A 115,343-nucleotide genomic window follows, 5' to 3' on the forward strand; every position below is an offset into this window, starting at 1 on the left:
AGCACCCCACAGAGTTGGTCGATGCCCGCGGAACCCGCTTGCACTCGCTCATTGCTGGGCCGGGGCAGCTTGTCGTGGACTACGCCGCCACCGTCGAGGCCACTCCCGAACCCGCGCCGCTCAACGCCATCGATCGCGCCGAGTACTTGCGCCCCAGTCGTTATTGCGAGTCAGATGTGCTCACGCCAACTGCCCGCTCCCTCTTTCCCACACAGTCCGGCCATGAACTTGTGCAGGCGGTTCGCGATTGGGTGGCGCACAACCTCCGCTACAGCCCAGGGATGTCGGCGGCCACCGATGGTGCGTCCCATTCTCTGCTCACGCGTCGTGGCGTGTGCCGAGACTTCGCGCACCTCACGATCACGATGTTGCGGGCGAAAGATGTACCTGCCCGCTACGCGTCGGTGTACGCCCCGGGCCTGAGCCCGATGGACTTTCACGCCGTGGCCGAAGCGTATGTCGACGGTCAGTGGTGGGTCGTTGATTCGACCGGCCTCGCACCGCGTCAATCACTCGTGCGAATTGCAACGGGCCGCGACGCAGCGGATGTCGCGTTTCTTACGAACCACTGGGCCGACCTGTTCCTGCAGAAGCTGGAGATCACGGCGACCGCCGACGACCTCCCCGTTGACGATCACAGTTCGCCGGTGCAGCTCGGCTAACCGTTCCGCGGTTTGCCGCTACTTGATAGCGGCGGCGACTTCGGCGACCAGATCGGAAGCATCGGAGGCTTCGAAGAACGCTGGCGAACTCAGAGTTGCCCAGTAGCCGCCCGAGAAGACTTGCGCGGTCCCCGTTCCGCCAGCGACGGCAAAGTAGCCGTCAAATCCTGCGGCGGCGGCGCCAGCATTCGCTTTGAGAGCATCGAGTTTCCCTGGGGCGGGCTGAGCTACTGAGACATCGATTGAGACTCCGCTCGTCGAGTTCTCCCACCGGCACACTACACCTTGCGCCTCGATTGCGGCCGCGGCGGGCGACCCCGCTGACGGCGTAAACGAGTTAAGCAGCAGGAAGTTGGGGTTGAAGTCGTACATTGCTTGAGGGCTAATGAGCTCGCCGCACGCGATGTCTACCGGCGACGCTTCAGGATCGGGTGTGCCCGTCGCTGTGGGTTCCGGAGCAGCCGTCGGAGTGTTTTCCGGGTCGATAGTGCGCGTGGGGTTGGGCCCGACCGGGTCGGACTCAGTGGGAACGCACGCGCTCAGGAGAAGAGCCGAAGCGCTCAGTGCGATCACTGCCGGAATTACGCGAAGTCGAAAAGCCATACCCCCATTCTTATGACTTGCACCGGCATCGCAGTGCAGTGACCCGGCAATGTCGTGAAGTACGAACCGATCTGTGACCTAGAGGCAACGATTCGCTCGCGCGCAACGCCCATAACCACCCAGTACTCTTAAGGGGTGAATCCTGCTGATCTTTCTGCCACCCTGCTCTCTGTCGTCTCCCGCATTGCGGCTGACCGCGGCACGCCCGATTTGGGTCTGACCGCGAGTGACCTGGTGCTAGAGCGACCGCGCAACCGCGATCACGGTGATTGGGCATCCAACATCGCTATGAAGCTCGCTAAGCCGCTGGGGGCCAACCCTCGCGAACTCGCGACCGAAATTGCTGAGCAGGCTCGCGCTATCGACGGCATTGCCTCGGTGGATGTTGCGGGCCCCGGCTTCATTAACATCACGCTGGATGCCGCTGCCGCTGGCGCGCTCGCGAAGACCATCGTCGAGCAGGGCGAGGCTTACGGTCGCAATGAATCCCTCGCGGGTCAGACCATCAACTTGGAGTTCGTTTCGGCCAACCCGACCGGTCCGCTGCACATCGGTCACACTCGGTGGGCTGCGCTCGGGGACTCGCTCGCGCGCATCCTGAAGGCTGCCGGCGCAGAACTCGTGAGTGAGTTTTACATCAACGACGCCGGTAACCAGATGGACAACTTTGGGGCGTCGATTCTGGCCTCGGCTAAGGGCGAACCGACTCCCGAGAACGGTTACCCGGGCGCCTACGTTGCTGAGCTCGCTCAGCGGGTGCTCGCCTCGAACCCTGAAATTCTTGAACTCGACCATGATGAAGCGATCGCGGTCGCTCGCGAACGTGGTTATGAACTGCAGTTGGGCGAGATTAAGAAGTCGCTCGCCGCCTTCAACGTGCACTTCGACGTCTGGTTCAGTGAGCGCGAACTTCACGCGGTGCAGGAGGATGGCAAGAGCGCCATCGACTCCGCTGTCGAGCGTTTGCGGGCCCAAGGCCACGTCGCCGACATCGACGACGCCGTGTGGGTCAAGACCACTGACTTTGGTGATGACAAAGACCGCGTGATCAAGCGTGGCAATGGCATCTACACCTACTTTGCTGCTGATGCGGCGTACTACTTGAGCAAGGGTGACCGTGGCTACGCCCACAAGATCTACTTGCTCGGGGCCGACCACCACGGCTACGTTCACCGTCTCAAGGCGCTCGCGGGCGCTGCGGGTGACGACCCCAACAAAGACATTGAGGTGCTTATCGGGCAGCTCGTCAGCATCAATGGTGCTCGTCTTTCGAAGCGCGCCGGCAACATCATCGAGCTCGATGACCTGCGCGAATGGCTCGGAACGGATGCTCTGCGCTACTCGCTCGGCCGCTACCCCTCCGATTCGCCGCTCAACCTCGATCCCGAGATTCTGCAGAAGCGCACCAACGACAACCCCGTCTTCTACGTTCAGTACGCTCACGCGCGCACGCACAGCGTTGCTCGCAATGCGGGGGAGTCGGGAGTGGATCGCAGCGTCTTCGATGCTTCGCTGCTCACGAACGAGACCGAAAGCATCCTGCTCGGTGTTCTTGCGGAGTTCCCGCGCATTGTGGCTCAGGCCGCAGAGTTGCGTGAGCCCCACCGCATCGCGCGTTTTGCCGAAGAGCTCGCCGGCAGCTACCACCGCTGGTACGACCAGTGCCGCGTTACTCCGATGAACGACGAAGAAGTGACCGACGTTCACCGCACGCGACTCTGGGTCAACGACGCTGTCGGTCAGGTTCTGCGTAACAGCCTCTGGATGCTCGGGGTTAGCGCCCCGGAGCGGATGTAGCTTTCGTGGCTTCTGACGACCAGCCCACCATCGAGTTACGACTCGACGGTGCGGGGGAGCCCGCTGCCACCACGGCCACCGGTTACGAGACTGCGAAACGCAAGCGACGTAGCTGGATTGGGTGGGTTATCGCCGGGGCCGTTCTCGTCATCCTGATTGTCGGCGTTGTTCTTGTCGAAACGGTCGGACGAACAGCCGCGGTTCGCATCGCCCAGAACGAGATCGCGTCGTCGCTCGGCCTGGAATCCAGCGACGGTGTGGCTGTCGATCTGGGCTCGGGCTCACTGATCGTGCAGGCGCTCACGGGCGGGCTCGACGTCGTCACGATCGACATCGACCGCTTCGAGGTCAACGGCCTCGAGTCATCCGTGCAGGTCATTGCGACGGGTGTGCCCGTGGTGACGTCGCAGCCCATCGACACTGTCTCGATGGATGTCGCGATCACCGGCGCCGAAGTATCGAAACTCGCAACGACCCTGAGTGGCACCGGGCTCGATTCGATCGAGCTGGAGGGCACCGCCATTCGCGTCTCGACGGTGTTCGAGCTGCTGTTCTTCGAAATCCCTGTTGCCCTCGATCTGGTGCCCGTGGCGGCGGGCGATTCGATCGCCTTCGAGCCGGAGTCGGTCATCCTGGGCGAGGAACAGATCTCTGTGGCCGACCTTCTCGATAACCCCCTCGTTTCCGGGCTTGCAGGTGGCCTGCTCAGTTCACAAGAGTTCTGCGTCGCCTCGTCATTGCCGACAGCGTTGACGATCGATTCGGTTGCTGTCGCTAACGACAACCTCGTCATCCAGCTCAGTGCTGACGGGATTGCCCTCGACGATGCCGCCTGGAAGCAATACGGCACGTGCCCGACGCCGTAACTCGATTCAGCGCTAGCGGCGCCAGCCGTTAGAGTGGTCAGCATCCCCAACGCCTGTGCGGACACAATCCGCCGTTTTCCGTCTACATCTCTGTGAGGTGCGACTGTGTTCGCGAACCCGCTGGCGCCCGAGTGGCTCGAAGCTCCCGCCGAAGCTAATTCTTTGGCATCGACCGTCTGGTCGCGCAATGCTGCGCGCTCCGAGAATGGTGAACTGAACATTGCGGGCGTTTCCGCGAGCGAGCTCGTTGCTAACTTCGGTACGCCGGTCTACGTCGTCGACGAGGCGGATGCCGTAGCGCGCGCCACCGAGATCAAGGGCGCGTTCGGCACCGAATTCGCTCGCATCGGTTCGAGCGTCAAGGTGTACTACGCGGGTAAGGCGTTCCTCTGCACTGAGGTCGCCCGCTGGATGACGACCGTTGGCCTCAACATCGACGTTGCAAGCGCTGGCGAGATGGCTGTTGCCCTCGCGGCTGGCGTTGATGCGTCGCGACTGGGATTCCACGGCAACAACAAGAGTCTTTCCGAGATCGACCGTGCTGTGCGCGCGGGCATCGGCCCCATCGTTATCGACAGCGTCGTCGAAATCGGTCGGGTTGCTGAAGCCGCTGCACGGCACGGTCGAACCCAGCGGGTGCGCTTGCGCATCAATAGCGGGGTTCACGCGTCCACTCATGAGTACTTGGCAACGGCTAGGGAAGACCAGAAGTTTGGTGTTCCGCTGACCGAGGCTGAGGCGATTGTGGCGCAGATTCGTTCGCATTCCTCGCTGGAGTTTGTGGGCATCCATTCGCACATCGGGTCGCAGATTTTCGACACCGCGGGCTTTGCTGAGGCGGCTCGTCGCTTGCTTGAATTGCATGCCCGTTTGTCTGTGGCGGCTCCGGTGCCCGAGTTGAACTTGGGCGGCGGTTTCGGCATCGCATACACCTCGGCTGATCAGGCTTTGCCGGTCGCTGAGCTCGCGGCGTCGCTCGCGAACATTGTCGAGGCCGAGTGCGCTCGCCTCGAGATTCCTGTTCCGGTCATTGCTATCGAGCCGGGCCGTTCCATCATCGGTCCGTCGACGACGACGCTCTACACGGCAGGCACGATCAAGGATGTGCTCGTCGATGGCGAGGCGGTTCGAAAGTACGTCAGCGTCGACGGCGGCATGAGCGACAACCTGCGCACAGCCCTCTACGCGGCGGACTATTCGGCTCGCCTTGCGAATCGCGTTTCGGATGCTGCCCCCGAGCTGGTGCGTGTTGCCGGCAAGCACTGCGAGGCTGGCGATATCGTCGTGCGCGCCGAGTACTTGCCCGGAGACGTCGAGCCCGGAGACATTGTGGCCGTTCCCGCCACCGGCGCTTATGGCTGGGCGATGTCCAACAACTACAACTATCTCGCGCGCCCGCCGGTTATTGCGGTGCGCGACGGTAAGGCTCGCATTATTGTGCGGGGCGAAACCGAAGACGACTTGCTCAGCCGCGACGCGGGAATCACACCATCGGGAGACTCTGAATGATCGAATACCGCAACCTTCGCGTCGCAGTTCTGGGTGGAGGAAGTGTCGGATCACAAGTCACCGCTCTACTGCTCGAGCACGCCGACGAGCTCGCCGCCCGGGCGGGAGCCGGGCTCGAAGTCGTGGGCGTCGCCGTTCGTGACATTGACGCTCCTCGCGACACCGACATCCCGAAAGAACTCCTGACGACTGACGCAGAGTCGCTCATTGTTGGCGCCGATATTGTCATTGAACTGATCGGTGGCCTTGAGCCAGCCCGCACCTGGATTTTGAAAGCGCTGCACTCCGGTGCCGACGTCATCACCGCTAACAAGGCTCTGCTGGCCCACCACGGCGCCGAGCTCTTCGAAGAAGCCGCTCAAGTCGGTGCACAGCTGTACTACGAGGCAGCCGTGGCGGGAGCGATTCCGATCATCCGTCCACTGCGCGACAGCCTTGCCGGTGACCGCGTCGAGCGCATCTTGGGCATCGTCAACGGCACTACGAACTACATTCTTGACCGCATGGATGCCACGGGCGACAGTTTCGACACCGCTCTTGCCGAGGCCACACGCTTGGGCTTTGCTGAGGCCGACCCCACCGCGGACATCGAGGGCTACGACGCTGCGCAGAAGGCTGCGCTGCTGGCGAGCCTCGCGTTCCACACACGCGTGCCGCTGGATGCCGTGCACCGTGAAGGAATCACAAGCGTTACCGCCGAGCAGGTTGTTGCCGCGCGCAAGGCTGGCTATGTCGTCAAATTGCTCGCGATCTGTGAGCGCGTGCTTGCGACGGACGGATCGACCGAGGGCGTTAGTGCTCGCGTCCACCCCGCCCTTGTTCCTTTGACTCACCCGCTCGCTGCCGTTCACGGAGGCAACAATGCGGTATTCGTCGAGGCCGAGGCTGCAGGCAGCCTCATGTTCTATGGTGCTGGCGCTGGCGGAATTGAAACCGCATCCGCCGTTCTGGGCGACGTTGTTTCAGCCGCCCGCCGCCACGTCATCGGTGGCCCCGGCGTTGCCGAGTCGACTCACGCTAACTTGCCGATCTTGCCGATCGCCCGCGTAATGACGCGCTACCAAATCACCTTGACGGTTGTTGACGAGCCCGGTGTGCTCGCCACGATCGCCGCAGTATTTAGTGATCACCACGTCTCCGTAGAAGCGGTCAACCAGACCGTTGGTGCAGTAGTAGAGGGCGTGCCGAGCGCTACCCTTATTACTGTGACGCACGAGGCGACGGATGAGTCGCTTGCCGCCACGGTGGCAGCGCTGACCGAGAACTCGGTTGTGCGTGAAGTTGTGTCCGTTTTGAGAGTTGAGGGGCTGTAAATAATGAATAGCGAAATCCGGAACCGCCAGTGGCGCGGCCTGCTTCACGAGTACGCCGACCGTCTCAACATTTCTGACGCGACCCCCATCATCACGCTGGGCGAGGGTGGAACTCCCTTGCTTCCCGCGCCCGCTCTGTCGGCTCGCACCGGCGCCAAGGTTTGGGTCAAGTTCGAAGGAATGAACCCCACGGGCTCGTTCAAAGACCGCGGCATGACGATGGCCATTTCCAAGGCTGTCGAGCACGGTGCCAAGGCGGTTATTTGTGCCTCGACCGGTAACACCTCTGCGTCGGCTGCAGCCTATGCCGCTCACGCCGGTATCACCGCCGCTGTTCTCGTTCCCGAGGGCAAGATCGCGATGGGCAAGCTCAGCCAGGCCATCGCTCACAACGGTGAACTCATTCAGGTTCAGGGAAACTTCGACGACTGCCTCGACATCGCTCGCGACCTCGCCGAGAACTACCCCGTGCACCTCGTCAACTCGGTGAACCCCGACCGCATCGAGGGCCAGAAGACTGCTGCCTTCGAGGTTGTCGAGGTTCTGGGCGACGCCCCTGACTTCCACATCGTTCCTGTCGGAAACGCCGGAAACTACACCGCCTACTTCCGTGGCTACAGCGAAGAGCTCGAGCGCTCCGCCACCACGAAGCTTCCGCGCATGTTCGGCTTCCAAGCCGAGGGCAGCGCTCCGATCGTTCGCGGCGAAATCGTCAAGAACCCCGACACGATCGCTAGCGCCATCCGCATCGGAAACCCGGCATCGTGGCACCTCGCCACCGAGGCCCACAAGGTGTCAGACGGCTACTTCGGTGCCATCAGCGACGCCAAGATTCTCGAAGCCCAGCGCATCCTTTCGGCTGAGGTCGGCATCTTCGTTGAGCCCGCATCCGCGATCAGCGTTGCCGGACTCTTGGAGCGGGCCGAAGCTGGCCAGATTCCTCGCGGTTCCACAGTCGTGCTCACGGTTACCGGTCACGGCCTCAAGGACCCGCAGTGGGCTCTCAAGACGGCCAGCGGCGATGACATTACGCCGAAGGTTGTTCCCGTCGACACCGCTGAGGTTGCAAGCGTGCTGGGGCTGGCCAAGGCATGACCTCGCTGGTCGGTCGCAGCGTCGTCGTGCGCGTGCCGGCGACCTCTGCCAACCTCGGTCCCGGCTTTGACACGCTCGGGCTTGCCCTCTCGCACTACGACGAACTGATCGTTACCGCGGTCGAGGGCTCGGGCGTCGAGATCGACGTCTCGGGTGTTGGTGCAGGAATCGTCGCGACCGATGAGTCGAACCTCGTCATTCAGTCGATCCAGCACTGCTTCACGCACTTTGGGCAGACGATGCCGGCACTTCATGTGTCGGCGACCAACGTCATCCCGCACGGTGGTGGCTTGGGTTCGTCGGCGGCAGCAATTGTCTCGGGCGTCATGGCCGCAAAGGGTTTGCTCGACGGCATCGTCGAGACGGATGCTGCAACTCTCCTCGTGCTCGCGACCGAGCTCGAGGGACACCCCGACAACGTCGCACCGGCACTCTTGGGCGGTCTCACCATCGCGTGGAGCACCGAGTCGGGGCCGCTAGCGAAAAAGTTGATGGTGCACCGTGGAGTGTCACCGCTCGTCTGCGTTCCCGATTTTCAGGTCTCGACGGCGCACGCGCGCAGTCTGCAGCCGGATGCTGTGCCCTACGCCGACGCTGTCTACAACGTCTCGCGAGCAGCACTCCTGATTGCCGCCCTCACGCAGAGCCCCGAAGTGTTGCTCGAAGCCACGGGGGATCGCCTTCACCAGGATTACCGCGCTGCAGCGATGCCGCAGACCACAGAACTGATCCGTATGCTGCGTTCCCACGGGCATGCCGCTGTGGTTTCCGGTGCTGGACCCTCGGTGCTCGTGCTTGCTGATGACCCGGCGAAGCGCCTCGAAGCAGTCGCTCTTGTGCAGGAGCACGCCGCGACGCCGTGGGAATGTCTACTCTTAGCCGTGGACTTCAAAGGTGCTACAGTGAATGAGCACCAGGTAGAAGCTACGGCGTAGCCGCAGCCTCCCGGTCGTATTTCACCCGTCGTATCCCCGAATTTTGATTCCTGCGCATCCGCGCAGACATCGGTGAGCGACTAGCTCTCCGCCAAGTTATTCATTCTTGGTTGGGGAAAGGAACCCCTAGTAGTGACTGACGTCAACAACCACGCATCGAGCGTGGATTCCCGTACCGCGCTGAGCGCGTTGCGACTGCCCGAGCTTCAAGCTATGGCAGCCGAACGCGGTATCACCGGTACTTCCAAACTTCGCAAAGGAGATCTCGTGGACGCTATCAACGAGAAGAACAACAGCAACAAAGATTCTGCCCCCGCCACTGAAGCGGCTGCCGCTCCTGTGCGTAAGCGTGCTTCGCGCCGCGTTACGAGCACCGATGGCGCCGCTGTCGCTGGCTCCGAAGCTCCCGCAGGCGCTCCGCAGGTAGACAAGAACGCTGCCGCTGCCCAGGCTCCCGCTGCGGATGCCGCAGCAGAGAAGCCCAAGACGGCTAGCCGCAAGAAGAAGACTGACTCAGCGCCCGCCGCCGAGTCGGATGCCGCAGCCGGCTCCGCAGCGTCGATCGACGCCGCAGCATCCACCGAGGCTCCCGCAGCCGACGCCGCGCCGAAGCGCAGCCGTCGCAGCTCCAGCCGCAGCGTTGCAACGGCAGATGGATCAAGCGATGACACCGCTGCATCGGGCGACACCAGTGAAGTGTCCGGCGACGCCAAGGCAACCGACACCGAGGGCATGGCTGCCAAGGGCGCCAACAAGAACAACAAGAGTGACAAGGGCGCGAAGAACGCCGACAACAACTCTGACAACGCCGAGACGAACGGCAACGCTGACAAGAACAGCGACAAGAACAACAGCAACGACAACGACAACGACGGTGACAACGCCGACAACGAGTCGGGTTCGGGCCGCGGACGTAACCGTAACCGCAACCGCAACAACAACAGCCAAAACGGTGAAGGTTCTGGCCGCCAGAACAACAACCGTCGCCAGAACAACAACGGCGAAGGCAACAACAACGGAAACAACGGCGGCGACAGCAACAACGGTGGCAACCGCAACAACCGCAACAACGATGACTCGCGCGGCGGCGACGCTGACTCCGAGCGCGGTGGACGCGGCCGTTACCGTGACCGCAAGCGCGGCCGTGGAAACATGGGCGACGACTTCGAGCCCGAGATCACCGAAGATGACGTACTGATTCCGGTTGCCGGCATCCTCGACGTTCTCGACAACTACGCTTTCGTGCGCACCACCGGTTACCTTCCCGGCAACAGCGATGTTTACGTCTCGCTCGGCCAGGTCAAGAAGTACAACCTCCGCAAGGGTGACGCCGTTGTCGGCGCTATCCGCCAGCCGCGTGAGGGCGACAACAACCAGGGCCGCCAGAAGTACAACGCCATCGTGCGCATCGACTCGATCAACGGCCTTCCCGTTGAAGAGGCAGCAAACCGCGTTGAATTCGGCAAGCTCACCCCGCTGTACCCGCAGGAGCGCCTGCGTCTCGAGACCGAGCCGACCATGCTGTCGACTCGCATCATCGACCTCGCTGCTCCGATCGGTAAGGGCCAGCGCGGCCTGATCGTCTCGCCCCCGAAGGCTGGCAAGACTCAGGTTCTGCAGGCCATCGCGAACGCGATCTCCAAGAACAACCCCGAGGTTCACCTCATGGTCGTTCTCGTCGACGAGCGTCCCGAAGAGGTCACCGACATGCAGCGCACCGTCAAGGGCGAAGTTATTGCTTCGACCTTCGACCGCCCCGCTGAAGACCACACCACCGTCGCTGAACTCGCTATCGAGCGCGCCAAGCGTCTCGTTGAGCTCGGTCACGACGTGGTCGTTCTGCTCGACTCGATCACTCGCCTTGGCCGTGCGTACAACGTGACGGCACCGGCGTCGGGTCGCGTACTGTCGGGTGGCGTCGACTCCGCAGCGCTGTACCCGCCGAAGCGTTTCTTCGGTGCGGCTCGCAACGTTGAAGAGGGTGGCTCGCTCACCATCATTGCTACCGCTCTCGTTGAGACCGGTTCGAAGATGGATGAGGTTATCTTCGAAGAGTTCAAGGGCACTGGCAACATGGAGCTTCGTCTCTCGCGCCAGCTCGCCGACAAGCGCATCTTCCCCGCGGTCGATGTCAACGCATCGGGAACCCGTCGTGAAGAAATGCTGTTGGGCGCTGACGAGGTCAAGGTCACGTGGAACTTGCGCCGTGCACTCGCTGGTCTCGATCAGCAAGCGGCGCTCGAGATCGTGTTGAATAAGCTGAAGGACACGCAGTCGAACGTTGAGTTCCTCATGCAGATCCAGAAGTCGCTTCCCTCCACTACCGGCAACAAAAAAGAGGACTAACAATGTTCGAGTCAGTACAGTCGCTGCTGACCGAGCATGCGGATCTCGAGGGCCAGCTTGCTGACCCCGAGCTCCACTCCGACCCGGTCCGCTCTAAGAAGGTCAACCGACGCTACGCCGAGTTGTCGCGCATTGTCGCGGCATACAACGACTGGCGTCAGCTGACCGACGACCTCGCGGCAGCCACCGAAATGGCTGACGAAGATGAGTCGTTCGCTGAAGAGATCCCCGGTCTCACCGAGACTCTCGAAGCTGCCCAGGAGAAACTGCGCCGCATCCTGATTCCGCGTGACCCCAACGACTCCCGTGACGTGATCATGGAAATCAAGATGGGTGAAGGTGGAGCCGAATCGGCCCTCTTCGCGGGTGACTTGCTGCGGATGTACCTCCACTACGCGGAGTCGAAGAAGTGGAAAACGGAGATCATCGAGCAGACCTCGAGCGACCTCGGCGGCATTAAGGATGTCCAACTCGCCATCAAGGGATCGTCGAGCGATCCTGCTGAGGGCGTCTGGGCGCACTTGAAGTACGAGGGTGGAGTGCACCGTGTTCAGCGCGTGCCCGCCACAGAGTCTCAGGGGCGCATCCACACCTCCGCTGCTGGTGTACTGGTGTTCCCCGAGGTCGACGAGCCTGAAGAGGTCGAGATCAGCCAGAACGATCTCAAGATCGACGTGTATCGCTCCTCGGGTCCTGGTGGCCAGTCGGTGAACACGACGGACTCCGCAGTTCGTATTACTCACCTTCCGACCGGCATCGTCGTGGCTATGCAGAACGAGAAATCGCAACTGCAGAACCGCGAAGCCGGTATGCGAGTGCTTCGTGCGCGCATCTTGGCTCGCTACCAAGAAGAGGCGGATGCCGAAGCGAGTGAGTACCGCAAAAGCCAGATCCGCACGATGGATCGCTCCGAGCGCATTCGCACGTACAACTTCCCCGAAAACCGCATTGCTGATCACCGCACGGGATACAAGGCCTACAACCTTGACCAGGCGATCAATGGTGCGCTTGAGCCCGTCATCCAGTCGTGCATTATTGCCGACGAAGAGGCGCGTTTGGCTGAAGTAGGAAACGACTCCTGAACGAGGTAGCTCCCGTTTCACACGACTGCAGTGTCGCTGACCTTCTGGCCAGCGGCACTGAGTTGTTGAACGGCGGGGGAGTGCCCACTCCCGAGGTTGATGCCGAGCTGCTTCTGGCTCACGTTCTTGAGCTGGGGCGTGGTGAGCTTCGTGTTCGCGTCGTCACCGGTGCCACCGTGCCCGCAGGAAAAGCGGCGCACGCTCATGAACTTTTTGCGCGCCGTGCTGCCCGCGAGCCCCTGCAGCACATCACAGGAATGGCGCCCTTCCGCAACCTAGAACTAAGCGTGGGCCCGGGCGTTTTCGTTCCTCGCCCCGAGACCGAAACGGTCGTGCAGTTCGCGATCGACGCCCTCAACGCCAGCGCGACTCCCGAACCTATTGGTGTTGACCTGGGCACGGGTAGTGGCGCTATCGCTCTGGCCATGGCCACCGAGGTCACGCGCGCTCGCATCTTTGCGGTCGAGCTCTCGCCCGACGCAATGCCTTACACGAGTGAGAACTTTCGCCGCTATGGCGAGCCGAACGCAACACTGATCAACGCTGACCTGGGCGATGCTTTTCCCGAACTCAACGGCACCGTTGACGTCGTGATTTCCAATCCGCCGTATATCCCGGCCGCTGCGATCCCGCGCGACATCGAAGTTCAGCTTCATGACCCCGCTCTGGCGCTCTACGGGGGAGAAGACGGCATGGATGTCGTACGCCGCGTGTCGACGACCGCGCGCCGTTTGCTCCACGACGGTGGCACTCTCGTACTCGAGCACGGCGAAGAACAAGCTCCGGCCCTTGCCGCGCTGCTCACGGCGGACGGTTGGAGAGCCGTAGCTCACCACAAAGACCTTCTCGGTCGCGACCGCGTGACCACGGCTCTGCTCTAAGCCGGCGTTCGATCCGTCCGCAAAACGTGCAAGGCGCAACTTGCGACGTGCAACGTGCGACGTGCAAGTTGCTAGGTGCGAGCGGCTGCAAAATCTTCGATCGCGGCATGCATGCCGGCGCACGTGCGAAACTCGTGCCCGGTAATGCCGAGGCTCTGGGCTGCGGCAACATTTTCGGGCATGTCATCGGCAAAGAACGCGTTCTCGGGTGCGACGCCGTACGCCTCGAGCGCTCGTTCAAACACGACCGGATTGGGCTTACGGGCGCGGTAGTGGCTTGAGGTCCGCAGGTGATCGCCGAAGATCTCGACAAGTTCGGGGGCGACGGTGGCGAGGTGGTCACCGAGGAGTGCTCCGTTGTTGGTCAACAGGGTCGCTTGGCCGAGTTCTGCGGCGCGGCGGGCGGCCGCGAGCGAATCGGGCCACGGCGTCATCGCTGCCGCTCGAATCTCTAGCCAGCTGGTGAGATCCACGCGCTGGCCGATGGCTTCTTCGAAGGCGGCAAGGTATTCCTCGCCGGTGGCGTAGAGGCCGGCTTCGGCGCCAAATTCGCCGTCGTCGTGCCACCAGCGGCGGCGCAGTTCGAGAAAGCTGAGGCCCGTGAGCTCGCTCATTGCGGCCATCCGCGCACGCCAGTCGTAGTCGTAGAGCACGTCATCCATGTCAAAGATGAAAAGCAGCGTCATTGTTTGCCATCGCTATCTGTTAGTCGTGATCAGTCTTTCACTGTTTCTCCCGGTACCATGTTGGGGACATGGATGACCTTTACGAGTGCGCCGACGAAGCCCAACTCCTCACCGGTATGAGAATGGCGCGTGTGGCGATTGGCCGTGGCGACCTCGTCGTCATTCCCACCGATACCGTTTACGGCGTTGCGGCAGACGCTTTTCAGCCAGATGCGGTGCAGAAACTTATTGATGCCAAGGGGCGCACTCGGCAGTCGCCTCCTCCGGTGCTCATCCCCGGCATCCCCACGCTTGATGCTCTCGCGGCGACGGTGCCCGACGAAGTGCGCACGCTCGTGGCCGAGTTCTGGCCCGGTGGCCTCACCATCATTCTTCCCGCCCAGCCCTCGCTGAGCTGGGACCTGGGGGAGACCCAGGGCACGGTTGCTTTGCGGATGCCGTCGAACCGTATTGCCCTCGAACTCCTGTCAGAGACGGGACCGCTCGCGGTCTCGAGCGCTAACAGCACCGGTCTGCCTGCCGCTCGCACGGCTGAGGCAGCTCACGAGATGCTGGGGGACTCCGTTTCGGTGTACCTGAGCGACGGTGAGGGCGGCGAGCTCGCGTCGACCATCGTGGATGCCACGGGTCTGCTCGTTGAGGGTGGCAAGCTGCGCATCGTGCGCGAAGGCGTCATTTCGGCCGACGCTATTCGCGATCTGATCGGGGCCGATCTGTGCGAATAATATTCTACTTCCTCATCGCGGGCATCGCCGCGATGGTCACCTACGCGCTATCGCTGGTGGTGCTCAAGGTGGCGCTCAAGTACAAGCTTTATCCGCAGGTGCGTCAACGCGACGTGCATTCGCGGCCCACTCCGCGCCTGGGCGGCGTTGCCATGTTCTTCGGCGTGGTTGCGGCGTTCGCCGTGGCCTCCAGTTTCAGCAACTTCTCGCTCATCTTCAATGAGCCGGGCAAGGTCTTTGGTCTTCTCGGCGCTGCCCTGATCATTGTGATCATCGGTGTCGCCGACGATATCTGGGATCTTGATTGGCTCACGAAGTTGGCTGGGCAGATCATCGCAGCGGGTGTCTTGGCGTGGCAGGGCGTTCAGCTCTCTACCCTTCCCATTGGCGGCCAGACGATTGTCTCGCCGTACGTCTCGTTGATTCTCACGGTCTTCGCTGTCGTCCTCGTAATGAACGCGGTTAACTTCATCGACGGCCTCGATGGCTTGGTCGCGGGCGTCGCGGTCATCGCCAATGGTGTCTTCTTCATCTACGCCTACTTGTTGCAGGGGCAAGCGCAGACCGAGTACTTCAACCTCGCCTCGCTGACGACCGCAATCCTTATTGGAGCCTGCGTCGGCTTCCTGCCGCTCAACTTCCATCCGGCCAAGATGTTCATGGGGGATGCCGGAGCACTGTTGGTTGGCCTCCTCATGGCCGCGTCTGCCATTTCGGTCACCGGTCAAGTGGATGCCGGCTACCTCGCCCAGCCCGACAAGTTCACGCTCGATTTCCTCCCGGCCTTCATTCCCATCCTGTTGCCGATCGCAGTGCTCATCATCCCGCTGCTTGACTTCGGGTTGGCGATCATCCGCCGTCTCCGTGCGGGCAAGTCGCCGTTCACCGCAGACCGTAAGCACTTGCATCACCGCCTGCTCGATATGGGACATTCGCACTTGCACGCCGTGCTGATCCTCTACAGCTGGACCTTCGTCGCGTCCGTAGGCGTTCTCGCCTTCACGTTCGTGCCGTGGCGCTGGGCGGCGCTGATGTTCGTCGCCGGCCTAGCCGTGTGCGCAGCAATTACCCTCGCGCCTTTGAGCCGTCGTAAGTCCCGCGAAGTTGCCGCTCAACGACTCGCAGCAGAGCAAGAGTCCATCGAAGACGCACGCTTCGACGGTCTGGATGCCGCCTCCAACACCCCCGATTCTCTCCACACAAAGGAACCCACCGAATGAAGTCCTCAGCAATCCTCGGCCGCGCGATCGCTTACGGAGCGATCCTGACCGTCAGCATCGCGGTCGTCGGTTCCATCATTGGCTATCTCGTAGCGGGAACCTCGGGAATGATTAGCGCCCTCATCGGTGCCGGTCTCACCGCACTCTTCATGGGCCTCACGGCCGGCAGCATCGTCATCGCTTCGCGCGCGAGCGGCGGAGACTCCTCAAGCACGATCTTCTTTGCCGTTGTTCTCGGCGCGTGGCTCATGAAGTTCGTTGTCTTCATTGCGATCCTCGTGATCCTGCGTAACCAGCCGTTCCTCGAGCCCGTCGTATTCTTCTTCGCGATGCTCGCTGCAGTGTTGGGAAGCCTCGTTGTTGACGTGCTTGCGTTCGTGCGAGCCCGCGAAAGTTACGTGCCTGGAGTGCAGTTGCCAGGTGAAGATACCTCGACGTCAAACTAATCTCGCGGATTCGCTTTCAGATTCGTCGTGAGCGTAATTCTCTTGATACAGTTGATCCTGCTACAAACCCCCATCTTTCATCGCCGCGTAGTTACACGCCCCGATTCTGGAGACAGCGCTGTTATATAACGCTCTCGCGCTCATTGCGCCCTTTGCCACCGATGACGGATCAGGCGACGGGGGCTTTCATGGCCCCTCGCTAATCGAGTTTGTCCCGCCCGGATTCCTTTTCGAAGGAACGCCCTTTGAGATCAACCGCATCATGATGGTGCGCTTCATCGCCGTCGCTGTTTTGGTCCTGCTGTTCTGGTTGGGCACGCGACGTATGAGCATGATCCCTGGCCGCGGCCAGAGCCTGCTGGAGATGGCGGTCGGATTCGTTCGCTCGAACATCGCTGAAGGCGCATTGGGTAAGGAAGACGGCAAGCGCTTCATGCCGCTCCTCGCCACCATGTTCTTCATGGTGCTGGCGATGAATATAACCGGCATCGTGCCGGGATTGAACATCGCAGGTACCTCCGTAATCGGTGTCCCGCTCGTCTTGGCGCTAGTCGCTTATGTCGTGTTCATTTACGCGGGAATCAAGAAGCAGGGCTTCAACTTCTTCAAGGCTTCGCTCTTCCCCGCCGGTGTGCCGTGGCCGCTGTACTTCATCGTTACTCCGATCGAGTTCGTCTCCACGTTCATCCTTCGCCCGGTAACTCTCGCCCTGCGTCTTCTCATGAACATGATCGCGGGCCACATGCTGCTCGTGCTCTGCTTCTCGGCAACGCACTTCTTCCTGTTCACTGCTGGCGGCCTCTTCGGTCTGTTCAGCGTTGGCACCCTCGCCTTTGGCTTCATCTTCACAATCTTCGAACTACTTGTTGCGGTACTTCAGGCTTATGTCTTCACATTCCTGACCGCCGTATACATCCAGCTCGCGCTGGTCGAAGAGCACTAGACCGATCCCGGCACTCGCCTGGATTAGAAAACCACGGAAGGAAACACAAATGAACGTCGCAGAGCTGACTGGAAACATTGCACCCCTCGCATTCGGTGTTGCAACCATCGGACCCGCCATCGGTGTAGGCATCGTCGTAGGAAAAACCGTTGAGTCGGTTGCACGCCAGCCCGAACTTCAGGGTCGCCTCACGGGCCTCATGTTCCTCGGTATTGCATTCACCGAAGCGCTCGCATTCATCGCGATCGCCGTAGCATTCATCCCGTTCCCGTAACCACTAACTAACTGAGGAGGCTGGGATGCATAGCGCACTACTGGCTGCTGCTGAAGAGGGCGATGTTATTAACCCGCTCCTTCCCGCAGATTACGACATCATTTGGTCAGCGGTTTGCTTCGCTATCATCTTGTTCTTCTTCTGGAAGAAGTTCCTTCCAGCACTGACGAAGACGCTTGATGCTCGCGCTGAGGCCATCGAAGGTGGCATCAAGAAGGCCGAGATCGCTCAGGCTGAAGCGGCTACTGCTCTCGAGCAGTACAAGACGCAGCTCGCTGAAGGTCGTGCCGAAGCCGCGAAGATCCGCGAACAGGCTCGTCTTGAGGGAACCGCCATCGTCAACGAGCTCAAGGAGCAGGCGACGGTCGAAGCCGCTCGCATCACTGCGAACGCTCAAGCAACGATCGAAGCAGAACGCCAGGCGGCACTCGTCTCGCTCCGCAGCGAGGTTGGCTCAATGGCCATCGACCTCGCATCGGGCGTTATCGGGCAGAGCCTGACGGATGACAAGAAGTCGTCGGCACTCGTCGACCAGTTCTTGGCTGACCTCGAGGCATCAGAGAAGGCAAAGGCGAAGAAGTAATGGGATCAGCTACGAGAGAAGCGCTTGTTGCAGCGAAGGATGCACTCGCATCCGTCACTGCCAAGAACTCTCTGGCCACGGGCGCAGAGCTGTTCAAAGCAGGACGCGTAGTGGGCGACTCCGCTCAGCTTCGTGCTGTTTTGGCTGACCCTGCCGTCGACGCGAAAGACAAGGCCGCAACAGTCGGCTCGGTTTTCTCGTCGCTGAGCGCCTCAACGCGCACCGTACTTTCAGCCATCGTGAGCGCTCGCTGGTCGAGCGCTGACGACTTGCTCGCAGGAATCGAAGAGGTCGGCATTCGTGCGATCGCTAAGTCGGCTCCGGCAAAGCTCGCGATCGAAGACGAACTCTTCGCTTTCGGTACCACCGTCGCGTCAGACGCACAGCTCGAACTTGCTGTTGGCAGCAAGCTCGGTTCGGCTGCTGCGAAGTCGAAGCTCGTTGGTTCCTTGCTCAAGGGCAAGGCATCGGAGCAGACGGCGCTGATCGTTGATCACCTCGTTCAGCAGCCCCGCGGGCGTCGCATCGGGGAACTCGTTTCCACGGCCGCTGACATCGTTGCGGACCAGGCAGGCAAGGCCGTCGCAACCATTACGACCGCCGCACCGCTCAAGGCAGCACAGCTTGAGCGCCTGCGCGCAGGACTTGCCAGCAACTACGGACGCGAGCTCAAGCTCAACGTTCGTCTCGACCCCTCGATTATCGGTGGGGTTCGCGTGCAGATCGGTGACGAAGTTATCGACGGCAGCGTTTCCACCAAGCTCAACGACCTCAGGATCCAACTCGCAGGCTAGCGAGTTAGCAGAACTTTCCACGGAATAGGAAAACACAATGGCAGAACTCAGCATTAGTCCGGACGAGATCCGCGACGCGCTCAAGGACTTCGTCAAGGCTTACGAGCCCGGCAAGGCCGCGACCACCGAAACCGGAACGGTCATCGACGCGTCCGACGGCATCGCCCACGTCGAGGGGCTCCCCGGCGTTATGGCCAACGAGCTCATCCGCTTCGCTGATGGAACTCTGGGCCTCGCTCAGAACCTCGACGAAGACGAGATCGGTGTTGTTGTTCTCGGTGAGTTCACCGGCATCGTTGAAGGTATGGAAGTTACTCGCACTGGCGAAGTTCTTTCCTCGCCCGTCGGTGACGCATTCCTCGGCCGTGTAGTCGACCCGCTGGGTAACCCCATCGATGGTCTCGGCGACATCAAGGCAGAAGGCCGCCGCGCCCTTGAGCTCCAGGCTCCTGGCGTTATGGCCCGTAAGAGCGTGCACGAGCCCATGCAGACCGGAATCAAGGCAATCGACGCCATGATCCCGATCGGCCGTGGCCAGCGCCAGCTGATCATTGGTGACCGCCAGACGGGTAAGACCGCCATCGCGATCGACACCATCATCAACCAGAAGGACAACTGGGAGTCGGGCGACGAGAACAAGCAGGTTCGCTGCATCTACGTTGCTATCGGTCAAAAGGGTTCCACGATCGCTGCCGTCAAGGGCGCGCTCGAAGACGCCGGCGCCATGGAGTACACCACCATCGTGGCTGCTCCCGCATCCGACCCCGCAGGTTTCAAGTACCTTGCTCCCTACACCGGTTCGGCCATCGGCCAGCACTGGATGTACGGCGGCAAGCACGTACTGATCATCTTCGATGACCTCTCCAAGCAGGCTGAGGCCTACCGTGCCGTATCGCTGCTCCTGCGCCGTCCGCCAGGGCGCGAGGCATACCCCGGTGACGTGTTCTACCTGCACTCCCGTCTGCTCGAGCGTTGCGCCAAGCTCTCCGACGAACTGGGTGCCGGTTCGATGACCGGTCTTCCGATCATCGAGACCAAGGCAAACGACGTTGCTGCCTACATTCCGACCAACGTGATCTCGATCACCGACGGCCAGATCTTCTTGCAGTCCGACCTCTTCAACGCCAACCAGCGCCCCGCTGTTGACGTGGGAATCTCGGTCTCGCGAGTCGGTGGTGACGCTCAGGTCAAGTCGATCAAGAAGGTTTCAGGAACCCTGAAGCTGGAATTGGCTCAGTACCGTTCGCTCGAGGCATTCGCGATGTTCGCATCCGACCTCGACGCAACGAGCCGTCGCCAGCTTGCTCGAGGCGCACGCCTCACCGAGCTGCTGCGCCAGCCGCAGTACTCGCCGTTCCCCGTCGAGAACCAGGTCGTTTCGATCTGGGCTGGCACCAACGGCAAGCTCGATGAAGTTCCCGTCGAAGACGTACTTCGTTTCGAAAGTGAACTCCACGACTACCTCGCACGCAACACGAAGGTGCTCGACACCCTCCGCGAGAAGAACGCACTCGATGACCAGCTGATCGCTGACATGGATGCCGGAGTCGAAGCCTTCAAGCTGGGCTTCCAGACGGGTGAGGGCAAGTCGCTCAACTCCGTCGGCACCGAGGAGTTCGACGAGATCGCTGAAGAAGACATCGCTCAAGAGCAGATCGTCAAGCAGAAGCGCTGAGCTTCGCACCAGTGATCATCGACCAACACGACATAGAAAGTTAGAAAGCCATGGGAGCGCAACTTCGGGTCTACCGGCAGAAAATTAGTTCTGCCAAGACGACCAAGAAGATCACACGCGCGATGGAGCTGATCTCCGCGTCGCGCATTCAAAAGGCGAAACAGCGGGTTGCTGCATCGGGCCCGTACTCACGCGCGGTAACGCGTGCCGTTTCGGCGGTGGCGACTTTCTCGAACGTCGATCACGTGCTCACAACGGAGCCAGAGAAAGTCGAGCGCGCTGCGGTCGTCATCTTCTCGAGCGACCGCGGCCTCGCAGGAGCGTTCAACTCGAACGTTCTTCGCGAAGCTGGTGAACTTGCTGCTCGCCTCGAGGGTGAAGGTAAAGAAGTTGTTTACTACCTCGTCGGCCGCAAGGCTGCCGGGTACTTCGCCTTCCGCAAGCGTGATGCCGAGCAGATTTGGACCGGTGGAACTGATTCCCCCGAGTTCGAAATTGCTAAGGAGATCGGTGACGCGGTTGTCAGCAAGTTCCTGCAGCCTGCCAGCGAGGGCGGCGTAGACGAGATTCACATCGTTTACAACCGTCTGGTCAGCATGCTTCTGCAGGTTCCTGAGGTTGTGCGTCTGCTCCCACTGGAGATCGTCGAAGGTGTAGAAGCTCCGGATGAGAAGGATGTTCTCCCTCTTTACGAGTTCGAACCTGAGGTCGACAAGGTGCTTGACGCCTTGCTGCCGGTCTACATCGAGAGCCGTATCTTCAACGCCATGCTTCAGTCTGCTGCTGCAAAGCACGCCGCAACGCAGAAGGCAATGAAGTCTGCAAGCGACAACGCAGACAAGCTCATCAACGACTACACGCGCCTCGCAAACAACGCGCGCCAGTCTGAGATCACCCAGCAGATTTCCGAGATCGTGGGCGGCGCGGACGCCCTGAGCTCGGCTAAGTAAGAACCATAGATAGGGAAGCCATGACTGAAAAAGCCCCGGCCAAGAAGGCCCCAGCCAAAAAGACGCCAGCAAAGAAGGCGCCTGCGAAGAAGGCAGCTGCCGCTGCTGTTGTCGCCGGCGTTGGACGCATCGCACGTGTAACCGGTCCCGTTGTGGACGTCGAGTTCCCGCACGATTCGATCCCCGGTATCTACAACGCTCTCAAGACCAACGTTTCGATCGGTGGCGAGACCACCGAGATCACACTCGAGGTTGCTCAGCACCTCGGAGACGACGTTGTTCGTGCCATCGCACTCAAGCCGACTGACGGACTTGTCCGCGGCCAGGAAGTCCGCGACACGGGCGAGCAGATCACTGTTCCCGTTGGTGACATCACCAAGGGCAAGGTCTTCAGCGTTACCGGAGAAATCCTGAACGCGGATGCCGATGGCAAGGTCAACGGCGAAACGATCGAGATCACCGAGCGCTGGCCTATCCACCGCAAGCCCCCGGCATTCGACCAGCTCGAGTCGAAGACCGAGCTCTTCGAAACCGGTATCAAGGTCATCGACCTTCTCACCCCGTATGTACAGGGTGGAAAGATCGGACTGTTCGGTGGTGCCGGTGTCGGTAAGACCGTTTTGATCCAAGAAATGATCCAGCGTGTAGCTCAGGACCACGGTGGAGTTTCCGTATTCGCCGGTGTTGGTGAGCGTACCCGTGAAGGTAACGACCTCATCGCTGAAATGGACGAGGCAGGTGTCTTCGATAAGACGGCCCTAGTCTTCGGCCAGATGGATGAGCCGCCAGGAACGCGTCTTCGCGTCGCCCTCTCGGCGCTGACCATGGCTGAGTACTTCCGCGACGTGCAGAAGCAAGACGTGTTGCTCTTCATCGACAACATCTTCCGCTTTACGCAGGCCGGTTCCGAGGTTTCGACCCTTCTAGGCCGTATGCCTTCCGCCGTGGGTTACCAGCCGAACCTCGCCGACGAGATGGGTATCCTTCAGGAGCGCATCACCTCGACCCGTGGACACTCGATTACGTCGCTGCAGGCAATTTACGTTCCTGCCGATGACTACACCGACCCCGCGCCGGCAACGACCTTCGCCCACCTCGACGCCACGACTGAGCTCAGCCGTGAAATCGCATCGAAGGGTCTGTACCCGGCCGTTGACCCGCTCACCTCGACGAGTCGTATCCTCGACCCCCGTTACCTAGGTGCCGACCACTACCGCGTTGCTACTGACGTGAAGCAGATTCTGCAGAAGAACAAGGAACTCCAGGAGATCATCGCGATCCTCGGTGTTGACGAGCTCTCTGAAGAAGACAAGATCACGGTATCGCGTGCACGTCGTATCCAGCAGTTCCTCTCGCAGAACACCTACATGGCGAAGAAGTTCACCGGTGTTGAGGGATCGACTGTTCCGCTCAAGGACACCATCGAGTCGTTCGACGCGATCGTCAAGGGCGAATTCGACCACGTTGCTGAGCAGGCGTTCTTCAACGTCGGTGGAATCAACGACGTCGAAGAGCAGTGGGCCAAGATCCAGAAAGAGAACTCCTAACAATGGCAGTTCTCGCAGTGAGCGTTGTCTCCGCCGACCAGGAACTCTGGTCGGGGGAGGCAACCCAGCTCATCGCTCGTACCACCGAAGGTGAAATCGGAATTCTCCCGGGTCACGAACCGCTTCTGGCGATTCTGGCCAAAGGTGAGGTCCGTGTTTCAACCGCAGACGGCCAGACGGTGACCGCAATTGCGGACAACGGCTTCCTCTCGGTTGAGAACAACACCGTCACCGTGGTGGCGAGCACCGCAGAACTGGTTTAGTTTTCAATCATGCTTATAGCGATGGCCGGGTTGCCGGGTGCAGGAAAATCGACTCTCGCAGAGGTCGTGGGTGCCCGGCGCAAGACCACCGTGTTGTCTGTCGACCAGATAGAGACAGCGATTCTGAAGGCCGGCATCAGTGCCGGACAACCGACAGGACTCGCTGCCTATCTGGTGGCAGAGACTCTCGCCGAATCCGTGCTGATGAACGACAACGACATCATCATCGATGCTGTCAACGCCGTGGATCCAGCGCGCGAGCAGTGGGTCAACCTAGCCGAGCGCACCGGCTCGGGCATCCGCTTCATTGAAGTTGTCTGTTCTGACGAAGAACTTCACAAAGAACGCCTCGTAGAGCGCGCTGCTAAGCGTGAGCTTGCGGGTGCGCCAGACCGCGATGCTGTCGAGCAAAGCGTTGAAGAGTATTCCCCGTGGAGCGGAGTGAGCGGCGCAGTAGCCCGTATCACCCTCGACTCTGCCGGACCCATCGGCGTCAACGTCGAACGGGCATCCGCGTTCCTTGACGCGTGATCGTTCTCCTTCCTCCCTCCGAAACTAAGCGTGACGGGGGAGATCAGAGTGCCGTGCTCGACTGGGATCGCCTCTCGTTTCCCGAGCTCACTCAGCCACGGCAAGCCGTAGTATCTGCGGTTTCAGAGCTGGCCGGGGACACCGAAGCCGCTCAGCGCGCCCTCGGCATCAGCGCGAAACAGCTTTTCGAAGTGGAGCGCAACCGCACGCTGGCCACGGCGCCGGTAATGCCAGCCCTCGAACGCTATACCGGCGTGCTATTCGACGGTTTGGATGCCGCAACCATGACCACTGATGAGCGCTCGTTCGCCCACGCGACTGTGGTCGTGCATTCTGCTCTGTTCGGCCCGATCGGCGCCGGCGATCCCATTCCCGCGTACCGTCTCTCTCATAACTCCAAAGTCCCCGGGCTGCCATTGAAGAAGCATTGGCGTGCTCCGGCATCCGACGCTCTTGCGGGTCTCGGAGGGCTCCAGCTAGACCTCCGCTCCGAAGCGTACGCACAGTTGGGCGCGGCAGGAGAGAACAGCGCCTACCTGCGAGTGGTGACGGCGGGTGCAGATGGCAAGCGTGTGGCGTTGAGTCACTTCAACAAGAAGTCCAAAGGACTCTTCACTCGTGCTCTCGTGCGGGCGGGGATTCGCCATTCAACGGTCGACTCGCTTCTCGAGTGGGCAAACGGTGCCGGCTTCCAGCTGGAAAACGGAGCGCCGGGCGAACTCGACCTGGTCGTCGAGAACGCCTAGCAACGCCACCGAGCCCGTGCTGCAGGCCCGTGCTGCTGGCCTGTGAGCGGCAACGCCGCTGAGTCGGGGCTTGCCGACCCACAGACCGCGGCTGCTGGCCCGCGCGACCGAACAAGCACACAGCTGCGACCGTGGCGAAACGTTAGACGGCTCGCCAGCAGCCTTCGAGGTGGTCGTCGACCATGCCCGCGGATTGCATGAGCGCGTACATCGTTGTCGGGCCCACAAAGCGGAACCCTCGCGCTTTGAGCGCCTTGCTCATGGCCGTCGACTCCTCGGTGGTCGCAGGAACGTCGCTGAACGCTGCGAGACGAGTTGTTCGTGGTGGCGGTGCGAAACTCCACAGCAGCGTGTCTAGCGCGCCGGGATCGTTCCGCGTGAGCTCGAGAGTTGCTTGAGCGTTGGTGATCGCCGCAGATACCTTGAGCCGATTGCGGATGATGCGGGGGTCGTTCAGCAACCGAGCGATGTCGTCGTCGCCGTAGCCTGCGATCGTGGCGGCGTCGAAGTGATCGAAGGCTTCGCGGATGCCCTCTCGGCGACGCAAAATCGTGATCCAGGAAAGGCCCGCTTGAAACGCTTCGAGCATGATCTTCTCGAAGAGTTTGTGGTCGCCGCGGAGAGGGTTGCCCCATTCGGTGTCGTGATACTGGCGGTACTGTTCGTCGTCTCCGACCCAACTGCATCGAGCCCGGCCGTCTGGCCCGACAAGGAGGGATTCGCGATCGCTCACTTGTGGCTGATCCCCTCGTGCTTGAGAAGCCAGACTTTGGTGGGAATGCCGTCGCCACCGCTGTAGCCGGTGATCCTTTGGTTGGACGCGAGCACACGGTGACAAGGAACGATAATCGGAATCGGATTGGCACCGACAGCACCGCCAACGGCGCGACCGGCCGTGGGGCGGCCTGTAGCGCGGCCGATGTCCGCGTAAGAAGCTGCGGCGCCGTACGGAAGCTGGTTGAGCTGTAGCCACACGGATTTCTGGAATTCCGTGCCGGCCGCAGAGAGCGGCAGGTCGAAGGAGCGGCGGTCTCCGGCAAAGTACTCGGCGAGTTGAACGGCGGCGGTGTCGAGAACCTCGCAAGAACGCTCCGGCTTTTCGTCGTGGGGGAGAACGCCGTCGTTCTCGATGGCGAGACCGGTGACGCTAGCGCCGTCGCTTGTGAGCTCGATACGGCCTATCGGCGAAGACAGCCGGCGAAGGTAAGCGACCTCGGTCTGCAGGGGAGTGAGCGTGTTCATGCTTCGAGCGTACGCCGCCTAGCGAGAAGGCGGCTGGCCATTTTCGGACATTGCAATTCGCTGCGAAAACGCGTGCTGTGGAGGAGCGGTGTTAGATGCCGTCTTGGTTGCGCGGTTCGATATTGATGCTCTGGTTGAGTTCGCTGATCGTGGCGTTGAGATCTTCGAGCTGAACGACAAGCCCGTCGTAGGTGGCGACGTTGGCTTCAATCGTGTCGTAGAGCGCATTCAGTTCATCTTGGCGATTGATGAGCTGGTTTCGTTCACGATTGAACTGATCGAGCGTGGCGAAGTCGCCCCGATCAGCGCGCGCATTGAAGTTGTCAATGTCGGCGTTCAAGCTGTCATAGCCGGAGTTGTAGGTCGCGTAGTCGTCGTCGATCGTGCCGCGCAGAGCATCCAGCTGCTCAACGAGCTTCTTGCTGGCATCCAGCTGTTCAGTAAAGACGGCATTCGACTTCTCGTGCAGCGCCACAACTGTCGCGCGATCCGTGAAGTAGGTGGCGTAGTGTTCTTCAAGCTCCGGGCTCAGATCGGCGAATTCCGTACCGATGATCGAGTGGAGCTCGTTCGAACGCTCGCCGGGTTCAGTCTTAGCGTAGAACTCCAGTGTTGTTGCGAACTCCGGATCATCCTTCATACGGTCGGCTTCAGCTTCGAGCAATGGCGTTAGTCGGGCGCGCTCGTCATCCGAGAGTCGATCCCACGCAGCGTGGAGCATCTCGTGGGCGGCGACGACCTCTTCGATGCCGGCGAGCCGCTCATCCGTCACATCAAAGAGGTAGATCGCTTTGCTGCTGGGGAAGTAGCACCCCAGCACGCCAAAGTTCTCTTCAACGTTCGAGCACGTGCTGTTGAACTCCGGGTTTTCCTGGACGACGGGCTGGCTCGCGTAGAAGAGGAACTCGCCCTCCTCTGACATCGCTGCCGAGGTGACGTAGGCACGAACCGTGGAGGACGGCTCGAACTGCCACACCGTGAACTGATCGGAGATGCGCTGCTGGTTTGTGAGAGCCCACACCCCAGCAGCGATCACCGTTACGTTCAAAAGGATCGCGAGCACAATCGCGATTGCGCGCGCCACAGTGATCCGAGCGCGGTCATCGCGCGGACGCAGTGTTAGCGAATTTTCCTCAGTGCTCACGGAAGGAACTCTATCCGAGCCGTGGGGTAAGAGGGAGGGCGAACGCGGTGGGTTCTAGAGACGGCTCCATGCTTCGGTCAAAACCGAACGCAGCATTGATTCTATCTCGTCAAACTCGGCGGGTCCGATCGTCAACGGCGGTGCCAGCTGAATCACAGGATCTCCACGGTCATCGGCGCGGCAGTAGAGGCCAGCGTCGTAGAGCGCCTTCGAGAGGAAGCCACGGAGCAGGTGCTCGGATTCGTCGTCGTTGAAGGTCTCCTTCGTTGCCTTGTCTTTGACCAGTTCGATGCCGAAGAAGTAACCATCTCCGCGCACATCGCCCACGATCGGCAAGTCGAGCAAGCGCTCAAGCGCAGCGCGGAACTTGGGCGAGTTTTCACGAACGTGCTCGTTGATCTTCTCTTCCTCGAAGATGTCGAGGTTTTCTAGGGCAACCGCAGCGGAAACAGGATGTCCGCCGAAGGTGTAGCCGTGGTAGAAGGTCGTAGCGCCGTGCTTGAAGGGCTCATAGACGCGGTCAGACACGATCGTGGCGCCGATCGGTGAGTAGCCGCTGGTCATTCCCTTGGCGCACGTGATCATGTCGGGGATGTAGTCGTACGCGTCACACGCGAACATGTGACCGAGACGACCGAAGGCGCAAATTACTTCGTCGCTGACAAGCAGTACGTCGTACTCGTCGCAGATCTCGCGAACACGCTGGAAGTAGCCAGCGGGAGGCGGGAAGCAGCCACCCGAGTTCTGCACGGGCTCCAAGAAGACCGCAGCTACAGTTTCGGGGCCTTCGAAGAGGATCATTTCCTCGATGCGGTTAGCAGCCCACAGCCCAAATTCCTCTTCGGTGCCGTGGAAGCCCATCTCTTCTGCGCGGTAGTAGTTGGTGTTCGGCACGCGGAAGCCGCCAGGAACGAGAGGCTCAAACATCTCCTTCATGCCGGGGATGCCGGTGATGGCAAGCGCTCCCTGCGGGGTTCCGTGGTAAGCGACGGCACGCGAAATGACCTTGTGCTTCGTGTGGCGGCCCTGAAGCTTCCAGTACTGCTTGGCCAGCTTGAAGGCGGTCTCGACCGCTTCGCCGCCACCCGTGGAGAAGAAGACGCGGTTGAGGTCGCCCGGGGCGTAGCCCGCTAGCCGGTCAGCCAGCTCGATGGCCTTGGGATGCGCGTACGACCAGAGCGGGAAGAACGCGAGTTCTTCAGCCTGCTTCGCAGCGACCTCGGCCAGGCGCTTGCGGCCGTGACCGGCGTTGACCACGAAAAGTCCGCTGAGGCCGTCGAAGTACTTGTTGCCCTTGGAGTCATAAATGTGGTGACCCTCGCCGCGAACGATGATCGGCACGCCGTGACCGTCTTCCATCACCGACTGGCGGGAGAAGTGCATCCACAGGTGATCTTTCGCTTTTTGCTGAAGATCGGCTTCGTTGAACTCTGACATCTCAAACACTTTCTTTAGTGCGTTGGGGAACTGGTGCGTGGTGACGTTGGTGAGGCGGGGAGTGCTTAGCGTGTTCCCCAGTTGTAGAACTGCTTGTGGAGGCGCAGATAGACAAAAGTTTCCGTCGATCGCACGCCTTCGATACCGCGGATGTCGCGGTTGAGAAGCTCGATGAGGTCGTCATCGTTCTCGCACACGACTTCAACGAGGAGGTCGAAGCTGCCGGCGGTAAGAACGACATAGTCGACTGAGGGGAGCTTGCCGATCTTTTCGGCCACCGAAGTGGTGTCTCCCGAGATCTGGATGCCGATCATTGCTTGGCGAAAAAAGCCCAGCTGCATCGGGTCGGTGACGGCCACGATCTGCATGACGCCAGATTCGGTGAGCTTCTGCACGCGCTGGCGTACAGCGGCTTCGCTCAAGCCAACAGCCTTGCCGATCTCCGCATAGGAACGACGGCCGTCGTTCTGCAGCTGTTCGATGATTGACTTGGAGACGTCGTCAAGGTGCACAGGCTTGTTGGCGGATCCACGCGAAGAAGTGCTCATGTATCGATTTTGTCAGTTCAGAGCATGGCTGGCAAGCGATTCCGTATCAAAAATGCCTTTTTGCGGCGGAAATCGTTAGTGCCGGGGTGGATTAGTGGCGTCATGGTCGCTATCTTGGAGGCATGAGCGCTCCTGACATCCAGAACTTTATTAATGGCGAGTACGTCGCAGCGCGTACGGAAAGCGGTTTCGATGTGATCGACCCCGCTACTGAAGACAGCTACGCGCACTCGCCGGTTTCGTCGAGTGCGGATGTCGACGCCGCCTATTCAGCCGCGGCGACAGCCTTTGAGACTTGGGGCGAGACCACGCCCTCCGAGCGCCAACTTGCGCTCTACCGCATTGCCGACGCGATGGAAGCTCGCGCCGACGAGTTCGCCGACCTCGAGTCGAAAGACACCGGCAAGCCGCGTGCGAGCCTCGTCGCGGACGAAATCATGCTTTCGGTCGACCAGATTCGGTTCTTCGCCGGCGAAGCCCGCCACCTTTCGGGGATGGCATCGGGCGAGTACATGAAAGACCACACCTCATCTATCCGTCGAGAACCGATCGGCGTCATCGGGCAAGTAGCGCCGTGGAACTATCCGCTCAACATGGCGGTGTGGAAGGTCGCCCCCGCCATCGCTGCGGGAAACACGACCGTGCTCAAGCCCAGCGACACGACTCCCTCTGCGACACTGCTGTTCGCTGAAGTCGCCGCTGAGTTCCTTCCCGCTGGCGTGTTCAACGTTCTGACAGGGGACCGCACTACCGGCGGACTCATGATCGACCACAAGACGCCGCAAATGGTGTCTATTACGGGATCGGTGCGGGCGGGAATGGAAGTCGCCAAGGCGGCATCCGTCGATCTCAAACGAGTACACCTTGAGCTGGGCGGTAAGGCTCCTGTTGTTGTCTTCGATGACGCCGACATCCCTGCCGCTGTTGCTGGTATCGGCGCCGCGGGGTACTTCAACGCGGGGCAGGACTGCACTGCGGCGACGCGAGTAATCGTGCACGCTAACATCCACGACGAGTTCGTCGCTGAGCTCGTGAAGTGGACGCGTGAGAACGCGACCACCGGTGCGCCGAGCGAAGATGTTTACTTTGGTGCCGTGAATAACGCGAACCAGCTTGCCCAGGTGTCTCGCGTCATCGAAGAGCTGCCGTCGCACGCGCAGGTCGAGCTCGGTGGTGCACGCCAGGGCGACCGCGGTTACTTCTACGAAGCGACCATCGTTTCGGGACTTCAGCAGAACGACTCGGCAGTTCAGAACGAGATCTTCGGCCCCGTCATCACGGTTCAGAAGTTCACGGATGAGGTCCAAGCGCTTGAGTGGGCCAATGATGTCAACTACGGGCTGGCTTCGAGCGTGTGGACTCGCGATCACGGCCGTGCGATGCGCTTCGCTAAGCACCTCGACTTCGGTTGCGTCTGGATCAACACCCACATTCCGATCGTGGCGGAGATGCCCCACGGTGGCTTCAAGCACTCGGGTTATGGCAAAGATTTGTCGAGCTACGGTTTCGAGGACTACACCCGCATCAAGCATGTGATGAGTTTTATCGGACAAGCGTGACGTGCTCCCACGAGAAATCGTCAAGCGTGTCTAAGATTGCCGCGTGAAGCATGACTTCGATGACACGATAACGGCGGGCCAGCGGCCGCAGCTTCAGTCGACCATGCCTGATCTCGATGACACGATTATCATCAGCGCGCGACGAACCGCGGCGGTCGTTAAGCCCTACCAACGCCCTGTCGAATCGCAAGCGAAGCAAGCATCACCGACCACAGCTCAAGAGGCGGCGCGCTTGCGGGCGCGTGCCGCAGCGCAAGTGAAGCCACCGCGCGCTCCCGTGGAGCCGACGGCAGCATCATCCGCGCTGTATTACCGCGTGCAGCTTGACGGCACTGGGCAGATGTACTCCCTGGAACACGCGTGTGTGTTCGGGCGTGACCCTCGACCTCCGCGCATTGTAAAAGGCGTGGGCCCGCGCCTCGTTGCGGTTCAGTCTCCGCAGCGCGAAGTATCAGAAACGCACGTCGAAGTGCGGCAATTGGGGGCATCGGTGATCGTCACCGATCTGCGCTCCACCAATGGTTCGATCGTTCAGGTGCCGGGCAATGCGGCACGAAAACTCCGTCAGGGTGAGTCGGTGGTGGTTTCCACCGGCACGCTAGTGGATATTGGAGACGGAAACATTATTAGGATTCTGCCTCGGCGGCGTCTGGAGTAAACGGGCAGGAAGGTAGCCGTGACCGAAATCGGCGGCAACAACCCGGGGCATACCATCGCCCTACCGGGGCGAGCAGAACAGACGTTTACGTTTGCGTGGGCTGCGGGCACTCACACTGGACATCGGCGCGCCGCAAACGAGGACAGCTACGTTGCGCGTTCTCCGATGTTCGCTGTGGCCGACGGAATGGGCGGACACTCGGCGGGAGACCTCGCCAGTGCTGCCGTCGTCGAACGACTCGATGATGCCATTACGGGTGACTTTCTGCCGGCACGTGCCGTGGAGCGCGCGCTTGAACGGGCAACCGACTACATCGGCCTGATCGCGCAAGACAGCGAACTCGGCGTCGGCACGACCGTCACGGGAGTCGTCGTAACGGAGCACCATGAGTCGGCAAGCTTCGCGGTCTTCAATGTGGGGGACAGTCGGGTCTACAACTTCGACTCCGAACGACTGGTCCAGATCACGCGAGACCACTCGGTAGTCCAAGATCTTGTCGAGGCCGGTTTGATTTCCCGCGGCGAGGCGGACGAGCATCCGGATGCCAACATCATCACGCGAGCGATCGGCTTCAACGCCGCACCGTCACCAGACTTCTGGATGCTGCCTATTCATTCCGGTCAGCGCCTGCTGATTTGCTCGGATGGGCTCACTCGCGAGGTCTCGGATGACGAAATTGAGCGCCTGATGAAGCAGGGTCTTTCTCCCGACGAGACGGTGTCGCAGCTCATTGATTCCGCGCTCGATAGCGGCGGACGAGACAATATCACCGCAATTGTGATCGATGTGTTGAAAGTGCCTACAGCGGCGTAGCCCTCGAGTCGTCCATACTGGGGACAGACAAACTGCCCCAAGACAAGGGGCAGAATCCGATTTTTGAGTGGTTTCCTCACTTAGAATGATCGAACTCGACGACAAGTAAGGGGTGTTCTGTGGCTAGAAGATTGCCCTCAGCTCCTCCTGCGCTGCCCGGATTCTCCCACGTTCACGTTCTGGGCTCGGGTGGCTTCGCCGATGTGTTCCTTTATGAGCAGAATATGCCGCGACGCCAAGTCGCTGTCAAAGTAATGCTCAGCGAGGTTGTGAACGACCAAGTTCGACTCATGTTCCAGGCCGAAGCGAACCTGATGGCGCAGCTCAGCTCGCACCCGTCGATCCTTACGGTCTACCAAGCGAGTGTGTCTTCAGACGGCCGACCGTACCTAGTGATGGAGCTGTGTTCCTCGACGCTCAGTCAGCGTTACCGAGTCGAACGACTCCCGGTTCCTGAAGTACTGCGCATCGCCATCAAGATCGGCAGTGCCATCGAGACCGCCCATCGTGCGGGTGTGCTGCACCGAGACATCAAGCCGTCCAATATTCTGACGACTGCCTATGGGCATCCGGTGCTCTCCGACTTTGGTATTGCGGCAACGCTCAGCGAGTCTGAAAACCTTGAAGCCGTGGGGATGTCGATCCCGTGGTCGGCACCCGAAGTGTTGATGGATGAGACCGCCGGCACGATCGAGTCTGAACTGTGGTCGTATGCAGCCACGGTGTACTCGCTGCTTGCCGGGCGCTCGCCCTTCGAAGTGCCGGGGGAGTCGAACAAGTCGACCGACCTCATCTCCCGCATCAACCGCGCGAAGCCACGCACCACCGGGCGAAGCGATGTGCCCGAAAGCTTGGAACGCGCCCTCAACCGCGCGATGTCCCGCAAAGCGGAGGCGCGCCAAGGCAGCGTTCTCGAACTAGTACACGAGTTGCAAGCGGTGGAGTCTGAGCTCGGACTCTCGCAGACAGCAATCGAAGTTGCCATGGACGACTGGGCTTTGGCTACGGTTGCCGAGCTGGAAGACCGCACCCGCGTGCGCCCCGGCCAGGCATCACCTATGACGTCCTCGCAACGCCGTAAGCGCCGCCGCCCCGCCAACATCGAAGAAAGCTTCGGCTCGTTGGAAAGTGAAGCTGCTGAAGGCAAAATGTCGCGTCGCAAGACCGGCATCAGTCCCATTCCCAAAACGCGCGGCATGCAGACCGTCGCGTGGATCGGTGTGGCGCTCGCAGCGTTCGTCGTGGTTCTGGGAGCCACGGCCACGTTCATTCAGCTTCAGTCGGGCTCGAACGACATCCCCGTGGTGAGCGACATCTCGGCCTCGGTCTCAGCCGACGTCGTAGAGTTCTCCTGGCTCGATCCCGGCCTCGAAGCCGGCGACTTCTACCAAATTAAGACGACCGATGGTCAACCGTCAGTTCAGCAGCGCGAGCCGAACTTCGTCGTTGACGCCGAGTCGGGCGAAAACGTCTGTATATCCGTCACTGTTACTCGCGAGGGCAAGTCTGGCCCCGCGAGTGCCCAAAAATGCGCGGTGTTGCCGTGATGAGGGAGGCCAGTGATTAAGCGTTGGGGTAAAGCGCGCCGCTCCACAGTGATCGGCGTGGTGAGTGTCTTTGCGATCGTAGCGCTGGTAGCTACGGTCGCAATTGTGTCGACGGGATATACCGCTCAGCGCGTCGACTTGGCAGACGGTGCCGTCTGGGTCGCCAACAACCAACAGCAGGCAATCGGGCGCGCCAACACCGAAGTGCTCGAGATCAACTCCGTCGTGAACGCGCAAAGTGCTGACCTCGAAGTGGTTCAACACGGCGAAAGCGTATTGCTCTTCGACCGCTCTGAAAGTTCGATCGACGTTGTCGACCCAGCGCTCTCTGAAATCGACGACAGCGTCGCGTTACCGCCCAACCAGCCCGAAGTGTATTTCGCCGGCAATAATGTTGTTGTGCTCGAGCACGGCACCGGAGAATTGTGGATCAGGTCGTACGAAGACTTCCTAAACTTCGATGCTGAATCTCCCGCCTCCTTGAGCCTCGGCGCCGATGCGATCGTCAGTGTCGATGAAGACGGGCTCCTGTTCGCCTACTCTCCGTCAGCCGGTCAGCTCTTCCGAGTGAATGCCGCTATCTCAGATACGGCGGAGTCCAGCGAGAATCTCGAACTTGATCCGAACGCCGAATTGAGCATCACGTCGGTGGCTGGCCAGTGGGCCATCCTCGACTCCAATGCCGAATTGCTACACATGGATGGCCGCGAGGTTGACCTCACCGGGCTGGTGGATGGCGGCAACGGCACCATTCTCCAGATTCCCTCTGCTGCCGGTGAACGAGTTCTCATCGGGTACAGCAACGGTGTGCTGAGCGTTCCGCTCAACGGTGCCGCTGCCGTCGGCCTTGCCACAGGCCAATCCGGTATTCCGGCGGCTCCTCTGCGGCTGGGCGAATGCGAATTTGCAGCATGGTCGAGCGGCGAGAACTGGCGACGCTGCCCCACGGATGCTGGCGAAGGCGTCATGCTTCAGCTGAGCGAGATGCAAGCCAACGCTCAGCTTTCCTACTCGGTCAACGGATCGCGCGCGGTGCTCAACGATCGACTGTCTGGTCGCACCTGGGCAGTGCAGGGCAGCGGCGAGCTGATCGACAACTGGAATCAGCTCATCACAACCGAAGAGGAAGAGCCCGAGGTTGAGCAGAACCTCGTTGACCTCGAGCCCGAGGTCGACAAAGTGCAGCAGCCGCCAGTCGCGGTTGACGATGCCTTCGGCGCTCGCCCGGGTCGAGCCACCGTTCTGCCGGTGTTGCTCAACGACTATGACCCGAACGGTGATGTTCTCGTAGTCGAGGACCTTCCTGTTATCAATGCAGGAATTGGCCGAATCGACCGCATCAACGAGCGGCAGCAGATTCAGATCACCCTAGAGCCTGGCGCTAGCGGGCAAGTGTCGTTCAATTACACCGTTAGCGATGGCCGCGGGGGCACGGCCAGTGCCAGTGTGACCATCGAGATCCGCGATGATTCCGAAAACTCGCCCCCGCAACAGATGCGCGCCACGAAGTTCACGGTGCAGTCGGGCGGGCGCGTTTCGAATCAGATTCTCGGCGACTGGGTAGACCCGGATGGCGATCCCTTCTATCTCACGAGTGCGTCTGTCGCAGCCCCCGACGTCGTGAGCTACAAGCCGGGCGGGGACCTCGTATTCTCAGATTCCGGAGCCGGCGGCGAACTCAAAGTCGTCACGCTCGTGGTCTCAGACGGTACTGCCGAGAGTTCTGGCAGTGTGTCGCTCTCGGTGAAGCCTGCCGGAGAAGTTCCGATCGAAGCCGACCCGTTCGTGGTGCTGGCGTACGCGGGCAAGGAAGTCACGGTGTCGCCGCTGAGTCACGTTCGCGGTGGTAATGGCAATATTCGCCTCAACAGCGTTCCTGCAAAAACTGGTGCGCAAGTGCTGCCGAGCTACGAAACCGGAACCTTCCGTTTCGAGAGCGATGAGATCCGCAGCCACAACCTTGAATACGTCGTGACGGATGGAAACCTCACGTTCACGGCGATCGTGCGTATCGATGTTGTCGCGCCGCCAGACGCCAACACGTCACCGATCACCGTGCCCAAGACTGTGTTCGTCCAAACTCTCCAGAATGAGCGAATTGACGTTGCAGGCACAGACGTCGATCCCGCCGGTGGAGTGCTTCTCGTCACTGAAACGATGAACCTGCCCGTGGGCTCTGGCGTTCGCGCCGAGATCCTCGAACAGCGCCTTGTTCGTGTCAGCCTCGAGGCTCCGCTCGACAACGGCCCGGTCAGCTTCAACTACCGCATCAGTAACGGGCTAGCGGATGCCGTCGGCGTGATTACCGTTGTCGAAATTCCCGCGCCGTCCCGCTTGCAGGCACCCATCGCCAACGATGACTCGGTGACGGTTCGCGTGGGACAGGCTGTCGACATCCGGGTGCTTCTCAATGACGAGCACCCCGACGGGCTTGAGCTGTCGCTGGTGCCGAAGCTGGCTCAGGACCTTCCCGATGACTCAGGCCTCCTCTTCGCTTCTGGCGACGTGTTGCGCTACCTCGCGCCCGACCGTACGGGTAACTTCACCGCGGCGTACCAAGTTGCGGGGCCCGACGGACAGTCCGCGACCGCGATCGTGCGCATTGCCGTTCGTGAGCTCGACGCGTCGAGTAACAACCCGCCGGTTCCGCCTACCGTCACCGCGCGCGTGCTTGCTGGTGACACTGTTCGCGTCTCCATCCCGCTGACCTCTGCCGACCCTGATGGTGACTCGGTTCTCTTGCTCGGCCAAGCAACGAACCCGAATAAGGGCGCGGTAATCGAAGTCGATTCCAATACCTTCGTGTACCAGGCGGGGGAGTACTCCGCGGGCACAGACAGTTTCAGCTACACCCTGATCGACTCACTCGGAGCTCGGGCGAACGGCGAAATAAACATTGGCATTAGCCCGCGGCTCGATGGAGCTCGAAACCCTGTTGCGATCATCGACGAGGTGACCGTCAAGCCCGGCATCACGGTGTCTGTGCAGGTTCTGGCTAATGACTCGGATCCCGATGGCAGCACACTTTCCGTCGTTTCCGTCGAGCCGAATGATGCCGAAACGGTTGCCGAGATCGATGGCGATGTCGTGAAAGTCACGCCGCCAGAAACGCCAGGTGATTACGGCATCATCTACGTCATCGAGAACGAAACCGGCGGATCGAGTCAAAACTTCATCCGCGTCACGGTCGACCCCGACGCAAAGCCGGCGTATCCGATCGCGACAGACAGCGTGCTCACGCTCTCCGACGTGCTCGATCGAAACCGTGTGACCGTCGATGTTCTTGCCGGCGTATTTTTCGCCGACGGTGACCCACGAACGCTGTCCTTGGGAATCTACCCGGGGTACGGTAACTCAGCGGCGGTCACGTCAGATAAGCAGATCGAAGTCTCTGTCGGAGACACGGGGCAGATCATCCCGTTCCGTGTGACGAACCCGGCCGACCCGACGATCTTCAGCTACGCCTTCATCAAGGTGCCGGGCTATAACGATGCGCTTCCTCAAATCGATCGCCGCGCACCGAAGCTGAGCATCAACAGTGAGAGCACTCTCTTTATTGATCTCAATGACTACATCATTGCGGTCGGCGACAACCCCGTGCGTCTCACTGACTCCAGCACGGTTTTGGCGACGCACAGCGACGGCTCGAACCTCGTGCGCGACGAAGACACTCTCGTATTCACGTCCGCGGAAAAGTACTTCGGGCCAGCATCCATTTCCTTCGAAGTCACCGATGGAACTTCGGCAACGGATCCGGAAGGCCGCACAGCAATTCTCGTGTTGCCTATCGACGTTCTACCCCGTGACAACCAAGCTCCCGTCTTCGGCGGGGCAGTGATTGACTTCGAACCCGGTCAAGAGAAAGAGATCGACCTTCTCAAGCTGACCAACTACCCCTACCCCGATGACCTCGACGAGCTTGCGTACACCGTTCTGAGCCCGCTCCCTGAAGCGTTTAGCTATTCGCTGGAGGGCACCATGCTGACGTTGCGCGCTAACGACAGCGCGTTCAAGGGCACCCGGACCTCTATCTCCCTCGGCGTTCGCGACGACCTTTCCGAAGGAAAGTCTGGGCGCATCGAACTCAACGTCGTTCCGTCGACCCGGCCGCTTGCTACCCCGGCTTCTGACCTCGCGATCGCTAAGCGTGGCGAAACCACGGTGGTTGATGTACTCGCCAACGATGCGTCGACGAACCCCTTCCCGGGGGCGCCATTGCGCGTGGTCGACATTCGCGGTCTTGGCGGGAACGCTATCCCTGCTGGACTCTCAATCGTTCCGAGCAACGACAACCGCACTCTGACCGTTACCGTGTCGGCGTCGGCGGTTCCGGGTGACGTGAATCTCCAATATCGGGTAGCGGACGCGACCAATGACGAGTCGCGCTACGTCTGGGGCACCGTCGTGGTGTCTGTTCAAGACAAGCCCGATCCCGTGTCGAACCTCGGCCCGAGCGGTTTTGGCGACAAAACCATCATGATGCGCTGGAACGCCGGCCCCGCTAACAACTCTCCGATCACGTCGTACCGCGTAACGACTCGTGCTGCCGGGGTTCTGGTGAACACGACGGAGTGCGCGGGAACGACCTGTGCGATCCCGACGACCGGAAATGGCCCGACAAACTCCGTGAAGGTGACGGTCGTTGCCATCAACGCGATCGGCGAATCAGAACCCGTAACGCTTGCTGACTCAGTGTGGTCTGACATCATCCCGGTCGCGCCCTCAACGCTGAGTGCATCTCCGCTTGATCACGGTCTGCGCCTCACGTGGAATGCCGTGCCCACGCCTACCGGCGGCTCACCGGTGGATCGCTACCGCGTAGTGGTCGGTGGCTTCGAGACCATCCTTGGCCTCGCGCCGTGCGACTCCGGAACCTGTACTTGGGAGACGCCGTCGACGTGGGTGCTCGACAACGGTGTTGCTGTGTCTTATACCGTGAGCGCTCGAAACGCTGCCTACACAGCCCTGTCGGTGTGGAACACGAGCGAGCCGCGAAGCGCTATCCCTGCGGGGCCGCCGATCGCGCTTGCTGCGCCCGTAGCATCCGTAGTCAACGACACCACCGCAAACTTGAGCTGGGCTGGTGCCTTCAACGAAAACGGTCGCCCGGTCACGTCGTACACCGCGGCTGCCTACACCGGAACCCAGCCCACCTGCGCGCCCAATGGCTCGATCACGAGCAACGGCGCAAAGCTCTCTGCAGTCGGCACGGGAACATCCGCGACGCTGTCTGGGCTATCTCCGAACCGCACGTACACAATGCTGGTCTTCGCACACAACGGCCAAGGCTGCACGGCAACGCCTACAGTGATTGCTCACACTCCGCCCGCCGTGGTGACCGCTCTGAATACCGCCGGTCCCGTGCCCAATGGCAACCGCTACGACTTCACGGTCAATGGCGGCATGATGGGCGCCGACGCGCTCGATAGCAACTACACGGTGTACTACCGTTTGAGCGGCGGCACCGTTCCGGGCACGGTTTACGGTCCTGTGGCGCTCGGTTCGTTCCTCACGGCGGATGGTGGTCAGCAATACGGCCAAGACATCTCGGTCGAAGTGCGCGCCTGCCGCAGCTACGGATCGGGCCCGATCTGCCAGCCGGAGTGGTCAGCGGCGTTCCCGCTGGGTGTGCCGGTGAATCCTTCGGTGTCGAGCCTGACTTTCACGTCCGACAATGATGTGCTCAATGAGAGCGGAACTTTCGCGTGGCTCAACTGGCCTACGGGAGATTACGCAAGCGTGCAGTACCGCTGTGGTGGAGTCACCCTGGGTGCATGGCAGACTGCGGACACGACTGTTCCCGGGGCGAGCTGTCATGCCGACGTTGCGCTCCTTGCTACACCTACGCTCGTGATTCGCGTGGTTGCCAATGGCGGCCAGATTTACGAGAGAACGTATAACGGATATGACTATGACTAGAGGTGCACTATGACCATGACTCCCGACGAAGCCGCATGGTTCGCAGAAAGCTTTAACCGACTTGTCACGAACGTAGAACAAGTTCTTCTCGGCAAGACCTTTGTCGTGCGTCTCGGTTTCACCGCGCTTCTCAGCGAAGGTCACCTTCTCCTCGAGGACTACCCGGGAACGGGAAAGACCTCATTCGCTCGCGCGATCGCGCAGAGCGTCTCGGGAACGACAAACCGTATCCAGTTCACTCCTGACCTGCTTCCCGGTGACATCACGGGTGTCAGCATTTTCGATCAGCGTGAGAACGAATTCGAGTTTCACCCGGGCCCCGTTTTCTCCAACATTGTTCTTGCGGATGAAATCAACCGTGCCAGCCCCAAAACTCAAGCCGCTCTTCTCGAAGTAATGGAAGAGGGCCAGGTGACCGTGGATGGCGTGACGCATCCCGTCGGCTCGCCGTTCATGGTTATCGCAACCCAGAACCCCATCGAGCAGGCCGGAACATACCGCCTTCCTGAAGCGCAGCTTGACCGCTTCCTCATGAAAGCGTCGATCGGTTACCCCGACCGCGCATCCACTCTTCGTATTCTCGATGGTGCCGGTGTCGCTGCTCACTCCACGACTATCGAACCAGTGGTCAGCGCTGAACTTGTCGTGGAAATGGCCCAACTCGCACGCACCGTGCACGTTGACCCGACCATCAACGATTACGTGAGCCGCTTGGTCGAAGCGACTCGGAGCGCCACCGAGGTTCGACTCGGCGTGAGTGTGCGGGGCGCCCTCGCGCTCATGCGTGCAGCGAAGACTCTCGCGGCATCCAATGGTCGACACTATGTCGTTCCGGATGACGTGAAGGCACTTGCCGAATCGGTGCTCGCTCACCGTTTGGTGATCGACGCTGAAGCCGAATTCGAAGGCGTCACCGCCTCAAGCGTGATTGCACAGATCCTCATCGAGAACCCGCCGCCCACAGAACGGCAAGCCGTGTGAGTTCACTTCTGAACCGCTCGGCGAAAGGGCATTCGAATAACACCGCGGCGGAGAATTCAGGTCCGGGCGGAGAGCGGGCGCGCTCAGACAGCGACTTTCCTACCGCAATTCGCGGTCTCGATAACGCGCGCACCCGAATTGTTGGATACCGCACTGGGTTTCTTGCCGACCTCATCGTCACGCTGGTGCGGTTCGCTGTAATCGCTCGTGCCACCATCTCGCGCTACGCCGATCGCATTACTTCGGTGATCACCCCGGTCGGCTGGGTCGTTCTTTTTCTCATCCCGCTGACGCTTATCGTCGGATACTCGATCGCGTGGAACGAGCTTGTTGTTGTTGGCTTTGCCCTGATCGCCATTGCGCTCATGGCCGCCATCTATCTCTTAGGGCGAAGCCACCTCGCTATTAGCTTGCGCGTCGAGCACCAGCGCGTGGTCGTGGGTGAGGCTGCCAGCGGCGAAGTGCACGGGGTCAATGAGGGCAAGCGACGCAGCTTGGGCGTTGTCGCAGAGATTCCGGTGGCGTCTACCGTTGCTGAGGCCGTGCTGCCGAGTTTGCGCCCTGGCGGAGCGTCTGCACATGAATTCCCCATCCCGACGAACCGTCGTGGCGTGATCTCAGTGGGACCAGTGCGCACAGTGCGCGCAGACCCCGTTGGGCTTGTGCGGCGCGAGCTGGTCTGGACCGATTCGGCTGAGATCTTTGTGCATCCCCGAACAATTAGCATCCCCAGCGTGAGTACCGGCCTCATCCGCGACCTCGAGGGCAACCCGACTAGGGACCTCGCTAACAACGACATCTCCTTTCACGCCTTGCGTGAGTACGTTCGCGGAGACGAACGCCGCAACATCCACTGGAAATCGACGGCCCGCACCGGTCGCTACATGGTGCGGCAATTTGAAGAGACTCGACGCAGCCACCTTGTGATTGCTGTGAGCCTCGCGACGGCGGATTATGCCAACGACTATGAGTTTGAGATGGGCGTCAGCGTTGCCGGCTCTCTCGGAGCGCAGGCAATTCGGGATGCCCGAACCGTCACCGTAGTTGCTAGCGAGCAGACTCCGCAGTTCGCCAAGCGCAAGGTTTTTGCAGTTCGCGCCCTGTCAACCTTGACCGGAACACGGTTGCTGGATGACCTCACTCGGGTTCAGAGCGCCGACACAGCCCTCCGTCTGATCGACGTCGCTCGCGTGACGTCGGAACAAACCAGCGGCGTCTCGGTTGCGTTCCTCATTTGTGGCTCCACAGTGACCTCTCAGCAGTTGCGCGCGGCGTCAACGAAGTTCGCGGCCAATGTAGAAGTTGTGGCGATCGTGTGTGACCCGGAGGCGGTCCCGGGGCTCCGTCGGGTTGCTGGCCTCAGCGTGCTCACGATTGGCTATCTTGAAGAGCTCAAGCGTGCTCTCTCACGATCGGCGGGTGCATGACACGACCTGTCTCTCGTTCTTTCGTTATCGTTTCTGGCGCACTGCTCTGGCTATCGATCGCGGTCGCTTCGGCTGCGCTCTGGCCGATCTATCGCACGCCAGCGCTCACCACGCTGATTGCCGTCGCCATCCTCGCGGGATCTATTGTTGCCGTGCTCGCCCTGTGGCGAACGTGGTCGTTTGTGACGACATCCCTCGTCTCGGTGTTGGTCTTTCTCATCATTGGAGTGCCGGTCGCCGTGCCGTCGGAGACCCAGTTCGGCGTTGTGCCGTCGCTCGAAGGGCTCAGTGATCTCATTGCGGGAGTAGCGCTGGGGTGGAAACAGCTGCTCACCATTTCCTTGCCGGTAGGTGACTATCAAGCGCTGCTCGTCCCCGCCCTCGTGCTCGTGTATTTCGGCACCGTTGTGGCGTTGAGCGTCGCGTTCCGCACCCGTATTGCGGAGCTCTCGGTAGTGCCGGCGATGGTTGTCTTCGTGATGGCGATTGCCCTGGGGCCGACCTATCCCGATCAGCCTCTCTCGTTGTCTCTCATCCTTCTCATCGTGATTGCGCTCTCGTTGGTGTGGTTCCGCTGGCGTCGCCGTCGCGACACGGTCAACGCCCTTGAAGCAGCAATGGATGAAGCTGGCGTCGCGCGTCGTAAGCGAGAGTTTGGCTTTGCTGGGGTTCGTACGGTGGTCAGCGCGGTTGTCATCTTGGCTATCGCCGCGGGCATCGCTATGGTGGCCGCTAACGTTGTGCCGCCGACGAACAACCGTTCAGTGTTGCGCACGGCAATCGTTGAGCCTTTCGATCCCCGTGACTACGTCAGCCCGCTTTCGGGCTTCCGGCGCTACTGGCAGCCGAGCACTGCAAATTCTGTGCTGTTCGAAGTCGCGGGAGTGCCTTTGGGAACTCGCCTGCGCCTCGCGACTCTGGATAGCTACAACGGCGTTGTTTATGCGGTCGGCAGCGACCGAGTGTCAAGCGAATCCGGTTCCTTCTCGCGCGTGCCTTCGCGCTTTGACCAGTCCGGGGTCGACGGCGAACAGGTCGATATGACCATCACTGTCGCTGACTATTCCGGGGTATGGCTCCCCACCGTAGGGCTGTTTGAGCAGGTCGAGTTTTCGGGCGACCGTGCACCTGACCTGCGGGACTCTTTCTACTACAACAAGGTCTCGGGAACTGCAGCAGTCGTCGACGGGCTCATGAGCGGTGACACCTACACCTTTGAAGGCGTGGCGCCCATTCAGCCGGATTCAAACGAGATCAGCTCCCTGACTCCTGGACTTGCCGAAGTGCCCTCGATTCAACAGTCGCCCGAAGAGCTCACCGAGAAACTTGACCAGTACGTGCGGGGATTCACATCGTCGGGGGAGCGCCTGGACGCGATGCTCTCGGGACTCGCTGCCGACGGCTACGTCAGTCATGGCGTCGGAGTGGATGAGCCGGCTAGCCGCTCGGGGCACTCTGCCGATCGGATTGCCGAGTTGGTGACGGCACCGCGCATGATTGGCGATGGTGAGCAGTACGCGGTTGCGGCATCCATGATGGCCAATGAGCTTGGGTTCCCCGCTCGTGTGGTGCTCGGTTTCGTGACATCAGATTCTCAGATTCGTGGCGACGATGTCTCGGCGTGGATCGAGGTGAACACAGCAGAGTACGGCTGGGTCACCATCGACCCGAACCCGCCGCTACGAGAGATTCCGGATGAGGACCCGGACGACATCGCCCAGGTCGCCCGCCCGCAGACCGTTGTTCAACCGCCTGAAATCGAGTCGGATACGACCAACCGGCAGTCGAACCCCGATAGCGAGCAGGCTTTGCAGCCCGACCTCGACCCTGTACTCCAAGCCATTCTCGCTGCGCTGCGCACGGCAGGTTGGATCGCACTCGTGCTGCTGGTGCTTGCCGCACCGTTCGTTCTCATCATTGCTGCGAAGTTGCGCCGCCGACAGTTGCGCAAACGCGCTGAGTCGTCCGTGGAGCAGATCAGTGGCGGGTGGCAAGAGTTCGAGGATTCGCTCATTGACCACGGTTATTCGCCACCGATTGCGGGCACGCGAACCGAGGTCGCTGCCGTGATGGCGACTCCGGATGCGCGTCAGCTTGCCGAGCATGCCGACCGCGCTATTTTCTCCGGGGGCACCCCTGAAGCTTCTGACGTCGATGCGTTCTGGTCGAACGTGTCGGAATTGGAAACTCAACTCAACACAGGACTGTCGCGCTGGGCGTGGTTCAAGACCAAAATATCGCTGCGATCGCTCGGTGGTTATAGTGTCACAAGTCTGTTTAAGCGATAGAGGGCTACCCGTGAATTGTTCTTTCTGCGCGACGCAACTGCCTGCCAATGCCGTCTACTGCGCTGAGTGTGGCCGGCCGGCGATGTCTCGCCGCGCCCGCAGAGGTGCTGCGACGAGTGCTGAGTCTGCCCGCCAACCCGTCGCCGTGAGTGAACGCTCGGCTAGCAAAAACGCAGACGCTCCGCTGGGCTCGCGTCGTCGCCGTAAGCGCGAATTGGCTGCTGCCGAGAACGGCGCTGCCGCCACGAGCATTGCTCTCGCTCAAGATGATGAGCCAGGTACGGCTGCGGCGGGGGATAGCTCCCAGGTGCCGATTGCGGAGCACGAGAGTCCGGTCGTTGCTGCTGACGCGTCTGCCGAAACGGCGAACACCGCCTCCGAGGCTGCGGATAGCAGCGATCATGACGCGAGTGCGAGTGCGAGTGCGAGTGCGAGTGCGAGTGCGAGTGCGAGTGACGACGACGCCGACGCCGTTATTTCTCTTGACGAATTACCTGCCGCGCTTCGCGAAGCCCTCGTCTCCTCGCCCGATGAGACTGAAGGAGACGCGCGTACCCTTCAACTGGGCGAGCCTCTGGTGCTCTCTGCAGCGGCCGACATCGGGGTCTCGACCGGCGAGGCAAACTCTGCAAACGACGTCAATGCGCTCGTGGACGAGATGCCATTTGATGAAGATGGCCCTTACGACGAAGTGCTGCCCTTCGACGAAGATGGTCCCTATGACGAAGTGCCCAACCCCGCGGCATTGAGCTTTGACCGAAACTTGACCGTTGGCTCGGTGAGTGAGCTTCCGGATCCTGTCACGACGGCGACCTGGCGGGATATGCCCCCACCGACCATCGAGCAGGCAGTGCAGCCGGAGCAGCTGGAAAAGTCAGAACCGTCGGAGCATCCAGACGAATCCGAGCTTCACACGGAGGTTGCCGAGAGCATCGCCGGCACTGCGGACTCGGGTTCAGACGACGGTATTCGGATTGCTGACCTAGCCGACCCCGAGAGCATTGATTCTGAGCACGCAGCTCCAGATGCAATTGCGGATTCGGATGGCGATACGGATGCTGGTACCGCTGCGGATGCTGATCGCGACGATGAGAGCGCTGAGCCCGTCGATGCCACGCCGGTGCTGACGCCCATGACGCAGATCGACTATTTCGCTGATGCTGATGCTGATGCTGATGCTGATGCTGATGCTGATGCTGATGCTGATGCCGATGCCGATGCCGATGCCGATGCTGATGCTGATGCTGAGCCAGACGTCGTGCCCGCCTCAGAAACAGCTCAGGTAGACGAGGCCGACGACGTTGAAGCTGTTGAGGCTGAGGCTGAGGCTGAGGCTGTGGCTGTGGCTGTGGCTGTGGCTGTGGCTGTGGATGCGCGAAGCGACGAGCCGGAGGCGACCACTTCCAACGTTCTGCTGACCGACCAAGGTCATTCGGAAGAAACCGCTGGCGACGCCCCTGAAGCGTCGACTGAGCTTGAGGCAACTCCGGAGGTTGAGGCGACTCCGGAGCGTGAGCTGCTCGAAGATTCTCCGCCGGAGCACGTCGCGGAATCGGTTGACGCCCTCGAGACGAGCACGGAAAATACGGCAAGCACGGAAGGCACGGCTAGCGCGGAAGACGAGTCGAGCGCAGTTGAGAGCGATGAACTCGCTCAAGCTTCGAACGTCGCCGCAAACATTGTCGAGGACCCGGATGCTGCAATCGACGAGGCGCAGGCTGAGAACAACGTAGTCGTCGCGACAGAGACCGAATCACCCGTAGTCGACACCACAGACCTCGACAACGTCGAGACCGTTGACGCTGACTCTGATTCCATCTCTGGAGAAGCATCACGAGCAGTCACGGTTGAGGGCGCAGCAAGCGTATCCATCGCTGCAACCGAGCCTGAAGTCGAGCTCGAAGCCGAAACGGAAGCCGAAGCCGGAGCCGAAACGGGAACCGAGACCGAGGGCGAGGACGCGCCAGCGATAAGCGCTGCAGCAGAGTCTGCTGATGATGACTCGCGCGAGCGCGAACAAGAGCAAGGAGACGGGGTGTCGGGGGACATGAACGAGAAAGCTGCAGTAGCGGAACAGGCGAGAGCTATTCCCGAACCGCTCGTCGAGCCGGCACCGTTGCCACGCTCGTCATTCGAGCCTGACTTGAGCAAGCTGGGGCGCACTGATGCGGCTCCAGACGACGTAGAGCCACTTCGCGTGAAGCCTGTACGTCCGCTCGGCGAAGAAGCCGTCTTTACAACGGCCGATCGACTCCGCGCCTCCGCTTTCGCTCCTGTTGCTTCAGAACGGGTCGCCGACCATCCAGCACCAGCGGCTGCAGCTGACGACGAAGCGCCCATCGCTGCTGAAGCGGAGCCGAGCGGCTACGGTACACAACCGCGCTCAGCGGTCACGGCGGCACAGGCACAAGCACGCCCAATCGCTCCCGAGCAGGATCGCACCGAGAGCAGTTCGGCAGCTGAAAACCACGCAGGCGTAGACACCTGTAGTCAATGTGGAAATGAGCTGTCAGAGTCTGACATCTTCTGTGGCTCTTGCGGTTTCGTGAAGCACGGTGTCGGCCCCAGCTCGCGTGCGGCAGCACCAGTGCTTGATCCCTTCCAGTGGGGAACCCCGTCAGCCGAAAAGAATGTCGCGAATGCTCCCGAGAGCAACGAACTCAACGCCAGCGTCGAAAACCTGAGCCCCGAGCCAGACGTTATTGCGGAGGTCATCCCTGCCTCGGCAGAAGTGAACCGTGCAGAGCAGGATGACGAGGCCGAGCAGAGCGCCGCGGTGGAAAGCGCTGACGTCCCGGTCGAGAACGAGAATCAGTCGAGCGACATCGATGCGCGCTCCGCTGACCAGAGCGCGGCGGTTCCAGCGATCGCTGAGGTAACCGAGGCTCCGAACGACGACCTCCAGCCGCAGCCTGAGCTGGATGACGTCGAGAGTAGCGAGATCCTCGAGCCACGGGCATCTGCTGAAAGTGCGACCGCGGCCGCTGCTAAGGCTGAAGACGCTCCGTCAGAGAGCATCGACGTTCCCGTGACGGAAGAGGTGGAAAGTGCGAGCGAAAGAGGCGAGGCAATTCCGCTCATCGAGCCAGGCAGCGTAGAGCCCGCGCAGCCCCACCTGGAAGCAGCACCTCCGCTCGAAACAGGAGTCGAGGGCGAAGACATGCAAGGGAACGCAGCCGCGGCTACGACTGCCTCGGGAGCCCCGGGGTTCTCGGTGCTTGCGCCGCCGCCAAAGTCGAACCAGAGGGTCGAGCTTCCGATCTCGCCGCCCGTTCCCCTGGCAGCGCTCGGAGCGGACGAAGCGGACATCGAAGACACCCGCATCGTAGAACGCAGCGTCACGGGTACGCGCTTTGTGCTGCAGTTCAGCACGGGCGACAGCGTTATCGTGACCGGAAACGGGCTGGTGGGGCGAAACCCCATCCCGGAGCCTTCCGAGAAATTCGACATTGTGGTGCCGATCACCGACCCCAGCAAGTCAGTCTCGAAGACTCATCTTGAGTTCGGTCAAATGAGTGGCGTGTTCTGGATCAGCGACCGTTACTCCGGCAACGGAACCATCGTGCGGGAGCCTGGCGCAGAGCCGAAGCGATGCGAACCGGGTAAGCGTTACCGGGTCGTCCGTGGAACTCGCGTAGAAATCGGAGAGCAGTTCTTCATCGTCAGCTAGCGGCGAGAGCTGAGACTGTCCCTCCACAGGGTTCGCCCTGAAGGGGGTCTGCACTGGGGCTCGCGCGCGCCAAATCGTGAGTGTGGAGACTGATGAAGTAGAGGAGTGAACGAGACTCCTCATACCGCCCCTCGCATTGCGCTTCCGGCGCCGCCGCAACGCCCGGCACCATTCAAATTCCCGGTTATCGCGGCGACTGTTCCGGTCGTTGCCTCCGTGGCGATTTGGCTGATCACGGGATCAACCTTTGCCCTCATCTTCGCCGCGCTGGGTCCGCTAGCAGCGACAGGCAGCTATATCGATTCGCGGATGTCCGCTCGAGCATTGCGCCGCGCTGAGAGAGCTCGATTCTCCGATGACGCCGCCGCGACTCTGACAAAAATCCAGGCGTATCACCGTCGCGAACTTAGCGAACTCGCCGAGAAAACACCCTCGGCAATCATGTTGGTCAGCGACGTTCATACCGACGCGTCACGCTGGATGCGCGAGCCAGCCGATGTGCTTCCGGTTCACCTTGGCTATGGGCTTGTCCGTAGCAGCATCGCGATCGATCGCACCGGTGCCCATGACGCTCAACCGCCTGAGGTCGAAGAAAGTTATCGCACGCTCACGGCACAGGCCGAGCACCTTGAACGCGCCCCCATTGCGGTCAATGCGCGTCTCGGGGTCGCGATCTTCGGCAACCAGCTGATGGCGCTGTCCCTAGCCCGTGCGGTATCGATCCAACTTGCACGAACCCTCGCGCCCACCGCGAGCTGGGTGAGACTCAGCGGAGCATTCGCGGCCGAACCCTGGGGCGAGGCTCTTCCACACCGGCAACTCCGGGGGAGTGACGTGCAGGGCCAGAGCGTCGACGAGTCCGCTGGCGGTGCCGACCTTGCGACTGTGCAGTGGGGCGTGTTGGGAGACTCAACACCACAGGTATCGATCACCGTGGTGCAGGAAGAGGGCCACGTGCCAAGCGGGCACAGGATCGTTATTCAGACGCGCGGTGACAGAGTCGCCGTGGTGCGGCATCCGGATCGTCATCAACGTCGTGACTTCGAACCCTCGTTCTTGGGCCGTGAGCAAGCGTTGGAGTGGGTGCGAGCAGCGCGAGGCATTGCGGCACGCGACGGTCTCGCCTCAGGGATCGACGATTTGCCAGATCTGGTGCGTTTCTCTGAAATAGCGGCGATGTCGCACGCTGAACGCCATCCGCGCGCCGCGCGTCGTCGTTCTTTGAAAGCGCGGCCGGCGATGGGCACCCGCAGTGCGATGTCTCTCGATCTTGTCGCCGATGGTCCGCACGCAATTGTGGGCGGAACGACGGGCAGCGGTAAGAGCGAGTTGCTCATCGCCTGGGTTCTTGCCATGGCGGCTGAGACAGCGCCGGAGGACGTCACGTTCTTACTCGTTGATTTCAAGGGCGGCTCTGCTTTTGACGCCCTAACCCAGCTCCCACATACGGTCGGCATCATTACCGACCTCGACGAAAACTCCGCCGCGAGAGCATTCTCCAGCCTCCGCGCCGAGCTGCGACATCGTGAACGCGCTCTCGCTCAGGCAAAGGTCCGCGATATCTCAGACCTTGAGAGCATGCCACGGCTTGTGATTGTGGTTGATGAGTTCGCGGCGATGATGGAGGACTACCCTCAACTTCACACCCTCTTCAGCGACATCGCCGCGCGAGGCCGCTCTCTCGGAGTTCACCTCATCCTCTGCACACAGCGCCCCTCGGGAGTTGTGCGGGATTCTCTTCTCGCCAACGCTGACTTGCGGATCTCGCTTCGCGTCAACAACGGAGCCGATAGTTCCGCCGTCATCGGCAGCGACCGCGCCGCAGAACTCCCGGCGCAGCAGAAAGGGCGGGCGTGGGTCGCGCATGGATCGTCGTCCGCCGAGCTCGCGCAGTTTGCGCTGGTTGAAACCCGCGACATCCGGGATATCGCTGAACGGTGGGCTTCGAGCACGAAACCCCGACGTCCGTGGTGCGAGCCGCTGAGTGAACACCTGTCGCTCTCGACCGTGCTCGCGCATCCAGAGGCTCCCGCCGCAGCGACACACCACGGCCCAGAGGGCGGGGGCACTATCGCGTTCGGAATGACGGATCTCCCTGAAGAGCAACGTCATGGTGTCGCAACCTGGTCGCCCTCCGGCGATGGACACCTGCTCGTGCTCGGCGCCCCCTCCAGCGGAAAAAGCGTCACGCTCTCAACGCTCGCTCACGTAACATCCCGCGACGTCCTCGTGCTCGGAACCGACTCGGCGTCGTTCTGGGACACCCTCACGCAGCTTTACGCGCGGTTGGATGTGATTGGTTACCCCGGCCGCGCCGCCGCTGCAGTGCTTGTGGTGGTTGACGACCTCGATGCTGCGGTGTCGCGATTCGACGACGAATACCGTCCGGTAGTGCTGGAACGACTCGCGCGCATCCTTCGGGAAGGGCCAGCGGCTGGCGTCGTGGTCGTCGCGAGCGCTCAACGGATCACCGCGGCCTTGCAATCGCTCTCTCAGCTCTTTCCTCAAACCTTGCGTTTGAGGTTCTCCACTCGACAAGACTTTGTGCTTTCAGGCGGCAGCACGGAGGACTACAACGACACTCTGCCCGAGGGAGGAGCACTGTGGCAGGGCGCGCGGGTGCAGGTCGCACAGGGCGACCGGTTTCTCCCCATACCACCCCCTGCCTCTGCCGCAGTCGTCGGTAGGGACGAAGGGCTCGCCATCGTGAGCACGCGGCCGGCGGCTACTGCGGCGGCGTGCACCGAGGCAGGGTGGACAGTTCAGCTAGTCGAGGGTGCGCCAGGCAGCGAGCGTGAGCTGCTGATCAACCCGAGCGGAAGGCGGGGAACTGTAGCTCTCATCGGCTCGGTAGACGAATGGCAGTCTCGCTGGGGAGCGATTCAAGCACTTCTGCCTCACGCCACGGTGCTGCTCGACGGGTGCAGCCTGAGCGACTATCGGCAGCTGGCCCGCACGAGAGAATTGCCGCCGCCCCTCAGCCCCGGATCGCGACAGTACTGGCGACTGAGTGGCACCGGCCCCACCGAACGGGTTCAACTGCCTCGAAAGAGCCACGCCTCCGCGCCGACAGACGACAGCGTTGCGCGGAACGCCTAACGTGCGTCTTCCTCAGGGGTACCCGAATTGGGCACATTTTGAGCGCGAAATTGTGAAGTATCCGTGAAATTATTATGAAGCGCCAAAAGCCCCTCCTAACTGGGGCTATAACAACCCGGACTGCGCTCACTACCATCGGTGTAACTGGTGGGGGCGAAGGAGAAAACGTGACGAGAGCACTTCCGCAGGATCATGCGATCCAGCAGCTAATGCTGCAGGCGAAGCAATCTCAACTCAGCCGTCGGCGGTTGTTGCAAGGAGCAGGTGTCGGTATGTCCGCACTCGCCCTTGCGGCGTGTGCTGCGCCGGATGGGTCAGACGCGATTGATATTTCAGACAGCGACAGTTCGCTCGTCTGGGCCAGCTGGCCCTCCTACATCGACGAGGACCTCAGCGGTAGCTCAGCGACGCTCAAGGCGTTCAAGAAAGAAACAGGCATCGAAGTCGAGTACAAGGCCGTTGTTAAAGACAACGTTGGCTTCTACCTGACGATGAAAGACCAGCTCTCTCTCGGACAACCGACCGGCGCCGACATTATTTGCGTCAGTGACTGGATGGCCGCGCGCCTCATTCGCTTCGGATACGCCCAGAAGTTCGACTCGGCCAACATGCCGAACAAGGAAAATCTCACCAAAACACTGAGCAGCCCAGAATTCGACCCCAAGCGCGAATACTCGCTGCCGTGGCAGAGCGGGTTCATCGGACTCGCCTGGAACGCGGAGGAGTACCCCAAGGGGCTCGTCTCAGTCGAACAACTGTGGAACGACGACCTCAAGGGCAAAGTCGTTGTGCTAGCCGAAATGCGTCACACCATGGGCATGCTGCTGCTCGCTAACGGCGTCGACATCTCTGATGGCAACTGGGGAATCGACGAATTCAAGAAGGCCAGCGCAGTTCTCGAAACCCACCTCGCGTCGAAGCACATCCTCGGTGTTTACGGCAGCGACTACCTCGACAAACTCAAATCTGGCGAAGCAGTGGCCGGATTCGCCCGCGCCGGAGACGTCGCGGTGCTCAACGCCCAAGCAGGCTACGAGAAATTCAAGTTCTTGCTGCCCGGGTCGCGAGGCACTTTCTTCACTGACTCGCTCGTAATTCCGGCTGGCGCTCAGCACAAGGCCAACGCCGAAAAGCTCATGAACTTCTACTACGACCCCGCTATCGCCACCGAGGTTGTGGAGTGGATCCACTGTGTGAGCCCCGTTGACGGAACTCTCGAGTACGCCATCGAGAACTTCCCGAAGCTCGCATCGAACCAATTCACCTTCCCCAACGCCACGGCGATGTCACGTGCAAGCACATTCCGCACGCTCAGCACGACCGACGACCAGTCGTTCAACGCTGAATTCCGTCGCATCACGGGCAAGGGCTAAGTACTCAATCACTCCTCCCCAGCGCGGCGTGCTCCAGAAGCACAGCCGCCTGGGGCGAGTGCGTTAACGGCCGAAAGTGGGCGAGTTGCCCTAGGCCAGTTCGAAGCGCAGATCGCCAACAGGCAGACCGCGGCCGAGCACTTGCTCGGTCGTCGACTTCAGCACGCTCGCCACAGCATCCGCATCGAGAGCGCCCGCGTCGGCGAGCAACGAAAGCCCCACGGGCAACAGCGGGCGGATGGAGCCATCGAGAATCTTAAGCGTCACGGTTGTGCCGTCGGGCGCCGCGGCAATGAGGACCCCTTCGGCGCCGCGCTTGGCGATGATTCCCAAAGTGTCCATTGCTTCGGCGACCTGCGGCATATCGAGGCCCCACGCGTTGCCACGAATGGCGCTCACGAGCGAGTGTGCGTGGGCGTCGGTCGCGGCATCCGCCATCACAATGCGCTGGATAGCGGTGGCGAGCGACACGAGACTCATGGCGAATACAGGAGCCCCGCATCCATCCGTTCCCTCATGAGCGAGAGGCTCACCCGTGAACTCGACGATGGTGCTGCGAATGCGCTCTTGAAGTGGATGATCGTGCTCGAGGTAACTCTCGAGCGGCCAGTCATTGACGACGCACGCCGCCAAGAAACTCGCGTGTTTGCCCGAGCAGTTCATGGCCAGTCGACGCGGAGCATCTGAAGCGCGACGCGTGGCGGAGTCGGCGGGCCAATCGGGCGGGCAGCGAAGGTCGTCTTCGGTGAGGCCGTACGCAGCGAGCGTCGAAGCGACAACGTCTTGGTGACGTTGGCTGCCGGTGTGGCTTGCGCTAGCCAGGACAAGTTGTTCGTCATTCAGCGTGACGCCGGCGCGCACAACGGTGATTGCCTGCATCGGCTTCAGCGTGGAGCGCGGGTAAATCAACGCATCGGGGTTGCCAAGCCGACGCAGTTCGACGCCATCAGGAGAGAGCACGACGGCGGCGCCAAGATGCCGAGATTCGATCATCCTGGAACGCTCCAACACAGCGAGCTGAGTGGTGTCGTTGACCGTGAGTGCGCGGGAGGAAGCCGTCGATACAGAGTTCACCCTCCTACGTTATCGCCGTCTGGCCAGAGTGAGGGTTCGGCTGCCGAAACCGTGTGGAACCGCGGCGACACTTCTCAGCGTGCGGCGCTACGGTAAGAGTTAGATACGTTGGGTGTGATCGCCCCGCTGCGGTCTGTGATGCTGGCCCTCGGGGCCGCGAGGGAGGTTTCGATGAACATCGACCACAATTTTGAAGTGCGCTTGGAATGGTCCGGAAATCTGGGCGAGGGCACGACAAACTACCGTGGCTACTCTCGCCACAATGAGGTCACCGCGGTGGGCAAGCATCCGATCGAGGGGTCAAGCGCTCGGGTATTCCACGGCAATGCAGATCGGTGGAACCCCGAAGAGCTGCTGATCGCGGCGCTCAGCCAATGCCACATGCTCAGTTACCTGCATGTCGCGGTCAGTCGTGGGATTGTTGTTACCGCGTACCACGACGAGGTTTCGGGCACCATGAAGCAGACCGACAACGGGGGAGGCCACTTCACGTCGGTCACCCTGCGGCCGGTTGTCACGATTTCTGCCGGCAGCGTAGAGGATGCAATGGATGCCCACGCCGAAGCGAGCGGCAAGTGCTTCATCGCGTCATCCGTAAACTTTCCCGTGCTGCGTCAACCTCGCATCATCGTCGAACCCGCCGCTGAGTAATGCCGACGGCAGACTAGCGGCGTCGGCGATTCCACACGCTACACACAGCAAGGGTGCGGGAGGATTGGTGCTCCGTGTTCTTGCTGTGAAGGGTTCTTGTGCGAAAAGCGATTCCGTTTCTGTTGACCATCGGCGTTGTGGCGTCACTTGCCGCGTGTTCGCCCGCCGACTCGACTACTGCCGAGAATTCCGGCGATTGCACGCCGACGGCATCCGGTTCGGCCTCTGAGGCCGTTCAGGTGAGCGGTGACTTCGGCGTCAAGCCCGAGGTCACCATTGACTTCCCGACCGACGTTTCTGAAACCGAGCGCTCTGTCGCGATTGCCGGTGACGGCGACGTCGTTGCTGTTGAGGCAGCCACCGCCAACGTGCAGTTCAGCCTGTACAGCGGTGCAACGGGCGAAGAGCTCTCCTCCACTACTTACGACGAAACCGGGTTGACCCCGTTCCCCGTGGATGCCGAGCAGTTCCTTGTGGGCATCGTCAAGACCATTGAATGTTCCACCGCGGGTACTCGCGTTGTGGGCGTCATTCCTCCCGAGGAGTCCTTCGCTGACGACGCAAGCCGTGAACAGCTGGGAGTCGGTGCTGATGACGACATCGTTTTCGTTGTTGACGTAGTTTCGGTCGACGAGCCTGCCGAGCCCGCCCTTCCGCGCGCCGACGGTGAAGACCAGCCCGCTGAGGAAGGTTTCCCGGCGGTTGAGCTCGACGATGACGGTCGCCCCACGATCACCATTCCTGACACTGACCCGCCCACGGAACTCGAAGTTGCTGTACTGAAGCAGGGTGCTGGCGAAACCATTCAGGAGAATTCCGATGTTGTTGTCCACTACGTGGGCATGAACTGGACCACCGGCGAGATCTTCGACGAGAGCTGGGCGCGCGGCACCCCCTCGACGTTCAACACCGGTCAGGTTGTCCAGGGCTTCAAGACCGCTCTGGAAGGCCAGCAGGTCGGTTCGCAGATCATCGCAGTCTTGCCGCCCAGCGAGGGCTACGGCGAGGCCGGTAGCGAAGGTGCAGGCATTTCTGGCACCGACACGATCGTCTTCGTTGTCGACATCCTCGGCATTGGCTAGTTCGCGCTCGTCGTTGACGCACATTTGTGCGAGCCAACTAAAGTAGCGGGATGCGCAAGATAATTCTGCTCGGATCGACGGGCTCGATCGGCACGCAAACCCTTGAGGTAATCGAGGCAAACCGTGACCGTTTCGAGGTCGTCGGTCTCGCAGCCGGCTCCAACCGAACGCTCGTCGAAGAGCAGGCGGCTCGCTTCGGCGTGAAGCACATTGCGTTCGGTGCCGAGCAGGCGGCGCAGTTGGTTCGGGATGTCCCTGCCGACGTCGTCGTCAACGGAATCACCGGTTCTGTGGGCCTTGGTCCTACGCTCGCGGCTCTGGAATCCGGTGCAACACTGGCCCTCGCCAACAAAGAGAGCCTCATCGTCGGCGGAGAACTCGTGACGTCGCGAGCGAAGCCCGGGCAAATTGTTCCTGTCGACTCGGAGCACTCGGCCATCGCCCAAGCATTGCGTTCTGGCGAACACTCAGAAGTGCGCCGCTTGGTGCTAACGGCATCCGGGGGACCATTCCGGGGTCGCACGCGTGATTCCCTGCGCGACGTGACTCCGCGCGAGGCGCTCGCTCATCCCACCTGGGATATGGGGCTCGTGGTGACGACGAATTCCTCAACCCTCGTGAACAAGGGCCTCGAAGTGATCGAGGCGCACTTGTTGTTCGACGTACCTTATGACCGTATTGCTGTGACGGTGCATCCGCAGTCGATCGTTCATTCGATGGTCGAGTTCGTAGACGGCTCCACCATTGCTCAGGCCAGCCCGCCCGACATGCGGTTGCCGATTTCGCTCGGTTTGGACTGGCCGAACCGCGTCGCGGGCGTCGGCGCTCCACTCGACTGGACGACGGTGAGCACCTGGAACTTTGAGTCTCTCGACAACGAGGTATTCCCTGCGGTGGAAATGGCGAAAGCTGTTGGCGCGGCCGGCCTCACCTTCCCCGCGGTCTTCAATGCAGCCAACGAGCAGGCAGTGTTGGCCTTCCATGCCGGCGCCATTGGCTACCTCGACATCTTGGATGTCGTTGAGCAGGTTGTGCAGACCCACGAGACAACCGAGCTGACGTTGGATGCTCTCGCCGAGGCAGAGTCGTGGGCGCGACGTACCGCTGATGCTGTGGTCGCCACTCGCTCCTAGCGGCGGCACTGAACGGGTAGTTCGCCCCCAGTGTGGGGTTGTTCTGCCGCTTCCACAGCACCGGTACAGGTGACCGTCGGTGCGCGTGGCTATTCTTAGCGGGTGGAAAACGTGCTCTTGTACATTCTTGGCATCCTCGTCGTTCTCGTCGGGCTTGCTGTGTCTATTGGCCTGCATGAAATCGGACACTTGCTGCCCGCCAAGCTCTTTGGCGTGCGCGTTAGTCAGTACATGATTGGTTTCGGACCAACGATCTTCTCGCGCAAGCGTGGGGAGACGGAGTACGGCGTGAAGGCGATTCCGCTTGGCGGCTATATCTCGATGGCGGGCATGTTCCCTCCCGGCAAGTCTGAGAGTGGAAGTCGCACGGCCACCACCGGCGTTTTTCAAGCGCTCGTTCAAGACGCTCGTACCGCCAGCGCCGACACCCTGGTCGACGTGGATGAATCGCGCGCGTTCTACAAGCTTCCCGTGCTGAAGCGCGTGGTGATCATGCTCGGTGGTCCGGTGATGAACCTGCTCATCGCGATCGTGATGTTCGCCATTCTCTTCATGGGATTCGGTGTCGCGCAGCCCTCCACGACAGTAGGCAGCGTTTCTGAGTGCGTTCTCGCCGCGACCTCCGAACGACAGACGTGCGAAAGCACCGACCCCGACGCTCCCGGCTTCGCCGCGGGAATCATGCCCGGAGACCGACTCGTGTCAATGGATGGCCAAGCCGTCTCCTCGTGGGCCGAAGCGACCGAATTCATCCGTGCCGCTGCTGGCGATGAACTGAACATCGTTGTTGAGCGCAACGGTGCCGAGGTCTCTCTCGTCGCTGAGCCATTGCTCACTGAGCGCTACGTTTACGACGATCGCGGTCAGATCGTTGAGGATGCCGACGGCGTCGCCCAGACGGAAGAATACGGCTTCTTGGGCATCGGTTCCGCTCTCGAGACCGTGCAGCAGCCGGTAACCGCCGTGCTGCCTGCGGTCGGCGACAACATCGTTTCGGTGGCCAATGTCATCCTCAACCTGCCTCAGCGCATGGTCGACGTCGCTAACGCGGCCTTCGGTCCTGACGAGCGTGACCCTAATGGCCCCATCAGCGTTGTGGGCGTTGGTCGTATCGCGGGGGAAATCACGAGCCTCGACAACGCCCCCGTGGCCGACAAAGTAGCGTCTCTCGTCGGTCTCATTGGCTCGCTCAACGTTGCACTCTTTGTCTTCAACCTCGTGCCGCTCATGCCGCTCGACGGTGGACACGTGGCTGGCGCGCTGTTTGAGGGCGTTCGCCGTTTCTTTGCCAAGCTCTTCGGTAAGCCCGACCCTGGCCCCTTCGATGCCGCGAAGTTCATTCCGCTCACGCTGGTTGTCGTCGTTCTGTTGGGTGCCATGAGCGCCATGCTGATTTACGCCGACATCGTGAAGCCGATCTCGATCTTCTAGGCCGCTGCGTCTGCCGCTGCCGCTGCCGCTCGAGCGCTCGCTATCGCGACCGCTGCTGCGGTTGCTGCAGAACGGTGGCCGGAGTCTTGTCGACTCCGGCCACCGTTGCAGTCGGTCTAGCGATCAGCGTTTCTAGCGGGTGAGTAGCAGCGCGTCGCCCTGACCGCCGCCGCCGCAGAGCGCTACGGCCGCGCGGCCCGAGCCACGGCGTGCCAACTCGTGAGCGGCGTGAACCACTAGGCGAGCACCGGATGCCCCGACCGGGTGGCCAATGGCGATAGCGCCACCGTGGATGTTCACGATGTCGTGGCTGAGCCCGAGTTCGGCGGTGGAGCGCAGACTCACGGCCGCGAACGCTTCGTTGATTTCGGCAAAGTCGAGATCTCCGGCACTCCAGCCGGCGTTGTCGAGGGCAGCGGCAATAGCGCGAGCGGGCTGCGAGTGTAGGGAGTTGTCGGGGCCGGCGACGTGACCCGAGCGGTCGAGCACAGCAAGCCACGTGAGGCCGTGTTCTTCGGCCCATGCGCGACTGGCCAGAATCACGGCGGATGCTCCGTCGCTCAGCGGCGAAGAGTTGCCGGCGGTGATGGTGCCTTCGGGGTCGAAGGCGGGGCGCAATCCGGCGAGGGTCTCAACGGTGGTGTTGGCGCGGACACCCTCATCGGTGTCGAGAACAAGGTCGTCGCCCTTGCGCTGTGGAATCGTCACCGGCGCAATTTCGTCGGCGAAGACGCCGGCGTCGATCGCGGCGGCGGCGCGCTGGTGCGAAGCGGCCGCAATCTCATCCTGCTCGGTTCGTCCGATATCGAGGCGGCCGTTGTGGCGCTCGGTGCTGGCGCCCATCGATTCGGCGTCGAAGGCATCCGTGAGGGCGTCGTGCGCGGCGGAGTCGAGGGCAGAGACTGTTCCGTACGCCCAACCCATGCGCGATCCGGGGAGCACGTGCGGGGCGTTGGTCATGGATTCTTGACCACCGGCAGCCACGACGTTCGCTTCTCCAAGACGGATGAGGCGCGCAGCATCCACGATCGCAGCGAGCCCGGAGAGGCAGACCTTGTTGATGGTGACGGTGGGGGTTTTCCACGCGAGTCCGGCGGCAATGGCCGTCTGGCGAGCTGGGTTTTGCCCGGCACCGGCCTGGATGACCTGGCCGAAGATCACTTGGTCGATGGATTCAACGTCAACACCGGAGCGTTCGACTGCGGCGCGGAGGGCAACAGCGCCGAGTTCGACGGCGGAGAGTGAAGCGAGTTGTCCGCGCAATTTGCCCTGTGGGGTGCGTGTTGCGGAAAGGATCACTACATCGTTGGGTGCGGGGGTGTTGGCCACTGTGCAAACTCCTTTGTTTGGTCGCCGTTGTTGACAGCGTGGTTGCGCAACCATAGGCTACATGAAACCTGAACCGGGTCTCAGGTTCAGATCACAATCCTCCTAAGGCAGCAGGAAAGGTCCCATCATGCGGGTCAGTAAAAAGTACCTCGCTCCGGCGTTAATTGCGACGGTTGCACTCACACTGGCGGGTTGTGCTCCCGCCGTCGACAGCGGAAGCGGCGGCGATGACCTCGCCCCCGTCGATGTCTCGGTCATTACCTCGCAGACAGGCCCTCTTGCGGCCTATGGTGAGGCCTATCTCGCCGGCTTCGATGCCGGTCTCGACTACGCCACCGACGGCACAGGCACCGTCGATGGTCGCGAACTCAACATCACGATCACGGATGACGCTGGCGACGCCGATAAGGCCGTCACCGCAGCCAAGGACGTGATTGGTCAAGGCCAGAAGATCATCGTCGGTACGGTTTCTTCGGGAATCGCGCTTGCCCTCGCTGAGCAGGCCGAGCAGAACAAGGTTCTCTACATCTCCGGCCCGGCCGCAGCAGACGGCATCACAGGCGTGAACGACTACACGTTCCGCTCGGGTCGCCAGAGCTTCCAAGACGTCGCTACCGCGGGTACCTTCATCGGTGACCCGGCAGGCAAGTCGGTTCTGGTCTTCGCTCAGGACACGGCCTTCGGCCAGGGCAACGTTGCCGCCGCCACCGCCGTTCTTGGCGGCCAGGGCGCTGACGTCACGAGCCTTCTCGTTCCCGAGGACGCCACCGAGTTCACTCCCTTCGCCCAGCAGATCGTTGATGCTCAGCCCGACCTCGTGTTCGTTGCGTGGGCCGGAGCAACCTCCGGAGCCATGTGGGAGGCGCTCAGCCAGCAGGGCGTGTTCGACAGCGTTCCTGTCGCGACCGGTCTCGGTGATGTCTCGACCTACGGTGCTTACGGCGCTGCGAGCGACCAGATCAGCTTCCTCAACCACTACTTCGGTGGTGCTACGGACAACGACGCGAACGCGGCAATGGTCAGCTACCTCGAAGCAGAGGGCAAGCAGGCTGACCTGTTCTCGCCCGACGGATTCGTTGCAGCACAGATGGTAGTTCAGGCCGTTCGTGAAGGTGGCGACGATGTGGATGCCATGATCGCGGCTCTCGAGGGCTGGACGTTCGACTCGGTCAAGGGCTCCATCACGGTTCGCGCCGAGGACCACGCCATGATCCAGCCGATGTTCCAGGTCTCCCTTGTTGCCGATGGTGACTCGTGGATTCCTGAACTGGTCACGGCCGTTGACGCTGACGCCGTAACCCCGCCCGTCGCAGAGTAAGTAGCTAACGAACTATGTCGAACCAGCCCGTGCTCACGGTCGAGCACCTTGCCCTCACGATCGGGGGTGCCGTCATCATCGATGACGTGTCACTCTCGATCGCTCAGGGTGAGATGCTCGGCGTGATCGGCCCTAACGGGGCCGGCAAAACCACGCTCTTCAACCTCATTTCTGGGGTGATGACTCCCACCGGCGGAGTTGTCACGCTTGAGGGGCGTAACGTCACGAATCAGTCCATTGATGCGCGGGCCCGGGCTGGGCTCGGCAGAACCTTTCAAACATCCAGTCTCTTTCCGGCGCTCAGTGCGCTCGAGAATGTTCGCCTTGCAGCCCAAGTGAAACTGGGCGGTGCGACCTCAGTCATCCGGTTTCCGCGGGCGCACGACAAAGCGACAACCATCGCTCGAGCTCGCCTCGACGAAGTCGGGCTCAGGCATCACAGCGAAACCGAAGCCGGGGTTCTTTCTCACGGCGACAAGCGCAAGCTCGAAATCGCGATGCTGCTGGCCACCGACCCGAGCGTGATCCTGCTCGACGAGCCGATGGCCGGTGTCGCTTCGGGCGACGTGGCCGGGCTCACCGAAGTGATCCGTCAGGTGCATCAGTCGGGTCGTACCGTGCTCATGGTCGAACACCACATGGATGTCGTACTCGGCCTGGTTGACCGCGTTGCGGTCATGCACCATGGCCAGCTTCTCGCCTGTGACACCCCGGATGCCGTGATGGCAGACGAAGCGGTCCAGAAAGCTTATTTGGGGGCTCCACTATGACCGAGATTGTGACCGAGTCGATTCTGTCGGTTGCTGGCTTGAGTGCGAGTATCGCCGGCCAGCAGGTTGTCGAAGATGTTAGTTTCGAGATGCTCCCCGTCGGCGTGACGGCACTTCTGGGCCGTAACGGCGTGGGAAAGACCAGCACGTTGCGCGCCATCATGGGCTTGATCGAACGCTCCGGCAAGGTGACGATTGCGGGCCAGCGCGTTGATCGTGAACCCACTCACCGCATTGTGCAGCGCGGCGTTGGCTACGTGCCGGAGGACCGCGAGGTCTTTTCTTCGCTTACTGTTGCCGAAAACTTGCGGTTGGCCGAGCGCGATTCTTCGCCAAACCGCCAATTGATCCACGAACTTTTTCCTGATCTTACGGACCGGGCCGGCCAGCTTGCAGGCACGCTCTCGGGCGGTCAGCAGCAGATGGTGTCGCTTGCTCGCGCTCTCGTCAACGACAATCGCGTGCTCCTGGTTGACGAGCCTACGAAGGGCCTTGCTCCACTCATCGTGATGGATGTCGCTAAAGCTCTCGAGCGTGCGGCCCAGACGGTGCCGGTGCTACTCGTTGAACAAAACCTGCAGGTCGTGCGGATGCTCGCCGAGAAGGCCATTGTGCTTGAAGGCGGCCGCGTGGTCTACGACGGCAGTGCCGAAGAACTCTTGAGCAACGAAGCGCTCACGAAAGAACTGTTGGGGGTCGCATGAGCACCATAATTCTTCTGCTCATCACGGGCCTCGGACTCGGTGCGCTCTACTTCTTGGTCGCCTCCGGCCTCTCGCTGATCTACGGCCTCATGGGCGTACTCAACTTTGCGCACGGCTCGTTCCTCACGCTCGGCGCTTTTGCTGGCTGGGAGCTGGCACGGCGAATGGACGGCAGCAGCTGGGGCACCCTCATCGCCTCGCTGGTGCTCGGAATGGCGGTCGGTGCCTTTGTGGCTGCCGCTACCGAGTTCCTTCTCATCCGACGGCTCTACAACCGACATATCGAGCAAGTGCTCGTGACGGTCGGCCTGGCTCTCGCCTCGGTTGCTCTCTTCGAAGGTATTTGGGGCACGGACGCGATTTATGTCACCGCCCCCGAATGGCTATCGCAGACAACCGAAATCTTGGGCGCCCGCGTTCCTAACGATCGCTTCTTAATGATCGGCGCCGCGGTGCTGGTGCTGCTCGGTATTGTCGCCTTCCTGCGGTACACCCGCTTCGGGCTCATCATCCGGGCCGGCGTTGAAAACCGTTCGATGGTGACCGCTCTCGGTATCGACGTGCGCAAGGCCTTTACGGTCGTGTTCGCGATCGGTGGCGCTGCCGCAGGTCTGGGCGGAGTGCTCGCCTCGCACTACTTCGGCTACGTGTCGCCCCAGCTCGGCGGATCCCTGCTGATCTTCGCATTCATCGTCACCGTGATCGGTGGGCTTGGTTCGCTCGCGGGTGCCGCTATCGCTTCGGTTGTTGTCGCGGTGCTTCAGCAATTCGCTAACTACTTTTGGGGCGGAACTGGCGACTTGATGGTCGTTCTGTTGCTCGCCGTCGTGCTGTTGGTTCGCCCGACCGGAATCTTGGGGAAGAAAGCATGAAGTCGCTCTCGAAGTTGAGCCAGCGCACCTGGTGGATCGTCGGTGGCGTTCTCGTAGTCATCGCCGCTCTCTTGCCGTTGCTGAATATCTCGATCCCGGGCGTACTGCCTGGGGCAACCTACACGCCGGGCACGCTGCAACTGCTCGCCCTGGCACTGCTCTTCGCCTCGCTGGCACTGAGCTACCACTTGCTGTTCGGTACCGCCGGCATGCTCTCCTTCGGTCACGCGCTGTACTTCGCTCTGGGGGCCTATGGCCTTGGCATCGTGCTGCACGAGACTGAACTGACGCTGTTGCCGGCCTTGGGCCTAACGCTCGCGATTGTTATTACGGCGGCTTATTTGCTGGGCTCGTTGAGTCTGCGGGTGACCGGCATCTCCTTCGCGATGGTGACGCTGGCCTTCGCTCAAGCGGGCAACGTGCTCGTGCGCCGCAACCCCGGCATCACGGGCGGTGAAGAGGGGCTGCGACTCGACACCGAGCACATCCCTGACTTCTTCATCGGTGTTGTCAATACGCGAAACCTGTACTGGCTCGCCCTTGCCCTGCTCGTCGTCGTGTTCGTGGTTGTCGCCTGGTTCGAGAACTCCCGCGCCGGTCATGCGGTGACGGCCACGCGCGAGAACGAGTTGCGTGTGCGAGTGCTTGGCCTCCGCCCCTTCGGCGTCAAGCTCATGGCGTTTGTCATCGCCTCTGTGTTGGCGTCGCTCGTGGGAATGGTGCACTTGCTGCTGCAGAGCGGCACAACACCCCGCGCCACGTCTGCTGACTTCACCCTCACGATCCTCGTGATCGTGGTTCTCGGTGGTGTCGGCTCCCGCTGGGGCGCTATCGTCGGCGGCATCATTTACACCCTGCTTGATCAGCGTCTTACGGCACTGGCCAGCTCGGATGCCATCGACGGACTTCCGGCAATCTTGCGGATTCCACTCTCCGAACCGCTCTTTATCCTCGGCACGCTGTTTATCCTTGTGGTGTTGTTCCTTCCCGGAGGAATCGCCGGTGCGGTGCAGCGCCTCTCAACAGGCACCAGTCTCGCGCCGCAGAAGCGTCAGCGGCTCGAGGAGGCAGAATGACCCAGTCTGAAGGGCTACACACGCTCGGGCGGTGGACTGCCGACCGCGCCCTCGCTACGCCCGACAGAGTGGCCGTCGACGACCGCGGCGTCGTGCTGACCTACCGTCAACTGGATGACCGGGCCACGGCGCTCGCCGAAGCCTTCCTCGCGGGCGGCTACGGTGTCGGTGATCGCATCGCCACCATCACGGGCAACAGTTCGGACCACGTGGTCGTATTCTTCGCGTGTGCCAAGGCCGGGCTCGTGCTCGTTCCGCTCTCCTGGCGCCTGTCACCGCGGGAGATCGCTCAGCAGCTTGAGCAGGCTGATCCTGCACTGCTCCTCGTTGAGGACGAGTTTTCGACGCTGGGCACTCTTGCCACCGATCGTCTTGTCGCACCAATTGCTCGTGGCATCCTCGGCACCCACGGTATTGAGCGGGACATCGTGGCACCGTTGCGCAGTGAGGCAACGACTCCCGTGCATCGCCCGGTGCGGGACGAGGATGCCCTGCTCATCATCTTCACCTCGGGAACGCTCGACCAGGCCAAGGGCGCCATTCTCAGCCACGCCAATTGCTTCTGGACCAACCTCTCGCTTTCGCGCACGGCCGAGATCACGAGTGCCGACACGGTGCTTGCCGTCATGCCCCAGTACCACGTAGGCGGCTGGAACATTCAGCCGCTGCTGGCCTGGTGGATGGGCGCTACGGTCGTGCTCGAGCGCACCTTCGATCCCGCTCGCGTGCTGCAGCTCATCGCCGACCGCCGCATCACCACGATGATGGGCGTGCCCGCCAACTACCTGATCCTCTCGCAGCATCCGCGATTCGCCTCGAGCGACCTGTCGAGCCTCGCGCACGCCATCGTCGGGGGAGCGCCGATGCCCGAACCGCTCTTGCGCGTCTGGCACAGCCGCGGTGTGGCCTTGACCCAGGGCTATGGCTTGACCGAGGCAGCCCCGAACGTGTTGTGCCTGCCCGATGAAGAAGCGCGCACGCGCATCGGTTCAGCGGGCAAGCCCTACCCGCACGTGGATGTCGACATTGCCGATCCCGTGACGGGAGAGCGCATCGAGGGTGCTGGCCAGGGTGAACTGCTGGTCAAGGGCCCCGGAGTGTTCAGTGGCTATTTCCGTGCCCCCGAGGCCACCGCGCTGGCGCTGCGCAACGGCTGGCTCGCCACTGGCGATCTTGTCAGCCGCGATTCCGAAGGCTACTACCGCGTTCTCGATCGCCTCAAAGACATCTTCATCACCGGGGGAGAGTCCGTTGCTCCCGCCGAGATTGAGGGGGTTCTCTTCGGGCATCCGGCAATCGCCGATGTGGCTGTCGTCGGGGTTCCCGATGAGAAGTGGGGCGAAGTCGCCGTGGCCTGGGTTGTCGTGCGCTCCGGAGCCTCCACGGATGAAACCGACGTACTCAACTTTGCGAGCGCCAGCCTGGCGAAGTACAAAGTGCCCCGGCGCGTGATCTTTACCGAACACATCCCACGGTCATCCAGCGACAAAGTTCGTCGCCGGGTGCTGCTGGGGCAATGGACAGAAGAGTCCGCACAAGCAGGACGGATCAGTTCATGAGCACACCACTCACCGCTCGCGGCACCCGCACCAAGGCGAAGCTCATCGAGGCTGCCGAAACGGTCTTCGCGCGCTACGGCTACACGGATGCCTCCGTCGTGCGCATCACCGAAGAAGCGGGCGTCGGCCAAGGAACGTTCTACCTGTACTTCGCGAGCAAACTCGAGATCTTCGAGGAGCTCGTGGAAGACCTCAACCGCCGCGTACGTCGTGCCATGAGCGAAGCCTCGGGCGCAGCATCCAACCGCATCGAATCTGAGCGGGCCGGCTTTCGTGCGTTCTTCGAGTTCACCGCGGAACACCCCGCGCTCTATCGCGTGGTGCGCGAAGCAGAATTTGTCTCGCCGAAGTCGCTGCGCCTGCACTACTCGCGCATTGTCGACGGCTACATCGAAGGTCTCAAAGAAGCTCAATTGCTGGGCGAGATCGGCGACATCGACCCGACCGTTGCCGCCTGGGCCCTCATGGGCATTGGCGAAATGATCGGGATGCGCTGGGTGCTCTGGGGAGATTCCGCCGACGCCGGTAACGATGCCGACCCCACTGCCAGCGGCACCTCGCGCGTGCCCGACGACGTTCTCGATCAGATGATTACGTTTATCCGCCGCGCTCTGGCCGTGCCAGAGCCGAGCACCGAAGGAGTCGAGAAATGACCGATCTCACGGGCCGTCGCGCCCTCGTCACCGGTGGTGCGAGCGGTATTGGTGCCGCCTGTACCGTCGCACTCGCGAAAGCGGGAGCCCACGTCATCGTGGCTGACCTCAATGGCGATGCCGCTCGGGTTCAAGCCGAACTCGTGGGCGGCGAAGCCTGGCAGGTCGACCTGACCGATACGGCGGCGCTCGCCGACCTCTCGCTCGACGTCGATGTGATCGTCAACAACGCGGGCATCCAACACGTCAATCCCATCGAGACATTCGACCCCGTGATGTTCAGCCGCATCCTCGACCTCATGGTCGAGGCACCCTTCCTGCTCGTGCGGGCGGCGCTGCCGAAGATGTACGAACGCAACTTCGGGCGCATCATCAACCTCAGCTCCGTTCACGGATTACGCGCTTCGCCCTACAAGTCGGCGTACGTCACCGCCAAACATGGGCTCGAGGGCTTCTCCAAGGTCACCGCGCTCGAGGGCGGCGCTCATGGCGTCACGAGCAATTGCGTGAACCCGGGCTACGTGCGCACGCCACTCGTCGAGAAGCAGATCGCTGACCAGGCCAAGGTGCACGGCATCCCGGAATCCGAGGTGGTCGAGAAAGTCATGCTCACCGAGAGCGCCATCAAGCGCCTCGTTGAGCCGGCTGAAGTGGCCGACCTCGTGCTGTGGCTCGCGGGCGACAGCGCCGGCATGGTCACGGGCGCTTCGTACACGATGGATGGCGGCTGGAGCGCGCGATGACTGAACCACACACGACCATCACCGTTCCCGTCATCGGCGGCGAACTGACTGCGGCGGTCTGGGAACCCGAGTCGGAACCTGTCGCCACGATCCTTCTGATTCATGGCATTACGGCCTCGCATATGTCATGGCCGCTCATCGCCGCAGCGTTCCCCAACTGCCGGGTCATCGCACCTGACCTGCGCGGTCGTGGTGCGAGCCGCGACCTTCCCGCTCCGTTCGGGATGCCGCAGCACGCCGCCGACATGAACGCTCTGTTAGAAGCAACCGGCACTGAGTCCGCGCTCGTCGTCGGGCATTCGATGGGGGGATTCGTTGCTGCAACCCTGGCGGCGCAGCACCCGGAGCGTGTCTCCAGCCTGCTCCTCATCGATGGCGGCTTGCCGATCCCAGCACCGGAGGGCACCTCGATGGAGGAGCTGCCGCAGGTGATTTTGGGCCCGGCAGCGGAGCGGCTTTCGATGACGTTCCCTAATCGAGAGAGCTACCAGGAGTTCTGGCGCGTGCATCCGGCCTTCGCCGACAACTTCACGTCGGCAGTGCGCGACTACGTCGACTACGACCTCGTCGGCTCGGCACCGCACCTGCACCCCGCGAGTTCGATCGACGCGGTGAGCTTCGATGCCTTGCAGTTGAGCGGGGACGCGCAGTATCGCGCGGCTCTCGAGGGACTCAGCATGCCCGTGCACTTCATTCGGGCACCGCGGGGTCTTCTCAATCAGGTACCGGCGTTGTATCCTCCGGAACAGTGTGACCACTGGCGGTCAGAGCTTCCTCATGTGGAATTTCACGAAGCGTCAGACGTCAATCACTACACAATTACTTTGACGCAACGAGGCGCAGATATCGTCGCGGGCGTCATGACTCAACTAATGGCGAACCAACCGCGGGAGGTCCGAGCGTGAGTATCGACAAGACAATGGGGTCGGCGGCAGAGGCCGTCGCTGATATTCCGAGTGGAGCATCTTTGGCAGTCGGCGGCTTCGGCCTGTGCGGCAACCCGATGGTGCTCATCCAAGCGCTGCTGGAGTTGGGCTCCGACGATCTCAGCATCGTGAGTAACAACTGCGGTGTGGATGACTGGGGGCTCGGCGTGCTGCTGGCCGCCCGCCGCATCCGCAAAATGACGTCGTCGTATGTGGGGGAGAACAAAGAGTTCGAGCGCCAGTTCTTGACGGGGGAGCTCGAAGTGGAGTTGACCCCGCAGGGAACTCTCGCCGAGAAGCTCCGGGCCGGCGGCTCGGGAGTAGCCGCGTTCTTCACGCAGACCGGCGTCGGCACTCAGGTAGCCGAGGGCGGCCTGCCGCGCCGCTACGACGGTTCGGGCGGCATTGCGATTGCCTCGCCTCAAAAAGAGGTCCGTTCGTTCGACGTCAATGGCACCGCCAAGGATTTCGTGCTCGAAGAGTCGATCACGACAGACTTCTCGCTCGTCCACGCGCTCAAGGGAGACCGCCACGGCAACCTTGTCTTTGCCAAGTCGGCGCGCAACTTCTCGCCGCTTGCGGCGATGGCCGGGCGTATCTGTATTGCCCAGGTCGAAGAACTCGTCGAGCCCGGTGAGATTGAACCGGATGCCGTTCATCTGCCCGGCGTGTACGTCTCGCGGGTGATCGAAGTTGGCTCCGATGTCGAGAAACGAATCGAACGTCGCACAGTGCAGAAGGTGGTCGCATAATGGCTTTGACTCGCGAAGAGATGGCGGCACGTGCCGCTCTCGAACTGGCCGATGGCTCGTACGTAAATCTCGGAATCGGTCTTCCGACGCTCGTGCCGAACTATGTGCCGGAAGGTCGCACGGTGGTGCTGCAATCGGAGAACGGCATCCTCGGTGTCGGGCCATACCCGACCGAAGAGAACGTTGACCCCGACCTGATCAACGCAGGCAAGGAGACGGTGACGACCCTCCCGGGCACCGCATTCTTTGACTCTGCGATGAGCTTCGGCATGATCCGGGGCGGCAAGATTGACGCCGCCATCCTTGGTGCCATGCAGGTCTCTGTTGCCGGCGATCTTGCGAACTGGATGATCCCCGGCAAGATGGTTAAGGGCCCCGGCGGTGCCATGGACCTCGTGCACGGTGCAGCGCGCGTCATTGTGCTGATGGAACACGTCGCAAAAGATGGCAGCCCCAAGATTGTGAATGAGTGCTCGCTGCCCCTGACCGGCCGCGGTGTCGTTCACCGCATCATTACCGACCTCGCGGTCATCGATGTGACCGATCGCGGTCTCGTTCTTCGCGAGCTCGCTCCCGGCGTTGACGAAGAAACCGTGCGCGCCGCCACCGAACCCGAGCTCATTGTCGAGCTCTCCGCCTAACCAGTTTCGCCACTTCCCGTAGTTCAACTCACCAAAGGACACAGCATGGCTACCCTTCTCGACGGCATCGTTCAGCACAGCGTCACGACACCGCGCATTGTCGCATCGGTGTTGGAGCGCCCGGCCGACAACCCCACGTCGACCGTCGTGTTCGTGCACGGCAATGTGTCCTCGTCGCTGTTCTGGCAGCCAACAATGCTCGCGCTCGACAGTAGCGTGCGCGCACTGGCCATCGATCTGCGTGGTTTTGGTGACAGCGAAACGCTTCCCGTGGATGCCACGCGGGGCGTTCGAGATTTCTCCGACGACATCGCCTCGGTTCTCGACGCGCTCAGCATCGAGCGGGCGAGCTTTGTCGGCTGGAGCATGGGCGGTGGGGTCGTTATGCAGTTCATGCTCGACTATGCCGAGCGCGTCGACACCGTTTCGTTTGTGTCTCCTGTCTCGCCCTTCGGCTTCGGCGGAACTAAGGGTGCGAATGGCGAACTGCTGAACCCCGAGTGCTCCGGCACGGGCGGCGGGGGAGCGAACCCCGACTTCGTGGCCCAGCTGAACGCGGGTGATGCGGCCGACGAGTCGCCGACATCCGCTCGCACGGTGTTCCGCACGGCGTATGTGGCGGATGCCGCAGCCCACACCGAACACGAAGATCTCTGGGTCGAATCAATGCTCACGACCGCGACGGGCGAGGACAACTACCCGGGCGACTCGGTTGCTGTTGACGCCTGGCCTGGCTTCGGCCCCGGCGGACGTGGCGTACTCAACACCATGACACCCAATCACTTCAACGTCAGCGCCATTACTGAACTGCCCACGAAGCCACGTGTTCTGTGGGTGCGTGGTGTGCAAGACGCGATCGTGTCGGATGCCTCAGGCTTCGACCTCAACTTCTTGGGACAACTTGGTGTCATCCCGGGCTGGCCCGGCGCAGAGGTTGCCCCACCGCAGCCGATGGTCGAACAGACCCGCGCGGTCTTCGAGCAGTACAAGGCCAATGGCGGCGAGTACACCGAACTGGCGTGGGAGAACTGTGGTCATTCCGCTCATCTTGAGCGTCCGGACGAATTCGTGGCGGCACTGACTGCTCACCTCGGCGCGCGCTAGCGTTCCGCCGATGTTCAGGTGTCGGCTTTAGGATAGATGAGTGCCAGCAATCAATCTCGGAACGCCGAAAGTCCCTGTAGTCCTCGCTCCCCGTCGCAAGACCCGGCAGATCAAGGTCGGTTCAGTAGGCGTCGGTAGTGAGTCGCAAGTCAGCGTTCAGTCCATGACGACAACGCAAACCACCAATATCGATGCCACTCTGCAGCAAATTGCAGAGCTGACGGCATCGGGTTGCGACATTGTGCGCGTTGCTGTGCCTCATCAAGACGACGCGGATGTGCTGCACATCATTGCGAAGAAGAGCCAGATTCCGGTTATTGCCGACATCCACTTTCAGCCCCGCTACGTCTTCTCGGCGATTGATGCCGGAGTGGGCGCCGTGCGCGTCAATCCCGGAAACATCCGCAAGTTTGACGACAAGGTCGGCGAGATCGCTAAGGCTGCCAAGGATGCAGGCACAAGCCTGCGCATTGGGGTCAACGCTGGTTCGCTCGAGCCGAGCCTGCTGCAAAAGTATGGCAAGGCCACGGCAGAGGCGCTCGTGGAGAGCGCTGTCTGGGAGGCAAGCCTCTTCGAAGAGCACGACTTCCACGACTTCAAGATTTCGGTCAAGCACAACGACCCCATCGTCATGGTCAAGGCGTACCGCATGCTCGCCGAGCGCGGTGACTGGCCGCTGCACCTCGGTGTGACCGAGGCCGGGCCGGAGTTCCAGGGCACGATCAAGAGCGCTACCGCGTTCGGCATCCTGCTCTCGGAGGGCATCGGAGACACGATTCGTGTCTCGCTGTCGGCACCTCCCGTGCAAGAAATCAAGGTTGGCCTGCAAATTCTGCAGTCGCTCAACCTGCGTGAGCGCAAGCTCGAAATCGTTTCGTGCCCATCGTGTGGTCGCGCTCAGGTAGACGTCTACAAGCTCGCCAACGATGTTACTGAGGGCCTTGAGGGCATGACGGTTCCGTTGCGCGTCGCTGTAATGGGCTGTGTTGTCAACGGACCGGGTGAAGCCCGCGAAGCTGACCTCGGTGTGGCCAGCGGTAACGGTAAGGGCCAGATCTTTGTGAAGGGTGAAGTCATCAAGACGGTTCCCGAAGCAGACATCGTGGCCACGCTGATCGAAGAGGCGAACCGCATCGCAGCAGAGATGCCTGCCGGTGCTACGGGAAGTCCGCAAGTTCTCACGCCGTAGGCGCACTACCATTGAGGCGTGTCTACACGTCTCTCTCAACTCTTTGTCCGCACGCTTCGCGAAGATCCCGTCGATGCTGAAGTAGCCAGCCACCGCCTTTTGGTGCGCGCCGGCTACATCCGTCGCCAGGCTCCCGGTGTTTTTGCGTGGTTGCCTCTCGGTCTCAAGGTTCGCCGCAAGATCGAGGCGGTCATCCGTGAAGAACTCGAAGCTTTTGGTGCGCAAGAAGTGTTGTTCCCGGCTCTGCTGCCGCGCGAACCCTACGAGCTCACGGGGCGTTGGACCGAGTACGGTGACGGAATTTTCCGCCTCAAAGACCGCAAAGACGCCGACTACCTGTTGGCACCCACGCACGAAGAGGTCTTCACGTTGCTCGTGAAAGACCTGTACTCGAGCTACAAAGACTTGCCGCTGTCGCTCTACCAAATCCAGGACAAGTACCGCGACGAGGCCCGCCCCCGTGCCGGTCTGCTGCGCGGTCGCGAATTCTCGATGAAGGACAGCTACTCCTTCGACTACACGGATGCCGGTCTCGACCTGTCGTATCAGCAGCACCGTGATGCCTACGAGCGTATTTTCACCCGCTTGGGCCTCGAGTATGTTGTGGTGTCAGCGGATGCCGGAGCGATGGGTGGCTCGAAGAGCGAAGAGTTCCTGCACCCGACTCCCATCGGAGAAGACACTTTCGTGCGTTCGGCTGGCGGTTACGCGGCCAACGTTGAGGCGTACCGCACGACTCCGCCTGAGGCGCAGCCGATCGAGGGCCTGCCCGCGCCGCTCGTCTTTGATTCACCCAACACGCCCACGATCGACACCCTCGTTGCTCTCGCGAACGAGCAGCAGGCTCGCGCCGACCGCCCGTGGACGGCGGCAGACACCCTCAAGAACATCGTGCTGGCGCTCACCTCAATCGATGGCTCTCGCGAACTCGTCGTCGTTGGTCTCCCGGGTGACCGCGATGTCGACATGAAGCGTGCCGAAGTGGCGTTTGCTCCGGCCGAGGTCGAGCCCGCCACCGAGAAAGACTTTGCAGAACTGGCCAAGCTCGAGGGCAACCCCGGCTTCGTCAAGGGCTACATCGGTCCTTGGTCGCCCGAGGGCGCCGTTATCGGCGAGAAGTCGGCTACCGGAGTGCGCTTCGTTCTCGACCCCCGCGTTGTTGATGGCACCCAGTGGATCACGGGCGCCAATGTTCATGAGAAGCACGTTCTTGGCCTCGTGGCTGGGCGCGACTTCATCGCTGATGGCACCGTTGAAGTGGCGGATGTCCGCGCCGGCGATCCTGCTCCTGACGGTAGTGGTCCCATTGAGACCGCTCGCGGCATGGAGATCGGTCACGTCTTCCAGCTCGGCCGCAAGTACGCCGAGGTTCTCGGGCTCAAAGTTCTCGATGAGAACGGCAAGCTCGTCACCGTCACGATGGGTTCCTACGGAATCGGTGTCACGCGGTTGATGGCTGCAATCGCCGAGACTACTAACGACGGCAAGGGCCTCCTCTGGCCCAAGAACATCAGCCCCTTCGACGTTCACATCGTCGCGGCGGGCAAGGATGCCGTGGTCTTCGAGACTGCAGAGACCCTCGTTGGTTCGCTCGAGAGCGCTGGCCTCGACGTTGTGTTCGATGACCGCCCCAAGGTCTCGCCCGGCGTCAAGTTCGGCGATGCCGAGCTGCTGGGTGTTCCCATGATCGTGATTGTCGGCCGCGATGCTGCCAACGGAATGGTCGAAGTCTGGGATCGCGCTACCAACGAACGCACGAGTACGCCGGTTGCCGACGTCGTCGCTGCACTCACCAAATAAGCCAGCTAAACTAGCAAGTTCGGAGCCGCAGACGGTTCTGAGTCACAACCCCTAAATGAATATCGGAGGTCCTCAATGGATATCGACTTGAGCGTGCTGCGCATGATGGAGCGCGAGCGAGAGATACCGTTCGAAGAACTGGTGCAGATCATTGAGCAGGCGATTTTGAGCGCCTATCTCAAGCACGTTGAGGCTCCCGAAGGTAAGGCTGTCGAAGTACAGCCGACCGCTCGTGTTGTGCTTGACCGCAAAACCGGCCACGTGAGTGTCTGGGTCCCTGAGTACGACGAAGAGGGTGCGGTTATTGGCGAGGCTGAAGACAGCCCCAGTGATTTCGGACGTATTGCCGCGTTCGCAGCAAAACAGGTCATCAACCAGCGCTTGCGCGACATCGGTGACGACAAGGTTCTCGGTGAATTCAAAGGTCGCGAGGGCGACATTGTTGCCGGCGTGATTCAGCAGGGTCCTAACCCGCGCATGATTCACATCGACCTGGGCACGGTGGAGGCAATCATGCCTCCCGAAGAGCAGGTGCCCAGCGAGGAATACACTCACGGTGCGCGCATCCGCGTGTATGTCACCGCCGTGAACAAGGGCGACAAGGGGCCGCAAATTACGGTCAGCCGTACGCACCCCTCGCTCGTTCGCAAGCTGTTCGCTCTTGAGGTTCCTGAAATCGCGAGTGGACTCGTCGAAATCACTTCGGTTGCTCGCGAAGCCGGGCACCGTACCAAGATGGCGGTTCGTGCCACTGAAGCCGGCATCAACGCTAAGGGCTCGTGCATTGGCGAACTCGGTCAGCGCGTTCGCGCGGTTACCGCCGAGCTCAACAGCGAGAAGATCGACATCGTTGACTACTCAGAGAACCTCGCTGAGTTTGTGGCCAACGCGCTTTCGCCGGCCAAGGTATCGAGCTCCTACGTAATCGACGAAGCCACTAAGGCTGTTCGCGCCCTCGTGCCTGACTACCAGTTGTCGCTCGCGATCGGTAAGGAAGGTCAGAACGCCCGCCTTGCTGCCAAGCTCACGGGTGCTCGCATCGACATCCAGCCCGACTCTATTCTCGACGAAGACTAATCGTTCGCCCGGGTCGGCCCCGCTCGCCAGTGTGCGGCGGGGGTGACCGGGTGTGTTGCGCCGCTGCCCGCGCTCCTGATGGGCGCGGGGGAGTGCGCGATTGCAGAGTAGGGGTATTATGGATGCAGTAAGAACGTGTGTTGGCTGTCGCGCGAGCGCCAGCAGAACCTCGTTACTGAGGGTTGTCGCATCTCACGGTGCGGTGGTGGCCGACCAATCGGCCACACTTCCGGGTCGCGGTGCGTGGCTTCATCCCACAATTTCGTGTTTTGAGTCTGCAGTAAAACGCAGAGCTTTAGCGCGTGCGTTGAAGGTGGATCCACCGCTAGATACCGGAACACTTCTTTCAGTGTTAGCTGAATATGAGGCGGGACATCAACCGATGTCCCCTAACGAACAGGCTGATTGACCTATGGACAACTAATGAGCGGCTCGAAATGAGTTCCGTCCGTAATTAGTGGTCTGCCCCTGTCTGGGAGCAGACCCAGACAGGAGAAAAGTGGCTGCAAAACCACGCGTACACGAAGTCGCCGCCGAAGCTGGCGTCGATAGTAAGGCTGCCCTAGCGAAGCTCAAAGAAATGGGCGAATTCGTTAAGGGCCCATCCTCGAGCATTGAGCCCCCCGTCGCCCGACGGTTGAAGGCTGCTCTCGAGGCTGACGCCGCGAAGGCTCCGGCCGCAGAAGAGAAGCCCAAGGCTGCTCCGAAGGCCGCGCCCAAGGCCGCCGCGAAAGCGACGCCTAAGCCGAAGACCCCCATGCCCAGTGCACCGACCCCGGCGAACGTTGCTGAGGAAGCACCCGCTGCGGCACCAGAACCTGAGCAGCCTCGCGAGCCAGAAGAGGGAGCGGTTCCCGCTCCCTTGACGGTCGCTGAGCGTCAAGCACAGGCTCTTGCCGCCGAGAAGGCAGCAGCTGCTGAGAAGGCTTCCGCCGAGTCTGGCGCGAAGCCCAAGGGAGCGGCCGACGCGCCGAGCCCCTCCGCCGTTCCTCGTCCGGGTACGCCCCGTCCGGGAAACAACCCCTTCGCCTCTAACCAGGGAATGGGTCGTCCGGCACCCGCCGGCGGTGCAAGTTCAATTCCTCGTCCCGGCGCACCTCGCCCCGGACTTCCTCGTCCGGGCGCACCGCGTCCCGGTGCACCTCGTCCGGGCGCTCCGCGTCCCGGTTCGCCGCGCCCCGGCGCTCCGCGTCCCGGTGGACCTGGCCAGGGCCAGCGTCCCGGCGGCTTCGGTCAGCGCCCCGGCGGTCCCGGTGGAGCAGGTGCTGGTGCCCGTCCCGGCGCAGCTGGTGGCGGATTCCGTCCCGGTGGAGCACCGAACAACTTTGGTCCTAACCGTGCACCAGGAGGCGGCCGCGGCCGTGGTCCCGGTGGAGGTACCGCAGGTGCCTTCGGTCGCGGTGGCGGCAAGAGCAAGGCTCGTAAGTCGAAGCGGGCGAAGCGGGCAGAGTTCGAACTGAGAGAAGCACCTTCGCTTGGTGGCGTTAGCGTCCCCCGCGGAAACGGCAAGGAAGTAATTCGCCTTCGTCGTGGTGCCTCGATCACCGATTTCGCCGACAAGATCGACACGAGCCCCGGAAACCTCGTCACCGTTCTGTTCCACTTGGGACAAATGGCGACAGCAACCGAGTCCCTCGATGAGGCGACCTTCGACATCCTGGGCGAGGAGCTCGGGTTCAAGATCGAAATGGTCTCGCCTGAAGAAGAAGACCGCGAACTGCTGCTCGGCTTCGACATGGACCTCGACCAAGAACTGGAAGACGAATCAGACGACGAACTCGTTATCCGTCCTCCCGTTGTCACGGTCATGGGTCACGTCGACCACGGTAAGACCAAGCTGCTCGACTCCATCCGTAACGCCAACGTTGTTGCTGGCGAAGCCGGCGGCATCACGCAGCACATTGGTGCGTACCAGGTCGTCAAGGAGCACGACGGTATCGAACGTCCGATCACGTTCATTGACACCCCGGGTCACGAAGCGTTCACCGCTATGCGTGCTCGTGGTGCTCAAGTCACCGACGTTGCGATCCTCGTGGTTGCAGCAGACGACGGAATCATGCCCCAGACGGTTGAAGCACTCAACCACGCTCAGGCAGCCAACGTTCCGATCGTTGTCGCGATCAACAAGATCGATAAAGAAGGCGCCAACCCCGCAAAGGTTCGCCAGCAGCTCACCGAATTCGGCCTCGTTGCCGAAGAATACGGTGGAGACACGATGTTCATGGACGTTTCGGCGCTCAACAACGTCGGTATCACCGAGCTGCTTGATGCTGTGCTCCTGACGGCGGATGCCGGACTCGACCTGCGCGCAAACCCCAACAAGGATGCTCGTGGTGTCGCGATTGAAGCCAAGCTCGACAAGGGTCGCGGTGCTGTTGCTACCGTGCTCATCCAGTCGGGAACGCTTGAAGTGGGAGACCCCATCGTTGCGGGTACCGCTTACGGTCGCGTTCGTGCAATGTTCGACGAAAACGGCGAATCGGTTACTCATGCGGAGCCTTCGCGCCCCGTTGCTGTGCTCGGTCTGACCTCCGTACCCAAGGCCGGCGACGTGTTCTTGGTTACCGATGACGACCGTATGGCTCGCCAGATCGCTGAGAAGCGCGAAGCAGCAGAGCGTAACGCCCTGCTGGCTCGTAGCCGCAAGCGCATCAGCCTCGAGGACTTCACGAAGGCCCTCGAAGACGGCAAGGTCGAATCGCTCAACCTCATCATCAAGGGTGACGTATCGGGTGCTGTTGAAGCCCTCGAAGAGTCGCTCCTCAAGATCGAGGTCGACGATTCCGTACAGCTGCGCATCATCCACCGTGGTGTGGGCGCTGTCACCGAGAGCGACATCAACCTCGCGACCGTCGACAACGCCATCATCATTGGATTCAACGTTCGCCCCGACCCGAAGGCACGCGAGCGCGCCGTTCGCGAAGGTGTCGACGTACGTTTCTACTCGGTCATCTACGCCGCACTCGAAGACGTCGAGAGCTCGCTCAAGGGCATGCTCAAGCCGGAATTCGAAGAGGTGCAGTCGGGTGTTGCAGAGATCCGCGAGATCTTCCGCTCCTCCAAGGTCGGAAACATCGCTGGTGTCATCGTGCGCTCGGGAACGATCACGCGAAACGCCAAGGCACGAGTTATCCGCGAAGGTGTCGTCGTTGGCGACAACCTCGCTATCGACTCGTTGCGTCGCTTCAAGGATGACGTCACTGAAGTTCGTACCGACTACGAAGCCGGTATCGGTCTTGGTAAGTTCAACGACATCCAAATCGGTGACGAGATCGAGACAATCGAAATGAAGGAAAAGCCGCGAGTCTAATCTCGCTGGCTTATGACGGCACCCAGGTCAGGAAGCGGAGCTACGCAGGCTCCGCAAGCTTCCTGACATGGGTGCCGTCAACGCCTCGGTTATTCTCGAGGCAGCGAAAGTTATAGAAGGAGTTAGAGATGGTCGACGCAGCTCGTGCCGCGAAAATGGCGGACCGCATCAAGGTAATCGTTGCCAAGACGCTTGAGCGTGGCATCAGAGATCCTCGCTTGGGTTTCGTGACCATCACTGACGTTCGGGTAACCGGCGACCTCCAGCATGCCTCCGTGTTCTACACGGTCTACGGCAGCGACGAAGAACGTGCCGAAAGTGCCGCCGCTCTTCAGTCGGCGACCGGGCTCGTGCGCCGCGAAGTGGGAAAGAACCTCACCGCGCGTCTCACCCCATCGATCCAGTTCATTGCCGATGGCATCCCCGAGAACGCGGCCCTCATCGACTCGCTCCTCACCGAAGCGCACAAGCGTGACGCTTCTGTTGAGGCGCTCAAGAAGACCGCTCAGTACGCGGGAGACGAAGACCCCTACGTGAAGCCGCGCGACATCGCCGCCGAAGAAGAGGCCGCTGGCTTCGACGACGACGACGATGATGACGACGAAGACGGTCACTACGTCAGCGGTAACGCTTAAGCATTCTCCTTCAGGCCGCCTAAGCGGTTTGTGCGCTCCTCAGCGGTCGCCCTAGGGCAGAACGTAGCCCGAGCCTTCGGCGACGGCGAGTCCGTCTTTCAGAAGCCCAGCCAGTGCGCGCTCTCGCTGGGCGGCATCCGCCCAGACCAGCTCGATTTCGGCTGCCGTCACGGGGATATCGCTCGCGCGCAGCTCGGCGAGAATGAGCCCGCGCACCTGGCGATCCGACCCTTCGAACTTCTTCTGCACGACCTGCTTCTTGCCCTCGTACGCCGGGTAGCCCGCGGTACGCCACGCACAGAGATCGCGTACGGGGCATTGCTCGCACAGCGGCTTCTTGGCGGTGCAGACAATAGCGCCGAGCTCCATGACGGCGGCGTTCGTTGCTTGAGCGGCAGCATGCTCCTCGGGAAGCAGTAGTTCCATTGCTGCGAGATCGCGCTTGGTCGACGGAGGACCGGCCTCCCCGACGCCATCTACAGCTCGAGCGATTACTCGTCGCACATTGGTGTCGACCACCGGATGCCGATGCCCGTAGGCAAAAGCGGCGACAGCCCGTGCGGTGTAGTCGCCGATGCCGGGCAGCGCCAGCAGGGTAGGAACATCTTCGGGCACCACGTTGTCGTGCTGCTCAGCGATCGCGGTCGCCGCGGCATGCAGGTTGAGGGCACGTCGGGGATAGCCAAGACGCTCCCACGCTCGCACCGCATCGCCGGGAGCAGAAGCAGCGAGCGCTGCGGGCGTCGGCCACCGCTCAAGCCACTGCTCGAGGCGAGGGATCACCCTCACCACGGGAGTCTGCTGCAGCATGATCTCGCTGACGAGAATGCCCCACGCGCCAAAATCGTCGTGGCGCCAGGGCAGGTCACGACCGGCTTCAGCAAACCACTCGCGAATCTGGCGCGAAAGTTCAGCGCGATCCGGCGCCGGTGCAGCAGCGGTCACTGCTGTGTCGCGGCGGCAAACCGCGCTACGGCGTCGTCGATGCTCAGGAAGTTGCCGGTGGCTTCGACGTCGTGCACAAGCTCGACCATGAGCGCGTTCACGGGAGCCTCGCGACCACTTTCTTGCGCTGCTCGCACTACGGCGCCGTTGAGGGCATCCACCTCGCTCGGTTGGCCGCGACGAATGCTCTGCAGGGTGGAGCCAGGGTTCGGGGTGCGGCCCATGCGCCGGCTCATCGCCCGCGGGATGAGCTGGCCCAACCACAATGGCGAACTCGCAAGCTTGCGCAGGCGACGGTGGGAGAGTCCTTGAAGGGTCTCGAAACGGATTCCCTGGGCGAGAGCGATTTTGGCGGTCTCGCGCATGCTTGCGGTCATGATGCGACGCAGTCGGGCGTCGGCGATGACCTGTTGCACGCTGAGTCCGGTAATGGCGGGGAGCGCGTTGACCTGATTGATGACGAGCTTGGTCCACTGAGCACCGCGAAAGTTCGGCACGGCAAAGGTGGGCATGACGGCATTGAGCGCGTCAGCGGCGTAGCGAGCAGGCACGTCGTTGTCGCCGGCAACGCCGAGGTAACTCGGGCCCGCAGCAGTCACGTGGATGGTGCCGGGGGAGAGGAACGAAGAGGCGAAGGTGGCGAGCCCGCCAATGATGTCGGATCGCGGCGAGGCGTGGGCAGCGGTTTCGAGGGAGTCGAGACCGTTCTGGAAGATGACGACAGGAACATCGCGCACGAAACGAATATTGTCGCGAAGGGCTTGTTCGGCGTCGTGCGCTTTCGTGGCCACGATGACGAGTTCGTTAACGCGGCTGAGGGTTGCGGCGGCACGGACCCGGGAGACGCTATCGCCCCACGCTCCTGTGAGTGTGAGGCCTGACTCTCGAATGGTGTGGAGGTGGGCGCCGCGTGCCGTGACTTCGACATCATTGCCGGCGCGCGCGAGTAATCCTGCAATTGCGCCGCCGACGGCACCTGCCCCAATAATGCCGATTCGCATAGCGGCAGTCTAGGCGCAGCGGATGAAGATATCTCGTCAGGGCGGTGCAGGGACACGCGCGCGTAGGCGGCGTCAGAATTGGCTAAAGTTGATGGGCTACCCATCCGGGGTCGCCAGGGTGGAGGGAATCGCATGGCTAAGCCGCCGCGCAATCCTGCCAGTGGAATCTTGTTCGTCGACAAGCCCCAGGGCATCACGAGTCACGGCGTTGTCTCGCGCGCCCGCAAGTCGGTCGGCACCCGCAAAATTGGGCACGCTGGCACTCTCGATCCGATGGCGACAGGGCTCCTTGTTCTCGGGGCGAACAACGCCACGCGACTGCTCACCTACCTCGTCGGCCTCGATAAGCAGTACACCGCGACGATTCGACTGGGAGCGTCCTCCACTACCGACGACGCCGAAGGCGAGCTTTCTGAACCGGTGGATGCCGCGGCTCTCGCCGCTGTCAGCGACGAAGACATCGCACACGCCGTCGCCAACCTCACCGGAGCTATTTCGCAGCGCCCGAGTTCCGTCAGCGCCATCAAGGTTGATGGCAAGCGTGCGTACACTCTGGCGCGAGCAGGCGAAGACGTCGTTCTCGCGGAGCGCACGGTCACTGTTTCTCGCTTCGAAGTGCTCGAGACCGCGCGCGGAGAGTTCATCGATCTGAAGGTTCTGGTCGATTGTTCGTCGGGCACTTACATTCGGGCACTGGCTCGTGACCTCGGCGAGGCGCTCAACGTCGGTGGGCACCTGACGGTGTTGCGTCGCACCAAGGTTGGCCCATTCTCTGTGGAGAACGCGAGCGCTCTCGATTCCGATCTGGAGACGCAGTTGGTTGCTCCTGCCGTGGTCGCCGCCCAACTTTTCGAGACCGTGCAGCTGGATGCCGAGCAGTCGAAAGATCTCTCCGACGGCAAGCGAATCGCACTTGAACCGCAGCAAGCATCACCCATCGCCGCGCTCGCGCCCGATGGTCGCCTTCAGGGGCTCATCCACATCGTTGATGGGCGCGCCCGCGTGCTCTCTAATTTCCCGCGCGATGCGCAGCCTCTCGAACCTCAGGAGCATACTGCTACTGAGGGCGAGCCCGCTTCTGAGGAAGGAACCCCGAACAATGGTTGAGTGGTTTGTGTGGGTGCAAGTAGTCATTGCGGTTCTGGCCGGAACGGCCGCCGTTATCGCCGGCTTTGCCAAGGTCACGCCCAACGATTATTCCTTAGGGGCAACGCTCCTGGTTGAGGCACTGCTGATCGTGCAGCTGGTCATGGCCATCGTCGCTCCTTTCTTGGGCAATGTGGCTACCGGTAGCGCCCTTGAATTCTGGATCTACCTGGTGTCGGCCATCCTGATTCCGCCCGCCGCGGTCATGTGGGGCCTCATCGAACGCAACCGCTGGAGCACCGTGATTCTGGGGGTCGCATGTTTGTCGATCGCTGTGATGGTCTACCGCATGAGCCAGATCTGGTTTGTGCAATTGGCCTAGCCAAGAGCGCCTAAAGTTGAGAGAGATGACAAGCACACGTTCTTCGACTGCCTCGGGTATTGGCCGAGTACTCATTGCCGTCTACGCCGTGATGGCGTTGGGCGCTACCGCGCGTTCGCTGTTTCAGATTGCGACGAAGTTTGACGAGGCTCCCTTCGCCTATCTCTTGTCGGCGGTAGCCGGGCTCGTGTACATCGTTGCGACCGTTGCGCTGATCCGTTCGGGGCGCACGTGGTATCGAGTTGCCGTTGTCGCGATCGTGTTTGAACTTGTGGGAGTTATCACCGTAGGCACGCTCAGCCTCGTGGATGCCGTGCTGTTCCCGGCAGACACCGTCTGGTCGGCTTTTGGAGCTGGCTACCTCTTCATCCCACTCGCTCTTCCCGTGCTTGGCCTTATTTGGCTCTACCGGGTACGTATCGCTGAGGGGCGTCGCTGATATGGATCTCTTCGAATCACTGGATGCCGTACCCGAGGCGTACGGCCCGGTCGCCATCACGATCGGCAAGTTCGACGGCGTGCACAGCGGTCACCGTGCCGTGCTCGCGCGCCTGCGTGAGGTCGCGGCTGACCGTGGTATGCGTTCGGTCGTGGTCACGTTCGATCGCAACCCCATGAGCTTGCTGAACCCCGCTGCGTGCCCGCAACCCTTGCTGAGTAAGGAACAAAAGCTTGAGCGTCTGGCCACGACCGACGTCGACGCCTCGCTTGTGCTGACCTTTGACCGGGCGCTCAGCGAGGTCTCGGCCGAGGACTTCGTCTCGACGGTGCTGGCCGGGGCGCTCGACACGAAGGTTGTTCTTGCCGGTGCTGACTTCCGCTTCGGCGCGCGCGGCGCTGGCGACGTGGCACTACTGCGCGAACTGGGCGAAGTGCATGGCTTCGAGGTTGTCGTCATTGACGACATCGCTCTCGAAGAGGGCCGCCGGGTTTCTTCCACTTTCGTGCGTGAACTGCTGTCGGAAGGTCGGGTGGCTGAGGCTGCGCAGTTGCTCACGGCAGCTCACTCTGTGCGGGGCGTCGTCGTGCTCGGCCAACAGCGCGGGCGCGAGCTCGGGTATCCGACCGCTAATCTCGATCGCAACTCGGAAGGGTTCATTCCGGCCGATGGCGTCTACGCCGCGTGGCTCGTAGTTGACGGCGTTCGCTTCGCCGCCGCTGTCTCTATCGGCAACAACCCAACCTTTGACGGGGTGCCTGAGAAGCAAGTAGAAGCCCACGCTCTCGACCAAGATTTCGACATCTACGGCAAGCGAGTCGAGATCGAATTCGTCGAATATGTGCGCGGGATGGTCAAGTACACGACGGTTGAAGCCCTCATCGATCAGATGTGCCTCGACGAGGTCGCCGTGAGAGAAATCTTGGGCGTCCCCGCGAAAGAGACGCCCAAGAAGTAGGTCCTACGACTAGCCCTTGATGAGCTTGTTGAGTGGAACCTTTACGCCGTTCTTGAGGTTCTCCACGATGTCGTCGGGGACATCGCCGATGAGGGGCAGGTTGAGCTCCTTCGCCCAGTTGGCGATGGTCTCGAGAATGGTGTCGGTGTCGAGTCCCTGCAGCGTCGGCTGGATGCCTTCCCAAATCGGCTCGAGAGCGTCGGTGTCGAGGCCCTTACCCTGAACGAGGCCGCCGACAACGTCGCCGATGTCTCCGAGGTCGAATCCGCCGTTACCCATGTGTGTCTCCCTGAGGTATCAGCCGACACGAGTTGTCGGCGATACCCACCATCGTAGGGGTTGGTGTTTTCTCACCGTAGACTCGTGCGAATGACTACTCCCACGCGCACCCTCTGGAGGGGGCGCCTTCTTGCGCTTGCTGGCATCCTCTTCGTCGCGCTCAACGTGCGCACCGCCGTTGCCGCTATTTCGCCGATTATCGGCGTCATTGAGAACGACATCCCCATCTCCAGCCTCGGGCTTGGCGTGCTCGGGATGCTGCCTCCGATTGCCTTTGCAATCGCCGGACTTGCCGCCCCGGCTCTCGCTCGTGCCCGCGGCCTCGACGCGAGTCTGCTGATCGCAGCGGCCGCCATGGTTGCTGGCTCCGCGCTTCGTGCCGTCAGCGACAACTACATTCTTTTGGCGCTCGGCAGCCTCATCGCGCTTGCGGGTATGGGCGTCGGTAACGTGTTGCTGCCCCCGGCGGTGAAGAAGTACTTCCCGGACCGTCTCGCGACGGTGACCGGTGGTTACGTCATGCTCATCTCCTTGGGCGCGGCCATCCCTGCCTTCTTTGCGGCTCCGGTGGCCGAGGTCGCTGGTTGGCGGGCATCCGTCGCAGTGTGGGCAGTGCTCGCGCTCACGGCCTTCGTCCCGTGGCTTGTGCTCACGGTGCGTGGCCGACGCGTGAAGCGCAACGCTGCCCTCGACGCGACAGTGGTGCCGGTGGCATCCAGTATCTCGGTGTGGGCCGTGGCCAAGTCGCGCACGGCGTGGGCAATCACGGTTGCGTTTGGCGTCTCGTCGATCGGGTTCTATTCGTTCTTCGCCTGGTTGCCCGAGATTTTGATCGAATCAGCGGGGTTCACTCCCGTCGAGGCGGGCGCGATGCTTTCGCTCTTCGGCCTCATTGGCATTCCGTTGGGCATCCTGAGCCCGATTCTGGCCAGCAAGGTTTCGAACATTGGCGCCGTCATGGCCGGGGGAGTGTTTGCCGGGGCCGTCGGCTATCTTGGGCTCGCCTTCATCCCGTCAACGCTTACATGGCTGTGGGTCGTGCTCGTCGGCTTCGGCACCATTCTGTTCCCGCTCTGCCTCGTGCTTATTAACCTGCGCACGCGCAGTCATCAGGGCTCAGCGGCCTTGAGCGGCTTCGTGCAGAGCGTGGCCTATACGGTTGCCGCTCTCGGCCCCTTCGCCGTCGCGCTCGTGCGGGAAGTGAGCGGTGGCTGGTTCTGGCCGCTCATGTTCTTGCTCGTCTCGAGCTTGCTGGCGCTCATCAGTGCCGTAATGCTGGCGCGCCCCAGCTTTGTCGAAGACGAATTGGGGATTGCCGTAGCGGCTCTCGAGGACTAGCTCGCGCTGAGCGCGGAGGTGCTCAGGCGTTCGGGGTGATGCACGAGAGCGGCAGCGCCGATCAACGGGCCGTCGCTCGAAAGTCCTGACGCCACAACGCGCACTTTGGTGATGAAGGGGAACGGCGCACGGTCGGTGATCGCTTCGGCGACGAGGTCGATGTAGTCGGCGGCCACGTGCGAGAAGCCGCCGCCGATGGCGACGAGTTCGAGGTCAACGAGGGCCGTTGCTGACGCAATTCCGTGGCCGACGGCACGAGCCGAACGACGTACGGCGCTGATCGCGATGTCGTTCCCAGCGGCGTAGTCTGCGGCAAGTTCTTCACCGGTCGAGCCGGTCCACCCCTGGGCCTGCGCCCATTCGACAGTTTTGGGGCCAGAGGCAACCGCTTCGACACAGCCGGTTCCGCCGCAGCCGCACACTACGGTTTCTCCGCCGACTTCGACGTGACCGAAGTGGCCGCCGTTGCCGGTAGGGCCGTCGATGAGCTGGTTGTCAAGAATGAGACCGCCGCCAACGCCGGTCGAGACGACCATGCCCATGAAGTACTTCACTCCCTGAGCTGCACCAATCCAGTGTTCGGCCAGGGCGATGCAGTTGCCGTCGCCGCGAAGGGCAACCGAGGTGCCGGGAAGCTCTGCTTCGACGAGCGCGCGCACGCCGTAGTCGCGCCAGGCGGGCAAGTTGAGGGGCGATACTTCGCCGCGCGATACCGAGATGGGGCCGGCGCTACCGATGCCGACGCCGAGGAGTTCAGCGTCTTCGGGCAGAGCGGCGGTCGACTGGCGCACGACCGTGCGCACACTCTCGGCGAGTTGCTCGCTCGACGATGCGCGGCCTGTGGGCGCGCGGAAGCGGCTTGTCGCAAGGACGACACCGTTCGGGTCGACGAGGGCAGCCTCGACTTTGGTTCCGCCAATATCAATGGCGAGGGCATAGCGATTCGATGTGGTGGTGGTCACGGCATCCACCTTATTGGGTGCAGGGGGAGTGCGGCGCCCACAGACCCGTGTTCGTGTGGTGTTCAGGTTCGGGGTGTTGGCTGCGCATGTGCGCACTCGCTGCTCCCGATGTCTGCTCATCTGAGCAAGTGCTACTGCATATGTTGCAGCACGGTGTGCAGGACTCTATCGTTGAAGACAGGAGGCAGCAGTGGATGAATCAACCGAGCTATTGGCCGTGCGCGTTGCCGAGCTCTACTACGAAGAGAACAAGACTCAAGACGAAGTCGGCGCTCTCCTCGGTATTACCCGCTGGAAAGTGGGCCGCCTTCTTACCCGCGCCCGTGAAGCGGGCATCGTTCGCATCGAGATCATTCACCCCCGCGCCCGTCGACTAGACGTCGAACGCCAGTTGAAAGACCGCTTCGGTCTCAAAGACGCGGTCGTGGTTCCGCTGCCCGCCGACGACGAAGAGGTCAACCCTCGCGTGGCCCAAGCGGCTGCCGATTACTTGGCTGCCGTTCGTCCTGTGCCTCGCACTCTCGGTGTGAGCTGGGGGCGCACGCTTGATGAGGTTGCTCGCTTGCTTGCTCCTGGCTGGACGGTGGGAGTGCAGGTCGTGCAGATCAATGGTGGTGTGAGCCTCAACAGCAAGCAAGGCACCGCTGCCCAAACTGCTGTGACCATTGCCCAGAAGGGACAGGGTCAAGCGACACTGCTGCCGATCCCCGCCATTCTGGAGCAGGTCGAAACGAAGCGTGCGATTGAGCGCGACCGGGCTGTTGCGAGCGTTCGTGCTCTGGGCGCTTCGGCATCCGCCTATTTGTATAGCGCCGGTGTTGCCGGTGCTAGTTCGGTTCACGTCGATAGTGGCTACCTGAGCGAGAGCGATGTCGATGACCTCGTCGCTAAGGGAGCCGTGGGCGATGTGGTTGGTCGCTACATCAACAGCGCGGGCAAGATCGTCGACTCTGCTCTGGATGAGCGCACTGTCGGTCTCGGTCTTGACGAGCTTCGTGCTGCCGAGCACGCAATTTTTGTCGTCGCTGGCGACGCTAAACATGACGTCGCGCGCGCCGTCGTTACCAGTGGGTTGTGTTCCGTCATCGTCACCGATGAGGCCACCGCTCACGCCCTTCTGGAGGAAACCACATGACAATCGACAAGGCCATCGCGCTCGCTCCTGCTGAGCGCGCGGTCAACCTCATCGGCTCAGATCTGACCGAGAAGTCGCTCAAGCTGAACCTCGAGGGGCTCTCGGGCGTCGACGCGGTCGGGCTTGAGCAGCGTGCTGCCGGACTGGGCACGCGCTCGATCAAGACCACGTCAAAGGCCTGGGCTCTCGATACCATCATCAAGCTCATCGACCTCACGACGCTTGAGGGTGCAGACACTCCCGGCAAGGTTCGCTCGCTCGCCGCAAAAGCCATGCTGCCCGACCCCGCGGATGCCTCGACCCCGCAGGTTGCAGCAGTGTGCGTCTATGGCGACATGGTTCCCTACGCAGCGGAAGCCCTCGGGTCATCCTGGTCAAACGGTTCAGACAACGGAATCAACGTTGCTGCCGTCGCGACCGCGTTCCCGAGCGGACGTTCATCGCTGCCGATCAAGATCATGGACACCAAGGAAGCCGTCGCTAACGGTGCAGACGAAATCGACATGGTCATCGACCGGGGCGCCTTCCTCTCCGGCAAGTACGGTGTCGTCTTCGATCAGATCGTGGCTGTCAAAGAGGCCTGCCGCCGCGAGAACGGTACCTACGCTCACCTCAAGGTGATCTTGGAGACCGGCGAGCTCAACACCTACGACAACGTGCGCAAAGCCTCGTGGCTGTCGATCCTGGCCGGCGGAGACTTCATCAAGACGTCAACCGGAAAGGTATCGCCGGCAGCGACCCTGCCCGTCACGCTGCTCATGCTTGAGGTTGTGCGCGACTGGCACCTGCTCACCGGCGAAAAGATCGGTGTGAAGCCTGCTGGCGGCATCCGAAGTTCCAAAGATGCCATCAAGTACCTCGTGACCGTTGCAGAGACCGTGGGCGAGGAATGGCTTCAGCCGCACCTCTTCCGCTTCGGCGCATCGAGTCTCCTCAATGACGTGCTCTTGCAGCGTCAGAAACTCACCACCGGCCACTACTCCGGCCCCGACTACGTCACGATTGACTAAGGCACACCATGACTGAGAATGACAAAGCAGTGAGCGCGAAGGCCCCCAGCTTTCTCGACTACGCTCCCGCCCCCGAATCAACGTCGGTTCTGCACCTGAAGAAGCACTACGGTCTCTTCATCGATGGCGAGTTTGTGGATGGTCGCGGCGACGCGTTCACCACGATCTCCCCGGCAACCGAGAAGGAGATCGCCTCGATCTCCAACGCCAACAACGCCGATGTGGATGCCGCTGTCGCTGCAGCTCGCAAGGCCTACGACCGCACCTGGTCGAAGCTCTCGGGCGCAGACCGCGGTAAGTACCTCTTCCGCATCGCTCGCCTCGTGCAGGAGCGGGCTCGCGAGCTTGCTGTTGCCGAGAGCCTCGACAACGGAAAGCCGATCAAGGAGAGCCGTGACGTTGACGTGCCTCTCGTTGCTGCGTGGTTCTTCTACTACGCCGGTTGGGCCGACAAACTCGACTACGCCGGTCTCGGACCGAACCCGCAGTCGCTCGGTGTTGCCGCTCAGGTAATCCCGTGGAACTTCCCGCTGCTCATGCTCGCGTGGAAGATTGCTCCGGCGCTCGCCGCCGGAAACACCGTTGTGATCAAGCCGGCAGAAACCACGCCGCTGAGCGCGATGATCTTCGCTGAGATCCTGCAGCAGGCTGACCTGCCCAAGGGTGTCGTCAACATCGTTACCGGCGCGGGAGACACGGGCCAGGCGCTCGTCAACCACCCGGACGTCAACAAGGTTGCCTTCACCGGCTCGACCGGCGTCGGCCGGGCAATCGCCAAGTCGGTTGCCGGAACGGGTAAGAAGGTCACCCTCGAACTCGGTGGCAAGGCCGCGAACATCGTCTTCGATGATGCTCCGATCGACCAGGCCATCGAGGGAATCGTCAACGGCATCTTCTTCAACCAGGGGCACGTCTGCTGTGCAGGTTCGCGCCTTCTGGTTCAAGAGAACATCCACGACGAGGTCGTCGATCGCCTCAAGGCGCGACTCTCTACGTTGCGCATGGGAGACCCGCTCGACAAGAACACCGACATTGGTGCGATCAACTCCCAGGCTCAGCTCGACCGCATCCGTGAACTCAGTAACGTCGGCGAAGCCGAAGGTGCCGAGCGCTGGACCGCTGACTGCGCGATCCCCGAGAACGGTTTCTGGTTCGCTCCGACGATCTTCACGAACGTCTCGACCTCGAGCCGTATCGCTCGCGAAGAGGTCTTCGGGCCGGTTCTGAGCGTTCTCACGTTCCGCACCCCGGCCGAGGCCATCGCCAAGGCCAATAACACCCCCTACGGGCTGTCTGCGGGCATCTGGAGCGACAAGGGCTCGCGCATCCTCGCTGTGGCTGACAAGCTGCGCGCCGGTGTCATCTGGGCCAACACGTTCAACCGTTTCGATCCTGCGTCGCCGTTCGGTGGCTACAAGGAGAGTGGCTACGGCCGCGAGGGTGGCCGTCACGGACTGGCCGCTTACCTAGAATCCGCTGGATGGGCCGCGCCCGCCGTCACGAAAGGTGGCAAGAAATGACCCGTCTCACGGTTCCTAAGACCTACAAGCTCTACATCGGTGGCAAGTTTCCGCGCAGCGAAAGCGGCCGCACCTATGAAGTGACAACCAAGAAGGGGGCGTTCCTCGCGAATGCCTCGCTCGCTAGTCGTAAGGATGCTCGGGATGCTGTTGTCGCGGCCCGTGCGGCCGTCAACGGTTGGTCGGGCGCCACGGGCTACAACCGCGGCCAGGTGCTGTACCGCATTGCTGAGCTCTTGGAGGGTCGTCGCGAGCAGTTCGTCGACGAGCTCATGGCTACCGAATCACTCTCGAAGTCGGCAGCCACCACTCAGGTCGATACCGCTATCGATGCGTGGGTCTGGTACGCCGGTTGGGCTGACAAGTACGTGCAGGTTGCCGGAAACGGAAACCCGGTCTCGGGCCCGTACTTCAACCTCTCGACTCCTGAGCCCAGTGGTGTCATTGCCATCGTTGCTCCGCAGGACTCGTCGTCGCTGCTGGGCCTCGTGAGCGTGATCGCTCCGGCTCTCGTCAGCGGTAACACCGTTGTCGTCGTCGCCCACCAGAACGCTCCGCTCAGTGCGATCAGCCTCTCTGAGGTTCTCGCGACGAGTGACGTTCCCGGGGGAGTCGTCAACATCCTCACGGGCTCGCCCGCCGAGATTGCGCCGTGGCTTGCGAGCCACGCGGATGTCAATGGTCTCGACCTTGCCGGAGCAGAACAGCTCGAGTGGGTTGACCTTCAAATCGCGGCTGCCGACACGCTCAAGCGCGTCTCAGGCCCGGTCGTGGGAGTTCCCGCACCATCCATCGAACGCATCGTTCAGTGGACCGAAACGAAGACGGTCTGGCACACGAAGTCTCTGATTTAGCCGAGAGGTGTGGCGTGGGGGTTGCCCAGCGCGCGTATCTACGGATACTTGCTGAGTAATGATTTTTTCACGCCACACTCCCTCTCGTATCGCCAGCGGATTTTTTGCCCTTCTTCTCGCGATTTTCTTAGTCCCCGTCGCCGCTGCTGCCCCCGCTTCAGCTGCCGAGGCTGACACCATCCACGGTCTTGTTAATCAGGCCCGGTGGGATAACGGTCAGCAGGGACTCATTCGCAATGCGGACATGGACGCCGTCGCTCTGGCCTGGGCCAAGAAGATGGCGGCGAGCAGCACGATGTCGCACAACCCCGACTACTCCACGCAGATTCCGGCGGGCTGGCGTTCTGCCGGCGAGAATGTGGCGCAGGGGTATCGCACGGCACAGGCCATGCACGATGGCTGGATGGCGTCTCAGGGCCATCGGGAGAACATTCTGGGGGCGTTCACCGACATCGGAATCGCGTTCTACTCGAGCGGTGGAACGACGTGGGGCGTGCAGGTGTTTGCCACCTACCCTGGCCACACTGGCCCCGGCGCTCCCGCCGCTGCAGCGCCGGAACCAAAGGCAGAGCCGGCGGATGATCCGAGTGAAACAGCAACTCCGACTCCCACGGCAACGCCGAGCGCGAGCGATTCGGCGGAATCGTCCTCGGGCTCGGGTGGGTCTTCCGACAGCTCGGCTGGCGAAGGCACTGTGGGTCAAGTCGATGCTGACGCAGCGCCAACGCTCACTCAAGCCGAGCTGCAAGCCAGCGTGTACGGCGCAAAACCCGACTACACCTGGATCGCGTGGACGATCTTCTTCAGCATCCTTGCCCTCGGTGGTGCAGCCCGGTTCCTGTTCTGGCGTCGAATTAAATCGCGCCGACCGGTAGCGCGTCGAGCCCGTCAGTAATAGAGCAGCGGCCGATACCGAGCTAACTGTGCGCTGCCTCCCAGCGGCGGTGCCTAGGGTTACGGAATGCGCGTTCTTGTAACTGGAGCAACTGGATACCTTGGCGGCCGACTGGTGCCTCGACTCATCGAGGCGGGGCACAGTGTGCGGGTGCTTGTGCGCAATCCGCGCAAGCTGCGCGATGTGCCGTGGAGCGACGATGTCGAAGTCATCGTGGGGGATCTCACCGACGCTGACAGCCTCGTCGACGCCGTCGACGGAGTAGACGCGCTTTACTACCTCGTGCACGCCATGGGCGCCGCCGGTGACTTCGAAAAGACCGAGAAGCTCTCGGCCACGAACGTGGCCAAAGCGGCGAAGAAAGCGGGAGTCTCCCGCATCGTTTATCTGGGCGGCCTGCACCCCGAGGGCGATATTTCGGAGCTCAGCCGACACTTGCGCAGCCGAGCTGAGGTCGGCAACATCCTCCTTGAATCGGGCGTGCCGACGATCGCGTTCAACGCGGGAGTCGTGATTGGTTCGGGCTCGGCATCGTTCGAGATGATCCGCCACCTCACCGAGGTGCTGCCCTACATGCCTGCCCCGAAATGGGTGCGCAACTTCATTCAACCGATCGCCGTTCGCGACGTTCTCTACTACTTGGTGTCGGCGCTCGATCTGCCCGACGACCTCAACCGCAGCTTCGATATTGGTGGACCGGATGTGCTGCGCTACGGCCAGATGATGAACGGTTATGCCCTCGAGGCGGGGCTTCACCAGCGCCCCATAGCGTCTCTTCCCGTGCTCACCCCGTGGCTTGCTTCGCAGTGGGTCAACCTGGTGACGCCGATCCCGCGCTTGCTGGCGGTGCCGATCATCGAGTCGCTGCAGTTTGACTGTGTCGTTCGCGACGAGTCGGTTTCAGAGTTTATCCCTGAGCCCGAGGGCGGACTCACGAGCTATCGTGCTTCCGTTCGCTTAGCTCTCGTAAAGATGGGCGACGGCGAAGTCGAAACGAGCTGGCAAGACGCCACCGTCGTTGGCGCGCCAAGCGACCCCATCCCGAGTGACCCGGAATGGACCGGTCACACCGTGTACACCGACCTGCGCGAACGCGCGACGCCCGCTTCTGCGGAAGCGCTGTGGGCTGTGGTCGAGGGGATCGGCGGCGAGAACGGATGGTATTCGTTCCCGCTGGCGTGGGCTCTGCGCGGCTGGCTCGACAAGCTGGTTGGCGGGGTCGGCCTGCGCCGTGGCCGCCGTCATCCGACCACTTTGAACACGGGCGACGCCTTGGACTTCTGGCGCGTGGAGAGTATCGAGCGCGGGCACAGCTTGCGGCTGCGCGCCGAAATGAAGTTGCCGGGCCGAGCGTGGCTTGAACTGAGCGTCGAGGACCGCGGCGAAGACGGAGCGTTCTATCGCCAGCGTGCGGTGTTCTTTCCGAGCGGACTCGGCGGGCGACTGTACTGGGCTGCAATCCTGCCATTCCACGGCGTGATTTTCAGCGGAATGGTCAACCGCATCGTTGCGGCGGCAGAATCGGATTCTGACGCGAAATAAACCCCACGCGTGGTCGTAATGCGTTACTTTTGACTAATGTCTGGAATCGTCGTCGTTGGTAGCGCAAACATTGATCAGGTCTTTCGAGTGGACCGCATCCCCTCGCCGGGCGAAACCGTGCTGTCGCGCAGTTTGAACACCGCTCTGGGCGGCAAGGGCCAGAACCAAGCCGTTGCTGCTGCGCGCGCCGGTGTTGCGACGACCTTCGTGGGAGCTGTCGGTGACGATGGCTTCGGCGAAATGGTGCGCTCGGGGCTCGCCGCAGACTCGATCGACGTCACTCACCTCAAGACCACCGGCAAGCCCACTGGAACCGCCCTTATCGCGGTCGACAACACGGGCGAGAACACGATCATCGTTGAGGCCGGAGCGAACACCGATGTCGCCGACCTCACGGCCGCTGACTCCGCAGCGATCAGTGCGGCATCCGCGCTGGTCATGCAGCTCGAAATCCCGCTGGCCACCGTAATTTCCGCGGCGAAGATCGCTCGGGCTGTCGGTACGAAGGTAATTCTGAACGCCGCCCCTATTCAGGCGCTGCCCGCAGAGCTTCTTGAGAACCTCGACATCCTGATCGTGAACGAGCACGAAGCTGCCGAGCTCGCCAAGGACAACGGTCTTTCTGACGAACTCGATGGCATTGGCGAACGCCTGCTCGGTCTGGTCTCGACCGTCATCGTCACGCTCGGCTCTCAGGGTGCCGCGCTTCACCGTGTGGGCTCCGAGCCCGTCATCGTTCCGGCTCATCGCGTCACCGCGGTCGACGCCACTGGCGCAGGGGACACCTTCTGCGGTGCCTTCGCCGCGGGAGTGGTGGAGGGCATGATGTTGGATGACGCCCTGCGCTTCGCGGGAGCCGCGGCATCCATTTCGGTGGAGAACCACGGCGCTGTGCCGTCGATCCCTCACCGCGAGGCCATCGAGACACGTCTCAAGTAATTCGCCAATAAGGTAACGGATTGGTAACAGGCTCGCTATAGTGGGGTCACCGCGAACGTGCGGCAACCCGACACAAGGATGGCGAGTCAATGGCGACATCGCAGAACCTGGCACAACCGAAACATCATCTTCGAGCGCGGCGAGCGGCCCTCGCGGCCACGATTGTCACCGCCATCACGCTGGCGCTCGTGCTGAACGCCAACGTCGTTCGGGTGCATGCCGTCGGCGCGTTCACCTCGCTCAAATCGCCGGGGGAGGCCGCCTTCATTGCCGGTCACCGCGGTGACAAGACGGTAGCGCCAGAGAACACTCTTGAAGCCTTGAGCCTCGCGCTCGACAGCGCAGCCGACTACGTCGAGACCGACGTTCAGCTCACGGCCGACGGAGTGCCCGTGCTCATGCACGACTGGACCGTCGATCGCACCACGAATGGCACCGGACCGGTGTGGAAGTACACCTACGAAGAACTCTCGGCCCTCGACGCCGGCTCGTGGTTTGGTGAAGAATTTGCCGGCGCGACGGTGCCGACCCTCGAGCAGTTTCTCAACGTGCTGCGCTGGTCAACCAAGAACGCGATCCTCGAGCTCAAAGGCTCGTGGACTGACGAGCAAGTGGCGCTCGTGGCCGATCTCATCGCTCGCAACGGCGTGACCAATCACGTCATTCTGGGCAGCTTCGACATCATGACGCTCCAAGCGGTGCAGCGCGTGAGCCCCGAGCTGCCCGGCATGCTCATCGTGCGCGACATCGTGGGCGACCCGGCCAAGTTGGCCGCCGCGGCGGGAGCCGTCGCCCTCGTAACGAGCAAGAGCGCCATCACGCGCAACCCCGAACTCGTGCAGAAGGTTCATGATGCCGGTTTGGGCATATTGATCTACACCCTCAACGACACCGATACATGGTCGGATGCCGTGGCCCTAGGCGTTGACGGAATCGTCACCGATCGCCCGGCCGAACTTGGCAGCTGGATCGCCAAAGAAGTCAGCGACTCGAACCCGCTGCCCTTCGCACCACGCCGCTAAATACGCGGCGGAGTGCTCGGCTGTGCACGGCCCTAAAGCGACGCGATGAGCGACCGGTAGAACTCGATGCCGTCGAGGTAACTGCTCACGAGCATCCGTTCGTTGCGGGCATGGAGCGTGTCTCGCACTTCGCGCGCCATCGCGAAGGGGGTGAAGCGGTAAACACCATTGCTGATGCGCGTGAAGTGGCGGCTGTCGGTCGCACCATTTTGAACGTAGGGCGTGACGATTGTGCCGGGGAAGCTCTTTTCGATCGTGGAACGGAGAAGCTCCCAGGCGAGGCCCGAGGTAGCCGACACCGGCGACGGTTCGCCAGGGGAATCGACGGAAACCTGAACGCGCTTGTCGTTGATCGCGCGCGTGACGTGGGCAAGCGTCTCGTCGAGGCTCGAGTTCACGGCGATGCGCACGTTGATGATGGCGCTCACCCGTTCGGGCATCGCGTTGACGGCATGGCCGCCTTCCAACATCGTCACGGCCTGCGTGGTGCGCATCATTGCGGCGAGCTCGTCGCTCTTGCGCACCAGAATCGGCAGAAGAAATGGCTTAGTCCACGAAACATTGCGCAGCAGGTAGCCCGTCATACCGCCCGCGTGCTTGCCGAGCAAGCGCATGAGGTCTGCGCCGGTATCGGTCAGGCGCGAGGGGAAGGGGCGTGAATTGAGGCGAACAATTGCCTGGGCCAGGCGAACGGCAGCGGGAAATTTCGGGGGAGTCGAGGCATGGCCACCCGACTGGTCGACCGTCAAACGCAGTGTCGCAGTGCCCTTCTCGGCCACGCCGACAACAGCCATGGGCGCATCGACCTGATCGAACACGTCGTCAACAATGGCGCCACCCTCGTCGAGCACCAGCGTGGGCTTCACGCCCCGGCTTTCGAGGAGATCGACGATGGCGGAGGCGCCAGTGCCGTGGGTTTCCTCGTCGTGACCGAAGCACAAATAAATGTCTTGAGCGGGCACGAGCCCCGCTTCGAGCTGAGCCTCGACGGCCTCGAGAATGGCGACGACAGAGCCTTTGTCGTCGAGGGTGCCCCGCCCCCAGATCAGTTGCTCGTCACCCCTGCCGCTGAGTTCTGCCGCGAAAGGCGGTCGCTTCCACCCTTCGTCGGTCGCCGCGACGACGTCGTAGTGCCCCATCAGCACGGCAGGCTCGGTGGATGCTCGGCCGCGCCACCGGAAAAGAAGAGAATGGTCCAGCACCGTCTCGCGCCCGAGTCGGCTGTGGCACAGTGGATACAGCTTGCGCAATGTCTGAGCGAAACGGTCGAATTCTGTCCATTCCGTGGCGGAGGGATCCACTCGGGAAATTGTCGGGATTCGAACGAGTTCCTGCAGGTGTTCGACAGCCAAAGCACTCTTCATACCTCGACTCTAGCGAGCAGCACCCGGTGCTCGCTTTCACCCGAGGGGTAAGGAAACGGAGACACGATGACAGTCAGAGCGCAGCGACGCCCTCGATTCCGGTGGAGCGCGCGGCTAAGCGCGCGGCTGGTGGGGGCAATTGCGGTGGTGGTGGCGCTGGGCGCAGCACCTCTCGCGGCAACGGCAGCCGGGCATCCGCACCACCTTGCAGGCGACGGAGCCGCAGCGACCGGGCTCGTGCACGCCGGTCTCGACGACTTCGTTTTTGACAGCTACGAAGGCGAGTTCTTCCTCGACCGTGACGACGAGGGGCGTTCAATGCTGCTCACCGTCGAGACCTTCGTCGCTGTGTTTCCAGCCGATCAAAACCGGGGGATGCGCCGCGCAATCCCGAGTACCTACAAGGGCGAACCGCTCGACATCCGTGCGATCGCTGTCACGGATGAGAATGGCCAACCCCGCGACTTCGAGGTTGAAGAAGACGGCAACTTCACCCTGGTGACGAGTGCGGCCGATTCCTTTGTCGAAGGAACCCAAACGTATGTCTTTACCTACATGCGATCGAACGTGACGCGGTTTGCCGCGGACACCGGCGCTGACGAGTTCTACTGGGACACCAACGGAACGGGATGGAATCAGCCCTTCGGCTCGCTCACCGCCACAATTCATCTGGGCGAGGGCCTGAGCGACGCACTCAGTGTGGCGCCCGACTGTTACTGGGGGATCGACCGGTCGACCCAACGCTGCGACATCGTCGCTCTGGATGACGATACGTACTTAGCAACGCAGGGGATGCTACAGCGGGGGCAGAACGTTACGGTCGCCTTCGGGTTCGAGCCCGGCACGTTCGTTGCCCGCGACAGCTCCTACTTCGGCTCGGCGGCAGGCTACGGCCAGCCGCTGGGTTTCATCGGTGCGATCGCTGCAGTGATCTGGGCTATTCGCGTTCGACGGTCCAAGCTCGCGGATGACGGGGGCCGCCCCACGATCATTGCGGAGTATTCGCCCCCACGCGATGTCTCGGTTGTCACCGCGGCGCTCGTGATCAAGAAGCGTCACAAAGCGGTTGCCGCGCAGATTCTGGACTTCGCCGTGCGAGGCAAGTTGCGCATTCTCGAAGAGGAATCGACAGGCTTCTTCGCCTCGGGAACCACCTACCGTCTCGAATTGATAGACCCCACCGGCGTGACGGGGCGCGAGCTGGAGATATTGCGCGCGCTCTTTGGGCAGTCGCTGCAGCATGGCGCCATCAGGGACATGAAGAAAACGGATTCCAAGCTCAGCAAGAAGATGTACTCGATTTTGACGGCGGAGAACTCCGCGCTCGCGCCGAACGGCTACCGGCAGAAGCTGAGCGCGCGCAATTATCTTCCCTTGCTCGTTTCGGTCGTCGCCGTGATCGTGTCGATCGTCTTCGGTATCGCACTGATCGATGGCGACTACGGTTCCGCTGTCCCATTCGTGGTCATCATGGTGTCGTTCATGGCAGCGGTTCTGACGATGTCGCTGTTGTCGCGTGCTCCGCTGACGGCTCAGGGCTCCGAACTGCGCGATCACCTTGAAGGGCTCAAGCTGTACATTAGGCTCGCTGAGGCTGATCGCCTGCAGATGTTGCAGAGCCCTGAGGGTGCGTTGCGGGAGAGAAACGAGGCAACGGGCGCCACCGACGTGCTCAAGATCTACGAGAAGCTTTTGCCGTACGCGGTGCTGTTCGGCCTCGAGAAAGAGTGGTCGACAGAGCTCAGCCGCTACTACACCGAGAGTTCACCGGACTGGTATCGCGGTTCTAGCGGCTTCAACGGCGTACTGTTCGCCTCGAGCATCTCCAGTTTCTCGACTGCGGTGGCCAGTTCGTACTCTGGCAGTTCGTCAAGCAGCTCGAGCGGTGGCTCGGGCGGTGGCGGTTCCTCCGGCGGTGGCGGCGGTGGCGGTGGCGGAGGCGGCGTCTAGCCGCGCCAAAGACGCCGCGCCAAAGACGCCGCGCCAAAGACGCCGCGTCGAAGCCGCAGCGTCGAAGCCGCAAGGCCGAAGCCGCAGGGCCGAACACGCAGCGGGGATGGCCTCGTCGTTCGCGCGTGCGAAGTCCAGCACCAGCAGACGGGTATATTTGAACGAGTGAGCGCAACGTACCCGAATCGTCCCCGACGCGTTGCGTTGCCCGCTGCAATCCTGGCCGTTCTCGTGCTGCTGGTGGGTGCTGGTGTCATCGGCACCGAAATCTTCACGATCGTGCGCTACGTCGTGAGCATCCTCGCCCTCATCTGCGTCGTTTTGGTATGGCAGGCGCGGCAGTGGTGGTGGGCGATCGGTCTCATTCCGATTGCGATTCTCTGGAACCCGATCGTGCCCATCGTGATTGATGACACCCAACTTTTCGCAGGATTGCACTACACAGCGGCTCTCGTCTTCATCGCGGTGGGTGTCGGCGCGCGCGTCACAGACTCCACAAGTCGAGGTTAATTCGCTGCAGTAGCGCGCTCGCGCCTATTTCTGCGTACACTGGATACCGCATCCCTTGAGACCACCAATCGCATCGCAGTTGGGTCTGGCTCACTCGAGTGGAAGTTGTCGTTCAATTGAAGTTACCTTCGAGGCAGCAACTACTCGTTCTACGTCTCTGAGTCGTCGTACCCACTACTGAGCCGCTTGCCTAGCGCCAGGAGAATAATTGACCAACTCGTCACAGACCGAGTCCTCGCAGCGCAATAAACGACCCAAGAACTCGGGTCAGCGCCAAGGCAACACTCAGCGCCGTCGCGCTCGCCCCGGCGACGACACGGGCGTTATCCCCGTGTTGGCTCGCGCCGCACGCGAGGTTGAGACTGCTGTTCAGAAGGGCCCGCTCAAGCCGACCAACCGAGCACGTTTCCAGGTCGCAGCACTGTTGCTGCGTGAAGAGCGTGCCCGCGTGAAGACGGATGCCACTCTCACCGAATCCGAGCGTGCCAACGAACAAAAGCGCCTCGATGGCCTCGCGGGCATCCTCGCCAAGACGGCCGCTCGCGACACGAGCTTGCTGTCGATGTTGGGGGAGTCGGCGCCGATCACTCCCGCGGCTAAGGCGCTGCGCCGCGACCTCCTACTGGCTGCCGGTGTCGAACTCAGCCCCGATGAACTGATCATCGCTGAAGAACCGAAGCCCGTCGACAAGCAGGTCGAGAAGCAGGTTGTTCCGGCATCCGTTCGCCAAATGCAAATGGCGAACCCTTTCTTGGCACCTGATTTCAGCGCGATCGCGCCCAAGCCCGAGCACAACAACCGTCTCGCTAACTGGGAACTCATCGACCCACTATTCCGTGCGTTCGAGCACGGCTCTGGCGGCGGAGCGGCGTCGATGGAGCTGCCCGAAGCTGAATCGCTGCGTACCCGGGGAGATCTTGAGCTGATGCGCCACCAGGCGCGGTTCGTCGAGGTCGTCAAGCAGGGCCACCGCACGTTCTTGCTCGCCGATGAGCCTGGACTGGGTAAAACCGCTCAGGCGCTCATGGCCGCCGAAGCCTCTAACTCGTACCCCTTGCTCGTTGTCGTGCCCAACGTCGTGAAGACCAACTGGGAACGTGAAGTTGAACTGTGGACTCCTGGCCGCAGCGCCACGGTGGTTCACGGCGACGGCGACACCGTCGATGCGTTCAGCGATGTCGTCATCGTGAACTACGAAGTTCTCGACCGTCATGTCGGCTGGCTCGGCCGTTTCGGTTTCAAGGGCATGGTTGTCGATGAAGCTCATTTCATTAAGAACCTCAAATCTGAACGCTCCAAGCACGTTTTGAGCCTGTCGCAGAATATTCGTGCGACGTACCCGAAGGCGCTGCTCATGGCGCTCACGGGAACCCCGCTGATCAACTCGATCGAAGACTTCCGAGCCATCTGGCAGTTCCTCGGCTGGATTGACGGCACCAAGCCGCTCGCCCCGCTCATGTCGAAGCTCGAAGACACCGACCTCACGCCGGCTGATCCCGGCTTCTTCTCCGAGGCGCGTCGTGCCGTTATCGATATGGGTATCGTGCGCCGCAAGAAGGTCGACGTTGCTGCCGACATTCCTGCTCGACGCGTCGCCGACATCCCGGTCGAACTCGACAGCGACCTCGGTCGCTCGATCCGTGCCGCCGAGCAGGCCCTCACCGCTCGCCTTGTCGACCGCTTCACTCGCGTTCGCAAGCTCAAGCCCGATGTGGCCATCGAAGATCTCATTCGCGTTGTCGCTCACGCCGAACTCGAAGAGTCGAAGAGCGCCACTACCGGTGAGAACGTTTTCACAATGGTGCGGCGAATCGGTCAGGCCAAGGCAACGCTGGCCGCGGACTACACCGCGCAGCTCGCTCGTTCGGTGGGCAAGGTCGTCTTCTTTGCTAAGCACATCGATGTCATGGACACCGCTGAGGCGCACTTCGCCAAGGTCGGCCTCAAGGCCGTCTCGATCCGAGGCGACCAGAGCGCCAAAGCTCGCCAGAACGCGATCGACTCGTTCGCTAACGATCCCGAGGTTTCGGTTGTCGTAGCTTCGCTGACTGCTGCTGGTGTCGGCCTCAACTTGCAGGCTGCATCCAACGTCGTTCTTGCCGAGTTGAGCTGGACGAACGCCGAGCAGACGCAGGCGATCGACCGCGTTCACCGCATCGGTCAAGAGCTGCCCGTCACGGCTTGGCGCATTATTGCCGCGCACACCATTGACGCCCGCATCGCCGAACTCATCGATAGCAAGGCCGGCCTCGCCGCGCGTGCACTCGACGGTTCTGATGAGGATGTCGTTGCTGAAGCGAACATTCAGTTGCAGGCGCTCTCATCGCTGCTTCGCGACGCTATTAAGGAATAGCTGATTCGTTAAGAAATGGCTTTCTGGCCATGGCTTTTTCTCCAAGTCTCCGGGTGCGCGAGCGTACAATTGAGGCGTGATCACAGTGTGTGTGTATCGCGCCGTAAATCAATGGAGATGAGAAAAAGAGTTGAGCAACGCCCCTGTGCAAAACACCGCTACCCGTATCGAATCCGATTCACTCGGTTCGCTTGAGGTCCCAGTAGACGCGTATTGGGGAGTGCACACGCTTCGCGCGATGCAGAACTTTCCCATCACGCGTCGTGCTATCTCCGTTTATCCCGATCTCGTTCGAGCGCTCGCTCACATCAAGCAGGCTGCGGCACGCGCCAACGCTGAGCTCGGCGTGCTCGAGTCTCGCAAGGCTCACGCGATCGACCAGGCTTGTCAAGAGATTCTCGATGGCTCCTTGCACGCAGAGTTCTGCGTCGGCGTTATTCAGGGCGGTGCCGGTACCTCCACGAATATGAACGCGAACGAAGTAATCGCGAACCGGGCTCTGGAAATTTTGGGGCACAGCAAGGGCGAGTACTCGTTCTTGCATCCCATCGACGATGTTAACCGCAGCCAGAGCACGAACGACGTGTACCCCACGGCGATTAAGCTTGCGATGGTTTTCGGTGTTCAGCGACTGTTGGTGGAGCACCAATTGCTCTCCGAATCGTTCGGTGCTAAGGGCCGCGAATTCGTCAACATCCTCAAGATCGGCCGCACCCAGATGCAGGATGCGGTGCCGATGACTCTGGGTCAAGAGTTCACCGGCTTCTCGCACACGCTCGAAGAGGACTACGCGCGCCTCACCGAAGTTCTGCCGTTCATGAGCGAAATCAACATGGGTGCTACCGCGATCGGCACCGGCATTACCGCCGACTCGCGCTACGCCGAAGCTGTGCGCCGTCACCTCACCGAGGCCACGGGCATCGAGATGAAGACGGCGTTCGACCTCATTGAGGCCACGAGCGACGTTGGAATCTTCATGACCCTCAGCAGCGTTCTCAAGCGCTCTGCAGTGAAGCTTTCCAAGATCTGTAACGACCTTCGCTTGCTCTCGAGCGGACCTCAGGCTGGCTTCGGCGAAATCAACTTGCCTGCCAAGCAGGCAGGGTCGTCGATCATGCCCGGCAAGGTCAACCCGGTTATTCCCGAGGTCGTCAACCAGGTCGCCTTCAGCGTGATCGGTGCGGATGCCACGGTTACCGCCGCGGCGGAGGGCGGCCAGTTGCAGCTCAACGCGTTCGAGCCCGTGATTGCGCACTCGATTCTGCAGTCGGTGGCGTGGATGACCAACGCCTGCCGCACTCTGCGCGAGAACTGCATCGACGGCATCACTGCCAACGAGGAGCGCCTTGCGGCTCAGGTCGAGTCGAGTGTGGGCGTCGTTACCGCCTTGACCCCGTACATCGGTTACGCGGCAGCAGCAAACCTCGCGCACACGGCGCTCACCACGAACGCCTCCATCGCGCAACTGGTGGTCTCCGCGGGACTCATGAAGGAAGAAGATGTTGCCCGCGTTCTTACCCCGGAGCGTCTCAGCGGAGTTTCCCCGATGACGGCAGCGATTTCTCTTCCGTGGTTGGAAGAAGAAGCTAAGTAGTCACTACGCACACAACCCGGGCCCTCTCACGGAGAGGACCCGGGTTGTGTTGTTGTCAGAGCGAGGGAGTGATGCCGCTATTTGGCGGGGAGCTCGTCGTCGTCGTCATCCTCGTCGTCGAGAGGCGCGAGCGCTTCGTCGCGTGCTTTACCCGCGGTCGTGAATGCGCGGTCGATGGCGTTCTCGCCGCGTTCGCGCAGTTCAGCGAGTTCTTTGTTTGCGTTCTCGCGCACGTCTTCGGCTGTCTCGGTGACGCGGCCGACAGCACCGCGAGCGGTAGCCGAGGCGCGATCAGCGATCTCTTTAGCGGACTCTTTCGCGTTGTCCGCAAGGTCCTTGGCGGTTTCCTTCGCCGTGCCCGCGAAGTCCTTGGCAGACTCCTTGGCGTTCTCGGCAAGCTTGGTGGCGGTGGTGCGAGCAGTCTCGGCGAATTCGCGAGTGTTCTCGGCGACATCCTTTGCCTTCTCGGTGACAAAGCCGGGAGTCGCCTTAGCTACTGCTTCGGCCTTGTCGAGCAGAATCGGGCCCTGAGTGCGCGCGTAATCCTCGACAGACGTGCGTGCTTTAGTCACGCGAGGGCTCTCCCACACTTCGGTGGCCTTGCCCTTCATCTGGTCGTAGCGTTCACGGCCTGCGCGCGCGCCAACGACGTATCCAACAGCGATACCAAAACCGAGAATCAAGAGTCTGACGTTCATGTGCCCAGCCTACGGTGAGGTTGCGTTCTGCTCTACCTAGAGTGGCCGCGATCTCCACAAGTGCATGCACGCGTAGCTGCGCCAGGGAGCCCACTGGCGTGAGTACTGGGTGAGCGCTGTCGCGGTGGCGGGAAGCCCCAACTCACCAGCACCTTGGCGCACGACGAGGTCACTGCTGAGCATGATGTCGGAGGTGCCGAGTACCCGCATTGCCATGTAGCCGGCCGTCCACGGGCCGATCCCGGGCATCGCGACAAGCTTTGCTGTGAATTCATCGACAGGGGTGGAGACATCCAACTCGAGCTCGCCCGACGCGATTGTTTCGGCAACGCCGAGGATGCTGGCGATACGTGTTTTGGGGCCACGTAAAATCTCGGCCCCGGATGCCGCCAACACTGCTGCGCTCGGGAACAGCCCGTCACTGCCCAGCTCGGTCACGATCCGGGCATGCACGGTGCGCGCAGCGGCAACCGAGATCTGCTGCCCGATGAGCGTGCGGAACAGGGTCTCCTCGGTATCGACGCTGCCCGGCAAACGCATTCCGGGCACGCGGGCCACCGAGCCCGCGAGGGCCGGGTCGCTGCTGAGCGCGCGGTCGATCGCGAGCGAGTCGGCGTCGAGGTCGAAGAGGCGACGCACGCGGGCGACGAGCGGGGCGACATCCGAGATGGTGGCGAGCTGTGCTGTGCACGTGATGCCCTGGTCGCCGAGTTCCAGGCGCACGTGGGCGATGCCGCCGGGCAGACGGATGGCGCGTTCCAGGCTGGTGGCGCTGGCTGTCTCGATCCCCGCTACCGCATGATTCGCGAAGAACGTCATGAGCCCGGCACCGTCGAAGGGTGCCCGTGTCGGCAACCGTAGGGTGAGGGCAGAAGGGCGCTCGTGTGCGGTCTGGGGATGCGCTGCCGCTCCGCGCCGAGCGAGCGTGCGCAACTGGCTTGGCGTGGTCTCGTACACGGCCTGGATGGTGTCGTTGAACTGGCGGATGCTCGAGAAGCCGGCAGCGAAAGCCACGTCGGAAATACTCAGTTCCGTTGCGCCGAGCAGCGTTCGGGCGGCTTGAGCGCGGTGCGCACGGGCGAGAGCGAGTGGGCCGGCTCCGAGCTCGGCGGTGAGCACTCGGGTGAGGTGGCGGCTCGTGTAACCGAGGCGAGTCGAAAGCCCTTCGACTCCGTCGCGTTCGACGACTCCGTCGGCGATGAGGCGCATGGCGCGGGAGGCGAGGTCGTCGTTGAGGTTCCATTCCGGGGAACCGGGAACGGCATCCGGTTGGCACCGCTTGCAGGCGCGAAGTCCAGCTTCGTGGGCTGCAGCCGCGGTGCGATAGAAACGCACATTGCGTGGTTTCGGTGCCACGGCGGGGCAACTGGGGCGGCAGTAGATTCCGGTGGAGTGTACGCCCGCAATGAACTGTCCGTCGAAGCGGGCATCCCGCGAACACAGCGCGCGGTATTGCTCATCGAAGCTGAGCGTGGGGGAAAGCATGTTCTCACTCTGTCACTAGCCCGGCGCTGTGACCAGCGGAAATCAGACATCACCCCACCGTGCTCTCGTGCGGAAACCACGGCAATTCTCGTCAGAAATCTGGGGAAGCGACTACAGTCGCAGCGTGGAATCTTCGTGGACAGCCCTTACCGTCGTGGCCGCACTCTGGCTCGTAGCTTTTTCAGCGCAGGTCGCTGACTACGCAACGGCACGCTTCGATCACTTGCGACTGGCTCGCGGTGTTCGTACGCGCCTGCGCCTGCATCCGGTGGCGTGGACAGTGCCTCTCGCGGGAATCGCCATCGTGGCGCTCACGATCTCGGCTGATTGGAGCACTCGCCTCTTCTTCGCCGACCCCGCTCAGGCTCCCGCCGCCATTCTGATTGCGCTCGGCACGGTGGTCGTCGCCGTGATTATCGTGGCCATCATTGCGGTCGTCGTCGTGCGCCCGCCCGCCGATAGCTACCGACTCGTGCGCGACGAACTGCTCGAATCAGCGGGTCTGCGCATCCACCAAGACCAGGTTGACGAGTTCCGCGCTCGCGTCACCGCCATCGACAATGCCACCAAAGCCCACCGTGCTGCGGATGCCGCCACGGTGTCAGCGGCCCTGCAACTGAGCGTGCGCACCCCGCATCGTCTCATCGCCCCCGTGTTGGCAGTCGTTCTTGTAGCGGTGTCTGGCATCGCTGCGGGGCAGGACTCGGCGTCCCCCTGGGTAGTGCTTGGTGCTGTTCTCGCGGTTGTGGTGAGCGTCGTAGTGGGAATTGTGGCGGCCCAGGCATCGCTGGCGCTCGCGATGTCGGTGCGCTCCACTCAAGACGTGTACCGCGGCGAGCTCATGAGCCTGATTGTGGAGGCGGAGCGATCGTCAAAGAAGCGCGTCGCGGGACTCGGCGACCGAGTCAATCGTGCGCTCAGCATCCTTCGAGAGCAGCAGGAGGGCACCAAGTAGCAACGGGAGCTGCAGCGCCCGCACGCTAGTCTCGATGTCATGACCGCGAGTGATCCTTCTTCCGTGACTCCTGACTACACGGCGGCTTCGGGGCGCACCGCACCCAGCCCCACCGCGGCATCCGCTGAGATTGCGCAGGAAGCGCAACAGCACCAGTTGCCGCCCCACGTTCCGCAGCCTCGCGGCCCCGGCCTTCTTATTTTGGGGATCCTGGGCGTCATCGCTCTGTCGTTCGTGCTGCTCTTTGTGATCGTCTATGTGATCTCGGGCATCGGAACGGATGCGTTCGCACTCGGTGGCATCTTGGCTATCGTGCCGCTGGCTGTGGTCTTCTTCGCGGTGCGATGGATCGACCGGTGGGAGCCTGAACCTCGCCTCGCCGTGGTCTTCGCGTTCCTGTGGGGTGCCGGTGTTGCAGTACTCCTGGCGCTCATCGTCGGGGCTGAGATCGACAACGTCATCAACGCTCTGGGCGGCCCCGGCCCGGCCTACGACTTCTTCTCTGCCGCCATTCAGGCGCCGATCGTTGAAGAGGCAGGCAAGGCCCTCGGCATCCTCGTTATCTTCTGGGTGGCTCGACGTCACTTCGACGGCCCGGTGGATGGTCTCGTCTACGCCGCGTGGATCGCCGGCGGCTTCGCTTTCACCGAGAACATTCTTTACTTCGGCTCGGAGCTTGCCAGTATCAACGGCAGCGGAACCGGCATCCTGCAAATGTTCCTCGTCCGCGGTCTCATGTCGCCGTTCGCGCACGTGATGTTCACCGCGTGTACGGGGATCGCGCTCGGCTTAGCTGTGCGTTCCCGCAGCAATGGTCGCGCTGTCGGTGTCTTCGCCGTGGGGCTCTCCCTTGCGATTGCGCTTCACGCGCTGTGGAACGGGGCGCTCTTCTTCGTCAACGACTTCTTCGGCTACTACGCGATCGTGCAGTTCCCGCTCTTCGTCGTCGCCATTGTGATCGTGGTCTACCTGCGTCGTCAGGAAGCGCGGATGACGTTCGACCGGTTGGCCGAGTACGCCAACGCTGGCTGGTTCAATCAGGACGAGGTCGCGGTCTTGGCCACCCCGGCTGGTCGTCGTCAGGCGCTCGCGTGGGCAGCGCGCAACAACAAGCGCGCGGTGATGAAGGTCTACATTCAAGAAGCCACCCGGCTCGCGTTTGCTCGCCAGCGCATCATCACCGGTAGAGATCAGATCGGTGCCATTGCCGATGAAGCCGTTTTGCTGGGCGCCATCGTCGAAGCTCGGCACGCTCTTACGGGAGCACAGCGAGCGCACTAGCAAATTCGCTACAGCGCGCGTCAGCGGGCGATCGATAGTCAGCGATCGTTAGCCAGCCATTCTGAGGAAGAACTGGAGCCCCCATACCGCGATGAAAATACCAGCGGTGATGAGGGTCGCCGTGGGAACACCGCTCTTGAGGCGTTGACCGCGCGGCGCGACGAGATTCACGCTGCGATCGCCGATGGTTCCGTCGGCGTAGTTGCGGGATTGGCGCAGAGCTTTCGTGCCTACCGTGTCGGCGATGCCTAATAGTCGGCGGTGAACGGCGGGGTCGACAAGATCGAAGGGTTTCGGCGAGTACACCAACAGCCAGCGATCAACGACCTCGACGTCGTAGGGGGCCGCTTTGTCGATGAGAAGCGCCATGAGGTCGGGCGTAAAAACATACAGAGCGTCACGTTCGTACGCTTTCGGGCAGTACAGGGTGAAGTGGGTGTCGAAGTCACCCTCGAGGCTCAGTGCCTGATTTTTGGCAAAGGTTTGCGGCAGATTGGTGACGCCGAACAGCTGATTGTTGGCCGTGGCATCCAACACCATATGGGGGAGCGCGCGATCGAGTTCGAGCGCGAGGAACCCCCAATTGTGCGTTTGGCGGTTCTTTCCGGAGCCCGTGGTGTACCGGTAGTTGCCGTAATCGAGAGTGCGCCCGCTCGCGCTGCGAAAACGATTGTGAATCGAGCGATTGCCGCCCTGAGTGAAGATGAGCCCGGGATAGAACGCCGTGCTGTCGAGAGGCGAAAAGACGAGGTCGTTGTCGTCGGCGAACTTGTTCATGCGGTAGAAGCGCTGCCACGGTCCGCCGTGCTTGCGCCACGACGTCACGCCGACATAGCCGCCACCGATGATCAGCGCGAGTACCAGAAGGCTGAAGAACAGCACCGGGATCGCTGCGAAGAAATTGCCGCTCAAGAAGGCTGACTGAAACGAGCCGCCCACGATCCCCATGATGGGGGCTCCGAGAAAGAGTGCAAAGAATGCAACAACCACCACGATCAGCACGATGGTGCCGGTGCGTTGAATGTGTGAGTATCCGAAGTGGTCACGGCGAGACGACTTGAACGCTGCGACATCGTGCGGGTTCACCGGATAAATCAACCCGGAATAGTCGATGGAACGCAGCATCCGACCATCGTAGGCCGCGGGAGGCCCAGGGGAGCAGCCTCAATTCGGGGGTGATCACTGCGTTCGCAACGCTGGGGGTCAGCGTTAGCAACGCAGGCGGGCAGTTTGGAAGAAACAGCGCCGGGCTGTTGCGGTTGCGCAAACCGGCCGTTAACAGACTCATCGCCCACCGGTGCGGCACTGCCTGCGACTCTGGTGAGCGATGAGTTTTAACTGCTTTCAGCGTGCCACTGACTCGAGCAGAGCGCAAGAGTTAATCGGCGAATTTATAGTCAAAAAGAGCGTACGATTGAAGGTCGCAATTTGGAGAGGACACCGGATGTTATCGAGTGAGCTTGAACGCGAGCGGGCGTACGTCCACGGCCTCTATCGCCGGCTGGATGCGCTGCGTAATGCCGCGCAAGAGCAGCTGGAATCTGTGCGTCGCAGCGCGCCGGGCGGTACCCACCAGAATCGCTCGGAACGAGACGCTTTCGCGCGCATCTACGAAGATCGCATCGGGCAGCTCCGTGAGATCGACGAGCGACTGGCCTTCGGCCGGCTCGAACTCGAATTGGATGCCGACAGCGACATTGATTCGGAAGGCACCGCTGAGCGCCCCGTGCGCTACATCGGCCGTATCGGCCTGCGGGATGAAGAGCAGCGCCCCCTGCTGCTCGACTGGCGTGTTCCTCAAGCGCGAGCGTTCTACCAAGCAACCGCGGCGACGCCTCTCGGCGCGCGCGCTCGCCGTCACTTGCAGAGCAATGGTCGCGACATCGTTCGTATCGACGACGAGATTTTCGACACCGAGCTTCTTCACACTGACACCGCCTCCCTCCAGGGCGAAGCAGCATTGATGGCGAGCCTCACTGCTGAGCGCACGGGTCGCATGGGCGATATCGTCGCGACGATTCAGGCCGAGCAAGACGCCATCATCCGTTCCGAACTTCGCGGTGCCCTCGTCGTGCAGGGTGGTCCCGGCACCGGCAAGACGGCGGTCGCGCTGCACCGTGCCGCCTTCTTGCTGTACTCGCATCGGGAACGGCTCTCGGCATCCGGCGTGCTCATCGTGGGGCCCTCGCGTTCGTTCTTGCGTTACATCGAAGCAGTCCTGCCGTCGCTTGGAGAGACCGGTGTCGTGCTGGCGAGCCTCGGCCAGTTGTTCCCTGGTGTGGATGCCCGCCACGAAGACATCGACTCGGTGGCACAGCTCAAGGGCTCGCTCGAGATGGCCGCGCTCATCAAGCGTGCGGTTCGTTCGCGTCGGGTGGTGCCGACCGAAACCCAGCGCATGGAAATCAATGGCGAGATTCTGGATGTTCCCGCCGACGTCATCCGGGCGGCGATGCAGAAGGCGTGGGATTCGCACAAGCCGCACAACCTTGCGCGCGTGGTTTTCAACAAGGCGGCGATCGCGGGAATTGGCCGTTTGCTGGCCGACCAGTTGCGGTCCCACGGCAACACGATTGACGATGCTGACCAGAAGTGGCTGCGCGAAGACATTCGAACGGCGCACGACGTGAAGGTTGCGCTCAACACCGCGTGGATGCCCCTCACGCCCGAGAAGCTCGTGAGCGATCTCTACGCCCGCCCGGGCTGGTTGCGCAGCCTCACGCCCCGCTGGACGCCCGAAGAGCGTGACCTGCTGCGTCGTGAGCGCGATGCCCCCTTCACGATCAGCGATGTTGCGCTACTCGACGAAGCGGCAGAGCTTCTCGGTGAAGTCGACGTCGCTCAGACCGCAGCGGAACGCGAGCGCAAACAACAACGCAAGCGCGACGTTGAAAACGCTGCCGCCGCCATCCGGAACATGGATGTCGAAGGCATGATCGATGCTGAGACTCTCGCGGAGGGATTCGAGGCCAGTGCTGAGCGCGCGACCACGGCGGAACTCGCTGCGGCAGACCGCTCGTGGACGTATGGCCATATCGTTGTCGACGAAGCGCAAGAACTTTCGCCCATGCAGTGGCGACTGCTTGCACGCCGTAACCCGCTCAAGTCCTTCACGATTGTGGGCGATGTTGCCCAGGCCAGCGCGGCTGCCGCAACGAATAGCTGGGGTGCTGCGCTCGCCGCGGATATCGGTGAGCACTGGCGACTCGAGGAACTCACGGTCAACTACCGCACTCCGTCTCAGATTGTGGCGGTGGCCGAAGCGGTCGCGCTCGCCCACGATGTATCGATCACCCCGTCGCGCGCGGTTCGCCGGAGCGAGTGGCCCGTCGATGTCACCCTGGTCTCGGCAAGCGAGCTGGGTGCTCGTGTCAGTGATGTTGTGGGCGCTGATCGTGCAATTTCGAGCGACGGCACTGTGGCCGTAATCGTTAGCGATTCGCTCACGAGCAGCATTGTGGATGCTCTGCAGCAGTCTTTCGCGGGCGACGTGGGCGAGGGCGCTGCCGGCCTCAACAAGCCGATCGCCGTGCTCACGCCTCGCGAATCAAAGGGGCTGGAGTTCGATTCCGTTGTGGTCGTGGAACCGCAGCGCATCGTGGATGAGATTTCTCGTGGTGCTGCAGCTCTCTACGTGGCGATGACTCGCTCGACTCAACGGCTCAGCATCGTTGCTTCTCAGGGGCTACCCGAAGGTATTCCCGCCCCGGAATAAGGGTGGTCAGGGGAGTTGACCCCCACTCGGGTATGCCCAATAGTGGGGGTTTCGGCGGATTCACAGGTTGGGCACTATAGATCTAGAAGTTATTCCTCGGGGGAGGAACCTTCACTCGGGAGCGATTCTTCGCCACGAGTCGGGCCGGAGGCGGGGGAGCCTCCGGCCCAACGTATTTCTGCATGCATCTCACTGCATGGAAGAGCTGGAGGGTCTGCGTGCCGCAGAATAACGATCTTCGCGGCCGGATCGCTGGACAGTCAGCCATGGCCGCCGTCATTGCGGCGCAAGCGCACCATGCGCGTCGCGGTCTTCTTGCGCGCACCATCGGCCTCTCACCACTCACCGCTGAAGGCCGCGCGCACTATCGCGGGGCCGTCGGCGAGCTCCTTGTGGGGTCGATTCTTGACCATCTCGGTCACAGCTGGGACATTCTCCACGGAGTGCCTCTCGGGGAAACATCGCTCGATCACTTCGCCGTGGGGCGGGCGGGTGTGTTCGCTATTTCTGTCGTGAATTGTCAGGGAGACGATGTCGCGATCAACGGTGATGAGCTCGTTATCGCCAAGACCGTTAGCCAGGCCACTACGCAGGCGCGAGCTGCGGGGCAGCGTGTTGCCGCCGCTCTCAGCGCGGCAATGGGCTCACCCGTGAACGTCGTCCCTGTGCTCGTGATCGTCGAGCCCGTCAAGGTCTCGACGCTAGCGGTGCCGGCTGACGTAAGGGTATTGACGTCAATGCAGCTTGAGCAGTGGCTTCTGTCAGCGCAGGCAACGCTCTCGGGGGAAGAAGTTGCGACCCTGTCGACGGTGGCCGAGTCAAGCACTACCTGGCCCGCTCCGCAGCAAGCGACGATTGCCTCGCGCACGATAACGCGCGAATTCGTTCGCATCCACCACGATGTGCGTCGAGCGAGTGCTCGACGCTTCGTCTGGGTGGTGGTCGCGCTCGTGGGGACCTTCCTGTGGGTATGGTCACTAGCCTCCGTTTTTGCATCACTTGTCGTAGGCCCCTAGCGCGTCGAGCACTTTCTTAGCTGTCGTGGGGCACGATTGGGGAATGTTTCGGCGTCATCCCTATCTGAGCGCTGCCACGTTCAGCTATCTCGCCGTGGTGGCTTGGCTGACGCTGAGCCCGCAAGCTCCCGACCAACGTGATGGTCCGCTCTGGCAACTGGCGGTTTTTCTCGACCGGTTTCAGGCTACGCAGTGGCTCACTTTCAATGACCTCGAGTTCATGGCCAACATTGCGTTGTTTGTGCCGGTGGGATTGTTCTTTGTTCTTCTCGTCGGCAAGCGCCAATGGTGGCTCGCGCTTGGCCTCGCGGTTCTACTGACGGCGGGAATCGAATGGGTGCAGCAGTTCATTCCCTCCCGAGTCTCTGACCCGCGCGACATCGTTTCCAACTCCGTCGGAGCGACGATTGGTGTGGTGGTCACTCTGAGCGTGGCCGCAGCACGCGAGCGGGCTCGTCGCCGGCGTCGTGATCGACCAGCAGGAAACTATTCCTCCGCACGCTAACCGGCCCTAGGCTGTGGTCGTGCTAATTCTTCGAGGCTTTCTCGCCTATTTTGCTGTGGCGGTACTCCATGTGGCGAGCCTCGCCGCGGGGTGGGATGACACGGCAGTGGTCACCAAGTTCTCGCTCATGCCCGCTCTTATAGTGGGCGTCGTTATCGTGCGGCGGCGACCGTTCTCCTGGCCCGACTATCTGCTGCTCGCCGCTCTCACGCTGTCGTGGCTCGGTGACATTTTTGTGTCGGATGCCGCGAGCTCACGCTTCCTCGTGGGGCTCGGCTCATTCTTTGCCGCCCATGCGCTTTACCTCGTGCTGTTTCTTCGCGTGGTGAAATCGCGCCGCGTGCCCATGCTGGCGCTACTACTCGTCGTCTGGTGGGCAGGCTTGCTGTTCCTGCTCCGCGATGATCTGGGCTTCTTCTTTGTTCCGCTTGCGGTCTACGGGGCAGTGCTGGCGGCATCCACAGCAGCGGCGTTGGCGACGTCGCGACTGATCGCCACGGGAGCAGTTCTCTTTCTGGCGTCGGATACAGCGCTCGCCTGGGCTCTGTTCGCGCCGAGCCCGGTGTGGTGGCAGTCGGATGTCGTAATCATGACTCTCTACATTGCTGGCCAGTTTCTCATCGCCACCGGGTTCATTCGGGCGCGGAACGCTCGGGGGAACACTGCTAGCGTGTCCGAGTGACTCCTGAGCCCTCCGACCCCGTCGTTCAGCGACGCGTTGCGGTGGGCCCGGTTGTGGCGGCTGTCGTGGCGCTCGTTGTTTTTGCCGTCATCGTGACCGTCGTGGTCACGCTCGCCGCGGCATCCTCGTCGCCGACCGCCACTGCGATGCCAACGGCAGTGTCGTCGCTACCGTCATCGGCGGCAACGAGTGTTCCGACGCCCGAGTCGACGCTGATCCCGCCAAGCGCAGAGTCAACGGGAACACAGTGTTTTGATTACACGGCCGAGGTCTCAGCGCTCGACATCGAATCCGCGCAGGTTGCGCAACGCGATCGTGATGAGGTTGAGGTGGAGATCACTCTGGCGGAACCGTGGGAGGGCTCGTCGGCTCAACTGGGCATCTACGCCGAGCGCGCCGATGGCGACCGCGCGTACCAATTCTCGCTCGAGATCGACGACGGCGAGATTGAAGAGTTCACTTCGCACGAATTCGACCGCGACGACGCTGACGAGCTCGATGTCGACGACGCCGAACTCTCCGGCTCCACCGTGCGTTTTCTCGTGCCTCGTTCCATCGGCAAGAAATTGGGAGACGAGTGGTCGTGGTTCGCTTTCAGCGCCGCCGACGGCTCGACGATCGACACATGCCCGGGAATCCCGAATGCTCCGGAGTATTTGCGTTTCGAAGGCTAGAACTCACGAAATGCTTGCCGAGTAGCCGTTCCGCTAGCGGGCGATGCAGGCTCCGCTAGAAACGGCGGTGCTGAGGTCAGCCGCATTCTCGACGATGGGGCGAACAGCATCCAGCGTCAGTGCGTAACCCACGTTGTTCTGTTCGGTGCTGCTGCCAAAAATCGTGCCCGCAATGTCTCCATCGAGAGTCAGCAGAGGCCCGCCTGAATTTCCAGGATTCACTTGACCCGCCAGAGTGTAGACCTCGCGGGGCGCTGCACCCTCGCCGTAGATGTCGGCACTCTCGAAGGTACTCACGTGCTGCACGAGAGCCGCACTGGTCGTGAAGGGGCCACCATAGGGGTACCCCTGAATTGCCGTGCTGGTGCCGGGGCGTGCCGTGTCTCCGAGCCGGAGCGCGTCGGCGGTGAGGCCGGGCACCGCCAAAACGGCTAAGTCGTTCACGGAGTCGAAATACACAATGGAGCTCGGGAGAACTTGGCCGTTGAGCGCTTCAACCACGGGGCCCGAGGTGCCCGAAACGACATGGGCATTGGTCATGATGCGCTCTGACGCAATCACAAACCCGCTTCCCGTCTGGCCCTGACCGCAGGCGTAAGCATTCCCCGTGATGCGCACAACGGACTGCGCTGCGGCGGAGAGAGCGGGGCTGTCGGCGTCGATGGTGGGGATTTGCGCATTCGGATCGCCGAGAGGCGAACCCAGCAAAGGTAGGGCGCGATCGCTGAGCGCAGTTCGCCAGCGGGCGATGTTCGCTTCGACGACGTCGGGCGTTACATCCTGAATGGTGCGGATGACCGATGACGCTGAAATGGTGCGGGAGAGTATGGGCGCTCCCAGCTGTGCCGCGCTGAAGCTAACCGTCGAGATAACGAGCGCGGCGACGACGAAGATTGCGAGCCCGCCCACCGCACGATCAGCTCCGCGAAGAATCTTCGTCTCGATCGATACGTGAATTGCTTTGCCCGCGGCAGAACCTACTGCGTGCCCCACGGCGACGAGGGCGATGGCTGCCGACACCGCGACCAGCACGCGCACTTGCGGCACCGAGGCCAGCTGCGCAATGTTTTGAGCGAAGAGCATCGCCAAGAAGATTCCGACGGCAACACCAGCGATGACAAAAATGCTGCGGGTGAGGCCGAGTCGGATGCCATAGATGGCGTAGCCCAGCAAGACGCCGACGAGCAGCAGGTCGAGCATCGGGGCGACGTTCATTGTCTCAGCCTAAGGCGCATCGACGGTGTCGGTTGCTGAGTTGGGCGATCGTCGAACGCGAGATAATCTCTCACAGAACAATGTTGGGGGATCGGGTGAGCGACAAGGCGCACGAAAGCCGCGCTCCGGCATCCTTCACCGAGGATTCCGGGTTCGGTCTGGCGATGGCCGCATGCTTGCGCGCCCAGCGAGACAGGGAGCCGCGCACGTGGTTTCAGCGACTCCGCGGCGCGAGCCCGCTCTCGGCCAAGGCCAGCGCGGTGTACGCCCATGGCGTGGGAGAGCTCGAATCTGCTGTCGCACTCGCTGCGCTGGGTGCCGATTGGTTCATTGCCGGCTCCACTGACAGCAGCGATACGAGTGTTGGCGCGGATCACGTCGTTCTCGGCCCGGCGGGAGTCTTCGCTGTGTGTAGCCGGCGGCATCCGGGAGCGAAAGCGGTAACTGCCGGGCGCATGATCCTCATCAATGGTCGCCGCGTTGCGTACGTCCGCGACGCCACAATCTTGGCCGAGCGCCTCACCGATTCGTTCGCCGCCCTCGGCGCCCCCTCCGTGCAGGTGCGCCCGCTCGTCACCCTCACGGGAACCTCCGAACTGGTTCGGGGCCGCATGAAAGCGCCGGTTCCGGTGTTGCCTCTTCAGGATCTTGCAGCTTGGCTCATTCGTCACGAAGCTGTCTATTCGCGGGCGGAAATTGCTGCCCTGGTTCCCGTCGCCGGTCGCCTCAGTGGCTGGACCGCACGCCCTGCGGTCACGGGCCCGAGCATTCGGCTCACCGCCCGCTTCGAGCGACTGCGAACTGAAGTGGATGCCGCCCGCCGCCGCTACCGGCTATGGATCGCGCTCGGGGGAGCGGTTGCGCTCGCGGCCACCGTCACGATGATGGCGTTCGCGATTCCCGCAATTGTTGCTCTCTTCGCTGGGTAGTACTGCGGGAGCCCTGCCTCTGCTAAACTTTCAAGGTTGCCGTCTAACGGCCGCGGATAAAGAGAGCTCAAGCATTTCAGCTATGGGCACCGCGCAACGACTAG

Annotated in this window: 99 protein-coding genes (1 of these 99 cut by a window edge); 81 read left to right on the forward strand and 18 right to left on the reverse strand. The window is 61.8% G+C overall.

Annotated features, from left to right (window positions below; all coding sequences use genetic code 11):
- Nucleotides 1-662: the 3' portion of a transglutaminase-like domain-containing protein gene (locus ACWTV1_RS11075; protein WP_498505375.1), read on the forward strand. Its footprint begins 133 nt before the window's first position; 662 of the gene's 795 nt are visible here — the last part of the coding sequence; the start codon falls outside the window, past its left edge; its stop codon occupies nucleotides 660-662.
- A gap of 18 nt (nucleotides 663-680) precedes the next feature.
- Here ACWTV1_RS11075 and ACWTV1_RS11080 read toward each other — a convergent pair whose 3' ends face one another.
- Complete coding sequence (locus ACWTV1_RS11080) at nucleotides 681-1,265, reverse strand: arginyl-tRNA synthetase (RefSeq protein ID WP_498505376.1); 585 nt, start codon at nucleotides 1,263-1,265, stop codon at nucleotides 681-683.
- A 135-nt stretch (nucleotides 1,266-1,400) separates the two neighbouring features.
- Between ACWTV1_RS11080 and argS the strand changes: the two genes are divergently transcribed.
- The 9 genes from argS (at nucleotide 1,401) to prmC (ending at nucleotide 13,089) form a co-directional block, all read left to right on the forward strand.
- Nucleotides 1,401-3,062, forward strand: coding sequence for an arginine--tRNA ligase (gene argS / locus ACWTV1_RS11085; RefSeq protein ID WP_498505377.1), 1,662 nt, complete (start codon nucleotides 1,401-1,403; stop codon nucleotides 3,060-3,062).
- A 5-nt stretch (nucleotides 3,063-3,067) separates the two neighbouring features.
- The gene (locus tag ACWTV1_RS11090) at nucleotides 3,068-3,928 is read left to right on the forward strand and encodes an LmeA family phospholipid-binding protein (protein WP_498505378.1); all 861 of its coding nucleotides are present in this window, start codon (nucleotides 3,068-3,070) and stop codon (nucleotides 3,926-3,928) included.
- 105 nt (nucleotides 3,929-4,033) lie between these two features.
- Nucleotides 4,034-5,437 carry a diaminopimelate decarboxylase gene (gene lysA / locus ACWTV1_RS11095; RefSeq protein ID WP_498505379.1) on the forward strand — a complete coding sequence of 468 codons (1,404 nt, stop codon included), beginning with the start codon at nucleotides 4,034-4,036 and terminating at the stop codon, nucleotides 5,435-5,437.
- Nucleotides 5,434-6,750 carry a homoserine dehydrogenase gene (locus ACWTV1_RS11100; RefSeq protein ID WP_498505380.1) on the forward strand — a complete coding sequence of 439 codons (1,317 nt, stop codon included), beginning with the start codon at nucleotides 5,434-5,436 and terminating at the stop codon, nucleotides 6,748-6,750. The genes lysA and ACWTV1_RS11100 overlap by 4 nt, the downstream gene beginning before the upstream one ends.
- 3 nt (nucleotides 6,751-6,753) lie before the next feature.
- Complete coding sequence (thrC, locus tag ACWTV1_RS11105; RefSeq protein ID WP_498505381.1) at nucleotides 6,754-7,845, forward strand: threonine synthase; 1,092 nt, start codon at nucleotides 6,754-6,756, stop codon at nucleotides 7,843-7,845.
- The gene (thrB, locus tag ACWTV1_RS11110; RefSeq protein ID WP_498505382.1) at nucleotides 7,842-8,780 is read left to right on the forward strand and encodes a homoserine kinase; all 939 of its coding nucleotides are present in this window, start codon (nucleotides 7,842-7,844) and stop codon (nucleotides 8,778-8,780) included. Before thrC ends, thrB begins: the two co-directional genes overlap by 4 nt.
- A gap of 132 nt (nucleotides 8,781-8,912) precedes the next feature.
- Nucleotides 8,913-11,126, forward strand: a complete 2,214-nt coding sequence (gene rho / locus ACWTV1_RS11115; protein WP_498505383.1) for a transcription termination factor Rho — start codon at nucleotides 8,913-8,915, stop codon at nucleotides 11,124-11,126.
- Nucleotides 11,127-11,128: 2 nt separating this feature from the next.
- Nucleotides 11,129-12,208, forward strand: coding sequence for a peptide chain release factor 1 (gene prfA / locus ACWTV1_RS11120; protein WP_100389965.1), 1,080 nt, complete (start codon nucleotides 11,129-11,131; stop codon nucleotides 12,206-12,208).
- 44 nt (nucleotides 12,209-12,252) lie between these two features.
- A complete protein-coding gene (gene prmC / locus ACWTV1_RS11125) occupies nucleotides 12,253-13,089 on the forward strand; it encodes a peptide chain release factor N(5)-glutamine methyltransferase (RefSeq protein WP_498505489.1) in 837 nt (278 codons plus the stop codon).
- Nucleotides 13,090-13,160: 71 nt separating this feature from the next.
- On the opposite strand, the gene ACWTV1_RS11130 is transcribed toward prmC, so the two are convergent.
- On the reverse strand, nucleotides 13,161-13,775 hold the full coding sequence (locus ACWTV1_RS11130; RefSeq protein ID WP_498505384.1) for an HAD-IA family hydrolase: 615 nt from the start codon (nucleotides 13,773-13,775) through the stop codon (nucleotides 13,161-13,163).
- A gap of 68 nt (nucleotides 13,776-13,843) precedes the next feature.
- Here ACWTV1_RS11130 and ACWTV1_RS11135 point away from each other — a divergent pair, with 68 nt between their 5' ends.
- The 13 genes from ACWTV1_RS11135 (at nucleotide 13,844) to ACWTV1_RS11195 (ending at nucleotide 24,472) form a co-directional block, all read left to right on the forward strand.
- Nucleotides 13,844-14,500: an L-threonylcarbamoyladenylate synthase gene (locus ACWTV1_RS11135; RefSeq protein WP_498505385.1), complete on the forward strand. Its 657-nt coding sequence runs from the start codon at nucleotides 13,844-13,846 to the stop codon at nucleotides 14,498-14,500.
- A complete protein-coding gene (locus ACWTV1_RS11140) occupies nucleotides 14,497-15,720 on the forward strand; it encodes an MraY family glycosyltransferase (protein WP_498505490.1) in 1,224 nt (407 codons plus the stop codon). Before ACWTV1_RS11135 ends, ACWTV1_RS11140 begins: the two co-directional genes overlap by 4 nt.
- Nucleotides 15,717-16,166, forward strand: a complete 450-nt coding sequence (locus ACWTV1_RS11145; protein ID WP_498505386.1) for a Cg1360 family ATP-synthase-associated protein — start codon at nucleotides 15,717-15,719, stop codon at nucleotides 16,164-16,166. The genes ACWTV1_RS11140 and ACWTV1_RS11145 overlap by 4 nt, the downstream gene beginning before the upstream one ends.
- Nucleotides 16,167-16,308: 142 nt before the next feature.
- Entirely contained in the window at nucleotides 16,309-17,109 is an 801-nt protein-coding gene (atpB, locus tag ACWTV1_RS11150; RefSeq protein ID WP_498505491.1) for a F0F1 ATP synthase subunit A, read from the forward strand.
- 49 nt (nucleotides 17,110-17,158) lie between these two features.
- Nucleotides 17,159-17,383, forward strand: a complete 225-nt coding sequence (atpE, locus tag ACWTV1_RS11155) for an ATP synthase F0 subunit C (RefSeq protein WP_129071100.1) — start codon at nucleotides 17,159-17,161, stop codon at nucleotides 17,381-17,383.
- 25 nt (nucleotides 17,384-17,408) lie between these two features.
- Entirely contained in the window at nucleotides 17,409-17,966 is a 558-nt protein-coding gene (locus tag ACWTV1_RS11160) for a F0F1 ATP synthase subunit B (protein ID WP_341620778.1), read from the forward strand.
- Complete coding sequence (locus ACWTV1_RS11165) at nucleotides 17,966-18,760, forward strand: F0F1 ATP synthase subunit delta (protein ID WP_498505387.1); 795 nt, start codon at nucleotides 17,966-17,968, stop codon at nucleotides 18,758-18,760. The genes ACWTV1_RS11160 and ACWTV1_RS11165 overlap by 1 nt, the downstream gene beginning before the upstream one ends.
- Before the next feature lie 37 nt (nucleotides 18,761-18,797).
- Nucleotides 18,798-20,435, forward strand: coding sequence for a F0F1 ATP synthase subunit alpha (atpA, locus tag ACWTV1_RS11170; protein WP_498478686.1), 1,638 nt, complete (start codon nucleotides 18,798-18,800; stop codon nucleotides 20,433-20,435).
- Between the two features lie 50 nt (nucleotides 20,436-20,485).
- Complete coding sequence (locus tag ACWTV1_RS11175; protein ID WP_100389978.1) at nucleotides 20,486-21,385, forward strand: F0F1 ATP synthase subunit gamma; 900 nt, start codon at nucleotides 20,486-20,488, stop codon at nucleotides 21,383-21,385.
- 20 nt (nucleotides 21,386-21,405) lie between these two features.
- Nucleotides 21,406-22,932 (forward strand): F0F1 ATP synthase subunit beta, encoded by a 1,527-nt coding sequence (atpD, locus tag ACWTV1_RS11180; protein ID WP_229820453.1) that lies wholly within the window; start codon nucleotides 21,406-21,408, stop codon nucleotides 22,930-22,932.
- A gap of 2 nt (nucleotides 22,933-22,934) precedes the next feature.
- Entirely contained in the window at nucleotides 22,935-23,195 is a 261-nt protein-coding gene (locus ACWTV1_RS11185) for a F0F1 ATP synthase subunit epsilon (RefSeq protein ID WP_100389979.1), read from the forward strand.
- A 9-nt stretch (nucleotides 23,196-23,204) separates the two neighbouring features.
- Nucleotides 23,205-23,726 (forward strand): P-loop nucleotide/nucleoside kinase family protein, encoded by a 522-nt coding sequence (locus ACWTV1_RS11190; protein ID WP_100389980.1) that lies wholly within the window; start codon nucleotides 23,205-23,207, stop codon nucleotides 23,724-23,726.
- On the forward strand, nucleotides 23,723-24,472 hold the full coding sequence (locus ACWTV1_RS11195; protein WP_498505388.1) for a YaaA family protein: 750 nt from the start codon (nucleotides 23,723-23,725) through the stop codon (nucleotides 24,470-24,472). Before ACWTV1_RS11190 ends, ACWTV1_RS11195 begins: the two co-directional genes overlap by 4 nt.
- A 142-nt stretch (nucleotides 24,473-24,614) precedes the next feature.
- Here ACWTV1_RS11195 and ACWTV1_RS11200 read toward each other — a convergent pair whose 3' ends face one another.
- The 5 genes from ACWTV1_RS11200 to ACWTV1_RS11220 form a co-directional block, all read right to left on the reverse strand.
- Nucleotides 24,615-25,205, reverse strand: coding sequence for a DNA-3-methyladenine glycosylase I (locus ACWTV1_RS11200; protein WP_100389982.1), 591 nt, complete (start codon nucleotides 25,203-25,205; stop codon nucleotides 24,615-24,617).
- A complete protein-coding gene (locus tag ACWTV1_RS11205; protein WP_498505389.1) occupies nucleotides 25,202-25,714 on the reverse strand; it encodes a methylated-DNA--[protein]-cysteine S-methyltransferase in 513 nt (170 codons plus the stop codon). The genes ACWTV1_RS11200 and ACWTV1_RS11205 overlap by 4 nt, the downstream gene beginning before the upstream one ends.
- A 91-nt stretch (nucleotides 25,715-25,805) precedes the next feature.
- Complete coding sequence (locus ACWTV1_RS11210; RefSeq protein WP_498505390.1) at nucleotides 25,806-26,858, reverse strand: hypothetical protein; 1,053 nt, start codon at nucleotides 26,856-26,858, stop codon at nucleotides 25,806-25,808.
- Between the two features lie 54 nt (nucleotides 26,859-26,912).
- Complete coding sequence (locus ACWTV1_RS11215; protein WP_498505391.1) at nucleotides 26,913-28,295, reverse strand: aspartate aminotransferase family protein; 1,383 nt, start codon at nucleotides 28,293-28,295, stop codon at nucleotides 26,913-26,915.
- A 65-nt stretch (nucleotides 28,296-28,360) separates the two neighbouring features.
- Nucleotides 28,361-28,843 carry an Lrp/AsnC family transcriptional regulator gene (locus tag ACWTV1_RS11220; RefSeq protein WP_498505392.1) on the reverse strand — a complete coding sequence of 161 codons (483 nt, stop codon included), beginning with the start codon at nucleotides 28,841-28,843 and terminating at the stop codon, nucleotides 28,361-28,363.
- A gap of 122 nt (nucleotides 28,844-28,965) precedes the next feature.
- Between ACWTV1_RS11220 and ACWTV1_RS11225 the strand changes: the two genes are divergently transcribed.
- The 11 genes from ACWTV1_RS11225 to ACWTV1_RS11275 all read left to right on the forward strand — a co-directional run bounded on the left by ACWTV1_RS11225 (nucleotide 28,966) and on the right by ACWTV1_RS11275 (nucleotide 52,177).
- On the forward strand, nucleotides 28,966-30,402 hold the full coding sequence (locus ACWTV1_RS11225; RefSeq protein WP_498505393.1) for a gamma-aminobutyraldehyde dehydrogenase: 1,437 nt from the start codon (nucleotides 28,966-28,968) through the stop codon (nucleotides 30,400-30,402).
- A gap of 43 nt (nucleotides 30,403-30,445) precedes the next feature.
- Nucleotides 30,446-31,060, forward strand: a complete 615-nt coding sequence (locus ACWTV1_RS11230) for an FHA domain-containing protein (protein ID WP_100389986.1) — start codon at nucleotides 30,446-30,448, stop codon at nucleotides 31,058-31,060.
- A gap of 18 nt (nucleotides 31,061-31,078) precedes the next feature.
- Nucleotides 31,079-31,873, forward strand: a complete 795-nt coding sequence (locus ACWTV1_RS11235) for a PP2C family protein-serine/threonine phosphatase (protein ID WP_498505394.1) — start codon at nucleotides 31,079-31,081, stop codon at nucleotides 31,871-31,873.
- Nucleotides 31,874-31,992: 119 nt separating this feature from the next.
- Nucleotides 31,993-33,420, forward strand: coding sequence for a serine/threonine-protein kinase (locus ACWTV1_RS11240; protein WP_498505395.1), 1,428 nt, complete (start codon nucleotides 31,993-31,995; stop codon nucleotides 33,418-33,420).
- A 12-nt stretch (nucleotides 33,421-33,432) separates the two neighbouring features.
- The gene (locus ACWTV1_RS11245; RefSeq protein WP_498505396.1) at nucleotides 33,433-39,339 is read left to right on the forward strand and encodes an Ig-like domain-containing protein; all 5,907 of its coding nucleotides are present in this window, start codon (nucleotides 33,433-33,435) and stop codon (nucleotides 39,337-39,339) included.
- Between the two features lie 9 nt (nucleotides 39,340-39,348).
- A complete protein-coding gene (locus ACWTV1_RS11250; protein WP_100389990.1) occupies nucleotides 39,349-40,320 on the forward strand; it encodes an AAA family ATPase in 972 nt (323 codons plus the stop codon).
- The gene (locus ACWTV1_RS11255) at nucleotides 40,317-41,747 is read left to right on the forward strand and encodes a DUF58 domain-containing protein (protein ID WP_498505397.1); all 1,431 of its coding nucleotides are present in this window, start codon (nucleotides 40,317-40,319) and stop codon (nucleotides 41,745-41,747) included. Before ACWTV1_RS11250 ends, ACWTV1_RS11255 begins: the two co-directional genes overlap by 4 nt.
- Nucleotides 41,744-44,035: a transglutaminase TgpA family protein gene (locus ACWTV1_RS11260; protein WP_498505398.1), complete on the forward strand. Its 2,292-nt coding sequence runs from the start codon at nucleotides 41,744-41,746 to the stop codon at nucleotides 44,033-44,035. The genes ACWTV1_RS11255 and ACWTV1_RS11260 overlap by 4 nt, the downstream gene beginning before the upstream one ends.
- A 145-nt stretch (nucleotides 44,036-44,180) precedes the next feature.
- On the forward strand, nucleotides 44,181-47,705 hold the full coding sequence (locus tag ACWTV1_RS11265; RefSeq protein ID WP_498505399.1) for an FHA domain-containing protein: 3,525 nt from the start codon (nucleotides 44,181-44,183) through the stop codon (nucleotides 47,703-47,705).
- A 105-nt stretch (nucleotides 47,706-47,810) separates the two neighbouring features.
- Nucleotides 47,811-50,804 carry an FtsK/SpoIIIE domain-containing protein gene (locus ACWTV1_RS11270; RefSeq protein ID WP_498505400.1) on the forward strand — a complete coding sequence of 998 codons (2,994 nt, stop codon included), beginning with the start codon at nucleotides 47,811-47,813 and terminating at the stop codon, nucleotides 50,802-50,804.
- A gap of 167 nt (nucleotides 50,805-50,971) precedes the next feature.
- Entirely contained in the window at nucleotides 50,972-52,177 is a 1,206-nt protein-coding gene (locus ACWTV1_RS11275) for an ABC transporter substrate-binding protein (RefSeq protein ID WP_498505401.1), read from the forward strand.
- A gap of 90 nt (nucleotides 52,178-52,267) precedes the next feature.
- On the opposite strand, the gene ACWTV1_RS11280 is transcribed toward ACWTV1_RS11275, so the two are convergent.
- Nucleotides 52,268-53,251, reverse strand: coding sequence for an asparaginase (locus ACWTV1_RS11280; RefSeq protein ID WP_498505402.1), 984 nt, complete (start codon nucleotides 53,249-53,251; stop codon nucleotides 52,268-52,270).
- Nucleotides 53,252-53,422: 171 nt separating this feature from the next.
- Here ACWTV1_RS11280 and ACWTV1_RS11285 point away from each other — a divergent pair, with 171 nt between their 5' ends.
- The 4 genes from ACWTV1_RS11285 to ACWTV1_RS11300 all read left to right on the forward strand — a co-directional run bounded on the left by ACWTV1_RS11285 (nucleotide 53,423) and on the right by ACWTV1_RS11300 (nucleotide 57,548).
- Nucleotides 53,423-53,902, forward strand: coding sequence for an OsmC family protein (locus tag ACWTV1_RS11285; RefSeq protein WP_498505403.1), 480 nt, complete (start codon nucleotides 53,423-53,425; stop codon nucleotides 53,900-53,902).
- A 98-nt stretch (nucleotides 53,903-54,000) separates the two neighbouring features.
- Complete coding sequence (locus ACWTV1_RS11290; protein WP_498505404.1) at nucleotides 54,001-54,984, forward strand: FKBP-type peptidyl-prolyl cis-trans isomerase; 984 nt, start codon at nucleotides 54,001-54,003, stop codon at nucleotides 54,982-54,984.
- A 50-nt stretch (nucleotides 54,985-55,034) separates the two neighbouring features.
- Entirely contained in the window at nucleotides 55,035-56,117 is a 1,083-nt protein-coding gene (locus ACWTV1_RS11295; protein WP_498505405.1) for a 1-deoxy-D-xylulose-5-phosphate reductoisomerase, read from the forward strand.
- 102 nt (nucleotides 56,118-56,219) lie between these two features.
- On the forward strand, nucleotides 56,220-57,548 hold the full coding sequence (locus ACWTV1_RS11300; RefSeq protein WP_100390000.1) for a M50 family metallopeptidase: 1,329 nt from the start codon (nucleotides 56,220-56,222) through the stop codon (nucleotides 57,546-57,548).
- A 132-nt stretch (nucleotides 57,549-57,680) separates the two neighbouring features.
- Here ACWTV1_RS11300 and ACWTV1_RS11305 read toward each other — a convergent pair whose 3' ends face one another.
- Nucleotides 57,681-58,877 (reverse strand): acetyl-CoA C-acetyltransferase, encoded by a 1,197-nt coding sequence (locus ACWTV1_RS11305; protein WP_498505406.1) that lies wholly within the window; start codon nucleotides 58,875-58,877, stop codon nucleotides 57,681-57,683.
- Between the two features lie 127 nt (nucleotides 58,878-59,004).
- Between ACWTV1_RS11305 and ACWTV1_RS11310 the strand changes: the two genes are divergently transcribed.
- The 18 genes from ACWTV1_RS11310 to rbfA all read left to right on the forward strand — a co-directional run bounded on the left by ACWTV1_RS11310 (nucleotide 59,005) and on the right by rbfA (nucleotide 78,006).
- A complete protein-coding gene (locus ACWTV1_RS11310; RefSeq protein WP_100390002.1) occupies nucleotides 59,005-60,195 on the forward strand; it encodes a substrate-binding domain-containing protein in 1,191 nt (396 codons plus the stop codon).
- A 14-nt stretch (nucleotides 60,196-60,209) separates the two neighbouring features.
- Entirely contained in the window at nucleotides 60,210-60,965 is a 756-nt protein-coding gene (locus ACWTV1_RS11315) for an ABC transporter ATP-binding protein (protein ID WP_498505407.1), read from the forward strand.
- The gene (locus ACWTV1_RS11320) at nucleotides 60,962-61,669 is read left to right on the forward strand and encodes an ABC transporter ATP-binding protein (RefSeq protein WP_498505408.1); all 708 of its coding nucleotides are present in this window, start codon (nucleotides 60,962-60,964) and stop codon (nucleotides 61,667-61,669) included. Before ACWTV1_RS11315 ends, ACWTV1_RS11320 begins: the two co-directional genes overlap by 4 nt.
- Nucleotides 61,666-62,541, forward strand: coding sequence for a branched-chain amino acid ABC transporter permease (locus ACWTV1_RS11325; RefSeq protein ID WP_100390004.1), 876 nt, complete (start codon nucleotides 61,666-61,668; stop codon nucleotides 62,539-62,541). The genes ACWTV1_RS11320 and ACWTV1_RS11325 overlap by 4 nt, the downstream gene beginning before the upstream one ends.
- On the forward strand, nucleotides 62,538-63,617 hold the full coding sequence (locus ACWTV1_RS11330; RefSeq protein ID WP_100390005.1) for a branched-chain amino acid ABC transporter permease: 1,080 nt from the start codon (nucleotides 62,538-62,540) through the stop codon (nucleotides 63,615-63,617). The genes ACWTV1_RS11325 and ACWTV1_RS11330 overlap by 4 nt, the downstream gene beginning before the upstream one ends.
- The gene (locus tag ACWTV1_RS11335) at nucleotides 63,614-65,176 is read left to right on the forward strand and encodes a class I adenylate-forming enzyme family protein (RefSeq protein ID WP_100390006.1); all 1,563 of its coding nucleotides are present in this window, start codon (nucleotides 63,614-63,616) and stop codon (nucleotides 65,174-65,176) included. Before ACWTV1_RS11330 ends, ACWTV1_RS11335 begins: the two co-directional genes overlap by 4 nt.
- Nucleotides 65,173-65,829, forward strand: coding sequence for a TetR/AcrR family transcriptional regulator (locus ACWTV1_RS11340; RefSeq protein ID WP_100390007.1), 657 nt, complete (start codon nucleotides 65,173-65,175; stop codon nucleotides 65,827-65,829). Before ACWTV1_RS11335 ends, ACWTV1_RS11340 begins: the two co-directional genes overlap by 4 nt.
- Complete coding sequence (locus ACWTV1_RS11345; protein WP_498505409.1) at nucleotides 65,826-66,572, forward strand: 3-hydroxybutyrate dehydrogenase; 747 nt, start codon at nucleotides 65,826-65,828, stop codon at nucleotides 66,570-66,572. Before ACWTV1_RS11340 ends, ACWTV1_RS11345 begins: the two co-directional genes overlap by 4 nt.
- Complete coding sequence (locus ACWTV1_RS11350; RefSeq protein ID WP_498505410.1) at nucleotides 66,569-67,477, forward strand: alpha/beta fold hydrolase; 909 nt, start codon at nucleotides 66,569-66,571, stop codon at nucleotides 67,475-67,477. Before ACWTV1_RS11345 ends, ACWTV1_RS11350 begins: the two co-directional genes overlap by 4 nt.
- 14 nt (nucleotides 67,478-67,491) lie before the next feature.
- Nucleotides 67,492-68,250 carry a CoA transferase subunit A gene (locus ACWTV1_RS11355; protein ID WP_486176355.1) on the forward strand — a complete coding sequence of 253 codons (759 nt, stop codon included), beginning with the start codon at nucleotides 67,492-67,494 and terminating at the stop codon, nucleotides 68,248-68,250.
- Nucleotides 68,250-68,891, forward strand: a complete 642-nt coding sequence (locus tag ACWTV1_RS11360; protein ID WP_498505411.1) for a CoA transferase subunit B — start codon at nucleotides 68,250-68,252, stop codon at nucleotides 68,889-68,891. The genes ACWTV1_RS11355 and ACWTV1_RS11360 overlap by 1 nt, the downstream gene beginning before the upstream one ends.
- A gap of 45 nt (nucleotides 68,892-68,936) precedes the next feature.
- The gene (locus tag ACWTV1_RS11365; RefSeq protein WP_498505412.1) at nucleotides 68,937-69,995 is read left to right on the forward strand and encodes an alpha/beta fold hydrolase; all 1,059 of its coding nucleotides are present in this window, start codon (nucleotides 68,937-68,939) and stop codon (nucleotides 69,993-69,995) included.
- Nucleotides 69,996-70,035: 40 nt separating this feature from the next.
- A complete protein-coding gene (gene ispG, locus ACWTV1_RS11370) occupies nucleotides 70,036-71,184 on the forward strand; it encodes a flavodoxin-dependent (E)-4-hydroxy-3-methylbut-2-enyl-diphosphate synthase (protein WP_341620809.1) in 1,149 nt (382 codons plus the stop codon).
- Nucleotides 71,185-71,202: 18 nt separating this feature from the next.
- Complete coding sequence (locus tag ACWTV1_RS11375) at nucleotides 71,203-72,984, forward strand: proline--tRNA ligase (RefSeq protein WP_498505413.1); 1,782 nt, start codon at nucleotides 71,203-71,205, stop codon at nucleotides 72,982-72,984.
- Between the two features lie 75 nt (nucleotides 72,985-73,059).
- Nucleotides 73,060-74,061 (forward strand): transcription termination factor NusA, encoded by a 1,002-nt coding sequence (gene nusA / locus ACWTV1_RS11380; RefSeq protein ID WP_100390011.1) that lies wholly within the window; start codon nucleotides 73,060-73,062, stop codon nucleotides 74,059-74,061.
- A gap of 118 nt (nucleotides 74,062-74,179) precedes the next feature.
- Nucleotides 74,180-74,470 carry a YlxR family protein gene (locus tag ACWTV1_RS11385; RefSeq protein WP_498505414.1) on the forward strand — a complete coding sequence of 97 codons (291 nt, stop codon included), beginning with the start codon at nucleotides 74,180-74,182 and terminating at the stop codon, nucleotides 74,468-74,470.
- Nucleotides 74,471-74,560: 90 nt separating this feature from the next.
- Entirely contained in the window at nucleotides 74,561-77,371 is a 2,811-nt protein-coding gene (gene infB / locus ACWTV1_RS11390) for a translation initiation factor IF-2 (RefSeq protein WP_498505415.1), read from the forward strand.
- A 128-nt stretch (nucleotides 77,372-77,499) separates the two neighbouring features.
- Entirely contained in the window at nucleotides 77,500-78,006 is a 507-nt protein-coding gene (gene rbfA / locus ACWTV1_RS11395) for a 30S ribosome-binding factor RbfA (RefSeq protein ID WP_498505416.1), read from the forward strand.
- A gap of 51 nt (nucleotides 78,007-78,057) precedes the next feature.
- On the opposite strand, the gene ACWTV1_RS11400 is transcribed toward rbfA, so the two are convergent.
- Nucleotides 78,058-78,951: an iron-sulfur binding domain-containing protein gene (locus ACWTV1_RS11400; RefSeq protein ID WP_498505417.1), complete on the reverse strand. Its 894-nt coding sequence runs from the start codon at nucleotides 78,949-78,951 to the stop codon at nucleotides 78,058-78,060.
- The gene (locus ACWTV1_RS11405) at nucleotides 78,948-79,952 is read right to left on the reverse strand and encodes a ketopantoate reductase family protein (protein WP_498505418.1); all 1,005 of its coding nucleotides are present in this window, start codon (nucleotides 79,950-79,952) and stop codon (nucleotides 78,948-78,950) included. Before ACWTV1_RS11405 ends, ACWTV1_RS11400 begins: the two co-directional genes overlap by 4 nt.
- Nucleotides 79,953-80,084: 132 nt before the next feature.
- Between ACWTV1_RS11405 and truB the strand changes: the two genes are divergently transcribed.
- From truB to ACWTV1_RS11425, 4 genes are read left to right on the forward strand one after another with little or no spacing between them, the layout of a single operon-like run.
- Complete coding sequence (gene truB, locus ACWTV1_RS11410; RefSeq protein ID WP_100390016.1) at nucleotides 80,085-81,059, forward strand: tRNA pseudouridine(55) synthase TruB; 975 nt, start codon at nucleotides 80,085-80,087, stop codon at nucleotides 81,057-81,059.
- Nucleotides 81,052-81,420 carry a hypothetical protein gene (locus tag ACWTV1_RS11415; protein WP_100390017.1) on the forward strand — a complete coding sequence of 123 codons (369 nt, stop codon included), beginning with the start codon at nucleotides 81,052-81,054 and terminating at the stop codon, nucleotides 81,418-81,420. Before truB ends, ACWTV1_RS11415 begins: the two co-directional genes overlap by 8 nt.
- A 25-nt stretch (nucleotides 81,421-81,445) precedes the next feature.
- Nucleotides 81,446-81,859 carry a hypothetical protein gene (locus tag ACWTV1_RS11420; protein ID WP_100390018.1) on the forward strand — a complete coding sequence of 138 codons (414 nt, stop codon included), beginning with the start codon at nucleotides 81,446-81,448 and terminating at the stop codon, nucleotides 81,857-81,859.
- Between the two features lies 1 nt (nucleotide 81,860).
- The gene (locus ACWTV1_RS11425; RefSeq protein ID WP_498505419.1) at nucleotides 81,861-82,817 is read left to right on the forward strand and encodes a bifunctional riboflavin kinase/FAD synthetase; all 957 of its coding nucleotides are present in this window, start codon (nucleotides 81,861-81,863) and stop codon (nucleotides 82,815-82,817) included.
- Nucleotides 82,818-82,826: 9 nt separating this feature from the next.
- Here the strand turns inward: ACWTV1_RS11425 and ACWTV1_RS11430 are convergent, their stop codons facing one another.
- Nucleotides 82,827-83,096, reverse strand: coding sequence for a hypothetical protein (locus ACWTV1_RS11430; protein WP_498505420.1), 270 nt, complete (start codon nucleotides 83,094-83,096; stop codon nucleotides 82,827-82,829).
- Between the two features lie 90 nt (nucleotides 83,097-83,186).
- Here ACWTV1_RS11430 and ACWTV1_RS11435 point away from each other — a divergent pair, with 90 nt between their 5' ends.
- The gene (locus ACWTV1_RS11435) at nucleotides 83,187-84,434 is read left to right on the forward strand and encodes an MFS transporter (protein WP_498505421.1); all 1,248 of its coding nucleotides are present in this window, start codon (nucleotides 83,187-83,189) and stop codon (nucleotides 84,432-84,434) included.
- Here ACWTV1_RS11435 and ACWTV1_RS11440 read toward each other — a convergent pair.
- Nucleotides 84,431-85,396 carry an ROK family protein gene (locus ACWTV1_RS11440; RefSeq protein WP_498505422.1) on the reverse strand — a complete coding sequence of 322 codons (966 nt, stop codon included), beginning with the start codon at nucleotides 85,394-85,396 and terminating at the stop codon, nucleotides 84,431-84,433. The genes ACWTV1_RS11435 and ACWTV1_RS11440 overlap by 4 nt on opposite strands.
- Before the next feature lie 190 nt (nucleotides 85,397-85,586).
- On the opposite strand from ACWTV1_RS11440, the gene ACWTV1_RS11445 reads away from it, so the two are divergent.
- From ACWTV1_RS11445 to ACWTV1_RS11480, 8 genes are all read left to right on the forward strand, one after another.
- The gene (locus tag ACWTV1_RS11445; protein ID WP_498505423.1) at nucleotides 85,587-86,531 is read left to right on the forward strand and encodes a sugar-binding transcriptional regulator; all 945 of its coding nucleotides are present in this window, start codon (nucleotides 85,587-85,589) and stop codon (nucleotides 86,529-86,531) included.
- Nucleotides 86,528-87,541 (forward strand): deoxyribose-phosphate aldolase, encoded by a 1,014-nt coding sequence (gene deoC, locus ACWTV1_RS11450; protein ID WP_498505424.1) that lies wholly within the window; start codon nucleotides 86,528-86,530, stop codon nucleotides 87,539-87,541. The genes ACWTV1_RS11445 and deoC overlap by 4 nt, the downstream gene beginning before the upstream one ends.
- A gap of 8 nt (nucleotides 87,542-87,549) precedes the next feature.
- Nucleotides 87,550-89,061 (forward strand): aldehyde dehydrogenase family protein, encoded by a 1,512-nt coding sequence (locus ACWTV1_RS11455; RefSeq protein WP_498505425.1) that lies wholly within the window; start codon nucleotides 87,550-87,552, stop codon nucleotides 89,059-89,061.
- Nucleotides 89,058-89,915 (forward strand): aldehyde dehydrogenase family protein, encoded by an 858-nt coding sequence (locus tag ACWTV1_RS11460; RefSeq protein ID WP_341620823.1) that lies wholly within the window; start codon nucleotides 89,058-89,060, stop codon nucleotides 89,913-89,915. Before ACWTV1_RS11455 ends, ACWTV1_RS11460 begins: the two co-directional genes overlap by 4 nt.
- Nucleotides 89,916-89,973: 58 nt before the next feature.
- The gene (locus ACWTV1_RS11465) at nucleotides 89,974-90,810 is read left to right on the forward strand and encodes a CAP domain-containing protein (protein WP_498505426.1); all 837 of its coding nucleotides are present in this window, start codon (nucleotides 89,974-89,976) and stop codon (nucleotides 90,808-90,810) included.
- A 66-nt stretch (nucleotides 90,811-90,876) separates the two neighbouring features.
- Nucleotides 90,877-92,352 (forward strand): SDR family oxidoreductase, encoded by a 1,476-nt coding sequence (locus ACWTV1_RS11470; protein ID WP_498505427.1) that lies wholly within the window; start codon nucleotides 90,877-90,879, stop codon nucleotides 92,350-92,352.
- Between the two features lie 36 nt (nucleotides 92,353-92,388).
- Complete coding sequence (locus tag ACWTV1_RS11475) at nucleotides 92,389-93,291, forward strand: ribokinase (RefSeq protein ID WP_498505428.1); 903 nt, start codon at nucleotides 92,389-92,391, stop codon at nucleotides 93,289-93,291.
- A gap of 89 nt (nucleotides 93,292-93,380) precedes the next feature.
- Nucleotides 93,381-94,313: a glycerophosphodiester phosphodiesterase gene (locus ACWTV1_RS11480; protein WP_498505429.1), complete on the forward strand. Its 933-nt coding sequence runs from the start codon at nucleotides 93,381-93,383 to the stop codon at nucleotides 94,311-94,313.
- Nucleotides 94,314-94,345: 32 nt separating this feature from the next.
- Here ACWTV1_RS11480 and ACWTV1_RS11485 read toward each other — a convergent pair whose 3' ends face one another.
- Nucleotides 94,346-95,677: a M20/M25/M40 family metallo-hydrolase gene (locus ACWTV1_RS11485; protein WP_498505430.1), complete on the reverse strand. Its 1,332-nt coding sequence runs from the start codon at nucleotides 95,675-95,677 to the stop codon at nucleotides 94,346-94,348.
- 66 nt (nucleotides 95,678-95,743) lie between these two features.
- Here ACWTV1_RS11485 and ACWTV1_RS11490 point away from each other — a divergent pair, with 66 nt between their 5' ends.
- From ACWTV1_RS11490 to ACWTV1_RS11505, 4 genes are all read left to right on the forward strand, one after another.
- Nucleotides 95,744-97,627, forward strand: coding sequence for a DUF2207 domain-containing protein (locus ACWTV1_RS11490; RefSeq protein ID WP_498505431.1), 1,884 nt, complete (start codon nucleotides 95,744-95,746; stop codon nucleotides 97,625-97,627).
- A gap of 165 nt (nucleotides 97,628-97,792) precedes the next feature.
- Entirely contained in the window at nucleotides 97,793-98,137 is a 345-nt protein-coding gene (locus ACWTV1_RS11495; RefSeq protein WP_100390033.1) for a DUF6804 family protein, read from the forward strand.
- 208 nt (nucleotides 98,138-98,345) lie between these two features.
- The gene (locus ACWTV1_RS11500) at nucleotides 98,346-100,490 is read left to right on the forward strand and encodes a DEAD/DEAH box helicase (protein WP_100390034.1); all 2,145 of its coding nucleotides are present in this window, start codon (nucleotides 98,346-98,348) and stop codon (nucleotides 100,488-100,490) included.
- Nucleotides 100,491-100,620: 130 nt separating this feature from the next.
- Nucleotides 100,621-102,084, forward strand: coding sequence for an aspartate ammonia-lyase (locus ACWTV1_RS11505; RefSeq protein WP_341620832.1), 1,464 nt, complete (start codon nucleotides 100,621-100,623; stop codon nucleotides 102,082-102,084).
- 77 nt (nucleotides 102,085-102,161) lie between these two features.
- Here ACWTV1_RS11505 and ACWTV1_RS11510 read toward each other — a convergent pair whose 3' ends face one another.
- Nucleotides 102,162-102,782, reverse strand: coding sequence for a protoporphyrinogen oxidase (locus ACWTV1_RS11510; protein WP_498505432.1), 621 nt, complete (start codon nucleotides 102,780-102,782; stop codon nucleotides 102,162-102,164).
- Between the two features lie 36 nt (nucleotides 102,783-102,818).
- The gene (locus ACWTV1_RS11515) at nucleotides 102,819-104,267 is read right to left on the reverse strand and encodes an AlkA N-terminal domain-containing protein (protein WP_498505433.1); all 1,449 of its coding nucleotides are present in this window, start codon (nucleotides 104,265-104,267) and stop codon (nucleotides 102,819-102,821) included.
- Between the two features lie 124 nt (nucleotides 104,268-104,391).
- On the opposite strand from ACWTV1_RS11515, the gene ACWTV1_RS11520 reads away from it, so the two are divergent.
- Nucleotides 104,392-105,222: a hypothetical protein gene (locus ACWTV1_RS11520; RefSeq protein ID WP_498505434.1), complete on the forward strand. Its 831-nt coding sequence runs from the start codon at nucleotides 104,392-104,394 to the stop codon at nucleotides 105,220-105,222.
- Nucleotides 105,223-105,261: 39 nt separating this feature from the next.
- Nucleotides 105,262-106,503 (forward strand): PrsW family intramembrane metalloprotease, encoded by a 1,242-nt coding sequence (locus ACWTV1_RS11525; RefSeq protein ID WP_100390039.1) that lies wholly within the window; start codon nucleotides 105,262-105,264, stop codon nucleotides 106,501-106,503.
- Nucleotides 106,504-106,551: 48 nt separating this feature from the next.
- Here the strand turns inward: ACWTV1_RS11525 and ACWTV1_RS11530 are convergent, their stop codons facing one another.
- Entirely contained in the window at nucleotides 106,552-107,628 is a 1,077-nt protein-coding gene (locus ACWTV1_RS11530) for a hypothetical protein (protein ID WP_498505435.1), read from the reverse strand.
- A 319-nt stretch (nucleotides 107,629-107,947) separates the two neighbouring features.
- On the opposite strand from ACWTV1_RS11530, the gene ACWTV1_RS11535 reads away from it, so the two are divergent.
- From ACWTV1_RS11535 to ACWTV1_RS11555, 5 genes are all read left to right on the forward strand, one after another.
- A complete protein-coding gene (locus ACWTV1_RS11535) occupies nucleotides 107,948-110,218 on the forward strand; it encodes a HelD family protein (RefSeq protein WP_498505436.1) in 2,271 nt (756 codons plus the stop codon).
- A gap of 218 nt (nucleotides 110,219-110,436) precedes the next feature.
- On the forward strand, nucleotides 110,437-111,234 hold the full coding sequence (locus tag ACWTV1_RS11540) for a nuclease-related domain-containing protein (protein ID WP_498505437.1): 798 nt from the start codon (nucleotides 110,437-110,439) through the stop codon (nucleotides 111,232-111,234).
- A gap of 43 nt (nucleotides 111,235-111,277) precedes the next feature.
- The gene (locus ACWTV1_RS11545; RefSeq protein ID WP_498505438.1) at nucleotides 111,278-111,739 is read left to right on the forward strand and encodes a VanZ family protein; all 462 of its coding nucleotides are present in this window, start codon (nucleotides 111,278-111,280) and stop codon (nucleotides 111,737-111,739) included.
- A gap of 19 nt (nucleotides 111,740-111,758) precedes the next feature.
- Nucleotides 111,759-112,421, forward strand: coding sequence for a lysoplasmalogenase (locus tag ACWTV1_RS11550; RefSeq protein WP_498505439.1), 663 nt, complete (start codon nucleotides 111,759-111,761; stop codon nucleotides 112,419-112,421).
- The gene (locus ACWTV1_RS11555) at nucleotides 112,418-113,095 is read left to right on the forward strand and encodes a hypothetical protein (protein ID WP_498505440.1); all 678 of its coding nucleotides are present in this window, start codon (nucleotides 112,418-112,420) and stop codon (nucleotides 113,093-113,095) included. The genes ACWTV1_RS11550 and ACWTV1_RS11555 overlap by 4 nt, the downstream gene beginning before the upstream one ends.
- A gap of 33 nt (nucleotides 113,096-113,128) precedes the next feature.
- Here ACWTV1_RS11555 and ACWTV1_RS11560 read toward each other — a convergent pair whose 3' ends face one another.
- Nucleotides 113,129-114,310 (reverse strand): MarP family serine protease, encoded by a 1,182-nt coding sequence (locus ACWTV1_RS11560; RefSeq protein WP_498505441.1) that lies wholly within the window; start codon nucleotides 114,308-114,310, stop codon nucleotides 113,129-113,131.
- Between the two features lie 95 nt (nucleotides 114,311-114,405).
- On the opposite strand from ACWTV1_RS11560, the gene ACWTV1_RS11565 reads away from it, so the two are divergent.
- A complete protein-coding gene (locus ACWTV1_RS11565) occupies nucleotides 114,406-115,239 on the forward strand; it encodes a hypothetical protein (RefSeq protein WP_498505442.1) in 834 nt (277 codons plus the stop codon).
- Nucleotides 115,240-115,343: the final 104 nt, after the last annotated feature.

The sequence above is a fragment of the Salinibacterium sp. VpJ6 genome (assembly GCF_059767345.1).

Coding starts and splice junctions, on each gene's coding strand:
- ACWTV1_RS11530 (WP_498505435.1), bottom strand. CDS start 107,628: ATGCTGCGTTCCATCGACTATTCCGGGTTGATTTATCCGGTGAACCCG.
- ACWTV1_RS11330 (WP_100390005.1), top strand. CDS start 62,538: ATGAAGTCGCTCTCGAAGTTGAGCCAGCGCACCTGGTGGATCGTCGGT.
- atpA (WP_498478686.1), top strand. CDS start 18,798: ATGGCAGAACTCAGCATTAGTCCGGACGAGATCCGCGACGCGCTCAAG.
- ACWTV1_RS11080 (WP_498505376.1), bottom strand. CDS start 1,265: ATGGCTTTTCGACTTCGCGTAATTCCGGCAGTGATCGCACTGAGCGCT.
- ACWTV1_RS11415 (WP_100390017.1), top strand. CDS start 81,052: ATGGTTGAGTGGTTTGTGTGGGTGCAAGTAGTCATTGCGGTTCTGGCC.
- ACWTV1_RS11225 (WP_498505393.1), top strand. CDS start 28,966: ATGAGCGCTCCTGACATCCAGAACTTTATTAATGGCGAGTACGTCGCA.
- ACWTV1_RS11135 (WP_498505385.1), top strand. CDS start 13,844: ATGGATGACCTTTACGAGTGCGCCGACGAAGCCCAACTCCTCACCGGT.
- ACWTV1_RS11560 (WP_498505441.1), bottom strand. CDS start 114,310: ATGAACGTCGCCCCGATGCTCGACCTGCTGCTCGTCGGCGTCTTGCTG.
- ACWTV1_RS11220 (WP_498505392.1), bottom strand. CDS start 28,843: ATGAGCACTTCTTCGCGTGGATCCGCCAACAAGCCTGTGCACCTTGAC.
- deoC (WP_498505424.1), top strand. CDS start 86,528: ATGACAATCGACAAGGCCATCGCGCTCGCTCCTGCTGAGCGCGCGGTC.
- atpD (WP_229820453.1), top strand. CDS start 21,406: ATGACTGAAAAAGCCCCGGCCAAGAAGGCCCCAGCCAAAAAGACGCCA.
- ACWTV1_RS11435 (WP_498505421.1), top strand. CDS start 83,187: ATGACTACTCCCACGCGCACCCTCTGGAGGGGGCGCCTTCTTGCGCTT.
- ACWTV1_RS11320 (WP_498505408.1), top strand. CDS start 60,962: ATGACCGAGATTGTGACCGAGTCGATTCTGTCGGTTGCTGGCTTGAGT.
- ACWTV1_RS11405 (WP_498505418.1), bottom strand. CDS start 79,952: ATGCGAATCGGCATTATTGGGGCAGGTGCCGTCGGCGGCGCAATTGCA.
- ACWTV1_RS11355 (WP_486176355.1), top strand. CDS start 67,492: ATGGGGTCGGCGGCAGAGGCCGTCGCTGATATTCCGAGTGGAGCATCT.
- ACWTV1_RS11485 (WP_498505430.1), bottom strand. CDS start 95,677: ATGAAGAGTGCTTTGGCTGTCGAACACCTGCAGGAACTCGTTCGAATC.
- ACWTV1_RS11285 (WP_498505403.1), top strand. CDS start 53,423: ATGAACATCGACCACAATTTTGAAGTGCGCTTGGAATGGTCCGGAAAT.
- ACWTV1_RS11250 (WP_100389990.1), top strand. CDS start 39,349: ATGACCATGACTCCCGACGAAGCCGCATGGTTCGCAGAAAGCTTTAAC.
- ACWTV1_RS11160 (WP_341620778.1), top strand. CDS start 17,409: ATGCATAGCGCACTACTGGCTGCTGCTGAAGAGGGCGATGTTATTAAC.
- rbfA (WP_498505416.1), top strand. CDS start 77,500: ATGGTCGACGCAGCTCGTGCCGCGAAAATGGCGGACCGCATCAAGGTA.
- thrB (WP_498505382.1), top strand. CDS start 7,842: ATGACCTCGCTGGTCGGTCGCAGCGTCGTCGTGCGCGTGCCGGCGACC.
- ACWTV1_RS11475 (WP_498505428.1), top strand. CDS start 92,389: ATGTCTGGAATCGTCGTCGTTGGTAGCGCAAACATTGATCAGGTCTTT.
- ACWTV1_RS11185 (WP_100389979.1), top strand. CDS start 22,935: ATGGCAGTTCTCGCAGTGAGCGTTGTCTCCGCCGACCAGGAACTCTGG.
- ACWTV1_RS11340 (WP_100390007.1), top strand. CDS start 65,173: ATGAGCACACCACTCACCGCTCGCGGCACCCGCACCAAGGCGAAGCTC.
- nusA (WP_100390011.1), top strand. CDS start 73,060: ATGGATATCGACTTGAGCGTGCTGCGCATGATGGAGCGCGAGCGAGAG.
- ACWTV1_RS11130 (WP_498505384.1), bottom strand. CDS start 13,775: ATGACGCTGCTTTTCATCTTTGACATGGATGACGTGCTCTACGACTAC.
- ACWTV1_RS11100 (WP_498505380.1), top strand. CDS start 5,434: ATGATCGAATACCGCAACCTTCGCGTCGCAGTTCTGGGTGGAGGAAGT.
- ACWTV1_RS11205 (WP_498505389.1), bottom strand. CDS start 25,714: ATGAACACGCTCACTCCCCTGCAGACCGAGGTCGCTTACCTTCGCCGG.
- ACWTV1_RS11260 (WP_498505398.1), top strand. CDS start 41,744: ATGACACGACCTGTCTCTCGTTCTTTCGTTATCGTTTCTGGCGCACTG.
- ACWTV1_RS11350 (WP_498505410.1), top strand. CDS start 66,569: ATGACTGAACCACACACGACCATCACCGTTCCCGTCATCGGCGGCGAA.
- ACWTV1_RS11525 (WP_100390039.1), top strand. CDS start 105,262: ATGACCGCGAGTGATCCTTCTTCCGTGACTCCTGACTACACGGCGGCT.
- ACWTV1_RS11365 (WP_498505412.1), top strand. CDS start 68,937: ATGGCTACCCTTCTCGACGGCATCGTTCAGCACAGCGTCACGACACCG.
- ACWTV1_RS11145 (WP_498505386.1), top strand. CDS start 15,717: ATGAAGTCCTCAGCAATCCTCGGCCGCGCGATCGCTTACGGAGCGATC.
- ACWTV1_RS11165 (WP_498505387.1), top strand. CDS start 17,966: ATGGGATCAGCTACGAGAGAAGCGCTTGTTGCAGCGAAGGATGCACTC.
- ACWTV1_RS11385 (WP_498505414.1), top strand. CDS start 74,180: ATGGATGCAGTAAGAACGTGTGTTGGCTGTCGCGCGAGCGCCAGCAGA.
- ACWTV1_RS11310 (WP_100390002.1), top strand. CDS start 59,005: ATGCGGGTCAGTAAAAAGTACCTCGCTCCGGCGTTAATTGCGACGGTT.
- ACWTV1_RS11545 (WP_498505438.1), top strand. CDS start 111,278: ATGTTTCGGCGTCATCCCTATCTGAGCGCTGCCACGTTCAGCTATCTC.
- ACWTV1_RS11175 (WP_100389978.1), top strand. CDS start 20,486: ATGGGAGCGCAACTTCGGGTCTACCGGCAGAAAATTAGTTCTGCCAAG.
- thrC (WP_498505381.1), top strand. CDS start 6,754: ATGAATAGCGAAATCCGGAACCGCCAGTGGCGCGGCCTGCTTCACGAG.
- truB (WP_100390016.1), top strand. CDS start 80,085: ATGGCTAAGCCGCCGCGCAATCCTGCCAGTGGAATCTTGTTCGTCGAC.
- ACWTV1_RS11420 (WP_100390018.1), top strand. CDS start 81,446: ATGACAAGCACACGTTCTTCGACTGCCTCGGGTATTGGCCGAGTACTC.
- ACWTV1_RS11490 (WP_498505431.1), top strand. CDS start 95,744: ATGACAGTCAGAGCGCAGCGACGCCCTCGATTCCGGTGGAGCGCGCGG.
- ACWTV1_RS11215 (WP_498505391.1), bottom strand. CDS start 28,295: ATGTCAGAGTTCAACGAAGCCGATCTTCAGCAAAAAGCGAAAGATCAC.
- ACWTV1_RS11515 (WP_498505433.1), bottom strand. CDS start 104,267: ATGCTTTCCCCCACGCTCAGCTTCGATGAGCAATACCGCGCGCTGTGT.
- ACWTV1_RS11430 (WP_498505420.1), bottom strand. CDS start 83,096: ATGGGTAACGGCGGATTCGACCTCGGAGACATCGGCGACGTTGTCGGC.
- ACWTV1_RS11315 (WP_498505407.1), top strand. CDS start 60,210: ATGTCGAACCAGCCCGTGCTCACGGTCGAGCACCTTGCCCTCACGATC.
- ACWTV1_RS11465 (WP_498505426.1), top strand. CDS start 89,974: ATGATTTTTTCACGCCACACTCCCTCTCGTATCGCCAGCGGATTTTTT.
- ACWTV1_RS11470 (WP_498505427.1), top strand. CDS start 90,877: ATGCGCGTTCTTGTAACTGGAGCAACTGGATACCTTGGCGGCCGACTG.
- ACWTV1_RS11360 (WP_498505411.1), top strand. CDS start 68,250: ATGGCTTTGACTCGCGAAGAGATGGCGGCACGTGCCGCTCTCGAACTG.
- ACWTV1_RS11295 (WP_498505405.1), top strand. CDS start 55,035: ATGCGCAAGATAATTCTGCTCGGATCGACGGGCTCGATCGGCACGCAA.
- prfA (WP_100389965.1), top strand. CDS start 11,129: ATGTTCGAGTCAGTACAGTCGCTGCTGACCGAGCATGCGGATCTCGAG.
- ACWTV1_RS11535 (WP_498505436.1), top strand. CDS start 107,948: ATGTTATCGAGTGAGCTTGAACGCGAGCGGGCGTACGTCCACGGCCTC.
- ACWTV1_RS11335 (WP_100390006.1), top strand. CDS start 63,614: ATGACCCAGTCTGAAGGGCTACACACGCTCGGGCGGTGGACTGCCGAC.
- ACWTV1_RS11480 (WP_498505429.1), top strand. CDS start 93,381: ATGGCGACATCGCAGAACCTGGCACAACCGAAACATCATCTTCGAGCG.
- ACWTV1_RS11510 (WP_498505432.1), bottom strand. CDS start 102,782: ATGAACGTCAGACTCTTGATTCTCGGTTTTGGTATCGCTGTTGGATAC.
- ACWTV1_RS11325 (WP_100390004.1), top strand. CDS start 61,666: ATGAGCACCATAATTCTTCTGCTCATCACGGGCCTCGGACTCGGTGCG.
- ACWTV1_RS11190 (WP_100389980.1), top strand. CDS start 23,205: ATGCTTATAGCGATGGCCGGGTTGCCGGGTGCAGGAAAATCGACTCTC.
- ACWTV1_RS11455 (WP_498505425.1), top strand. CDS start 87,550: ATGACTGAGAATGACAAAGCAGTGAGCGCGAAGGCCCCCAGCTTTCTC.
- ACWTV1_RS11460 (WP_341620823.1), top strand. CDS start 89,058: ATGACCCGTCTCACGGTTCCTAAGACCTACAAGCTCTACATCGGTGGC.
- ACWTV1_RS11345 (WP_498505409.1), top strand. CDS start 65,826: ATGACCGATCTCACGGGCCGTCGCGCCCTCGTCACCGGTGGTGCGAGC.
- atpE (WP_129071100.1), top strand. CDS start 17,159: ATGAACGTCGCAGAGCTGACTGGAAACATTGCACCCCTCGCATTCGGT.
- ACWTV1_RS11425 (WP_498505419.1), top strand. CDS start 81,861: ATGGATCTCTTCGAATCACTGGATGCCGTACCCGAGGCGTACGGCCCG.